This window comes from Edaphosphingomonas laterariae (assembly GCF_900188165.1).
In the GTDB taxonomy this organism is placed as follows: Bacteria; Pseudomonadota; Alphaproteobacteria; order Sphingomonadales; family Sphingomonadaceae; genus Sphingomonas_E; species Sphingomonas_E laterariae.
The window spans coordinates 56,696-167,330 of the sequence record NZ_FZOS01000003.1 but is presented as its reverse complement, the minus strand read 5'-3'; the positions used below and the strand labels follow the sequence as shown (position 1 = coordinate 167,330).

Annotated in this window: 115 protein-coding genes and 1 tRNA gene (2 of these 116 cut by a window edge); 67 read left to right on the top strand and 49 right to left on the bottom strand. The window is 65.3% G+C overall.

What is annotated here, in order from left to right:
• From CHB74_RS04695 to CHB74_RS04665, 7 genes are all read right to left on the bottom strand, one after another.
• Nucleotides 1–700, bottom strand: partial view of a DUF1214 domain-containing protein gene (locus tag CHB74_RS04695; RefSeq protein WP_089218449.1) — the 5' portion only. It extends 383 nt beyond the left edge of the window; 700 of the gene's 1,083 nt are visible here — the first part of the coding sequence; it begins with the start codon at nucleotides 698–700; its stop codon lies off the left edge, out of view.
• An 86-nt stretch (nucleotides 701–786) separates the two neighbouring features.
• On the bottom strand, nucleotides 787–1,566 hold the full coding sequence (locus CHB74_RS04690) for an SDR family oxidoreductase (protein ID WP_089218534.1): 780 nt from the start codon (nucleotides 1,564–1,566) through the stop codon (nucleotides 787–789).
• The gene (locus CHB74_RS04685) at nucleotides 1,556–2,809 is read right to left on the bottom strand and encodes an NADH:flavin oxidoreductase (RefSeq protein ID WP_089218448.1); all 1,254 of its coding nucleotides are present in this window, start codon (nucleotides 2,807–2,809) and stop codon (nucleotides 1,556–1,558) included. The genes CHB74_RS04690 and CHB74_RS04685 overlap by 11 nt, the downstream gene beginning before the upstream one ends.
• Nucleotides 2,806–3,261: a nuclear transport factor 2 family protein gene (locus CHB74_RS04680; protein ID WP_089218447.1), complete on the bottom strand. Its 456-nt coding sequence runs from the start codon at nucleotides 3,259–3,261 to the stop codon at nucleotides 2,806–2,808. The genes CHB74_RS04685 and CHB74_RS04680 overlap by 4 nt, the downstream gene beginning before the upstream one ends.
• 13 nt (nucleotides 3,262–3,274) lie before the next feature.
• Nucleotides 3,275–4,030 (bottom strand): SDR family NAD(P)-dependent oxidoreductase, encoded by a 756-nt coding sequence (locus tag CHB74_RS04675; RefSeq protein ID WP_089218446.1) that lies wholly within the window; start codon nucleotides 4,028–4,030, stop codon nucleotides 3,275–3,277.
• Between the two features lie 2 nt (nucleotides 4,031–4,032).
• On the bottom strand, nucleotides 4,033–4,821 hold the full coding sequence (locus CHB74_RS04670) for an SDR family NAD(P)-dependent oxidoreductase (protein WP_089218445.1): 789 nt from the start codon (nucleotides 4,819–4,821) through the stop codon (nucleotides 4,033–4,035).
• Nucleotides 4,822–4,989: 168 nt separating this feature from the next.
• Complete coding sequence (locus tag CHB74_RS04665) at nucleotides 4,990–5,925, bottom strand: alpha/beta hydrolase (RefSeq protein ID WP_089218444.1); 936 nt, start codon at nucleotides 5,923–5,925, stop codon at nucleotides 4,990–4,992.
• A gap of 93 nt (nucleotides 5,926–6,018) precedes the next feature.
• On the opposite strand from CHB74_RS04665, the gene CHB74_RS04660 reads away from it, so the two are divergent.
• Complete coding sequence (locus tag CHB74_RS04660) at nucleotides 6,019–7,149, top strand: helix-turn-helix transcriptional regulator (protein ID WP_245842624.1); 1,131 nt, start codon at nucleotides 6,019–6,021, stop codon at nucleotides 7,147–7,149.
• 16 nt (nucleotides 7,150–7,165) lie between these two features.
• Here the strand turns inward: CHB74_RS04660 and CHB74_RS04655 are convergent, their stop codons facing one another.
• On the bottom strand, nucleotides 7,166–7,729 hold the full coding sequence (locus CHB74_RS04655) for a nuclear transport factor 2 family protein (RefSeq protein ID WP_245842622.1): 564 nt from the start codon (nucleotides 7,727–7,729) through the stop codon (nucleotides 7,166–7,168).
• A gap of 206 nt (nucleotides 7,730–7,935) precedes the next feature.
• Here CHB74_RS04655 and CHB74_RS22225 point away from each other — a divergent pair, with 206 nt between their 5' ends.
• From CHB74_RS22225 to speD, 10 genes are all read left to right on the top strand, one after another.
• Entirely contained in the window at nucleotides 7,936–8,076 is a 141-nt protein-coding gene (locus CHB74_RS22225) for a hypothetical protein (RefSeq protein ID WP_218821384.1), read from the top strand.
• Complete coding sequence (ung, locus tag CHB74_RS04650) at nucleotides 8,073–8,762, top strand: uracil-DNA glycosylase (protein ID WP_089218442.1); 690 nt, start codon at nucleotides 8,073–8,075, stop codon at nucleotides 8,760–8,762. The genes CHB74_RS22225 and ung overlap by 4 nt, the downstream gene beginning before the upstream one ends.
• 82 nt (nucleotides 8,763–8,844) lie before the next feature.
• Nucleotides 8,845–9,840 (top strand): SPFH domain-containing protein, encoded by a 996-nt coding sequence (locus CHB74_RS04645; RefSeq protein ID WP_089218441.1) that lies wholly within the window; start codon nucleotides 8,845–8,847, stop codon nucleotides 9,838–9,840.
• Nucleotides 9,841–9,847: 7 nt separating this feature from the next.
• Nucleotides 9,848–10,516: a DUF4178 domain-containing protein gene (locus CHB74_RS04640; protein ID WP_089218440.1), complete on the top strand. Its 669-nt coding sequence runs from the start codon at nucleotides 9,848–9,850 to the stop codon at nucleotides 10,514–10,516.
• Nucleotide 10,517: 1 nt separating this feature from the next.
• Nucleotides 10,518–11,885 (top strand): DUF4178 domain-containing protein, encoded by a 1,368-nt coding sequence (locus CHB74_RS04635; protein WP_089218439.1) that lies wholly within the window; start codon nucleotides 10,518–10,520, stop codon nucleotides 11,883–11,885.
• 4 nt (nucleotides 11,886–11,889) lie between these two features.
• Nucleotides 11,890–12,036 (top strand): hypothetical protein, encoded by a 147-nt coding sequence (locus tag CHB74_RS21915; protein ID WP_179220720.1) that lies wholly within the window; start codon nucleotides 11,890–11,892, stop codon nucleotides 12,034–12,036.
• A 7-nt stretch (nucleotides 12,037–12,043) separates the two neighbouring features.
• Nucleotides 12,044–12,259 (top strand): DUF350 domain-containing protein, encoded by a 216-nt coding sequence (locus tag CHB74_RS04630; RefSeq protein WP_425442235.1) that lies wholly within the window; start codon nucleotides 12,044–12,046, stop codon nucleotides 12,257–12,259.
• Between the two features lie 133 nt (nucleotides 12,260–12,392).
• The gene (locus CHB74_RS04625; protein ID WP_089218438.1) at nucleotides 12,393–13,925 is read left to right on the top strand and encodes a polyamine aminopropyltransferase; all 1,533 of its coding nucleotides are present in this window, start codon (nucleotides 12,393–12,395) and stop codon (nucleotides 13,923–13,925) included.
• Between the two features lie 32 nt (nucleotides 13,926–13,957).
• A complete protein-coding gene (locus CHB74_RS04620) occupies nucleotides 13,958–15,571 on the top strand; it encodes an FAD-dependent oxidoreductase (RefSeq protein ID WP_089218437.1) in 1,614 nt (537 codons plus the stop codon).
• Nucleotides 15,572–15,579: 8 nt separating this feature from the next.
• Complete coding sequence (gene speD / locus CHB74_RS04615; protein WP_425442234.1) at nucleotides 15,580–15,951, top strand: adenosylmethionine decarboxylase; 372 nt, start codon at nucleotides 15,580–15,582, stop codon at nucleotides 15,949–15,951.
• Between the two features lie 42 nt (nucleotides 15,952–15,993).
• Here speD and hisI read toward each other — a convergent pair whose 3' ends face one another.
• Nucleotides 15,994–16,353, bottom strand: a complete 360-nt coding sequence (gene hisI / locus CHB74_RS04610) for a phosphoribosyl-AMP cyclohydrolase (protein WP_089218435.1) — start codon at nucleotides 16,351–16,353, stop codon at nucleotides 15,994–15,996.
• Nucleotides 16,354–16,478: 125 nt separating this feature from the next.
• On the opposite strand from hisI, the gene purF reads away from it, so the two are divergent.
• Entirely contained in the window at nucleotides 16,479–17,939 is a 1,461-nt protein-coding gene (gene purF, locus CHB74_RS04605) for an amidophosphoribosyltransferase (RefSeq protein WP_089218531.1), read from the top strand.
• A complete protein-coding gene (locus CHB74_RS04600) occupies nucleotides 17,936–18,676 on the top strand; it encodes an SDR family NAD(P)-dependent oxidoreductase (RefSeq protein WP_089218434.1) in 741 nt (246 codons plus the stop codon). The genes purF and CHB74_RS04600 overlap by 4 nt, the downstream gene beginning before the upstream one ends.
• Before the next feature lie 42 nt (nucleotides 18,677–18,718).
• On the opposite strand, the gene CHB74_RS04595 is transcribed toward CHB74_RS04600, so the two are convergent.
• Complete coding sequence (locus CHB74_RS04595; RefSeq protein WP_245842621.1) at nucleotides 18,719–19,192, bottom strand: GNAT family N-acetyltransferase; 474 nt, start codon at nucleotides 19,190–19,192, stop codon at nucleotides 18,719–18,721.
• A gap of 115 nt (nucleotides 19,193–19,307) precedes the next feature.
• Here CHB74_RS04595 and CHB74_RS04590 point away from each other — a divergent pair, with 115 nt between their 5' ends.
• From CHB74_RS04590 to CHB74_RS04570, 5 genes are all read left to right on the top strand, one after another.
• Nucleotides 19,308–19,754, top strand: coding sequence for a nuclear transport factor 2 family protein (locus CHB74_RS04590; protein ID WP_245842619.1), 447 nt, complete (start codon nucleotides 19,308–19,310; stop codon nucleotides 19,752–19,754).
• 73 nt (nucleotides 19,755–19,827) lie between these two features.
• A complete protein-coding gene (locus CHB74_RS04585) occupies nucleotides 19,828–21,960 on the top strand; it encodes an FAD-dependent oxidoreductase (RefSeq protein ID WP_089218432.1) in 2,133 nt (710 codons plus the stop codon).
• Nucleotide 21,961: 1 nt separating this feature from the next.
• Nucleotides 21,962–22,705, top strand: coding sequence for an SDR family NAD(P)-dependent oxidoreductase (locus CHB74_RS04580; protein ID WP_089218431.1), 744 nt, complete (start codon nucleotides 21,962–21,964; stop codon nucleotides 22,703–22,705).
• Nucleotides 22,706–22,710: 5 nt separating this feature from the next.
• Nucleotides 22,711–23,439: an SDR family NAD(P)-dependent oxidoreductase gene (locus tag CHB74_RS04575; protein ID WP_089218430.1), complete on the top strand. Its 729-nt coding sequence runs from the start codon at nucleotides 22,711–22,713 to the stop codon at nucleotides 23,437–23,439.
• Nucleotides 23,436–24,596 (top strand): MFS transporter, encoded by a 1,161-nt coding sequence (locus CHB74_RS04570; protein WP_179220719.1) that lies wholly within the window; start codon nucleotides 23,436–23,438, stop codon nucleotides 24,594–24,596. The genes CHB74_RS04575 and CHB74_RS04570 overlap by 4 nt, the downstream gene beginning before the upstream one ends.
• A gap of 75 nt (nucleotides 24,597–24,671) precedes the next feature.
• Here the strand turns inward: CHB74_RS04570 and CHB74_RS04565 are convergent, their stop codons facing one another.
• The 6 genes from CHB74_RS04565 to petA form a co-directional block, all read right to left on the bottom strand.
• Nucleotides 24,672–25,745, bottom strand: coding sequence for a Gfo/Idh/MocA family protein (locus CHB74_RS04565; protein ID WP_179220718.1), 1,074 nt, complete (start codon nucleotides 25,743–25,745; stop codon nucleotides 24,672–24,674).
• 89 nt (nucleotides 25,746–25,834) lie between these two features.
• Complete coding sequence (locus CHB74_RS04560; RefSeq protein ID WP_089218428.1) at nucleotides 25,835–26,371, bottom strand: adenine phosphoribosyltransferase; 537 nt, start codon at nucleotides 26,369–26,371, stop codon at nucleotides 25,835–25,837.
• Nucleotides 26,368–27,294: an S-methyl-5'-thioadenosine phosphorylase gene (gene mtnP / locus CHB74_RS04555; protein ID WP_089218427.1), complete on the bottom strand. Its 927-nt coding sequence runs from the start codon at nucleotides 27,292–27,294 to the stop codon at nucleotides 26,368–26,370. Before mtnP ends, CHB74_RS04560 begins: the two co-directional genes overlap by 4 nt.
• Before the next feature lie 2 nt (nucleotides 27,295–27,296).
• Nucleotides 27,297–28,139: a cytochrome c1 gene (locus CHB74_RS04550; RefSeq protein ID WP_089218426.1), complete on the bottom strand. Its 843-nt coding sequence runs from the start codon at nucleotides 28,137–28,139 to the stop codon at nucleotides 27,297–27,299.
• 14 nt (nucleotides 28,140–28,153) lie between these two features.
• Entirely contained in the window at nucleotides 28,154–29,443 is a 1,290-nt protein-coding gene (locus tag CHB74_RS04545; protein WP_089218425.1) for a cytochrome b, read from the bottom strand.
• Between the two features lie 11 nt (nucleotides 29,444–29,454).
• On the bottom strand, nucleotides 29,455–30,027 hold the full coding sequence (gene petA / locus CHB74_RS04540; protein WP_089218424.1) for a ubiquinol-cytochrome c reductase iron-sulfur subunit: 573 nt from the start codon (nucleotides 30,025–30,027) through the stop codon (nucleotides 29,455–29,457).
• 189 nt (nucleotides 30,028–30,216) lie between these two features.
• Here petA and CHB74_RS04535 point away from each other — a divergent pair, with 189 nt between their 5' ends.
• The 3 genes from CHB74_RS04535 to CHB74_RS04525 are packed head-to-tail and all read left to right on the top strand — an operon-like array spanning nucleotide 30,217 to nucleotide 32,101.
• On the top strand, nucleotides 30,217–30,666 hold the full coding sequence (locus CHB74_RS04535; RefSeq protein ID WP_089218423.1) for a tRNA (cytidine(34)-2'-O)-methyltransferase: 450 nt from the start codon (nucleotides 30,217–30,219) through the stop codon (nucleotides 30,664–30,666).
• Nucleotides 30,663–31,505, top strand: coding sequence for an oxygen-dependent coproporphyrinogen oxidase (gene hemF / locus CHB74_RS04530; protein ID WP_089218422.1), 843 nt, complete (start codon nucleotides 30,663–30,665; stop codon nucleotides 31,503–31,505). The genes CHB74_RS04535 and hemF overlap by 4 nt, the downstream gene beginning before the upstream one ends.
• A gap of 5 nt (nucleotides 31,506–31,510) precedes the next feature.
• Nucleotides 31,511–32,101 (top strand): GNAT family N-acetyltransferase, encoded by a 591-nt coding sequence (locus CHB74_RS04525; RefSeq protein ID WP_089218421.1) that lies wholly within the window; start codon nucleotides 31,511–31,513, stop codon nucleotides 32,099–32,101.
• On the opposite strand, the gene CHB74_RS04520 is transcribed toward CHB74_RS04525, so the two are convergent.
• Nucleotides 32,084–32,884: a hypothetical protein gene (locus CHB74_RS04520; protein WP_089218420.1), complete on the bottom strand. Its 801-nt coding sequence runs from the start codon at nucleotides 32,882–32,884 to the stop codon at nucleotides 32,084–32,086. The genes CHB74_RS04525 and CHB74_RS04520 overlap by 18 nt on opposite strands.
• 105 nt (nucleotides 32,885–32,989) lie before the next feature.
• On the opposite strand from CHB74_RS04520, the gene lipB reads away from it, so the two are divergent.
• The 3 genes from lipB (at nucleotide 32,990) to CHB74_RS04505 (ending at nucleotide 34,850) form a co-directional block, all read left to right on the top strand.
• Nucleotides 32,990–33,658 carry a lipoyl(octanoyl) transferase LipB gene (gene lipB / locus CHB74_RS04515; protein WP_089218419.1) on the top strand — a complete coding sequence of 223 codons (669 nt, stop codon included), beginning with the start codon at nucleotides 32,990–32,992 and terminating at the stop codon, nucleotides 33,656–33,658.
• Nucleotides 33,659–33,744: 86 nt separating this feature from the next.
• The gene (locus tag CHB74_RS04510; protein WP_089218528.1) at nucleotides 33,745–34,017 is read left to right on the top strand and encodes a hypothetical protein; all 273 of its coding nucleotides are present in this window, start codon (nucleotides 33,745–33,747) and stop codon (nucleotides 34,015–34,017) included.
• Nucleotides 34,018–34,193: 176 nt separating this feature from the next.
• Nucleotides 34,194–34,850, top strand: a complete 657-nt coding sequence (locus CHB74_RS04505; protein ID WP_089218418.1) for a hypothetical protein — start codon at nucleotides 34,194–34,196, stop codon at nucleotides 34,848–34,850.
• Between the two features lie 90 nt (nucleotides 34,851–34,940).
• On the opposite strand, the gene queE is transcribed toward CHB74_RS04505, so the two are convergent.
• The 7 genes from queE to CHB74_RS04470 all read right to left on the bottom strand — a co-directional run bounded on the left by queE (nucleotide 34,941) and on the right by CHB74_RS04470 (nucleotide 41,428).
• On the bottom strand, nucleotides 34,941–35,591 hold the full coding sequence (gene queE / locus CHB74_RS04500) for a 7-carboxy-7-deazaguanine synthase (RefSeq protein WP_089218417.1): 651 nt from the start codon (nucleotides 35,589–35,591) through the stop codon (nucleotides 34,941–34,943).
• Nucleotides 35,588–36,277: a 7-cyano-7-deazaguanine synthase QueC gene (gene queC, locus CHB74_RS04495; protein ID WP_089218416.1), complete on the bottom strand. Its 690-nt coding sequence runs from the start codon at nucleotides 36,275–36,277 to the stop codon at nucleotides 35,588–35,590. The genes queE and queC overlap by 4 nt, the downstream gene beginning before the upstream one ends.
• 281 nt (nucleotides 36,278–36,558) lie before the next feature.
• Nucleotides 36,559–36,975 (bottom strand): DUF3617 domain-containing protein, encoded by a 417-nt coding sequence (locus tag CHB74_RS04490; RefSeq protein WP_245842638.1) that lies wholly within the window; start codon nucleotides 36,973–36,975, stop codon nucleotides 36,559–36,561.
• 225 nt (nucleotides 36,976–37,200) lie between these two features.
• Nucleotides 37,201–38,103: an Hsp33 family molecular chaperone HslO gene (locus tag CHB74_RS04485; protein WP_089218414.1), complete on the bottom strand. Its 903-nt coding sequence runs from the start codon at nucleotides 38,101–38,103 to the stop codon at nucleotides 37,201–37,203.
• Between the two features lie 240 nt (nucleotides 38,104–38,343).
• Entirely contained in the window at nucleotides 38,344–39,273 is a 930-nt protein-coding gene (gene argF / locus CHB74_RS04480; protein ID WP_089218413.1) for an ornithine carbamoyltransferase, read from the bottom strand.
• Nucleotides 39,270–40,466 carry an aspartate aminotransferase family protein gene (locus CHB74_RS04475; protein ID WP_089218412.1) on the bottom strand — a complete coding sequence of 399 codons (1,197 nt, stop codon included), beginning with the start codon at nucleotides 40,464–40,466 and terminating at the stop codon, nucleotides 39,270–39,272. Before CHB74_RS04475 ends, argF begins: the two co-directional genes overlap by 4 nt.
• A 134-nt stretch (nucleotides 40,467–40,600) precedes the next feature.
• Nucleotides 40,601–41,428, bottom strand: a complete 828-nt coding sequence (locus CHB74_RS04470; protein ID WP_089218411.1) for an ABC transporter permease — start codon at nucleotides 41,426–41,428, stop codon at nucleotides 40,601–40,603.
• Nucleotides 41,429–41,490: 62 nt separating this feature from the next.
• Between CHB74_RS04470 and CHB74_RS04465 the strand changes: the two genes are divergently transcribed.
• The gene (locus CHB74_RS04465) at nucleotides 41,491–42,183 is read left to right on the top strand and encodes a GcrA family cell cycle regulator (protein ID WP_089218410.1); all 693 of its coding nucleotides are present in this window, start codon (nucleotides 41,491–41,493) and stop codon (nucleotides 42,181–42,183) included.
• Nucleotides 42,184–42,279: 96 nt separating this feature from the next.
• Here CHB74_RS04465 and prsR read toward each other — a convergent pair whose 3' ends face one another.
• Together prsR and prsK are read right to left on the bottom strand one after the other, a co-directional pair.
• A complete protein-coding gene (prsR, locus tag CHB74_RS04460) occupies nucleotides 42,280–43,638 on the bottom strand; it encodes a PEP-CTERM-box response regulator transcription factor (RefSeq protein ID WP_089218527.1) in 1,359 nt (452 codons plus the stop codon).
• 5 nt (nucleotides 43,639–43,643) lie between these two features.
• The gene (gene prsK / locus CHB74_RS04455) at nucleotides 43,644–45,737 is read right to left on the bottom strand and encodes an XrtA/PEP-CTERM system histidine kinase PrsK (RefSeq protein WP_089218409.1); all 2,094 of its coding nucleotides are present in this window, start codon (nucleotides 45,735–45,737) and stop codon (nucleotides 43,644–43,646) included.
• 309 nt (nucleotides 45,738–46,046) lie between these two features.
• On the opposite strand from prsK, the gene CHB74_RS04450 reads away from it, so the two are divergent.
• Complete coding sequence (locus CHB74_RS04450) at nucleotides 46,047–47,132, top strand: mannose-1-phosphate guanylyltransferase/mannose-6-phosphate isomerase (protein WP_089218408.1); 1,086 nt, start codon at nucleotides 46,047–46,049, stop codon at nucleotides 47,130–47,132.
• A 61-nt stretch (nucleotides 47,133–47,193) separates the two neighbouring features.
• On the top strand, nucleotides 47,194–47,475 hold the full coding sequence (locus CHB74_RS04445) for an osmoprotectant transporter permease (RefSeq protein WP_089218407.1): 282 nt from the start codon (nucleotides 47,194–47,196) through the stop codon (nucleotides 47,473–47,475).
• 22 nt (nucleotides 47,476–47,497) lie between these two features.
• On the opposite strand, the gene CHB74_RS04440 is transcribed toward CHB74_RS04445, so the two are convergent.
• On the bottom strand, nucleotides 47,498–48,886 hold the full coding sequence (locus CHB74_RS04440; RefSeq protein WP_089218406.1) for a helix-turn-helix domain-containing protein: 1,389 nt from the start codon (nucleotides 48,884–48,886) through the stop codon (nucleotides 47,498–47,500).
• A 248-nt stretch (nucleotides 48,887–49,134) separates the two neighbouring features.
• Between CHB74_RS04440 and CHB74_RS21910 the strand changes: the two genes are divergently transcribed.
• Nucleotides 49,135–49,287 carry a hypothetical protein gene (locus tag CHB74_RS21910; protein ID WP_179220716.1) on the top strand — a complete coding sequence of 51 codons (153 nt, stop codon included), beginning with the start codon at nucleotides 49,135–49,137 and terminating at the stop codon, nucleotides 49,285–49,287.
• A 169-nt stretch (nucleotides 49,288–49,456) separates the two neighbouring features.
• Nucleotides 49,457–50,587: a hypothetical protein gene (locus CHB74_RS04435; protein ID WP_089218405.1), complete on the top strand. Its 1,131-nt coding sequence runs from the start codon at nucleotides 49,457–49,459 to the stop codon at nucleotides 50,585–50,587.
• Between the two features lie 29 nt (nucleotides 50,588–50,616).
• Here the strand turns inward: CHB74_RS04435 and CHB74_RS04430 are convergent, their stop codons facing one another.
• Nucleotides 50,617–51,048 (bottom strand): HIT family protein, encoded by a 432-nt coding sequence (locus tag CHB74_RS04430; RefSeq protein WP_089218526.1) that lies wholly within the window; start codon nucleotides 51,046–51,048, stop codon nucleotides 50,617–50,619.
• A complete protein-coding gene (locus CHB74_RS04425; protein ID WP_425442237.1) occupies nucleotides 51,045–52,106 on the bottom strand; it encodes a CDP-alcohol phosphatidyltransferase family protein in 1,062 nt (353 codons plus the stop codon). The genes CHB74_RS04430 and CHB74_RS04425 overlap by 4 nt, the downstream gene beginning before the upstream one ends.
• Before the next feature lie 181 nt (nucleotides 52,107–52,287).
• Between CHB74_RS04425 and CHB74_RS04420 the strand changes: the two genes are divergently transcribed.
• Entirely contained in the window at nucleotides 52,288–53,631 is a 1,344-nt protein-coding gene (locus tag CHB74_RS04420; RefSeq protein WP_179220715.1) for a lipopolysaccharide biosynthesis protein, read from the top strand.
• Nucleotides 53,632–53,686: 55 nt separating this feature from the next.
• Nucleotides 53,687–54,853: a serine hydrolase gene (locus CHB74_RS04415; RefSeq protein WP_245842613.1), complete on the top strand. Its 1,167-nt coding sequence runs from the start codon at nucleotides 53,687–53,689 to the stop codon at nucleotides 54,851–54,853.
• Nucleotides 54,854–54,867: 14 nt separating this feature from the next.
• Here CHB74_RS04415 and CHB74_RS04410 read toward each other — a convergent pair whose 3' ends face one another.
• From CHB74_RS04410 to CHB74_RS04395, 4 genes are all read right to left on the bottom strand, one after another.
• Nucleotides 54,868–55,986, bottom strand: coding sequence for a helix-turn-helix transcriptional regulator (locus CHB74_RS04410; RefSeq protein ID WP_089218403.1), 1,119 nt, complete (start codon nucleotides 55,984–55,986; stop codon nucleotides 54,868–54,870).
• Between the two features lie 220 nt (nucleotides 55,987–56,206).
• A complete protein-coding gene (locus CHB74_RS04405; RefSeq protein WP_089218402.1) occupies nucleotides 56,207–57,490 on the bottom strand; it encodes an amidohydrolase family protein in 1,284 nt (427 codons plus the stop codon).
• Nucleotides 57,487–58,902: an amidohydrolase gene (locus tag CHB74_RS04400; RefSeq protein WP_179220714.1), complete on the bottom strand. Its 1,416-nt coding sequence runs from the start codon at nucleotides 58,900–58,902 to the stop codon at nucleotides 57,487–57,489. Before CHB74_RS04400 ends, CHB74_RS04405 begins: the two co-directional genes overlap by 4 nt.
• Nucleotides 58,892–60,676, bottom strand: a complete 1,785-nt coding sequence (locus CHB74_RS04395; RefSeq protein WP_089218401.1) for a peptide MFS transporter — start codon at nucleotides 60,674–60,676, stop codon at nucleotides 58,892–58,894. The genes CHB74_RS04400 and CHB74_RS04395 overlap by 11 nt, the downstream gene beginning before the upstream one ends.
• Before the next feature lie 130 nt (nucleotides 60,677–60,806).
• Here CHB74_RS04395 and CHB74_RS04390 point away from each other — a divergent pair, with 130 nt between their 5' ends.
• The 3 genes from CHB74_RS04390 (at nucleotide 60,807) to leuB (ending at nucleotide 62,936) form a co-directional block, all read left to right on the top strand.
• On the top strand, nucleotides 60,807–61,394 hold the full coding sequence (locus CHB74_RS04390) for a nitroreductase family protein (RefSeq protein WP_089218522.1): 588 nt from the start codon (nucleotides 60,807–60,809) through the stop codon (nucleotides 61,392–61,394).
• Nucleotides 61,395–61,427: 33 nt separating this feature from the next.
• Nucleotides 61,428–61,775: a GntR family transcriptional regulator gene (locus CHB74_RS04385; protein ID WP_089218521.1), complete on the top strand. Its 348-nt coding sequence runs from the start codon at nucleotides 61,428–61,430 to the stop codon at nucleotides 61,773–61,775.
• A 117-nt stretch (nucleotides 61,776–61,892) separates the two neighbouring features.
• On the top strand, nucleotides 61,893–62,936 hold the full coding sequence (leuB, locus tag CHB74_RS04380) for a 3-isopropylmalate dehydrogenase (protein WP_089218520.1): 1,044 nt from the start codon (nucleotides 61,893–61,895) through the stop codon (nucleotides 62,934–62,936).
• Between the two features lie 46 nt (nucleotides 62,937–62,982).
• On the opposite strand, the gene CHB74_RS04375 is transcribed toward leuB, so the two are convergent.
• Nucleotides 62,983–63,528 carry a glutathione peroxidase gene (locus CHB74_RS04375; RefSeq protein WP_089218519.1) on the bottom strand — a complete coding sequence of 182 codons (546 nt, stop codon included), beginning with the start codon at nucleotides 63,526–63,528 and terminating at the stop codon, nucleotides 62,983–62,985.
• Between the two features lie 106 nt (nucleotides 63,529–63,634).
• On the opposite strand from CHB74_RS04375, the gene metZ reads away from it, so the two are divergent.
• The 6 genes from metZ to CHB74_RS04345 all read left to right on the top strand — a co-directional run bounded on the left by metZ (nucleotide 63,635) and on the right by CHB74_RS04345 (nucleotide 68,809).
• Nucleotides 63,635–64,843, top strand: coding sequence for an O-succinylhomoserine sulfhydrylase (gene metZ, locus CHB74_RS04370; RefSeq protein ID WP_089218400.1), 1,209 nt, complete (start codon nucleotides 63,635–63,637; stop codon nucleotides 64,841–64,843).
• Nucleotides 64,843–65,247, top strand: coding sequence for a Co2+/Mg2+ efflux protein ApaG (apaG, locus tag CHB74_RS04365; RefSeq protein ID WP_089218399.1), 405 nt, complete (start codon nucleotides 64,843–64,845; stop codon nucleotides 65,245–65,247). Before metZ ends, apaG begins: the two co-directional genes overlap by 1 nt.
• Complete coding sequence (locus CHB74_RS04360; protein ID WP_089218398.1) at nucleotides 65,244–66,032, top strand: LysR family transcriptional regulator; 789 nt, start codon at nucleotides 65,244–65,246, stop codon at nucleotides 66,030–66,032. The genes apaG and CHB74_RS04360 overlap by 4 nt, the downstream gene beginning before the upstream one ends.
• Nucleotides 66,033–66,246: 214 nt before the next feature.
• A tRNA-Ala gene (locus tag CHB74_RS04355) sits at nucleotides 66,247–66,322 on the top strand.
• An 89-nt stretch (nucleotides 66,323–66,411) separates the two neighbouring features.
• The gene (locus CHB74_RS04350; protein ID WP_089218397.1) at nucleotides 66,412–68,013 is read left to right on the top strand and encodes a site-specific integrase; all 1,602 of its coding nucleotides are present in this window, start codon (nucleotides 66,412–66,414) and stop codon (nucleotides 68,011–68,013) included.
• Nucleotides 68,014–68,209: 196 nt separating this feature from the next.
• Nucleotides 68,210–68,809, top strand: coding sequence for a hypothetical protein (locus CHB74_RS04345; protein ID WP_144033721.1), 600 nt, complete (start codon nucleotides 68,210–68,212; stop codon nucleotides 68,807–68,809).
• Between the two features lie 228 nt (nucleotides 68,810–69,037).
• Here CHB74_RS04345 and CHB74_RS04340 read toward each other — a convergent pair whose 3' ends face one another.
• Nucleotides 69,038–69,283, bottom strand: a complete 246-nt coding sequence (locus CHB74_RS04340) for a helix-turn-helix domain-containing protein (RefSeq protein ID WP_089218395.1) — start codon at nucleotides 69,281–69,283, stop codon at nucleotides 69,038–69,040.
• Between the two features lie 113 nt (nucleotides 69,284–69,396).
• Here CHB74_RS04340 and CHB74_RS04335 point away from each other — a divergent pair, with 113 nt between their 5' ends.
• Complete coding sequence (locus tag CHB74_RS04335; RefSeq protein WP_089218394.1) at nucleotides 69,397–69,798, top strand: hypothetical protein; 402 nt, start codon at nucleotides 69,397–69,399, stop codon at nucleotides 69,796–69,798.
• A gap of 42 nt (nucleotides 69,799–69,840) precedes the next feature.
• Here the strand turns inward: CHB74_RS04335 and CHB74_RS21555 are convergent, their stop codons facing one another.
• The 3 genes from CHB74_RS21555 to CHB74_RS04315 form a co-directional block, all read right to left on the bottom strand.
• Entirely contained in the window at nucleotides 69,841–70,449 is a 609-nt protein-coding gene (locus CHB74_RS21555) for a hypothetical protein (protein ID WP_144033720.1), read from the bottom strand.
• A gap of 37 nt (nucleotides 70,450–70,486) precedes the next feature.
• Complete coding sequence (locus CHB74_RS22220) at nucleotides 70,487–71,152, bottom strand: hypothetical protein (protein WP_218821383.1); 666 nt, start codon at nucleotides 71,150–71,152, stop codon at nucleotides 70,487–70,489.
• Between the two features lie 798 nt (nucleotides 71,153–71,950).
• The gene (locus CHB74_RS04315; RefSeq protein WP_089218390.1) at nucleotides 71,951–72,535 is read right to left on the bottom strand and encodes a recombinase family protein; all 585 of its coding nucleotides are present in this window, start codon (nucleotides 72,533–72,535) and stop codon (nucleotides 71,951–71,953) included.
• A gap of 275 nt (nucleotides 72,536–72,810) precedes the next feature.
• On the opposite strand from CHB74_RS04315, the gene CHB74_RS04310 reads away from it, so the two are divergent.
• The 4 genes from CHB74_RS04310 to CHB74_RS04300 all read left to right on the top strand — a co-directional run bounded on the left by CHB74_RS04310 (nucleotide 72,811) and on the right by CHB74_RS04300 (nucleotide 76,543).
• Nucleotides 72,811–73,965 carry a helix-turn-helix domain-containing protein gene (locus CHB74_RS04310; protein WP_144033719.1) on the top strand — a complete coding sequence of 385 codons (1,155 nt, stop codon included), beginning with the start codon at nucleotides 72,811–72,813 and terminating at the stop codon, nucleotides 73,963–73,965.
• Nucleotides 73,937–74,425 carry a DUF4411 family protein gene (locus CHB74_RS22760; RefSeq protein ID WP_089218388.1) on the top strand — a complete coding sequence of 163 codons (489 nt, stop codon included), beginning with the start codon at nucleotides 73,937–73,939 and terminating at the stop codon, nucleotides 74,423–74,425. The genes CHB74_RS04310 and CHB74_RS22760 overlap by 29 nt, the downstream gene beginning before the upstream one ends.
• A gap of 128 nt (nucleotides 74,426–74,553) precedes the next feature.
• The gene (locus CHB74_RS21550; RefSeq protein WP_144033717.1) at nucleotides 74,554–75,363 is read left to right on the top strand and encodes a hypothetical protein; all 810 of its coding nucleotides are present in this window, start codon (nucleotides 74,554–74,556) and stop codon (nucleotides 75,361–75,363) included.
• 121 nt (nucleotides 75,364–75,484) lie between these two features.
• Complete coding sequence (locus CHB74_RS04300; RefSeq protein ID WP_144033716.1) at nucleotides 75,485–76,543, top strand: hypothetical protein; 1,059 nt, start codon at nucleotides 75,485–75,487, stop codon at nucleotides 76,541–76,543.
• Nucleotides 76,544–76,800: 257 nt separating this feature from the next.
• Here the strand turns inward: CHB74_RS04300 and CHB74_RS04295 are convergent, their stop codons facing one another.
• From CHB74_RS04295 to CHB74_RS04270, 6 genes are read right to left on the bottom strand one after another with little or no spacing between them, the layout of a single operon-like run.
• Entirely contained in the window at nucleotides 76,801–77,829 is a 1,029-nt protein-coding gene (locus CHB74_RS04295) for an amidohydrolase family protein (RefSeq protein WP_089218386.1), read from the bottom strand.
• Between the two features lie 9 nt (nucleotides 77,830–77,838).
• Nucleotides 77,839–78,360: a 3-hydroxyanthranilate 3,4-dioxygenase gene (locus CHB74_RS04290; RefSeq protein ID WP_089218385.1), complete on the bottom strand. Its 522-nt coding sequence runs from the start codon at nucleotides 78,358–78,360 to the stop codon at nucleotides 77,839–77,841.
• Nucleotide 78,361: 1 nt separating this feature from the next.
• Complete coding sequence (locus tag CHB74_RS04285; protein ID WP_089218384.1) at nucleotides 78,362–78,802, bottom strand: RidA family protein; 441 nt, start codon at nucleotides 78,800–78,802, stop codon at nucleotides 78,362–78,364.
• Complete coding sequence (locus CHB74_RS04280) at nucleotides 78,799–79,608, bottom strand: 2-keto-4-pentenoate hydratase (protein WP_089218383.1); 810 nt, start codon at nucleotides 79,606–79,608, stop codon at nucleotides 78,799–78,801. Before CHB74_RS04280 ends, CHB74_RS04285 begins: the two co-directional genes overlap by 4 nt.
• On the bottom strand, nucleotides 79,605–80,405 hold the full coding sequence (locus CHB74_RS04275) for a 2-keto-4-pentenoate hydratase (protein ID WP_089218382.1): 801 nt from the start codon (nucleotides 80,403–80,405) through the stop codon (nucleotides 79,605–79,607). The genes CHB74_RS04280 and CHB74_RS04275 overlap by 4 nt, the downstream gene beginning before the upstream one ends.
• Nucleotides 80,406–80,413: 8 nt before the next feature.
• Nucleotides 80,414–81,892 (bottom strand): 2-hydroxymuconic semialdehyde dehydrogenase, encoded by a 1,479-nt coding sequence (locus tag CHB74_RS04270; protein WP_089218381.1) that lies wholly within the window; start codon nucleotides 81,890–81,892, stop codon nucleotides 80,414–80,416.
• A 176-nt stretch (nucleotides 81,893–82,068) separates the two neighbouring features.
• Here CHB74_RS04270 and CHB74_RS04265 point away from each other — a divergent pair, with 176 nt between their 5' ends.
• The gene (locus CHB74_RS04265) at nucleotides 82,069–82,968 is read left to right on the top strand and encodes a LysR substrate-binding domain-containing protein (protein ID WP_245842611.1); all 900 of its coding nucleotides are present in this window, start codon (nucleotides 82,069–82,071) and stop codon (nucleotides 82,966–82,968) included.
• 79 nt (nucleotides 82,969–83,047) lie between these two features.
• Here CHB74_RS04265 and kynU read toward each other — a convergent pair whose 3' ends face one another.
• The 3 genes from kynU to CHB74_RS04250 are packed head-to-tail and all read right to left on the bottom strand — an operon-like array spanning nucleotide 83,048 to nucleotide 85,583.
• The gene (gene kynU, locus CHB74_RS04260) at nucleotides 83,048–84,310 is read right to left on the bottom strand and encodes a kynureninase (protein WP_089218379.1); all 1,263 of its coding nucleotides are present in this window, start codon (nucleotides 84,308–84,310) and stop codon (nucleotides 83,048–83,050) included.
• 7 nt (nucleotides 84,311–84,317) lie between these two features.
• Complete coding sequence (locus CHB74_RS04255) at nucleotides 84,318–84,758, bottom strand: VOC family protein (protein WP_089218378.1); 441 nt, start codon at nucleotides 84,756–84,758, stop codon at nucleotides 84,318–84,320.
• Nucleotides 84,759–84,776: 18 nt separating this feature from the next.
• Nucleotides 84,777–85,583, bottom strand: a complete 807-nt coding sequence (locus tag CHB74_RS04250) for an aspartate dehydrogenase (protein ID WP_089218377.1) — start codon at nucleotides 85,581–85,583, stop codon at nucleotides 84,777–84,779.
• Nucleotides 85,584–85,799: 216 nt separating this feature from the next.
• Here CHB74_RS04250 and CHB74_RS04245 point away from each other — a divergent pair, with 216 nt between their 5' ends.
• From CHB74_RS04245 to CHB74_RS04150, 20 genes are all read left to right on the top strand, one after another.
• Nucleotides 85,800–86,621, top strand: a complete 822-nt coding sequence (locus CHB74_RS04245; protein ID WP_245842609.1) for a sulfite exporter TauE/SafE family protein — start codon at nucleotides 85,800–85,802, stop codon at nucleotides 86,619–86,621.
• A 13-nt stretch (nucleotides 86,622–86,634) separates the two neighbouring features.
• Entirely contained in the window at nucleotides 86,635–87,306 is a 672-nt protein-coding gene (locus tag CHB74_RS04240; RefSeq protein ID WP_089218376.1) for a fumarylacetoacetate hydrolase family protein, read from the top strand.
• A gap of 191 nt (nucleotides 87,307–87,497) precedes the next feature.
• Nucleotides 87,498–88,427: a fumarylacetoacetate hydrolase family protein gene (locus CHB74_RS04235; RefSeq protein ID WP_089218375.1), complete on the top strand. Its 930-nt coding sequence runs from the start codon at nucleotides 87,498–87,500 to the stop codon at nucleotides 88,425–88,427.
• Entirely contained in the window at nucleotides 88,424–89,401 is a 978-nt protein-coding gene (locus CHB74_RS04230) for an ABC transporter substrate-binding protein (RefSeq protein ID WP_089218374.1), read from the top strand. Before CHB74_RS04235 ends, CHB74_RS04230 begins: the two co-directional genes overlap by 4 nt.
• On the top strand, nucleotides 89,398–89,958 hold the full coding sequence (locus CHB74_RS04225; protein ID WP_245842608.1) for a VOC family protein: 561 nt from the start codon (nucleotides 89,398–89,400) through the stop codon (nucleotides 89,956–89,958). The genes CHB74_RS04230 and CHB74_RS04225 overlap by 4 nt, the downstream gene beginning before the upstream one ends.
• 2 nt (nucleotides 89,959–89,960) lie before the next feature.
• A complete protein-coding gene (locus CHB74_RS04220) occupies nucleotides 89,961–90,719 on the top strand; it encodes an ABC transporter permease (protein ID WP_089218372.1) in 759 nt (252 codons plus the stop codon).
• Nucleotides 90,704–91,477 carry an ABC transporter ATP-binding protein gene (locus CHB74_RS04215; RefSeq protein ID WP_089218371.1) on the top strand — a complete coding sequence of 258 codons (774 nt, stop codon included), beginning with the start codon at nucleotides 90,704–90,706 and terminating at the stop codon, nucleotides 91,475–91,477. Before CHB74_RS04220 ends, CHB74_RS04215 begins: the two co-directional genes overlap by 16 nt.
• A gap of 19 nt (nucleotides 91,478–91,496) precedes the next feature.
• Nucleotides 91,497–92,318: an alpha/beta fold hydrolase gene (locus CHB74_RS04210; protein ID WP_089218370.1), complete on the top strand. Its 822-nt coding sequence runs from the start codon at nucleotides 91,497–91,499 to the stop codon at nucleotides 92,316–92,318.
• A 17-nt stretch (nucleotides 92,319–92,335) separates the two neighbouring features.
• Nucleotides 92,336–93,964 carry a thiamine pyrophosphate-binding protein gene (locus CHB74_RS04205; RefSeq protein WP_089218369.1) on the top strand — a complete coding sequence of 543 codons (1,629 nt, stop codon included), beginning with the start codon at nucleotides 92,336–92,338 and terminating at the stop codon, nucleotides 93,962–93,964.
• Entirely contained in the window at nucleotides 93,964–95,427 is a 1,464-nt protein-coding gene (locus CHB74_RS04200; RefSeq protein WP_089218368.1) for an aldehyde dehydrogenase family protein, read from the top strand. The genes CHB74_RS04205 and CHB74_RS04200 overlap by 1 nt, the downstream gene beginning before the upstream one ends.
• 416 nt (nucleotides 95,428–95,843) lie before the next feature.
• Nucleotides 95,844–98,129 carry a TonB-dependent receptor gene (locus CHB74_RS04195; RefSeq protein WP_089218367.1) on the top strand — a complete coding sequence of 762 codons (2,286 nt, stop codon included), beginning with the start codon at nucleotides 95,844–95,846 and terminating at the stop codon, nucleotides 98,127–98,129.
• A 7-nt stretch (nucleotides 98,130–98,136) separates the two neighbouring features.
• Entirely contained in the window at nucleotides 98,137–98,913 is a 777-nt protein-coding gene (locus CHB74_RS04190; protein WP_089218366.1) for an aspartate dehydrogenase domain-containing protein, read from the top strand.
• A 97-nt stretch (nucleotides 98,914–99,010) separates the two neighbouring features.
• Nucleotides 99,011–100,774 (top strand): LVIVD repeat-containing protein, encoded by a 1,764-nt coding sequence (locus tag CHB74_RS04185; protein ID WP_245842607.1) that lies wholly within the window; start codon nucleotides 99,011–99,013, stop codon nucleotides 100,772–100,774.
• A gap of 22 nt (nucleotides 100,775–100,796) precedes the next feature.
• On the top strand, nucleotides 100,797–102,146 hold the full coding sequence (locus CHB74_RS04180; protein ID WP_089218364.1) for an MFS transporter: 1,350 nt from the start codon (nucleotides 100,797–100,799) through the stop codon (nucleotides 102,144–102,146).
• Nucleotides 102,136–103,581 carry an amino acid permease gene (locus tag CHB74_RS04175; RefSeq protein WP_245842606.1) on the top strand — a complete coding sequence of 482 codons (1,446 nt, stop codon included), beginning with the start codon at nucleotides 102,136–102,138 and terminating at the stop codon, nucleotides 103,579–103,581. Before CHB74_RS04180 ends, CHB74_RS04175 begins: the two co-directional genes overlap by 11 nt.
• A gap of 44 nt (nucleotides 103,582–103,625) precedes the next feature.
• Nucleotides 103,626–104,228 (top strand): cob(I)yrinic acid a,c-diamide adenosyltransferase, encoded by a 603-nt coding sequence (gene cobO / locus CHB74_RS04170; protein ID WP_089218363.1) that lies wholly within the window; start codon nucleotides 103,626–103,628, stop codon nucleotides 104,226–104,228.
• Between the two features lie 258 nt (nucleotides 104,229–104,486).
• Nucleotides 104,487–105,197, top strand: a complete 711-nt coding sequence (locus CHB74_RS04165; RefSeq protein ID WP_089218362.1) for a response regulator transcription factor — start codon at nucleotides 104,487–104,489, stop codon at nucleotides 105,195–105,197.
• Nucleotide 105,198: 1 nt separating this feature from the next.
• Nucleotides 105,199–106,521 carry an ATP-binding protein gene (locus tag CHB74_RS04160; RefSeq protein WP_089218361.1) on the top strand — a complete coding sequence of 441 codons (1,323 nt, stop codon included), beginning with the start codon at nucleotides 105,199–105,201 and terminating at the stop codon, nucleotides 106,519–106,521.
• 100 nt (nucleotides 106,522–106,621) lie between these two features.
• Nucleotides 106,622–107,317 carry a carbonic anhydrase gene (locus CHB74_RS04155; protein ID WP_089218360.1) on the top strand — a complete coding sequence of 232 codons (696 nt, stop codon included), beginning with the start codon at nucleotides 106,622–106,624 and terminating at the stop codon, nucleotides 107,315–107,317.
• A 5-nt stretch (nucleotides 107,318–107,322) separates the two neighbouring features.
• A complete protein-coding gene (locus CHB74_RS04150) occupies nucleotides 107,323–108,837 on the top strand; it encodes a SulP family inorganic anion transporter (RefSeq protein ID WP_089218359.1) in 1,515 nt (504 codons plus the stop codon).
• A 231-nt stretch (nucleotides 108,838–109,068) separates the two neighbouring features.
• Here CHB74_RS04150 and CHB74_RS22370 read toward each other — a convergent pair whose 3' ends face one another.
• Together CHB74_RS22370 and CHB74_RS04140 are read right to left on the bottom strand one after the other, a co-directional pair.
• Nucleotides 109,069–109,548, bottom strand: a complete 480-nt coding sequence (locus CHB74_RS22370; RefSeq protein WP_245842604.1) for a hypothetical protein — start codon at nucleotides 109,546–109,548, stop codon at nucleotides 109,069–109,071.
• 308 nt (nucleotides 109,549–109,856) lie between these two features.
• Entirely contained in the window at nucleotides 109,857–110,483 is a 627-nt protein-coding gene (locus tag CHB74_RS04140; RefSeq protein ID WP_179220712.1) for a class I SAM-dependent methyltransferase, read from the bottom strand.
• A gap of 108 nt (nucleotides 110,484–110,591) precedes the next feature.
• Here CHB74_RS04140 and CHB74_RS04135 point away from each other — a divergent pair, with 108 nt between their 5' ends.
• A protein-coding gene (locus CHB74_RS04135) for an antibiotic biosynthesis monooxygenase family protein (RefSeq protein WP_089218358.1) crosses the window boundary here: on the top strand, nucleotides 110,592–110,635 show its 5' end (the start). Its footprint extends 277 nt past the window's final position; the window shows 44 of its 321 coding nt (coding positions 1–44); the start codon lies at nucleotides 110,592–110,594; the stop codon falls past the right edge of the window.

Genomic DNA, 110,635 nt, shown 5'->3' with positions numbered 1-110,635 from the left:
TCATATGGTCCTTGCGGAACCGCTCGGTCCAGTCGGCGAAGGTCTTCGCCGTGCCCTCGACAAAGCCGGCGACGCGGCCGAGCGCGGTTTCCAGCCGCTCAGGCGTCAGCGGTTCGGGCGTCGGCGGGCCGTCCAGCGTCTCGATACGGATATCGACCGCCTCTTCCTTGGCGCGATCGCCAAAGGTCTGGCGGACGAGCACCATGCTCGAATCCTCGGCGATCGGCAGCCAGTTGCCATTGCCCGGCCGCTCGCGCGAGACGATCAGCTCGAAGCTGCCATCGGCCTCGATATGCATGTCCTCGACGTCGAGTTCGCCGGTCGATGCCATCGTTCCGTCGGTCGCATAGCGATTGGCCTTCGATCCGAAGGTCAGGATCGGCACCGTGCCGCGCTTGCCGCTGATGCGGTAGCTGCGGTCCGACGTGATCGTCGCGTTCAGATAATGATTGTCGGGGTTATCGGCACCGATCTTCGCGGTCTGGTGGCTCGCCTGGTAAAAGCCCGGAAAATCGGGATCGGCGAATTCCAGGTTCATTTCCAGCGCGATGCGCAGCAGGCGCGTCAGGTAACGATAGCCCTCGGCACGATCGAGCGGCGTGTTCGCCGCGTCCGCACCCAGCACCACGTCACCCGCTTTTTCCAGCCTGCGGCAAAAGTCCCGCCAGGCCTCGCCCGACATGACCTTGTCGTCGCTCATCACAATCACTCCAGCATGCACAACAATGCCGCCACGCTGCACCCGGGCAGCGATGGCGGCTAGACCCTGATGAGGCCGTGTTGCGCTTATGGGGCCATATACTGGCCGCCATTGACGTCGAGCACCGCACCGGTGACGACGCGGGCATAATCCGAAAGGAAGAACAGCACCGCCTTGGCGCAGTCACCTTCCGGCGGAATGATGCCCAGCGGGATGCGGGCGGTGATCTCGGCGACCAGCGCGTCGCGATCGGCGCCGCCGGCCACCGCGCGGTCGATATAATCATAAACCGGCTGCCCGCCGATCCAGCCCATCCGCGTGTGGTTCACCCGCACGCCATATTTGCCGAAATCATTGGCCATGTGGCGCGACAACACGTTCAGGCCGCCCTTGCCGGTGGCATAGCCGCCCTCGCCGGTGAAGGGATTGACGGTGGACATGGTCGATACGTTGACGACCGCGCCGTCCTTCTTCGCCTTGAAGGTCGGCAACACCGCCTGCGTCATCCGCATCGCGCCCAGGCAGTTCACGTCGAATACCTGCGCATAATCCTCGGGATCGGCTTCATCCACCGGCAGCCAGGCGCCGTGGATGTAGGCAGTGTTGACGAGGCCATCGATCGTGCCGAACGCCTCCAGCGTCGCCGCCGCCATGGCCTGGCAGGCCTTGGCGTCGGAAATGTCGGTGGGCACGGCGATCGCCTCGCCGCCATTGGCCTTGATGTCGGCCGCAACCTCCTCGATCAGCCCCTTGCTGCGTGCGCCCAGCGCCACGCGCGCACCTTCGGCCGCCGCGATGCGGGCCAACGCCTGGCCCATCCCGGCGCCCACGCCACTGACGATGACAACCTTGTTCTTAAGCAGCATGGTCGCGCTCTCCTGCATATATCTGGTTCAGCTTGGGATCGATCGCATTGCCCACTTCGGGGCAATAAGTGCCGGACGGGCCGTACATCACGACAACGCAGCGGTTGCACGCGGTGCAGCCCGATTTGTCCGCGGTGCCGGCCTTCCACTGCGAAACCAGCGTCGGATCGTGGATCAGCGCGCGCGCGATGGCGACGGCATCGAAGCCCTCGCCCAGCGCCGCCTTGGCCGCCGTCAGCGATTGCACGCCGCCCAGATAGCACAGCTTGACCTTGCGGTTCGGGCCGAGCGCCGCCTTCAGCGTCAGCGCGTCTTCCATCAGGTAATTTTGGCGGAAGGGCGGGATCTTGGGCACGCTCATCTTCAGGATGGCGAATTGCAGCTTACCGGCCCAGGTCCGCTGCAGCGTCGCCATCTCGTCATAAGGCAGCGCGCTGCCGAACATCTTCCAGGTGGATTCGATGTTGCGGCCGGCCGAAAGCACCAGCATGTCGCAACCCGCCGCCTCCAGCGCGCGCGCGGTGACGATCGTGTCCTCGATCGTGGCGCCCTTCTTCACGCCATCGACCAGATTGATCTTGGCGATCACCGCCAGCCGGTCGCCCACCGCCTGCTTCACCGCCGCGAGCACCTCCGCCGGGAAGCGCGCGCGATTTTCGGCCGAGCCGCCATATTCGTCGCGACGGAAATTGCTGAGCGGCGAGATGAACTGGTTGAGCAGATAGCCATGGCCCATGTGCAGTTCGATCGCATCGAACCCGGCCTGTTCGCAGCGCAGCGCCGCGGCGGCGAATTCATCGCGCACCATGTCCATGTCGGCACGCGTCATCGCGCGCTGGAAGGGCCGGCCCATCAGCAGGCCCATCTTGTCGATCCCGCCCGATGACGACATCGCGCGCGGGGTCGACAGGTCCTTGATCTGGCAGAAGCTGCCGCCATGGGTGATCTGGGCCGATGCCTTGCCGCCCGCCGCGTGGATCGCGTCGGTGATCGCGCGATAATGGGGCACGCTTTCGTCGGACATCGTGCCCTGGCTCGGCAGTGTGCGCCCGTCCTTCGACACCGCGATATAAGCGAGCGTGGTCAGCCCCAGCTCATTTTCGGCATAGGCCTGATGGAAGTTCAGCAGCGCCTTGGTCGGGTTCATCTGCTTGTTCTTCGTCTCGTTCGCGCCCGAACGGATGAAGCGGTTCTTGATCGTGATCGGCCCGATCTGGACGGGCGAAAAGGGGTCGGCACTCATTTCTGGTCTCCGGCAAGCGATGCGGGCACATCCTTGGCCCAGGGCGCGATCTCGGTTCGCCGGGCGATCCGCCAGCCATCGGCCGTGCGGATCAGCTCGTCCGAATAGGTCGCGCCGATGAAAAAGATCTGGCCGCCCTTTTCGGGCAGCATCTGCATGGGGTTGAACAGCATCGTCATCGCCGTGGCGCGGGTGCCGTCCTGCGGGTCGAAACGGATCTGCGGCAGGCCGATCAGGTGCTGGGTGGTGCCGAAGCCGTTAAGCGCGGAAACCAGCCAGGGCTTGATCTCCGCCCAGCCGCCGGCGCGCCCGCCCGTCGCGCGATAATCGCATCGCGCGTCGGGCAGGAACACCGCGTCCAGCCGGTCGATATCCTTGGTGTCGAGCGCGAACACATAGTCCGTCAACAGCGCCTGAATTTCCAGGATGTCGGAAATACGGTCGATATGCATCGCGCTCGGCTCCTCAGCCGTCGAAATTGGCCTGGCCGCCGTCCAGCGGAATGGTCGCGCCGGTCAGGTAACTGAAGCTCGGGCCGCACAGCGCCGCCACCGCCTCGCCGATATCCTCCTCGCAACGGCCGATACGGCGCAGCGGGATGGTCTTGAAGAACGCCTCGGCTTCCGCCGGCCGCGCCTCGATCCAGCTCTTCAGGCCGGGGCTGTCGGCATGCGGCGCGATGTTGAGCACGCGGATGCCTTCCGGGCCCCATTCCGCCGCCGCCGCGCGGGTCAGCGCCTGGATCGCCTTCTTCACCGCCGCATAGGGGCCATAACCGGCCATATCCCAGCGGATCGTGGCGGACGAGGTGAGGTTGATGATCACGCCGCCGCCGCGTTCCGTCATCGACGCGCGGCACGCCTTCATCATCCGCATGGTCGCGATCGGGCCGCTCTCGAACCCCGCGAGGAACGCCTCGTCGGTCACCTTGTCCAGCGTTCCCAGCGGCACTTCCTGCGCATTGTTGACCAGGATGTCGACGCCGCCAAAGGCCTCGATCACCTGCGCGGTGGCCGCCTTGATCGCTTCGGCATCCTTGATGTCGACATGGAAGCCGCGCGCGCCATTGCCGCACTCTTCCGCCGTCGCTTCAACCTTGGCGAGCGTGCGGCCAAGCAGGGCGACCTTCGCGCCGTGGCGGGCGAGCGCGAGCGCGATGCCGCGCCCCACGCCCTGCCCCGCACCGGTGACGATCGCGATCTTGCCTTCAAGCGGCTTCACGCTCACGCCCCCAGCCCTTCCGGCGCACCCGGCAGAACCGGCTGGAAATAGCCCGACGACCAGCCGCCATCGACGGCATATTCGGCGCCGGTGACATAGCTCGCTTCATCGCTGACCACGAAGGCCGTCACCTTCGCCACCTCTTCCGGCGCGCCGATGCGCAACAGCGGCATCCGCTCCATGCCTTCATTCTCGCGGCCGTCGGTCTTGTTGCCGGGGTTGCCCATTTCGGTGTTGATGCCGCCCGGATGGACCGAATTGACGCGCACGCCGCGCGGACCAAGCTCGAACGCCAGGCTCTTGGAAAGGCCGCGCACCGCCCATTTCGACGCGGTGTAGACGGTCAGGCCGTTGCAGCCGCGCAGACCATCGACCGACGAGATGTTGACCACGCAGCCATTGCCGCTGGCCGTGAGCGCCGGCGCGCAATGCTTCACGCCCAGGATCACGCCCTTGATGTTGATGCCGAGCACCTTGTCGATATCGTCGGCCGAAACCTGCTCGATCGCGGTATAGTGGACGACGGCCGCATTGTTCACCAGCGTCGTCAGCTTGCCGAAGCGCGTCGTCGCGGTCTTTACGGCATTGGCCCAGTCGTCCTCGTTGCGGACGTCCATCTTCACGAACGCCGCCGCGTCGCCAAGCTCCTTCGCCAGCGCCTCGCCCTTTTCGACCAGGATGTCGCCGATCACCACCTTGGCGCCGCGCTCCACGAACAGCCGCGCCGTCGCAGCGCCCATGCCCTGCGCGCCACCGGTGACAATCGCCACCTTCCCCTCAAGCCTGCTCATAGCCTCTCCACGAAAGAATCCGGCCGGGGTGGATCCTCGGCTCTCGCCCGTGATCCTCCCCGGCCCGTTCTTCAGTGTCAAGCAGATGCGGTTCAGGCAACCGCTTTCATACCGCAAAATCGCACGTCAAAGCCGCACGATGTCACGATTGCGTAATCCGCGACGGATTTACGCGGAAACGACATCCCCCAGCGAACGCCGCAGGTCGCTTGCGCCGACCTGGATCGCCTCGGCCGATGCCGGCAGCACGCCGACCATGCTGGCAAAGCCGTGGAACATGCCGTCGGCGCGGCGCAGCGTCACCGCCACGCCGGCTTCTTCCAGCTTTTCGGCATAAGCCTCGCCCTCGTCGCGCAGCGGGTCCAGTTCCGCCGTGACGATCGTCGCGGCCGGCAGCCCGGCCAGGCTCGCGGCGCGGATCGGCGCTGCCAGCGGATCGGGGTTGGCGACGTTCGCCTCGCCCACATATTGTTCCCAGAACCAGCGCATCATCGGCCCGGTCAGGAAATAATCGGTGCCGTTTTCGGTATAGGATGCGTTGTCGAAATCGCTGTCGATCACCGGATAGATCAGGAACTGGTGCGCGATCTTCGGCCCGGCTTCGCGCGCCTTCAGCGCCACCGCCGCCGCCAGATTGCCGCCGGCGCTGTCGCCGCCCACCGCGATCCGCGTGCCATCCACATCAGCGCCGGCCTGCCCTTCGGCCACCGCGCGCACCGCCGCGTAGCAGGCGTCCAGCGGCCCGGGGAAAGGCGCTTCCGGCGCGCGCGGATAATCGACAGAAACCACCGCGATATGCGCGGCCTCGGCAATCGCGCGGGCCAGCGGGTCATGCGTTTCCAGATTGCCCGAAACCCAGCCGCCGCCATGGAAGAACACCAGCACGGGCAGCGTCTGCCCCGGCTCGGGATGGTAAAGCCGCGCCGGCACCTCGCGCCCGTCAGCCTTCAGCACGATATCCTTCACCGCCGCGATGTCCGCCTTGGGGAAAGGCATCGGCATGTCATCCGCCACGCGCGCGTTCGCCACCGTGAAAGGCGGCGTACACAAAGGCGATTGCTTCATCATTTCCAGGATTTGCTGGACCATCGGATCGAGCGCCATTCGAATCTCTCCCTTGCGGTGTTCGCGTCACTATATATCGGCCGGCACCATCCGCGCTTGCCGTTGCAGCGCCGTGAGATAGAACAGCGCGCCATGACGAACCCGGTCCAAATGGACGATCCCGCCGAAACCCTGCTGCCGTCGTCGCTGCTCGACGCGCTTTATGGCGGCCTGCTCGATGCAGCGCCATGGGAAGGTTTCCTGCGCGTGCTGCAGGCCTGGCTCGATTCGTCCTATGCCACGCTGATTCTTACCGTTCCCGGCGCCAGCACGCCGGGCATGTGGCTCACCCCCGGCGCCGATCCGCAGGTGGCGGAGGATTATCTGGATTTCTTCACCGCCGATCCCTTCATCGGGCTGCCGGAAGGCGAAGTCGTCCTCTTCGCCGATTTCGTCGATCAGACGGCCAAGCAGAATGCCGAATTCCGTCGCGCCTTCCTGGAAGCGGCCGGGGGCGATCAGATCCTCGGCGTCGATCTGCGCGCGACCTCGGGCTTCGAGGCGCGAATCCGCGTGACGCGCGATCAGAGCCGCCCGCATTTCGATCGCGCCGCGCGTGATCGGCTGCAGGCGCTCGTCCCCCATATCCGCACCGCCATCCGCCTCTACGAACGGCTCGCCACCATCGGCACCGAACAGGGCGTGTTCCAGGGCGCGATCGAACAGATGGCGGTGGCCACGATCATCCTCGATCATGGCGGCCGCATCCTGCGCACCAATGCGCGGGCGGATCTGCTGCTCGGCCAGGCCGACGGCATCGTCCGCACCGGCGATCGGCTGGTGCTGGGCGGGCGCGATGAACAGAAGGCGCTCGAAACGCTGCTCCGCACGCTCGGCGCCGAAAGCGATCCGCGCACCGTGCCGCCGGTTCGCCTCCGTCTCGAACGCCCGTCGGGCGCGCGCGATCTCGCCATTGTCGGCCAGCCGGTCGCCGGCCCCGCCTTCATGCGCGGCGGCGCCGCCGCCGCCGTCGCCCTGTTCGTCTCCGAGCCCGGCGCGCGCACTGGCCCCAGCCCCGAAGCGATCCGCGATCTCTTCCAGCTCACGCCCGCCGAAGCCCAGCTTGCCGCCGCGCTGGCCAACGGCGCCTCGCTGATCGACGCGGCCGATCGCCTCGGCGTCACCCACAACACGGTCCGCGGCCACCTCCGCGCGATCTTCGCCAAGACCGGCGTCCGCCGCCAGTCACAGCTCGTCCACCTCCTCAACGCGCGCCTGCCCTAAAACCCAGCCACCCCGATCAGGCGGCCGTGCGCGCCTTCCAGTGCAGCAGATGGTCGATATTGCGCCGCTGGTCCGGCGTCCGGCCGGTCCGCGCCAACTGGTGCGCGGTGATCGCGATCTCCGGGCGCAGCGGCTCGAACGCCTCCCACACCCGGTCATATTCGGTGCGCGCGATCAGCCATGTGCCGTCGCGCCGGACATATTGGTCGCGATAGATCAGGCAGCCGGAGGTGATCTCCTTCCGGTCGAGCGCGATGTGGAAATCCTCGCAATACCAGATCCCTTCCGCCGCATCGGCGCCGGTGAAACGGATGTCAGGCAGATGCGCGTGGTGCATGGTGATCATCTGCGAATGATGCGCATTCATCAGGAAATCGATCATCTCGTCGACGCCCGCGCAGCGCGCGATATAGGCACCACCGCGATATTCCACGGTCACGTCGGGCGTGAACAACTGACGCAGCAGCGCCTCGTCGCAGGTATCGGTCGCACGGCAATAGCGGCTCTTGAGCTGCTTGATCTCTTCGAGGTCCGACAATTGCTCCGGCGTAAAGGCCACCATCTCGCTCTCCTTCGGCATCGTCTCCGGCGGAACAGCTTATGCCGCCCGGTCGAGCTGCGAAGCGAAATCACCGTCGCCCGGCGCCCGCGGCATTCTTTATGTCGGCATTTCCGATGCGCGGCGCTCGGCACCGTGTCCGTCGCCACCTTTTCCTCACCACCATTTTCCTCTCCCGCCCGGAAAAACATGATGCCCGGCGGCGGCTTCGCCCCTATCGTTGGGCCATGAAGAAGGAAGTCGTCGCTCTTTTCCTGCTCGTGGTGTTGCTGCTGCCGATGCTGGCGGGCATCCGCCGCATCCGCAACCTGCCCCGCACGCCCGCGGACGAGCCCGCCGACGACAGCGATGGGGACAAAGCCGAATGAACGACGCGATCAGGCTTCACGAAAGCTGGAAGACCCCGCTCGCGCTCGAATTCGCCGCCCCGCACATGCAGGCGCTGAAGGATTTTCTGGTCGGGGAAAAGGCGAAGGGCGCGCGCATCTTTCCCAAGGGCAGCGAATATTTCCGCGCGCTCGATCTCACCCCGCTCGATCAGGTGCGCGTCGTCATCCTCGGGCAGGATCCCTATCATGGCGAAGGCCAGGCCCACGGCCTCTGCTTCTCGGTTCAGCCGGGTGTCCGCACGCCGCCGTCGCTCGTCAATATCTACAAGGAAATGCAGGCCGATCTCGGCATCGCGCGGGCACCCCACGGCTTCCTCGAACATTGGGCCAAACAGGGCGTCTTGCTATTGAACAGCGTTCTCACGGTCGAAATGGGCCGCGCCGCATCGCATCAGGGCAAGGGCTGGGAAAAATTCACGGACGCAGTGATCCGCGTCGTCAACGAACAGGCCGGCCCCACCGTGTTCCTGCTGTGGGGCGCCTATGCCCAGCGCAAGGCCGCCTTCGTCGATGGGTCGCGCCACCTTGTCCTCAAGGCCGCGCACCCATCGCCGCTATCGGCGCATAACGGCTTTCACGGCTGCCGCCACTTCTCGCAGGCGAATGCCTTTCTCGAAGCAAAGGGCCTCGCGCCGATCGATTGGGCGCTGCCCGAAGAAGTGTAACAACATCCTAACACACCGGCATTTCCCCGCGCGCGAATTCGGGTTATGCCGTTCACATCTCAACCGCGTTTGGGGACCGGTCATGGGTCTGTTCGATTTCCTGTCCAAGCAACTGATCGACGTCATCGATTGGGTGGAAGAACCCGGCGAGTTGGCCGAGCGCGTGCCGATGAAGGATCGCGAGATCCAGAACGGCGCACAACTCACGGTGCGCGAAGGCCAGGTCGCCGCCTTCTTCAACGAAGGCCAGATCGCGGACATGTTCGGCCCCGGCCTCTACACGCTCGAAACCTCGACGCTGCCGATCCTCACCTCGCTCCGTAACTGGGACAAGGGCTTCAAATCGCCCTTCAAGTCGGACGTGGTGTTCTATTCGCTCAAGGAACAGATCAACCTCAAATGGGGCACCGCCCAGCCCGTCACCATTCGCGACAAGGAATTGGGGCCGATCCGCCTGCGCGCTTTTGGCAGCTATTCGTTCAAGGTCGATAAGGTCGCGGCCTTCACCTCCACGCTGGTCGGCACGCTCGAACGCGTCACCGTCGCCGATATCGAGCCGCAGCTGCGCGCCGCGATCGCCACCGCGCTCGCCACCGGCCTTGGCGGCGGCAGCGTTCCCTTCCTCGACCTCGCCGCCAACCAGACGGCGCTGTCGCAGGCATTGAAGGATGCGGTGAACCCCGCCTTCGCCCAATGGGGCTTGTCGCTCTCCAGCTTCTTCGTCGAAAGCCTGAGCCTGCCGGACGAGGTGCAGAAGCATCTCGACAAGGCAAGCTCGATGCGCGTGCTCGGCGATCTCGATCGCTACGCCAAGTTCCAGGCGGCCGAAGCGATCGAAACGGCGGCGGCCAATCCGGGCGGCATCGCCGGCATCGGCGCGGGCGTCGGCGCGGGCGCGGCGATCGGCCAGGCGATGGCCTCCGGGCTTGGCGCGGGCGGCGGCGGGGCTGCCGCCCCTGCCCCGGCGGAAGATCCCTTCGCCCTCGTCGAAAAGCTGCACAAGCTGCTCACCATCGGCGCGATCAGCCAGGAGGAGTTCGACGCCAAGAAGGCGGAGTTGCTGAGCCGGATCCGCTGACCGCCGGATGCAGACGGTCAACTGCCCCAATTGCGGCGCGGAAGTCACCTTCCGCTCGCCCGCGCTGCCGATCCGGGTCTGCGATTATTGCCATACGGCGGTGATGCGGATCGAGGATGGCGTGCGGGCCATGGGGCAGATCGCCGTCCTCCCCTTCGATGTCAGCCCGCTCCAGATCGGCAGCCGCGGCCGGGTGGATGGCCAGGCTTTCGATATTGTCGGCCGCGTCCGCTGGGGCTGGGGCGATGGCTTCTGGAACGAATGGCTGATGCTGTTCGGCGATGGCACCCACGCCTGGCTGGGCGAAGCGATGGGCGATTTCATGTTCCTGCGCGAACAGGATGTCGGCTCCCTTCGCTCGCGCCTGCTCAAGCGGCTCGTTCAGTCGGGCGAGGCCGCGCCGGGCGAAGAAGCGCAGGAAGCCGGCATCGCCTATAAGGTAGTCGATCAGCGCATCGCCACCTGCGTCGGCAGCGAAGGCGAACTGCCCTTCACCGCCCCGGCCGACTGGTTGGTCTACAGCGTCGATCTGCGTTCGCCGGGCGGGGAATGCGCCAGCTTCCAGCGCGATCGCAACCAGGCCAGCTTCTATGTCGGCCGCTATGTAACGCTGGCCGAACTGCGCATGTCCGGCCTCCGCCAGATCGAGGGCTGGGCCGCGCCCAGCTACGCCTGACATGGCCGGCCCCTGGGATACGGCCCCGCCGCCGCCGTCCGAACCATCCGCCCCACCGCCCGGCACGCCACCCGCCAAGGCTGGCCCCGCGCCGGCGACGCAGGCGCTCGCCTGTCCGTCCTGCGGCGGCACGATCGAACTGAAGGCGGCCGGCTATACGGTCACGGTGGTCTGCCAATATTGCGGATCGGTGCTCGATGTCGCCAATCCCGATGTCCGCATCATCAAGGAATATCACGAGGCGGCGGCCCAGCTCACCATTCCGCTCGGCACGCGTGGCGAAATCCGCGGCATCGAATGGGAAGCGATCGGCTATCTCCAGAAATCGGAGGACGGCTTCACCTGGGAGGAATATCTCCTCTTCAACCCCTATCACGGCTATCGCTGGCTGATCACCGACGGGCGGGGCTGGAGCTTCGGGACGATGCTCACCCGGCTGCCGCAATCGGGCCGCTTCGGCACCGAACTCGCGGTCGATGGCCAGTCCTACCGCCATTTCGTCGATGGCCGCGCGCACGTCGATTATGTCCTGGGGGAATTTTACTGGCGCGTCCGCGCGGGCGATACGGTGCGCACGGCCGATTATGTCCGCCCCGGCTGGATGCTGTCCTGGGAAGGCAGCGGCGCGGAAGATAGCTGGACGGTATCGGAACTGCTGAAACCCGGCGACGTGAAACGCAGCTTCGGCGCGGGGCTGTCCGGCGGGCAGATGGCCGGCACGCCGATGCCGCACCAGCCATCGCCTTATACCGGCATCCTGCGCCCGGCGATGCTGTTCGCAGGGATCGCCGTCGCCGCGCTCTTCATCCTGACCATGTTGTTCGGCGGCAGCAGCCGGCTGTTCAGCGAACGCGTGACGATCGAACCGGATCGCACCGGCCGCTCGATCACCCTCGGCCCCATCCAGCTCGATCGTTCGTGGCAGGCCGTCACCATCGAGGCGCAGGCCCCCGCGCTCGACAATGCGTGGGTCGATCTCGATTATTCGCTGGTCGATCGCAAGACGCAGCAAAGCTACGACGCTTACGGGCTGGCCGAACGCTATTCGGGCTATGACAGCGACGGCAGCTGGAGCGAAGGATCGCGCACCGCCGCCACCAAGATGGCGATGCTGCCCGCCGGCACCTACGATCTCCTCGTCGATGCCGAAGCGCATAACTGGACGGGCGCGATGCGCGAGGTGGAGGTGCAGATCGCGGTCGAACGCGGCGCCACCTTCTGGAGCAATCTGGTGTTCGCCCTGATCCTCATCCTGTTGCCCGTCGGGCTGATCTTCTGGCGGCACTTCCGCTTCGAAACCGCCCGCCTTGGTGAGAGCGATCGCGGCGCCACCAGCGAGGACATCCTCGCATCCCTGGGCGGAAGGTGATCGCATGGGCTGGCGCGCATTTCTCTACGGTCTCTGGTGCCTCGGCATCGTCGGCGCCTATCTGGCCGCCGCCGTGGTCGGTTATTCCCCGTTCGCCGATGGCGGCCGATCCGCGTTTCGCGTCGTCAGCTACGGCCCAACCCACAAATAAGGAGGCGATGATGGTCACAAGCGTGCCCGTGCTGCTCAACACCCTGCTCTATGCCGGCGTCGGCATGGTCGTGCTCGTCGTCGGCTTCGTCCTCCTCGATCTGCTGACGCCCGGCAAATTGTGGGAAGAAATCAACGACAAGCAGAACCGCGCCGTCGCCATCTTCGCTGGCTCGGTGGCGCTCGCGCTGGCGATCATCATCGCCGCTGCCATCCACGGGTGACGGCGGTTTCGCCATTCCCCATTCGCACCATCCCCGCGAAGGCGGGGATCCATATTGTCCAACGTTGCGGTTCCATGCAGGCCATTGCGTCGCTGGATTCCGGCCTTCGCGGGAATGACGAAGCAGAAGTTCGGTGACCGATACGTCCTCCTCCCGCCCCCGCCCCTCGCCCGCCGTCCTCGCGCTGATCGCCTCCGCGTTCGTGGTGGCGACCTGCGGGCTCGTCTACGAACTGCTCGCCGGCACGCTCGCTTCCTATCTGCTGGGTGATAGCGTCACCCAATTCTCCACGGTCATCGGCGCCTATCTGTTCGCCATGGGCATCGGCAGCTGGTGTTCGCGCTATGTAACGCGCGATGAACTGCGCCTGTTCGTCCGGGTCGAAATCCTGATCGCATTGATCGGCGGCTGCCTTGCGGCGGTGCTGTTCCTGCTGTTTCCGATGATCGATCATTTCCGCATCGCGCTTTACGCGCTGGTGCTCGGCATCGGCTTCCTCGTCGGGCTGGAAATCCCCCTTCTGCTCCGCATCCTGCGCGCCGATTTCGAGTTTCGCGATCTCGTCTCGACCGTCCTCACCTTCGATTATGTCGGCGCGCTCGCCGCCTCGCTGCTCTTTCCCCTGATCCTGATGCCGCATCTCGGCATGATCCGCACCGGCTTCCTGTTCGGCCTCGCCAATGTCGGCGTGGCGCTCGCCCTGATGTGGCTGCTGCCGTCGAGCGCGCGGCTGGGCTTGGAAAAGGCCGCCGGCATCCTCGTCGCACTGGCGCTCGCGGCAGGCTTCGTCGGGGCGGAACGGTTGCAGCGGCTGGCCGAGGTCGCCGCTTATGAGGAACCCGTGATCTACGCCGCCTCCACCCCCTTCCAGCGCATCGTGCTAACGCGCGGGGGCGATGACCTGCGGCTGTTCCTCAACGGCAATCTGCAATTCTCCTCGCGCGACGAATATCGCTATCACGAGGCGCTGGTGCATCCCGCGCTCGGCCGGGTCACGCGGCCCGCCCGCATCCTCATCCTCGGCGGCGGCGATGGCCTCGCCGCGCGCGAGGTGTTTCGCCATCCCGGCGTCGAAAGCGTCACGCTGGTCGATCTCGATCCGGAAATGACGCGCCTGTTCGCCAACAGCCCGATGCTCGCCCGGCTCAACAAGGGCGCGCTCGCCGATCCGCGCCTCAAGGTCGTCAATGCCGATGCCTTTCGCTGGGTGCGCGATGCGCGCGGGCCTTATGACGCGATCATCGTCGATTTTCCCGATCCCACCGATTTCTCGGTCGGCAAGCTCTACACCAAGACCTTCTACCAGCAGGTCCACCGGCTGCTCGGCCCGGGCGGCATGATGGTGGTCCAGTCCACCTCGCCGCTCATCGCGCCCGGCGCCTTCTGGACGGTGGCGACCACGCTTGAAGCCGCCGGCTTCGCCACCCGCCCCTATCATGTCTATGTGCCCAGCTTCGGCGAATGGGGCTTCGTCCTCGCCGCGCACGGCCCGATCGGCGATGCCGTCCGCATCCCTTCCGGCGGCCGTTTCCTGACCGCGCGGGACGAACCCCGCCTGTTCGATTTCCCACCGGATATGGCGCGCCGCCCGACCCCGGTGAACCGGCTCGACAATCAGGCCCTCGTTCGCGAATTCGCCGACGAATGGGGGCGCTATGAAGGCTAGGCCCTTCCCCCGATCCTGCGGCCCGATCATCCATGCCTGATCGCCGCACCGTCATCGCCGGCCTTGGCGTTGGCGCCGTCGCGGCTGCCGGCGGCACGGCGTGGCACCTCCGCGATCCCGCCATGCCCGGCGCGCTTGGCGGTGCCGACATGGCCCGCGGCCACGCCTTGCGCGACGGCGGCTTCCCGCCCCCTTCGATCGAGGAACAGGCCGGCATCGTCATCGCCGGCGGCGGCGTTGCCGGCCTGTCCGCCGGCTGGGCGCTGGCCGAAGCCGGCTTCGACGATTTCACGCTGCTCGAATTGGAAGACGCGACGGGCGGCAACGCGCGCGCCGGCCGCAACGCCACCTCCGCCTTCCCGCTGGGCGCGCATTATCTGCCCGTCCCCAATCGCGAGGCAAAGGCGCTGCGCGCGCTGCTCACCCGGCTCGGCATGGTCGTCGGCGAGAAGAATGGCGCACCGCTCTACGATCCCTATCAGCTCTGCGCCGATCTTCAGGAACGGCTCTTCTATCAGGGCCGCTGGCAGGAAGGGCTGATCCCCCGGCGCGGCCTCAGCGAAACGGACGAGGCCGATCTCGCCGCCTTCGCCGCCGCCATGGCCGCTTTTTCGGCCCGTATCGGCCAGGATGGCCGGCCCGCCTTCGCCATTCCCATGGCCTATAGCAGCCGGGACGCCGATCTCCTCGCGCTCGATGCGATCAGCTTCGCTATATGGCTCGATCGGCAGGGCTGGCATTCCCCCGTGCTGCGCGGCCATGTCCGCTATTGCATGCGCGACGATTATGGGTGCGAGGCGGATCAGGTCTCGGCATGGGCGGGCATCCACTATTTCGCCGGGCGGCGCGGCTGGGCCGCCGACGATGCCGGCGATAACGAACTCACCTGGCCGGAAGGCAATGCACGGCTCACCACCGCGCTCTCCGCGCGGATCGGCAAGCGGATCGCGCCCGCGCGCATCGTCCACCGCGTCGCGCGCGATGGTGGCGGCGTGGTAGTGGACAGCTTCGATGTCGCGCGCAACGCCACGGTCCGCACCCGCGCGCGCGCCGCGATCATCGCCGTCCCGCATTTCATCGCCGCGCGCATCGCGCCGGAAGCCGCCCCGCAGGCGCACGGCTTCGGCTATGCGCCATGGATCGTCGCCAATGTCACGGTCGATCGCCTGCCGGCCGGGCGCGGCGCCAAGCTCGCCTGGGACAATGTGTCATGGACCAGCGAATCGCTCGGCTATGTCGTCGCCACGCATCAGGGCCCGGCCGCGCGCGCGGCGGGCAGCGTGCTCACCTGGTATCTGCCGCTTTCGCGCATGGCGCCCGCCGCCGCGCGCCGGCTGATGGTGGAACGGCCGCTGCACGACTGGCAGGCCATGGTCCGCGATGATCTGCTCGCCATGCACCCCGATCTCGAAGGCGCGATCCGCGCGATCCACATCTGGCGCTGGGGCCATGCGATGATCCGCCCGGTGCCCAATTTCCTGTGGACCACCGCCCCGGCCGCCGCCGCCGCCGCGCAAGCGCCCTTCTTCCTCGCCCATAGCGACCTGTCCGGCCTGTCGCTGTTCGAAGAAGCGCATTATCGCGGCCAACTCGCCGCCGAAGGCGCGATGGCGCATCTCGGCCATGCCTTCGCATCCATGCTATGAGCCGCTTCGTGACCTCACCGCCCCCTTATGACGGCCGCCACCTGATCGCCGATCTCCACGGCTGCGCGCGCCTCGACGATGCCGCTCATGTCGAAACCGTGCTGCGCGATGCGGCGGCGGCGGCCGGCGCCACCGTCCTCGACGTGCGCCTCCACGCCTTCGGGCCAGGCCAGGGCGTCACCGGCGTCGCGCTCCTCGCCGAATCCCACATCTCGATCCATAGCTGGCCCGAAACCGGCTATGCCGCGATCGATTGCTTCCTCTGCGGCCGCGCCCACGATCTCGATGCCGCGCTGGCGGTGATCGTCGCGGGCCTCGGCGCCACCCGCGTCGACCGGCAGGTGATCGCGCGGGGCTATGGGGTGACGCAGATTCGCTGAATCCGTTCGAACCTCCGCTCGAAGCAAACGGGGTTCAGCGTCCTAAACCCGCACCAGCCCTCCGCCCTCGATCTTCCGGTAGAAACAGCTCACCGCGCCCGTGTGGCAGGCGGGGCCTGCCGGTTCGGCCTTGATCCAGATCGCATCCTGATCGCAATCGACGCGCATCTCGACCACCTTCAGCACATGGCCGCTGGTCTCGCCCTTGCGCCACAATTTGCCGCGCGATCGCGACCAGAAGGTCGCCTCGCCCGATGCGATCGTCGCCTCCAGCGCCTCGGCGTTCATATGCGCCACCATCAGCACGTCGCCCTTCGCCGCATCGGTGACGACGGCGGTAACGAGCCCAGCGGCATCATATTTCGGCAGCAGCTCGGCGCCGGTTTCGCGGTCCTGATCCATGGCGAAAAGCAGCTATCTTGGCGGCCCCGACGGCGCAAGCAGCAACATCTCGGTCACAAAGGGGCGACAAATCGCAAAGGCCACCCTATATGCGCGCCAATTCCATCCCCGACGGGCGCCAGGCGATGATCACCACCAATCCTTTCGACGACGACAAGCTGCGCGAGGAGTGCGGCATTTTTGGCATTTGGGGCGCTGAAACCGCCTCGGCGATGGTGGCGCTCGGCCTCCACGCCCTCCAGCATCGCGGGCAGGAGGCCGCCGGCATCGTCAGCTGGGACGGCCGTTCCTTCCACGCGCATCGCGCCATGGGCCATGTCGCCGGCAATTTCGATCGCGACGATGTGATTCGCAGCCTTCCGGGCCATGTCGCCTGCGGCCATGTCCGCTATTCCACCACCGGCGAAACCGCGCTGCGCAACGTCCAGCCGCTCTTTGCCGAACTGTCGTCGGGCGGCTTCGCCGTCGCCCATAACGGCAACATCTCCAACGCGATGAAGCTTCGGCGCGAACTCGTCCGCCGCGGCTCGATCTTCCAGTCGACCAGCGATACCGAGACGATCATCCACCTCGTCGCCACCTCCACCTATCGCACGCTGCTCGATCGCTTCATCGACGCGCTGAAGCGGGTCGAAGGCGCCTATTCGCTGATCTGCATGACGCCGGAAGGCATGATCGCCTGCCGCGATCCGCTGGGCATCCGCCCGCTGGTCATGGGCCGCATCGGCGATGCCTATATCTTCGCGTCGGAAACCGTCGCGCTCGATGTCGTCGGCGCCACCTTCCTCCGCCAGGTCGAACCGGGCGAAATCGTCATCGTCTCCGAACAGGGCGTGAAGTCGCACCGGCCGTTCGCGCCGGTTTCGCCCCGCCCCTGCATCTTCGAGCATGTCTATTTCTCGCGCCCGGATTCGATCGTCGATGGTTCGTCGGTCTATGGCGTGCGCAAGAAGATCGGCGCGCAGCTGGCGATGGAAAATCCGGTCGATGCCGATCTGGTCGTGCCCGTGCCCGATTCGGGCGTGCCGGCGGCCATCGGCTATGCCCAGCAGTCGGGCATTCCGTTCGAACTCGGCATCATCCGCTCGCATTATGTCGGCCGCACCTTCATCCAGCCGGGCGATCAGGTGCGCCACCTCGGCGTGAAGCTCAAGCATAACGCCAACCGCGAACTGCTCGATGGCAAGCGCATCGTGTTGATCGACGATTCGATCGTGCGCGGCACCACCAGCGTGAAGATCCTGCAGATGCTGCGCGATGCCGGCGCCAAGGAGGTGCATCTGCGCATCGCCAGCCCGCCGACGCGCCATAGCTGCTTCTACGGCGTCGATACGCCGGAACGCGCCAAGCTGCTCGCCGCACAGATGACGGTGGCCGAAATGGCGAACTATATCGGCGCCGACAGCCTCGCCTTCGTCTCGGTCGACGGCCTCTACAAGGCGCTGGGCGAAGATCTGCGCGAAGAAGGCAGCCCGCAATATTGCGATGCCTGCTTCACCGGCGAATATCCCACCCACCTCACCGATCAGGATGAAGTCGCCCCCGCCGACCAGCTTTCGCTGCTCGCCGAACGGGTCGTCGCGTGAGCCTGAGGCCGCTGGACGGCAAGACCGCTCTCGTCACCGGTGCCTCGCGGGGCATCGGCGCCGCCACGGCCGAAACGCTGGCGGCCGCCGGCGCGCACGTCATCCTCACCGCGCGGACGCCGGGCGGCTTGGAAGCGGTGGAAGGCCGCATCCACGAAGCCGGCGGCACCGCCACGATCGCGCCGATGGACCTCACCGACGGCGAAAGCATCTCGCGCCTCGCCGCCGCCATCGGCGGCCGCTGGCCCCGGCTCGATATCCTCGTCCTCAATGCCGCAATGCTCGGCACGCTCTGCCCGGTCCCGGCGATCGACGGCAAGGAATTCGCCCGCGTCCTCGCGCTCAACGTCGTCGCCCAGCAGGCGATTCTCGCCGCCTTCGATCCGCTGCTCCGCGCGGCCGAAGGGGCACGGGTGATCGGCATCACCTCCAGCGTCGCCCAGCGCCCGCGCGCTTATTGGGCGGCCTATGCCGCGTCCAAGGCCGCATTCGAAAACCTGCTGCTCACTTATGGCGATGAACTCGCCAATCTCGGCGATGTTCGCGTGGCGATCGTCGATCCCGGCGCCACCGCCACCCGCATGCGTGCGCAGGCCTTCCCCGGCGAAGATCCGGCAACGATCCAGCCCGCCTCCACCGTCGCCGATGCGATCCTCGGCCTCCTCGCCGAAGATTTCGCCTCCGCCACGCGCCTCCGCGTCGCCGGCGCCACCCCCAGCAACCCGCACGCTGGCTGACAAAGGGGCACGCCATTCGCGCGTGCCCACCCTGCCCAGCCTTCACCGGATCAGGCGCTTTTCCATGCTGAAATTGTGGATCGGCACCGCATCGATGGCGAAATCATTGCGGCCAGTCAGCGTGAAGCCGTGCCGTTCGAACAGCGGCCGCGCCAGTTCGCTCGCCTCGACATAGATCCGCGTGATGCCGCGTCGCCGGGCTTCGGTCTCCAGCGCGCGATAGAGCGCGGTGCCGACGCCCATGCCTTCGGCTTCCGGCGCGGCATATAGGAAGTCGAGATGCCCGTCCGGCTCCAGATCGCCATAGCCCAGCCGCGCGCCCGCCTCGTCCTCGGCGATCAGCACCAGCCGGCCATCCGCACAGCGCGCTGCCATGCGCTCCACATCGGCGCGGCCGGCCCACGCTTCCACCTGCGCCGGCGTGTAGGCGCGCGGGCCGAAATGACGCACCGACCGGGCATAGAGATCGGCCAGATGCGGCGCGTCTGCCGGTTCATATAAGCGGATGCGGATCACCGCTTCGGCCTAGGCCGCCGCACCCGTGCCGGCAACCGCCGCATGCCATCTACTCCAAACCGACTATGCACCCGTGCCCCTTGGCGCATAGGCTCCCGAAAAAACGGAGAGGATGATGACGACGCCGGAAAATCGCGCGCTGTTCCTGAAGATGCTCGATGCGCTGGGCCGAAAGGATTTCGATGGCTTCCAGGCGTGCCTAGCGGATGACGTGCTGCTCGAATGGCCTTTCCCGGTGATGGAAGGTTTCCCGGCGGAGGCGCGCGGCGCGCGCTGGTTCCGCGACAGCCTGGAAGCCAGTTGGGTCGATTTCGCGCCTTATGCCTATCGCGTCGTCGCGGTGCACGACATGGCCGATCCCGACGCGCTGGTCGCCGAATATACGTCGCACAGCACCTATCTGCCGACGGGCGCGCCTTATGAGAACGCCTATGTCAGCGTGGTCGAGTTCGCCGACGGGCGGATCAGCCGCTGGCGCGAATATCTGAACCCGCAGGTGATCGCGCGCACGCTGGCGCCCGGCGCCGCCTGGACGGAAGATCGCGGGCCGGTGCCGGCCTGACTGAGCGCGGGCCCACCCGTTTCAAAAAGCAAAAAATGGCCCAAATGGCCGGTTGAGAGGACGATAGCCCCTTATGGCGCAGAGTTTCGCGCATTTGCTCCAGCCCGGCCGGATCGGCGCGATGGAGCTCAAGAACCGCATCTTCATGACGCCGATGGGCTCCAACCTCGCGGACGAGGACGGCATCACCGGCGATCGGCTCCGCGCTTATTATGTGGAACGCGCCAAGGGTGGCACCGCGCTCATCACCATGGGATCGGTGTCGATCGGCTACCCCGAAGGATCGGGCAACTGGCGAAACGAGGCGATCGCCGATGATCGCCATGTCCCTGGCGTCCGCGCGCTGGCGGACGAGTTGCACGCCCACGGAGCGAAGCTCGCCATGCAGCTCCAGCATGCCGGCCTGGTCGCGATGAACGACATGCGTGACGGCCGCCCCTTGTGGACGCCATCCGAACCGCTGATCGGCAAAGACAGCGGCGACATGATGGATGGCTTCCTGGAGGATGAATATCGCATCTTCACCGCGCCGATGGCCGCGATGGGCGAGATCCGTTACCGCGTGATGACCGCGCAGGATATCGAGGAACTGGTCCAGATGTTCGCGTCCGCCGCCGTCCGCGCGGTGTCCGCCGGGGTCGACGCGATCGAGCTACATGCCGGCCACGGCTATCTCATCTCCTCCTTCCTCAATCCGCTGATCAACCGCCGCACCGACGATTATGGCGGCTCGATCGAAAATCGCGCGCGGCTGCTGTGCGACATCATTCGCGGGGTGAAGAAGGCGGTCGGCCCCGGCGTTCCGGTATGGCCGCGCCTCGATAGCCAGCATTTCCTGATCGACGGCGGCGTCACGGTGGAAGATGCCATCGTCACCGCCCGCCTTGCCGCCGAAGCGGGGGCGGACGCGATCCACGTCACGGCGGACGGCCATCCGGGGCGCGGCGCCACCTATTCCACCGGCCATGCGACCGACAATCGCAACGCCTTCGTTCCCGCCGCCGCGCGCATCCGCGCCGCCGCCGGCGTGCCCGTCATCTGCCCCGGCCGGATCGAACCCGCCGACGCCGATCGCTTCATTGCGGAGGGCAAGCTCGATTTCGTGACGATGGGCCGCAAGCTGCTCGCCGATCCCCACCTCCCGGCCAAGCTCGCTGCGGGCAAGCCGGAAAGCGTGCGGCCCTGCATCTATTGCTACACCTGCATCAGCCAGATCTTCTTCAGCCGCCCGGTCCGTTGCGCGGTCAATGCCGAAACCGGTTTCGAACGCGAACGCGCGCTCCTGCCCGCACTCAAGCCCAAGCATGTTGCCGTCGTCGGCGGCGGCCCCGCCGGCATGGAAACCGCCCGTCGCCTCGCCAAAAAGGGCCATCGCGTCACCCTGATCGAAATGTCGAGCCGGCTCGGCGGTACCGCCCGCTTTGCCTCGATCGCTTATGCCCCCAATCAGGGCATCGTCGATTGGCTGAAGCGCGAAGTGGCCGAAGCCGGCATCACGCTGATGCTCAACCGCCGCGCCACGCCCGAGCTGCTCGCTTCGCTCGGCGTCGACGAAGTGGTCGTCGCCACCGGGGCGAAACGGGCCATGCCGCCCATTCCGGGTGCCGACATGCCTCACGTCTTTTCGGGCGACGACATGCGCCGCCTGATGCTCGGCCTCGATCTCGATACGCTTACCGACAAGACCGACTGGACGACGCGCACCGCGATGAAGCTCGGCGCGCTCACCGGGTTGACCGCACGGCCCGGCTTCATCCGCGCGGCGAGCGGATATTGGATGCCATTCGGGGAACGCATCGCCATCATCGGCGGCGAACTGGTCGGGCTGGAACTGGCCGAATTCCTCGCCAAGCGCGGACGCAAGGTCACAGTGCTGGACGATGCCGCGAAGTTCGGTGCCGGCCTCCAGGTCGTCCGCCGCTGGCGCGTGCTGGACGAGATACGCGAACTCGGCGTCACCTTGCTTCCGCAAGCGCATGACGTGGAGATTCTCGACGGGCAGGTCCGCTACACCAACCCCAATGGCCAGCAACGCACGATCGCCGCCGAACAGGTGATCGTCGCCAAGGGGGCAACTGGCGACGAAAGCCTTGCCGATGCCCTGCGCGCCGCTGGCTTCACCGTTCACACCGCCGGCGATTGCACCGGCGTCGGCTATATCGAAGGCGCGATGCACGACGCCGCCGAACTCGCGAAGGAGATCTGAAATGGGTGGAAGGCTCGACGGCCGCGTGGCGATCGTCACCGGCGCGGCATCGGGGATCGGGCGGGCGACCGCGCAGCGGTTGGCCCGCGAAGGCGCGCGCCTGATCCTCGCCGATCTCAACCGCGATGGCCTCGCCACCGTGCAGGCCGAAACCGGCGGCGATATCTTCGCCTTCGACGCGGGCGACGCCCAGTCCTGCCGCGATCTCGTGGCGCAGGCCGTGGCCAACGCCGGTCGGATCGACATTCTCGCCAATATCGCCGGCATCATGGATTGGGGCCCGATGGCCGATTTCGACGACGATCGCTGGGAACGGATGCTGCGGATCAACCTCTCCGGCGCCTGGCACATGTGCCGCGCGGCGATGCCCCATCTTGTCCAAACCAAAGGTGTGATCGTCAATATGAGCTCCGCCGCCGGGCTCGTCGGCATTCCCTACACCACCGCTTATTGCGCGGCGAAGGCGGGCGTCGTCGCGCTCACCAAATCGCTGGCGGTGGAATTCGCGGCCGCCGGCGTGCGCGTGAACGCCATCTGCCCGACGGGGGTGAAGACCGCGATGCACGGCGCCGTCGCGCTGCCCGATGGCGTCGACATGGATTTGGTCATGCGCAACTCGCCCAAGCTCGGCGATCTGTGCGATCCAGAGGATATTGCCGCCGCCGTTGCCTTCCTCGCGTCGGACGATGCGCGCAAGATCACCGGCATCGCCATGCCGGTCGATGCCGGCCAGACTGCGGGGTAATCGGCATGCAGGGTGTGACTTTCGATTTCACCGGCCGCCGCGTGCTGGTGACGGGCGCCACCAGCGGCATCGGCGCCGCGATCGCGCGGGCCTTCGCCGATGCGGGCGCGGACGTCGTCTCAACCGGCACGCGGGCCTCCGCCGCCGATTATGATGCGCCGCCGCCCGGTGAGTATCGCCAGTTCCTGCTCGGCGATGCGGCCAGCACGGATGCGCTCGCCGCCTCGCTCGATCGGCTCGACATCCTCGTCAACAATGCCGGCACCACCAGCCACCCGGAGGATTTCGGCCAGGCGGTCGACGTCAACCTCAAGGGCGTCCACCACCTCACCACCGCCATCGCGCCGCTGCTGGAAGCAAGCGATCATGCCGGCGGCGGCGCGGTCGTCTCGATCATCTCGATGATGGCGGTGTTCGGCAACTCGATATTCCCCGGTTACAGCGCGGCCAAGGCGGGGCTGGTGCTGATGACGAAGTCACTCGCGCAAGGCTGGGGCCAGCGCGGCATCCGCATCAACGCCGTCGCCCCCGGCCCGGTCCGCACGCCGATGACGGTGCGCTATGCCGACGATCCCGCCTACGGCCCCGCCACCGCGCAGCGCATGGCCCTCAACCGTTGGGGCGAGCCCGAAGATATTGCCGGCCCCGTCCTGTTCCTCACCAGCCCGGCCGCCGCCTTCATCACCGGCGAATGCCTGGTCGCGAGCGGCGGCTACATGATCGCCGAGGCATGAGCGGCGGCGCGCTCCGCTTCTGGACGGCGCTGGCCGGGCCGGCGCTCGTCTCGCTGATCCCGATGGCGGTCGCGCCCGCGCTGCCGGCCATGGCGCAGGAATTCGCCGCCGGCCATGATGGCGCGCTGTTCGCGCAGATGATCATGACGATGCCGGCGATCATGCTGATCCTCGGCGCGCCGCTGGCCAGCCTCGCCTGCGAACGGATCGGCATCCGCCCCACCTTCCTCGCCGCCGCCGCTTTGTTCACCGTGGCGGGCGGCGCGGGCCTGCTGGTCGATGGGTTCGCGGCACTCGCCGCATCGCGTCTCCTGCTGGGGCTTGCTGGCGGCGCGATCCAGACCTGCACGCTGGCCCTCGTCGGCCGCTGGTATCAGGAAGATGCGCGCCATGCCGTGCTCGGCTGGATGGTCAGCCTCGCCTCGGCCGTGGCCATTGCCGGGCTGATCCTCGGCGGCTGGCTGGTCGATATCGCGGGCTGGCGCGGACCGTTCGCGCTCTATCTGCTCGGCCTCGTCCTCCTGCTGCTCGGCGTGCTGGCGGTGGAACGCCACGCGCCCGGCGAACATGTCGCCGAAGACAGCGGCGGGTTCCGTCCGCTCTTGCCGCTCTGGCCCTTCTACCTCGCCATCCTCGCCCTCACGCTGGCCATGTTCATGCCCGGCATTCAGGGGCCCTTCCTGATCGCCGAACGCGGCACCGGCAGCGCGGCGCTTTCGGGGCTGATCGTGGCCGCCAGCCCGATCGGCGCGGTGCTCTCTTCCGCCGGTTTCGCCACCATCCGCCGCCACGCTTCGGAACGCGCGGTGCTGGGGCTGACGGCGCTGCTGCTCGGCGGTGGATGCGTGATGGCGGCCATGGCGGGCAGCACCGCCGGCATCGTCGCGGGCTTCTTCGTCACCGGGCTGGGGGCGGGAATGGTGGAACCCAATATCGGGTCGATCATCCTCGGCCGCAGCCCCCACGCGCTCCACGCCCGCGCCTCGAGCCTGATGATCAGCGCGATGTTCCTCGGCCAGTTCCTCAACCCGCTCGCCGCCGATCCGCTCCACGTGGGTTTCGGCACCGCCGGCGCCTTCCTGGGCATCGGCGGCGCGACGCTGGCAGCGGGCCTTGTCGCCCTGCTCGCCGCCCGCCGTCGCCCGGTGCCCGCCTGAGGCCGCAACGGCCGGCACTGGACCGATCCTTGAGGGTGCCAGAGCCTCGCCGCGCGCCGCTGGCGGGCGATCATCTCACGCGGCCGCGTAGATCTCGTGCATGTCCACCGCGCGTTTCTCGCGCGCGCTGGTCTCGGCGGCCAGTCCCATCGCCACGGCGTGCAGGCCGTCCTCGGCGGTCACTTCCACCGGCCCCTCGCCGCGCACCGCGCGTTCGAAGGCGAGATGCTGGTAATAGGTCGCGCCGAAATGTTCGCCGGCCGCCAGCGCCGCCGCGTCCACGCTCACATGTTCGCGCACCGCCTGCTTGGAATTGCCATAGCCGACACGCGGGCTGAAGATGATGTCGCCGGGCGGCACCATCAGGTCGATCCGCGCGCGGTCGCCGGTGACGCTGATCTCCTCCTGATGCTCCGCCCCGTCGGCGAACATGCACAGATCCAGCATCGCGCGCGCGCCATTGTCGAAATCGACCACGGTATAGCTGTTGTCGATGATGTCCGGGCGCCGGCCCTCTATCCGTTCGTCGGCATGGTTCACGTCGATCCCGCCCGAACAGAAGACGCGCACCGGCTCCGCTTTCAGGATGTGGCGCATCAGATCGAAGAAATGGCAGCATTTCTCCACCATCGTGCCGCCGGTGTTGCGCGACAGCCGGTTCCACTGGCCCACCTTGTCCAGAAACGGGAAGCGATGCTCGCGCATCGCCAGCATCACCGGGCGCCCTGCCCGGCCGGCATGCACCTGCGCGATGAACGCCTGCGCGGGCGGCATGTAGCGATATTCCATGCCGGTCCAGAACGGCGCCGGGTGGGGGGCCGCGCGCTCGGCGATCCAGCGGGCGTCCGCCATCGTCGTCGCGATCGGCTTTTCGCACAGGATCGGCAGGCCGCGCGCGAACAGCGGCTCCAATATCGCGCGGTGGGTATGGTTCGGGCTGGCGACGATCACGGCGTCGATCCCGTCGAAGCCGGCCAGATCCGCCACGTCGGCGAAGCGTGTGGCATCGGCGCAACCGGCGCCGTCCAGCGATGCGGGCTCCGGATCCACGATCGCCGCCACCCGCGCGCCCTCTATCAACGCGATGTTGCGGATATGCTCGCGCCCCATCAGGCCGGTGCCGACAATGCCGTAACGCAAACCCGTCATTCCTGTCCTCTCGTCACGCAACAGACAGGTGCGTCGGCCGAAATCCTCCAGCCGGCAAGCCCCGCCATTTTTTATAGTCAGCCCGCGTGTCAGCCGTCCGCGAATGGCACCAGCGCGGCCACCGGCACGCCATCGGCCGCGATCTTCGCGGCGCCGCCCAGATCGGGCAGATCGATCACGAACGCCGCGCCGCCTACTTCGGCACCGGCCTTGCGCAACAGCCGGATCGCTGCCAGCGCCGTACCGCCGGTGGCGATCAGATCGTCGATCAGCAGCACCCGGCACCCCGGCACCAGGGCGTCCTCATGCATCTCGATCCGGTCCTCGCCATATTCCAGCGCATAATCGACGGCGACGGTGCGGCCGGGCAGCTTGCCGTCCTTGCGGATCAGCACCAGCCCGGTGCCCAGCGCCTGCGCCACCGCCGCCCCGAAGATGAAACCGCGCGCCTCGATCCCCGCCACCATGTCGAACGGGCCGGGATGCAAAGCCGCCAGCCGCTCCACCGTCGCCGCCAGCCCCTTCGCATCCAGCAGCAGCGTCGTGATGTCGCGGAACTGGATGCCGGGCTTGGGAAAATCGGGGATCGTGCGGATCAGCGCGGCGATATCGGCATTGTCGGTCATGCGAAGATCCTCGACGCCAGGGTAGCAAGCCGCGCGCGGGTGGCATCGGGCCACTTATCGCGCGGGGTGATGATCGCATTGTCGAGCGCCGCATGGCAGCCCATCGGGCAGGCACCAGCGGGAGCCGCGGATTTCGCCAGCTCTGCCACCAGCGCCTGCGCGTTCGCCGCATTCTGGCCAAGCACGCGAACGATCTCCGCCACGTCCACCGCGCCTTCGTGCCATGCATCGAAATCGGTAACCATCGCCAGATTGACGTAGCAAAGCTCCGCTTCGCGCGCGAGCCGGGCTTCGGGCAAGCCGGTCATGCCAACGACATCCAGGCCCTGCGCCCGGTGCAGGCGCGATTCCGCGCGGGTGGAAAATTGCGGGCCTTCCATCACCAGCATCGTGCCGCCGCGCTGGTGCGGCAGGCCGAGCGCCACGAGCGCCGCTTCCACCCTGTCCGCAAGGCAGCGACAGGAAGGATCGGCGAAGGCGACATGGGCGACGACGCCATCGCCGAAATAGCTGCGGCCGCCCCGGATCGTCCGGTCGACATATTGATCGACGACAACGAAGGTGCCCGGCGCCAGATGTTCGCGGAACGATCCGACCGCCGACACCGCCATCACGTCCCTGCAACCAAGCGCCTTGAGCGCGGCGATATTGGCGCGCGCCGGTATCTCGTCAGGAGCCAGCCCATGCCCGCGACCGTGGCGCGGCAGGAAGGCGACTTCGCGGCCGGCGATCGAGCCCAGCAACACATCGTCCGAAGGGCGCCCCCATGCGGTTTCCACCGGCGTCCAAACGGCATCGGCGAGAGCGGCCATCCGATAGAGGCCACTCCCGCCGATAATGCCAAGACGGCCCCCACCTTGCGGTTGGGGGCCGTCCGGTCTGGATGCAGGCGGCGGAGGCGATGCCGCAGCCGCCCGTTCCATCGTCAGTGCTTCGTACCCGCCCAGATGTTCCGGTAGGCCAGGAACGCCAGGGTGGTCGCGATCAGCAGGAAGATCACCACGGCGACACCGGTCGCGTGACGATTTTCGAGCTTCGGTTCCGCCGTCCACACCAGGAACGCCGAAACGTCCTTGGCCATCTGGTCGACCGAAGCGGTTGTGCCGTCGGCATAGGTCACCTGCCCATCGGCCACCAGCGGCGCCGGCATGGCGAGATTCAGGTTGGCGAAATACGGGTTGTAGTGCAGGCCGGCACCCGTCTTCGCATCCGGGAAGTGCTTCAGCAGCTCCGCCGGCTGATCCTGATAACCGGTCAGCAGCGAATAGACATAGGCAGCACCATCATGGCGGGCCTTGGCCATCAGCGACAGATCCGGCGGGATCGCATTGTTGTTGGCCGCACGCGCCGCGACGTCGTTGGCATAAGGCAGCGGAAACTTGTCCGCGGCTTCCGCCTTGCGCGTCGCCGCTTCACCCGTGTCCGGGTTCACCGACGGCACTTCGATCGCCCACTGCTTGGCGATCGCCTTCACTTCGGCTTCGCTGAAACCGATGGCCTGCAGATCGCGGAACGACACATAATGCAGCGAGTGGCAGGCCGCGCAGACTTCCTTGTAAACCTGGAAGCCGCGCTGCAGCTGCTGGCGATCGAATTTGCCGAGCGGACCATTGCTGGCCAGATCGAGCTTCTTCGGGTGCAGATGGAACTCATGCTCGACAGTCGGGGCGGGCGGCTCCTTGATGAAGTTCACCGCGCCCGTGATGAGCGAGAAGAGCAGGACGAAGACAAATCCCAGCCCGACGAGGGCACCGATGGGACGGACCATTATCAGTTACCCCCTTATTCAGCGGCCACGGGCTGAGCTTCGCCGGCGGTTTCGCCGTGCTTGGCCAGCACCGCCTCGGTGATCGAGCCGGGCAGCGGAAGCGGCCGTTCGATACGCGAGATGATCGGCAGGATGATCAGGAAGTGGGCGAAGTAATAAGCCGCCGCCAGCTGCGAGATCATCACATAGGGTTCTTCCGCCGGAGCGCCGCCGCAATAGCCCAGGATCAGCACGTCGATGACGAGGATCCAGAAGAACATCTTGAACGTCGGGCGGTAGTTGCCCGAACGGACGGGCGACTTATCCAGCCACGGCAGGAAGAAGAGCAGGAGGATCGACGCGAACATCGCGATGACGCCCCACAGCTTCGCCGGCAGGATGAAATCGACGGTGAAGGCGCGCAGGATCGCGTAGAACGGCCAGAAATACCATTCGGGCACGATGTGCGCCGGCGTCGAAAGCGGGTTCGCCGCGATATAGTTGTCCGGGTGGCCGAGATAGTTCGGCGCGAAGAACAGCATGATCGCGAAGATGATCAGGAACACGCCCAGGCCGAAACCGTCCTTGGCGGTGTAATACGGATGGAACGGCACCGTATCCTGCGGGCCCTTCACCTCGATGCCGGTCGGGTTCGACGAACCCGGGATGTGCAGCGCCCAGATGTGCAGGATGACAACACCCGCGATCACGAACGGCAGCAGATAGTGCAGCGAGAAGAAGCGGTTGAGCGCGGCGTTATCCGGCGCGAAGCCACCCAGCAGCCAGGTCTGGATCGGTTCGCCGACGAACGGGATGGCGCCGAACAGGCCGGTGATCACCTTGGCACCCCAGAAGCTCATCTGGCCCCAGGGAAGCACATAACCCATGAAGGCGGTGGCCATCATGAGCAGGAAGATGACGAGGCCGAGCAGCCACACCATTTCACGCGGAGCCTTGTACGATCCGTAGAAGAGGCCGCGGAAGATGTGCAGATAGACGACGATGAAGAAGAAGCTCGCGCCGTTGGCGTGCGCATAGCGCAGCATCCAGCCCGAGTTCACGTCGCGCATGATATGTTCGACCGACGCGAAGGCGATATCGCCATTCGCGGCATAGTGCATCGCCAGCACGATGCCGGTGATGATCTGGATGGCGAGCGCGGCCCCCGCGAGAACGCCGAAATTCCAGAAATAGTTCAGGTTGCGCGGCACCGGATAACCGGCGCCCACCGCGTTGTAGACCAGACGCGGCAGCGGAAGCCGCTCGTCGATCCACTGCATCGCCGGGTGCTTCGGCGCATAATGATTTGCCCAGGGAAAGCTCATTTCAAATCACCTCAGCCGATCTGCACGACGGTGTCGGACTTGAACGCATATTCGGGAACCTCAAGGTTCTTGGGGGCAGGCCCCTTCCGAATGCGCGCCGCGGTGTCGTAGTGCGAACCATGGCAGGGGCAGAAATAACCGCCGAACTCACCCTTCACCTCGCCCTCGCCCGCGCCCAGCGGGACGCAGCCGAGATGGGTGCAGACACCCATGGTGATGAGCCACTGTTCCTTGCCTTCCTTGGTCCGCTCGGCCAGCGTCTGCGGATCACGCAGGCTGTCGACGGGCACCGCGTTCGCCTCGGCGATTTCCTTCCCCGTCAGATGACGGATGAAGAGCGGCTGCTTGCGGAAGATCGTCTTGATCGACTGACCTTCGGCAATCTTAGAGACATCCACCTCAATCGAAGCGAGCGCCAACACGTCGGCCGACGGATTCATCTGGTTGATCAGGGGCAAGGCCACTGCCACCGCGCCGACGCCTGCAAAGCTGACGGCTGCCACATTGATGAAATCGCGGCGCCGTACGCCATCACCCTCGCCTTCAGGCGCGTCTGTTGGTTGTATTTGTTCGAGCGTCGCCATTCCGGAACCCTTGCGCTGCCACGAAATAAGCGCCCGCAAGGCGTCCACCCCCGGCGACCACCCCTTAGACGCGACCGCCTGTTGTTTTCCCCCGGCGGTTGGACGCGCTGATAGACTCGCACCAACCTATTGCCAACAGCAATTTACGTAGACTTGCGGAGTTACGACATAATCGCATAGCCGATCGGCATGCGGATCGCCCTTTTTCAACCCGACATTGCCGGCAATGTTGGCACCATCCTGCGCATGGCGGCATGTTTCGGCGCCGGAGTCGATATCATCGAGCCTTGCGGCTTCCCCTTTTCGGATCGCGGGCTGAAACGGGCGGGCATGGATTATGCCGCCGACGCCGAAATACGGCGCCATGCCGATTGGGACAGTTTCCGTGCCACGGTTCCCGGCCGCCTGGTCCTGCTGACCACCCAGGCCGAAACGCGGCTGCCGGACGCCCGTTTCCAGACGGACGATATCCTTTTGATGGGGTCGGAAAGCAGCGGCGCGCCCGCATTTGTGCACGATGCCGCCGATCTCGCGGTGCGGATTCCGCTGCGGCCGGGCTTCCGGTCCTTGAATGTCGCGGTCGCGGCTGGCATCGCGCTGGCCGAAGCCATGCGCCAGACAGGGAGTTTTCCGGAATGATCGAACTCGATGCCGAACAGGCCGCAGCCCGGATCTGGTTCGAATCGCTGCGCGATCGGATCTGTGCCGAGTTCGAGGCGATCGAGCGCGAGGCGGGCAGCGATGCCGGGTTCGAATATACGGCCTGGAATCGCGACGATGACCCGGATGCAAAAGGCGGCGGCGGCGTTCGCGGCGTGATGAAGGGCCGCGTGTTCGAAAAAGTCGGCGTCAACGTGTCCACGGTTGGGGGGGAATTCTCGCCCGAATTCGCCAAGACGATCCACGGCGCCGGCGAAAGCCCGTCCTTCTTCGCCACCGGCATCAGCCTGGTCGCCCACATGGCCAATCCGCGCGTGCCGGCGGTCCACATGAACACGCGCTTCCTGGTGACCGGCAAGCGCTGGTTCGGCGGCGGTGCCGATCTCAACCCGCCCATCCCCCATGACGAGGACACGGCCGATTTCCACGCGCGCCTGAAGGCCGCCTGCGACGCGCATGATCCCGCGCATTATCCGCGCTACAAGAAATGGGCGGACGATTATTTCTACATCCCGCACCGCAAGGTGCATCGCGGCGTCGGCGGAATCTTCTACGATCATCTGGAAGGTGATTTCGACGCGAACTTCGCCTTCACCCGCGATGTTGGCGAGGCGTTTCTCGATATCTTCCCGCAGATCGTTCGCCGGCGGATGAACGAGGCCGCGTCCGATGCGGATCGCGAACGCATGCTCGCCTTCCGGGGCCGCTATGCCGAATTCAACCTGGTCTATGATCGCGGCACGCTGTTCGGCCTCAAGACCGGCGGCAATATCGACGCGATCCTGATGAGCCTGCCGCCCACCGCCACCTGGGCCTGATCGCCATGTCGCTCGAACCTGTGCCGGCGGGCCATCTCGCCGCGATCGTCACCTCGCTGGAGATGCGCGCACGGCCCCGCCCCGCGCCGCTCCCCGCTTCGCCGTTCCGTCTCGTGCGCTGGCAGGCACCGACGAACGAGGGCTATCGCAGCCTGTTCCGCCGCATTGGCGCGCCATGGCTATGGTTTTCGCGGCTGGTGCTGTCCGATGCGGCGCTGGCGGCGATCATCACCGATCCCGCCGTCCAGATCTTCGCGGTGGTCGACCGGCAGGGCATCGAGGTCGGCCTGCTCGAACTCGATTTCAGGATTGCGGGCGAGTGCGAGCTTGGCTTCTTCGGGCTGATCCCCGAACTGGCCGGCAAGGGCCATGGCGGCTGGCTGATGGCGCATGCGCTGGCGCTCGGCTGGCGGCAGGGCGTGGAGCGCATGTGGGTCCACACCTGCACGCTCGACCATCCGGGCGCGCTGGGCTTCTATCGCAAGGCCGGCTTCGTGCCGTTCGCGCGCGCGATCGAAATCTTCGCCGATCCCCGGCTCGCCGGCATCCTGCCGCGCGATGCCGCGCCGCAAATCCCCTTATTTGAAGATGCCTGACAGGTTGGGGCCAAGGATCTGGCGATAGATCATCGTCAGCGTCGCCACGAAATAGATCGACAGCGTGGCGCTGACGGCGCCCGAAACGAGAGCGAGGAGCAACCGGCCGATCGCTTCCATGCCAAGCAGCTTGCCCGCACCGAGCAGAACGACGCCCCCGGCAAGCTGCACCGCCCCGCCGATCAGCAGGCTGGCCGCCGCGAACAGCACCAGCACAGCGGCGAGCTTGACGAAATGCCCCTGCGTCAGCGCGAAGCTGCGCTTGAGCGCCGCGATCACGCCCACCGGTTCGCTGACGATCACGACATTCACCAGCAGCAGCCGGATGCCGAGGAAGAACACGCCGGCCAGCAGCGCCGTCATGTAGAGCATCAGCACGAGCGCGGTGGCACCACCCACCTGCGGCACCGCCCCCGGCGCCGGCAGCAGCGGCGCGATCGGCATGAAGGCGGCGAGCGCGGCGACGGCGAGAACGAGGCTCGATCCGATCGCGACCGGCATGCGCCGCACCGCGTTATGCAGCGCCTCGCCCACCGAAACGCCGCCACCCAGCGCCAGCCGCGTCACCGTAAGCGACGCGACCAGCGTGCACAGGAACAGGATCGGCAGCGCCAGCATCCACGGCCCGGATTCGACGCCATCGGCCGACGCCTGCGGGGCAAGGATTTCGGCAAGCGCGCTCGGCACGACCAGCAGGGTCAGCCCCAGCGGCACGAGCAACGCCCGTTCCCGCGCGACGAAGGCGCGGGCATCATCCCAGGCGGCGGTGATCGATAAGGCCATGCTTGCTCCCGATCCGGCACATGCCGGGCGCACCCTCTACAAGGCACGGGGCTAGCCACGCAATCCAGGCTTGATCCTTTATTGCCGGCGCCCCAATTGGGGCCGATGGATGGCATCGCTTCCCCCGTCGAATGGCGCGTATCGCCCGGCCTGACCCCCTACCCCGTCGCGCTTGAAACCATGCAGGCCCGCGCTGCCGCGATCGCCGCGGGCGAGGCCGCCGAACAGGTGTGGCTGGTGGAACATCCGCCGCTTTACACCGCCGGCACCAGCGCCGACCCGGCCGAGCTTCTGGCGGGCGATCGCTTTCCCGTCTTCCGCGCCGGGCGCGGCGGGCGATATACCTATCACGGCCCCGGCCAGCGCACCGGCTATGTGATGATCAACCTTGGCACACGGGGACGCGATGTCCGCCGCTTCGTCCACCTGCTCGAAGGCTGGCTGATCGACACGCTGGGCGATTTCGGCGTCGCGGCCCGCCGCGCCGATGGCCGGATCGGCATCTGGGTGGACGATGCCCACGGCCGGGAGGCGAAGATCGGCGCGATCGGCGTGCGGGTGACGCGCTGGGTCACCTTCCACGGCTTCGCCATGAACATCGCGCCGGATCTTGCCCATTTCGGCGGGATCGTCCCCTGCGGCATCGCCGAATATCCGGTCACCAGCCTGCAGGCGCTGGGCAGGAATGTGTCGATGGCAGAGTTCGACAATGCGCTCCAGGCCCGCTTCCCGGCCTTTCTGCAAGCCTTGCCGCAGCCGTGCTGCGATGCTTGAGCGGCCGGAATTTTGCCGATAGGGTCGCGCCCGATCTGGATTTTCAGGCCATAAGCCGTGCCGGGTCGACCACTAGGGAGCCGATGATGCGTGATACCTTTTCCAAGATGATGACTGCGGCGATGGTTGCCGGGGCGGCGCTGCTGGTTTCGGCCTGCGGCGGCGAAACGACGACGACCGACACCAACACGACCGAGATCAATGCCGCCGAGCCGTCGATGGAAGGTTCCGTGAACGATGTCACCGCCGTCGACGCCGCCGGCGCCAGCGACAACATGGTGATGGACAATGCCGCAGCGGCCCCGGCCGAGAACGCGGCCGTCGACAATGCGGCGGAAAACGCCACCAACGCGATGTAACATCGCCCGAGCCCATGGCTTGGCAAGAGGGCCGCCCGGCGACGGGTGGCCCTTTTTCATATCCGCGAGCCGGAATCCGGTGAGTCCCGAAGGCCACAGCCTGTCGCAAATCACATGTTCGCCCTTTATCTCGCGGCCCGGTTAATGTTTAACAGCGGGCTAAAGCGGAGGGTTTCATGGTTATACGCAGCTGGCGGCTTGGCATCGCAGCGCTGGCAACGATTGTCGGGGCGCAGGCGGCGCCTGCGGCCGCATCCTATCTTTATTGGGTGAAGCCCAATCTGGCGGGCGATCCCGTGCGCGGGGACGAACCCGGCATCGGCCTTGCGATGCCCAAGGCGACGCCCAAGGAATTGCAGGCGCATCTGCTGTGGAACATGCGCGCGGGCCTGAACGTCGCGGCGCTCCAGTGCCAGTTTTCGCCGTCGCTGATGACGGTGCGCAATTATAACGACATCCTGCGCCACCATGATCGCGAACTGAACGACGCCTACAACACGCTGGGCGCCTATTTCAAACGGATGAACGGGCGTGGCTGGCAGAAGGATTTCGACCAGTACACGACGAAAACCTATAACGGTTTTTCGACGCTGCACGCCCAATACAGCTTCTGCGACACCGCCGCGCTGATCGGCCGCGATGCCGTCGGCCGCCGCAAGGGCGATCTGCACCTGACGGCGGAAACGCGGATGCGCGAATTCCGCAACAGCCTGGTGCCCACCGGCGACGGGCTTTACGCCTATCGCTACACGCTGGCGCCGCGCCAGCTGGCCGATCTCAGCCCGAAATGCTGGGACAAGAAGGGCCGCTACAACAGCCGCAAGTGCGGCTGATCGGATAGACGGGTTTGGAAATGCGCGTTCGGCGCATTTCCAGCGCGACACCACAATCCGGCTAAAGCCCGGATTCTCTAACGCCTGCTCTCAGCGCACGCCGATCAGCTTATGCGACTGCACCGACAGCCGCCAGCGGGGGTTGGCCAGAACGAAGGCCACCGCTGCGGCGGTGGTCTCCACCACATCGGGCCCGTCCATCGGCGAGACGAGGAAATGGTCGAACGCCCAACCCTCCATCGCGCGATAATCATTGCCGGGCTGCGGCCAGACAAGCTTGAGCTCCTGCCCCGAACGCTGGACGATCTCCGTCCCCGCCTTCGGGCTGACGCAGATCCAGTCGATCCCGGCCGGCGCCGCGATCGTGCCGTTGGTTTCCACCGCGATTTCAAAGCCCCGCGCATGCAGGGCGGCGATCAGCGCGTCGTCCACCTGCAGCAGCGGCTCACCGCCGGTCATCACCACGAAGGGCACAGCCCCCGCCTCACCGACCAGGCCTTCGGCCCACAGCGCCGCCACCTTGTCGGCCAGTGCTGCGGCATCGCGATACCGGCCGCCATGATCGCCATCCATGCCCACGAAATCGGTGTCGCAGAAACGGCAGTCCGCGCTTTCCCGATCCTGCTCCCGCCCGGTCCACAGATTGCAGCCGGCAAAGCGCAGGAAGACGGCCCGGCGCCCGGCCTGCCGCCCTTCGCCCTGCAGGGTCAGGAAGATTTCCTTGACGGCGTAGCTGGTCATGGCCGCGTGGCGTATTGCGTCGGATCGGGAATGCCGGCCTCCTCATAGCCGCGCGCGCGCAGCCGGCAGCTATCGCACAGGCCGCAATGCTTGCCGCCCGGCGCGGGATCGTAGCAGGACCAGCTCTGCCCGGCATCCAGCCCCAGCCGATCGGCCTCGCGCGCGATATCGGCCTTGGTCATGTGCAGCAGCGGGCTGTGGATGGTGAAGCGGCGCCCTTCGACACCTGCCTTCGTCGCCAGGTCAGCCAGTTCCTGAAACTTCTCGACGAATTCGGGACGGCAATCGGGATAGCCCGAATAATCGAGCGCGTTGACGCCAAGGAAGATGTCATAAGCCCCGCAGGCTTCGGCCCAGCCCAGCGCCAGCGACAGGAAGATCGTGTTGCGCGCGGGCACGTAGGTGACGGGAATTTCTTCGCCGACACCGGTTTTGGGAACCGCGATATCGTCGGTCAGCGCCGATCCGCCGAACAGGGTGAGATCGAGCGGCAGCGTCACATGACGGGCGACATCCAGCATCGCCGCGATGCGCCGCGCCGCCGCCAGCTCGACCAGATGGCGCTGGTTGTAGTTGATCGTCAGCGCGTTGATCGCAAAGCCGCGTTCGCGTGCAATGCCCGCCGCGACCATGGAATCGAGCCCACCCGAAAGCAGCACGACGGCGCCGGGCTTCTGCTCGTTCATATCGACAGTCCTCACTTCAGTCCGTTGTCATGGGCCCAGGGCCGATCGCCCGTCCGGCCATGGCGGAACTGCCGGTTGCCGGGCGGATTGGATGCACAGGCGCCTAGCCGATTTTGTGCGGGTGCGAAAGCGCCGCCATCGGAACGCGCGAAGGCGCCCCCAAAAGGACGGGCCGCCCGAATGGACGGCCCAGTTGGGCCCCGAAGGGCCTGCTAGGGAGGGAATGTGCCAAACGCCGACACATCGTGGATCGATATAAACCCGGCCAGGTAAACCCCGGCTTAACGGTTGTATCGGCTCTCGTTCAGACTTGCGCTCTTGGTCGGGCAATCGCCCATGCGCCGCGCATCGGCGGTGAAGGCGAAAGGCGCGTTGCCGGCAATACCCTGCGTGTCGATGGTCGCCGAACGCGGCGTCACCACCTTCAGCGTCGTCCGCCCCCAGCCGGCCCCGGGGCAGCTATAATGCACCGTCGCGCTGGACCGCTGGTCGGCGATGACGAGGCGGCTGCACGGCGTTCCCGCATGGCGGATCTGGACGAGCGCGCTGGTATCGCCGACGCAGATCCTGCGCGGCGCCTCGCCCTCGGCCTGCAATTGCCAGAGCCCCGGCTGCAGCGTGCCCACCGCCGAAAGCGGCTGGGGGGCTGCGCCATGGGCGGCAGCAGCAACGCCGGACGCCGCACAAATGACAAGCATACGCAACAATAACTGACGGTTAAACATGACGCCAACCTCGAATCCCGGCTGAAACGGGCCAGGAAAACGCCAGCCCCACACAGCCTCGACTTCTAACCATGCCACGTTAACAGCTATACAATGGCCGCCATTTCACGGCGACCCTGACACGGCTGAAAGTAAGGCTTGTTTGTCGAGCCGTCTGTGCGCTTCGTCACTTCGTCTTGCGATTTTCCATTTTCGTCATCATGCAAAATCCGCAAGCGCGAAGCTGTAGCGGCTGGAACAGAATTCGCAGTCGACATGGATCATCCCATCCGACTCGACCATCTCGGCCCGCTCCTCGGCCGGGAAGCGCGCAATCACCGAACGGATATGATCGGCATTGCAACGGCAATTGCCGCTCAGCGAAATCATCGGCAGCACGCGGACCTCGCTCTCCTCATGGAACAGCCGCCAGGCGATCTGATCCAGCGGCAGCGTGGGATCGAGCAGTTCCTCGTCGCGGATCGTGCCGGCGAGCGCGGTGACATGGTCCCATTCCTCGCGATCCTGGCGGACGTGCAGGCGCTCCCGGCCCTCCTCGCCATCGGGCAGGTGCTGGATGAGGATGCCGCCGGCGATATGGCCGCCAATGCCGCCGCCGTTCGTCGCCAGCCTGACGAAGCTCGGCAACTGGTCCGACTGGTTGAAATAGGCCTCGGCCGCCGCGCCAAGCGATCCGCCTTCCAGCGGCACGATGCCCTGATAGCGTTCACCCGTCGCCGCCTGATCGAAGGTGATGGCGAGATAGCCGCGACCAAACAGCGCGAACAGCGACGGATCGACCGGCATTTCGGCCAGCCGCTCGGCATCGTGGCGGACATAGCCGCGCATCTCGCCCCCGCGATAATCGCAGACCAGCAGGTCGACGACGCCGCCCTCGGTCTGCGCCTGGATGGTCAGTTGGCCGCCGGCATCCTTCAGCGTCGAACCGAGCAGCGCGGTCAGCGTCAGCGCCTCGGCGAGCAGGCGGCCGATGGCCAGCGGATAGCCATGCGCAGCGAGCACGCCATCGAGCACCGGGCCGAGGCGGACGATCCGCCCCCGCGCATGGCGGGACGGGATGGTGAAGCCGAGCGCCTGATCGACATGGGCGACCACGGGCATCTCGCTCTTTCCGTTACCATTGGCTTTCAAGATCAATTCCTTAGAGCGATTTCGACGCAGATGACGCATCTGCTGCCCTGGAAATCGCGGCCTATCACAATCAAGGAGCGGTTCGCCCGACGCCTACGGCTCGGATGGACCGCTCCAGCCTCCGGCGACCGCCGGAATCATTCGCCCCTCCATGTCGGTATGGAGGGGCGAAGTTTCCAGTCCTGCGATGTCTGGCCCGTGGCGTGCGGGTCAGCCGATCATCCCGAAGCACCAGAGAAGCACGGATTTCTGGGCGTGGAGGCGGTTCTCCGCCTCGTCCCAGATCGCCGAGCGCGGGCCATCGAGCACGTCGTCGGTCGCTTCCTCGCCACGATGGGCGGGCAGGCAGTGGAGGAACACGGCATCGGGCTTGGCGTGCGCCATCAGCGCCGCGTTCACCTGATAAGGCGTCATCGCCGCCAGCTTCTCCTCGGCATGTTCCTGCCCCATCGATATCCAGGTGTCGGTGACGACGACGTCGGCATCCTTCACCGCCGCCACCGGATCGCGCAGGATCGGAACGGTGGTGCCGCGCTTCAGCGCCGCTTCCAGCACCTCCATCGACGGCTCATAGCCCGCCGGGCAGCCGACGCGGACGTCGAAGCCCATCAGGCTGCCCGCCTCGATGATCGAATGGAGCACGTTGTTGCCGTCACCCAGCCATGCCCAGCGCGTGCCGGGCAGCGCCTTGTGGCGTTCGATCACGGTCAGCATGTCGGCCATGATCTGGCACGGATGGCTGTGATCGGTCAGGCCGTTGATCACCGGCACGGTCGCATGCTCGGCCATCTCGATCAGCTTCGCATGATCGTCGGTACGGATCATGATCGCGTCGACGAAGCGCGAAAGCACGCGCGCCGTATCCGCCACCGTCTCGCCCCGGCCGAGCTGCATCGAGCCCGCATCCATCACGATCGTCGTGCCACCCAACTGGCGCATCGCCATGTCGAACGACACGCGCGTGCGGGTCGAATTCTTCTCGAAGATCATCGCCAGCGTGCGGCCGGCCAGCGGGGCATCGGCATCCGCCTTGCCCTTCGGCCAGTTGGCGCGCGCTTCCTTGCGGTCGATCGCGTCGTTCAGCATCGCCGCGATCGCGTCCCCGCCGGCATCGGCGAGGTCGAGGAAATGCCGGCTCATGCCGCCGCCGGCGGAGTGTAGGTCCGCGCGCCTTCGGAAAGCTTCTGGATGCATTCGGCGATATGGCTCTCGTCGATCACCAGCGGCGGCAGCACGCGGAACACATTTTCGCCCGCCGCCACCGTCAGCAACCCGTGATTGTCGCGCAGATGCGCCACGAAATCGCGGCTCACCGCCGGTTCCTTCATCTTGACGCCGAGCATCAGCCCCTTGCCGCGAATTTCCTCGAACAGATGGTCGTGGTTGGGGATGAGCTGTTCGAACGCGGCGCGCAGGCGCTCGCCCATCTTGGTGACATGTTCCAGGAAGCCCGGCTCCAGCATCACGTCGAGGATCGCCTGCCCCGCCGCCATGCCGAGCGGATTGCCGCCATAGGTCGATCCATGGGTGCCGACCACCATGCCCTTGGCCGCTTCCTCGGTCGCCAGGCACGCACCCAGCGGGAAACCGCCGCCAATGCCCTTGGCCGCCGTCAGGATATCCGGCGTGATGCCATAATGCTCATAGGCCCACATCTTGCCGGTACGGCCATAACCGCACTGGATCTCGTCGAGGATGAGCAGCAGGCCATGCTCGTCGCACGCCTTGCGCAGGCCCTGGATGAATTCCGGCGTTCCCGCCGTCATCCCGCCTTCGCCCTGCACGGTTTCGACGAGGAAGCCGGCGGTCTCATCGTCGATCGCGGCCAGCGCGGCTTCGAGATCGTTGAACTGCACATAAGCGAAGCCCGGCAGCAGCGGTTCGAACCCATCGCGCATCTTGGGCTGGTCGGTCGCGCTGATCGCGCCCAGCGAACGGCCATGGAAGGCGTTCTTGAAGGTGATCAGCTTGTGCCGCTGGGGGTTGCCGTTGGCATAATGGTAACGGCGCGCGGTCTTGATCGCACACTCGATCGCCTCGACGCCCGAATTGGTGAAGAACACCGTGTCGGCGAAGCTGTTGTCGACGATGCGCTGCGCCAGCGCCTCACCCTGCGGCGAACCGTAGAGGTTGGAAACGTGCATCAGCGTCGCCGCCTGTTCCTGGATCGCCTTGGTAAGGTGCGGATGCCCGTGGCCGAGCGCGTTGACCGCGATGCCGGCGGCAAAATCCAGATAACGCTCGCCGCGCTCACCGATCAGGTAGCAACCCTCGCCTCGCACCGGCCGCACGCCACACCGCGGGTATACGGGCATGAGCGGGGTAATGGCCATCGAGACTACTCCTTCACGAAAAAAGTGCGGGAAAACTCCGGAAACGCAAAAAGGCGGCCCTGTCCGGCCGCCTTCATTCGAAATGGGCTTTTATCGCCCCGCGCGGGGCGGGACAACCCCCTGCCCGACGAGGCTCAATTCTTGAGCTTCCAGCCCTTCGACAGCAGCACATAGCAGATCGCACAAAGCACGATGTTCACGCCCAACAGCGCCACCGCACCGATCGCGATGGGCGAGTCGGCGATGCCGATGAAGCCGTAGCGGAAGCCCGAAATCACATAGAAGAACGGGTTCGCATGGCTGATCGCCTGAAATGTCGGCGCCAGCGCGTCGACGGCGTAGAAGGTGCCAGACAGCAGCGAGAGCGGCTGGATGACGAAATTGGTGACGGCCGCCGCATGGTCGAACTTTTCCGCCCAGATCGACGTCAGCACGCCCAGGAAGGAGAGCAGCGCCGAACCCATCAGGCCGAACCAGATCACCGCCCAGAAATGCTGGGGGACCACCTCGACACCCGGCCAGAAGCACATGGCCAGCCACACCGTCAGCCCCACCAGAATCGCCCGGGTGATCGCGGCGGCGACGAGCGCGAACAACACCTCACCCGAAGAAAGCGGCGGCATCAGATAATCGACGATGGTGCCCTGGATCTTGCCGACGAGCAGCGAGAAGCTGGAATTGGCGAAGGCATTTTGCATCATGCCCATCACGATCAGGCCCGGCGCGATGAAATTGGCGAAGGGTTCGCCCATCACCTGACGCCCGCCGCCGCCCAATGCGACGGTGAAGATCACCAGAAAAAGCAGCGTCGTGATCGCCGGCGCCCATATCGTCTGGAGCTGGACCTTGAAGAAACGTCGCACCTCCTTCACATAGAGCGCGCGCATTCCTCCCCAGTTGACGAACGGGATCACCGGTACGCCGGGGGTGGCGCGCACCAAGTTTTCGGGCTGGTCGTTCATGGCTCTAGCGCCTATCGACTGCCAAGCCCGCCCGCAAGCGCGGGAAAGCGCAAGGACGACGAATGGCCTGGACGGACGAACGGATCGATCAGCTCAAGCGGCTCTGGGAAGCGGGCAACACCGCAAGCCAGATCGCGGAAGAACTGGGTGGCGTCAGCCGCAACGCGGTGATCGGCAAGGCGCATCGCCTTGGCCTGCAATCGCGCCCGTCGCCCGTGCGCGGCGGCGATAGCAGCAATAGCGATGCTGCGCCCAAGGCCCCCAAGGCGGAAAAGGCGGCGCCCGTCGCCGCGGCGCCACCACCGCCTCCCCCGCCCGCGCCGGCCCCCGCACCTGTCGCCAAGCCCGCGCCGGCAGCCCCGGTTGCCGCCGCCCCCGCACCGACGCCCGCGCCGGCGGCAGGATCTTCGCAGCCGCAGCAGGTGTTCCGTTCGATCGGCCCGGGCGGCTTCCAGCGCCAGTCGCCCGGCGAACAGCAGCCCCCCGCCACGCCCGCGCCGCCGCGCCGCCTGGTTCCGGCCAAGCCGTCGGCCGACATCGCGGGCAAGACGTCGCTGCTCGATCTGAACGACAAGATCTGCAAGTGGCCGATCGGGCATCCGGGCGAACCGGATTTCCATTTCTGCGGCTCGCCGATCAACCCGGGCTTCCCTTATTGCCTGGATCATTGTTCGGTCGCCTATCAGGCGCAGTTGCCGCGTCGCGACCGTCGCCCGCCGCCGCCCATGCCTTATGGCGGCCCGCGCGTCCGCTGACGCGCGTCTCCCGCGAGATGCCGGCAAAGGCCGGCATCTCGTGCGGTAATCCAGCACACAATCGCGGCCCCGGCTTTCGCCGAATGATGTGAGTGGTCAGGCCTGCAGGTCGTACTGCTTGAACAGGTCGTAAAGCGTCGGCCGGCTGATCCCCAGCAATTTGGCCGCGTTGGAGATATTGCCTTCGGTGCGGGCCAGCGCCTGCCGGATGGCGCGACGATCCGCCATTTCGCGCGCGGCCTTCAAATTGATCAGCTCCGCGCCCTCGCTGCTCAGGTCGAGATCGAGGTCGGCGGCTGTCACCAGCTTGCCCTCGGCCATGATCACCGCACGCTTCAGGCGGTTTTCCAGCTCGCGGACATTGCCCGGCCATGCCCAGTCGTTGATCGCAGCCAGCGCATCGGGCGCAAAGCCCTTCACCGCCGGGTTCATCTCCTTGGCGAAGCGCGTCAGGAAATGCTTGCCGAGCAGGGTCGCGTCACCATGGCGTTCGGCCAAAGTGGGGATGCGGACCACGATTTCGGCCAGCCGGTAATAGAGATCCTCGCGGAAGCTGCCGGCGGCGATCATCGCCTCCAGATCCTGGTGCGTCGCGCAGACGATGCGCGTGTCGACCGGAATGGCGCGGCGGCTGCCGATGCGTTCGATCACGCGTTCCTGCAGGAAGCGCAGCAGCTTCACCTGCAGCGGCAGCGGAATATCGCCCACTTCGTCCAGGAACAGCGTGCCGCCTTCGGCCAGCTCGATCTTGCCTTCGGTGGTCTTCACCGCGCCGGTGAAGGCGCCCTTTTCATAGCCGAACAGCTCGGCTTCGAGCAGGTTTTCCGGGATCGCCGCGCAGTTGATCGCGACGAACGCGCCCTTGGCCCGCCCGCTGGCATTGTGCAGCCCGCGCGCCAGCAATTCCTTGCCGGTGCCGCTCGCGCCCAGCAACATCACCGAAACATTGGCATTGGCCACGCGCTCGATCGTGCGGGCGACCTTCAGCATTTCCGGCGCGGCGGTAACGATGCTGCCCAGCACCGTCTCGCCACCCGAACCGGCGGCCGCCAGCCGGGCATTTTCCGCCTCGATGGCGTGCAGGTGGAATGCCCGCGCGACGATCAGGCCCAGCGTGTCGATATCGACGGGCTTCTGGTAGAAATCATAGGCGCCGGACGCGATCGCCCGCAGCGCGCTTTCACGCGCGCCATGGCCCGACGCCACGATCACCTTGGTATCGGGCTTGAGCCGCAGGATCTCCTCCAGCGTCGCAAAGCCCTCGGTCACGCCGTCGGGATCGGGCGGCAGGCCGAGATCGAGCGTCACGACGGCAGGCTCGGTTGCGCGCAAAGCGTCGATCGCGCCGACACGGTCGCTGGCGACGATCACGTCATAATCCTCATAGGCCCAGCGGAGCTGCCGCTGCAGGCCTTCATCGTCCTCGACGATCAGGAGGCGGGGTTTTTCGGTCATCTGGCTCATGATGGGGTCAACGCATTAACGAATCGCTCAGCATCCGCCGTGATCTGGGTCACTGGCAGGATGATCGAAAAGCGGGTGCCCGCGCCCTCGCGGCTTTCCACCTCCAGCCGCCCGCCCATCGCCGCGATCAGGCTGCGCGCCTCGAACGCGCCGATGCCGAAGCCGCCCGGCTTGGTGGAAGCGAAGGGCCGATAGAGCCGGTTGCGGATGAATTCGGCGGACATGCCCTCCCCACGATCGACGATGGAGATCACGGCCTCCAGCCCGCGCCGCTCGACATGCAGCCACACGGCTTCCCCCGGCGGGCTGACATCGATGGCATTTTGCACAAGATGCCCGATCGCCTGTTCCAGCCGGGGCGGATCGGCCGACGCGATGACATCGGTGCCGCCATCGACGCGCACCGGGTGCAGCTTGTTGCGCGCCGCCGCGACGGTATCGGCGATGGCTTTCAGCACGACCGGGCGGGGCTCGGCCGGGCGGCCGGTATTGTGTTGCGACAGGCGGGCGAGGAGATCGTTCATCTTCGCGGTCGAGCTGTGCAGGGTCGCGATCATGTCCGCCCGGAAATCCGGGTTGTCGGCGTGGCGCTCGGCATTGCGGGTCAGCAGGCTGAGCTGGCTGACCAGATTCTTGATGTCGTGCATGATGAAGGCGAAGCGCCGGTTGAATTCGTCAAACCGGCGGGATTCATTGAGCGCCTCCTGTCCGCGCGCTTCTGCCAGATAGCTCGCCACCTGCCGGCCGGCGACGCGCAGCAGATCGAAATCCTCCCAGTCGAGGCCACGATCGACGCGCGGTCGCGCCAGCAGAACGAGGCCGACCAACTGGTCATAGTGGATCAGCGGCACGCCGGCCCAGGCGCGCTGTTCGGCGACGATCCACCCCGGCGTGGTATCGGCGCCGATCTCATCCTCGTCGCGGCGCACGGCATCGAATTCGAGAATGCGGCCCGTGGCTTCCACAAGGCGCACGAAGGCGGCGTCGGCGGCGACCGTGGGCACGTCCGCCAGCGGCCAGTTCCACTGGGCAGAAAGCATCAGCCCGCCGCTGCCATCGGGTGTCAAAAGCAAGCCGCCCTGCGATTCCATGATGTCGGCGATCGCCTGGATCACGCGCACGTCGAGCGGATCGGCGCCCTCGTCCGGCCGGCCGATCGTGTCGGTGAACCGCATCCATTCCACGCGATAATCATAACGATGCTGGAACAGGTGCTTGGCCACCTTCACCTTCAGCCAGGCCCGGATACGGCCGACCGGCAGAAAGGCGAGCGCGGCGACGGACATGCCGAAAACCACCGTCACCTGCGCGACCTGCGTGTAATCGCCGCCGATCAGTTCGATCGCGCGGGCAACGATCACCATCGCGATCAGGTAGAAACCGATCGCCATCAGCGACAGCGACTGGAAGGTCACGGTGCGCGATATCCGCATCCGCCAGCGCGTGTTGCGCCGGCTCGCCAGGCCGAAAAGCGGGGTCAGCAGCACCATGATGATGCCGCGCCCGGCATAGAGCGCGATCGGCCAGCTATGGCCCAGATAGGCGACGGTGTAGAGGTTGAGATCATAGACCCACATCGACGCGAGCGCGATCATCGGCAGCCGGATGCCCCAGCGCGCATCCGGCGTGGCGGCGGTGTAGAGATTGTGGACCAGCACCAGCGCGCCCACCGCAAAGGTCATGCGCAGCAGCAGGATCGCGAAGAACAGTGCCTCCAGCCCGCGCCGGTCGCCCGGCGCGGCATAGCTGGCGACGACATCGACAAGGATCTGTCCGAGGCCGACCACCGCCAGCACCGAATAAAGCGCGACGATCGTCGATCGGGTCGAGCTTCCCGTCCCCTGCCGCAGCAGCCCGAACATGAAGCCCAGCCAGGCCAGGTTGCGCCCGGTTTCGCCGATCCGGCCGGGCAGCGATCCGGGGCCGGCCAGCATCACCGTCACCGCCCAGGCAGCCGTCATCGCGAACGCCAGCGCCAGCGTCCTGCGCTGCATGCCGCCCTTGGGCCGCTGCACCTGCCACAGCGCCAGCGCGGCGAACAGGATAGCCGCCAGCGCGTGGCTCCAGACGCCTATCGCGTCACTATTCACTACCTGCCCCCCCGAGCGGCCCTGCCCCTATCTGGAACAGCCGGGACAATAACGAAAAGCGCACGAAATGCCCGCTTTATCGCAGCATGAGGCCACGAAAACGGCAAAGCGCTTGCAATCACGGCATTGTTCATGTCCGTCCGCCCCGCCAAACCGTAAAAATCTTCGACATTCATAGTGTCGCCGATATTTACAAAAATTTTCTGAAACCATGGCGTAGATCACGGATTTTAAGGATGATCCGATCATTGTGAGATGGCATCACAGCATGGCGATCGGATGCAGGACAGCGCCGCCCCAAGGAGGATCATGGACACGCCCGGGACCAAGATAACGCCCGTCATCCTCTCCGGCGGCGCGGGCACGCGGCTTTGGCCGATGTCGCGCACGATGCGCCCCAAGCAATTGCTCAGCCTGACCGACGATCGTTCGATGCTGCAATTGACGGCGGCACGGACGAGCGACGCAGCGCATTTCAGCCCGCCGCTGGTGGTGGCAAACGCTGCCCATGCGGACGAGATCGAACGACAACTTGTCAATATCGGCGCGCCGGCCGACGCGCTGATCCTCGAACCCACCGGGCGCAACACTGCCCCGGCGATCGCGCTTGCCGCGCTGGCCGTCCCGCCGGAAACCATCCTGCTGGTGATGCCGAGCGACCATGTGATCGCCGACGTCGCGGCATTCCACCGCGCCGTCACCACGGCGCTCCCGCTCGTCGAACAGGGCTGGATGGCGACGTTCGGCATCGCGCCCGACGCGCCAGAAACCGGCTATGGCTATATCCGCGAAGGGGCCGAGATCGCGCCGGGCGCCCACAAGGTCGATCGCTTCGTCGAAAAGCCCGATCTTGCGACCGCGCAAAGCTATCTCGCCGATGGCCGCTATGTCTGGAACGGTGGCATCTTCATGTTCCGCGCGGGCGCCTATCTCGCCGCGCTCAGGCGTTTCGCGCCGGATATCGCGTCCGCAACCGGGGCCGCCATGGCGGCGGCGGACCGCGACGGCGCGCGCATCCATCCGGACAAGATCGCCTTCACCGCCTCCCCCGCCGATTCGATCGACTATGCCGTGATGGAAAAGGCCGATCAGGTCGCCGTCGTGCCCGTCGAAATGGGCTGGTCCGATGTCGGCAGCTGGGATGCGCTGCACGCCATCACCGGCCCGGACGATGCCGGCAACTGCCATCAGGGCGAGGTGATCGCGCTCGACACCAACAATTGCCTGATCCGCAGCGACGGACCGCTGGTCGCCGCCGTTGGCGTCAGCGATCTGATCGTGGTGGCGACCGGCGATGCCGTGCTCGTCCTGCCGCGCGGTGCCAGCCAGGATGTGCGCCGGATCGTCGATGAACTGAAGCGGCTGCGCCATTCCACGCTCGATCAGGTGCGCTGACCCACCCGACAAGCCTGCGCTGCCGGTTTGCGAATGTGCGTCGGAATGCTACCCTCCGGCCATGGCTTTCTGGTTGCTCTTCGCATTCGATGCGGTGTTGGCGGCCGTGCTGCTGCTCATCCTCGCCATCGGCCTTGGCGATCGATCGGGGGCGGGCGCGAATATCGGGCCGTGGATCACCCTGATTGTCGCGGCGCTTGCTGCGCTGGGCGTCGCCTTGTGGTTCAAGCGGCGCCACAGCGAAACGGCGGCGACACTCACCGTCCTTATCCCCGCCTTGCCCGGCCTGCTCTATCTCGGCTTCGTGCTGATGATGGTGGTGATGCAGCCCAACTGGCGCTGACCGGCCTTAAGCTCCACCGCCCTCAATCGCCGCCAAAGGTGAAGGGCGTCAATCCGCGCTCCCGATCGTTGAGCAGCAGGACGCGGCCCATCGGCGGCTCGGCCCGCTGCGGGCAATCGGCGCGCATGCAGCGGCGGCAACCCAGCCCCACCGGCATGCCCTCGCCCTCCAGATCCATCCCCCGCGCATGGTGCAGCACCGCCGCATTCTGCGCGGCGAGCCCCAGGCCGATCGCGAATTCGGCGCGGATGCCGTTCGGCGATCGCACCTGCGACTGCACCGTGCGCGACAATGTGAACCAGCGGCTGCCATCCTCCAGCACCACCAATTGCCGCACGATTTCGCCCGGCCGGTCGAAGGCGTGGTGGACGCGCCACAGCGGGCACCGCCCCGCCGCCGTGGCGAGCGGCGATGCCGAAGCGCCGGCATAGCGTTTCGATGCCTGCCCGGCCCGATCCACGCGCACCATGAAGAAGGGCAATCCGCGTGCGCCCACGCGCTGCAACGTCGTCAGCCGGTGCGCCACCATCTCGAAACCGGCATTGAAGCGGCGCTGCAACAGTTCCAGATCATAGCCGGTCGCCTCGCACGCGCGCAGGAACCGGCCATAAGGCATCATCAGCGCCGCCGCGAAATAGGAGGTGACGGTGCGCCGGAACAGTCGCTCCGCCGTGCGCTCGCCAAAGGCCGCCCCCGCCACCAATGCCTCGATCTCACCCCGCGCCTCGATCTGCGCCAGCTGAAACGCCGCCTGAAAGGTTCGCGATGCGGGGTCGAGCATTTCGGAAAGCTGGATCTGGCGGGCGTGATAATCCAGGCGCCGCAGCCGATCGGGCATCGCGTCCACGGGCAGGATGCGGATGGCCAGCTGGTGCTTCACCCGCAGCCGTTCGGCGATCGCGCCATAGAGATCGGCATTGCCCAGCCGCAATTCGTCGGCCAGCGCCTCGGCCGCAGCATCGAGATCGGGATAATGGTTGCGCCATCGCTCGGTTTCCCGGCGCACCGCCGCGATCGCGCCATCCTCGTCGGAGACGGGCGTGGCCGCTCCGTCGCGCAAGCGATCGAACGCGCGGGCGAAGGCCTCCGCGCCGCCCGGCGCCGCCGCCAGCCATTCCTCCACTTCCGCGCGATCGACACCGATGTCGGCGAACAGGGGATCGGCCAGCCGCCGCCGGATCGCATCCGCCCCGCCCCCCGGCTCATCGGCCGCGAGCAGACGCGGATCCATGTCGAAACGCTCGCCGAGCTTCAGCATCAGCGCCGCCGTCAGCGGCCGCTGGTTGCGCTCGATCAGGTTCAGATAGCTGGCGGAAATGTCGAGCGCCTCGGCCATCGCCGCCTGCGTCAGCCCCGTGCCCCGGCGCAGCCGGCGCACCGCATGCCCGGCGAAAATCTTCCTTTCGGCCATGCAAGCACCGCCCCTGCTAGTAAATATCCATACAACATTACTTCAAACTGTAACGCGCTGTCCACGCCATCACACGATAATCCACGCCCTCTCCATCGCCATCCGCCGGCATTGTCGGCAAATCACAGGCAAGGACAGCGCATCGCGGTTCTCTGGGCTTGTAAGAAAACAACAATCGCGGAACCCGCAACGGCCGCGATCACCGACACCGCCCGCCGCCGCATGATGCCAATGGAAGGAGACGAACGATGACCGAACCGACCCGCGCCCGCCCCGTCTTCTCGACGGAGGACTTCCAGCTCCTGAAGCAGGCCGTGCACCATTATCTGCGCGAAATTCAGGACAAGCCGGAATCGTCCAAATACAGCAATCTCTATCACCGCCTCGGCCGCTTCGGCTGAGCGCTTCCCTGAGCTTTTCCTGGGGAGGAGAAGGCGCCCGCCGGGTCATCCCGGCGGGTGTTCCCTTGCCGGCAGCGTCACGGCGGGCGCCCACACCGCGAGCCCGCCGACATATTGAATTCCGGTCGGTTCCGCAGCACAATCCCCCGCAACGCAAGAGGAGCGCGCGATGATCGGCCTTCTGCTTCTTCTCCAGGTGCAATCCGCCGACATCATCGTCACCGGGCCACGCCTTGTCGAGGCGCAGGCCGAATGCGCGGCCGGCGGCTGCACGCCGCTTCGCGATGCACAGGCGTCGATCGCGCTGGCCGAAGCCCAGTTCCGCGATGGCCGATATGTCGACGCCAAGAAGTTGCTGGCCAGCGCCATCACGCGTAATCGCGACCATGCGGCGGAAGCGCCACGCGCCGTGGCCGCGCTTTACGAAGCCTATGCCACGGTCACGCTGCACGAAGGCGATCAGGACGAATATCGCCGCGCGGTACGCCATCAGGTCGATACGTTGCGGGACAATCTGCCCGCCGGCGATCCATCGGTGATCGCCGCAACGACGGCGATGGGCGACATGTGGGTCAAGCTAGGCAACGGGCGGCAGGCGGCGGCCATCTATCGCTCGCTCGAAAAGGACGCACTCGATGCCGGACAGCAGCGCGCCGCTATGCTTGCCGGGATGAAGGTCGTCTGGCTGGCGACGGCGCGGAGCAACAAGAGCGAGGCGCTGCGCAAGCTCGATCAACTGGAAAAACGCCCGCTCGCGGCCGATCCCGGTTTCAGGATCGCACTGCGCGTATTGCGTCTGAGGCTGGCGGCCCTGGACGCGGATGATGCATCCGTGACCGCGCTGATCGGCGAACTGGGGAGGAGCGGCGACGCAAAACCCCTGCTGGTCTCAGCCCCGCCTTATGATCTGGACGCCGTTATCGCCGCCAATTCCGCCGCACGGCGATTTGGCGGGCCCGATGTCGTTCCGATGGGCCTAGGCAGCACCAGCTCGATCCAGTGGGCCGATATCGGCTTCTGGATTCGCCCTGACGGTCGCACGGCGGAGGTGGAAATCCTGCGCGGTTCGCGATCGCTGGGCTGGGCCCAACCCGCGCTCGATCAGATCGGCGCGCGCCGGTACACGGCGAGCAGCGCGGCGGACGCGGAGACATCCCCGCTCGGCAGCTACCGCGTCGAGCGTTTCACCCGGAAATACAAATATATCATGCAGTCGGGGCAGCTGGTGTACCGGCGCACCGCCATCGGGGGATTCGAGGTGATCGACCTTACCGATGCGCCCGCCGCTCCGCCCAGCTGACAGCGGTCCCGGCGATCATCGGCAGGTGGTTAGCGCCGCCAATGGCCTTTCAACCAACCGGCCAGCCCGCGCAGCTGATCGGCATCGGGCGTCACCGCCTCCCCCAGCGCGGGCACCTTGGGCCAGCCGGCATCGGCGATCGTCAGCCCTTCAGCCGAGCGCTGGCCCGCATAGCGCGGAATGACGTGATAATGCACATGAGGATCCATCATCATCAGCATGAGATAATTTATCTTTTCGTAATCCACCGCGCGCTTCAGCGCCGCTTCGATATCGGCCGTCACCGTGCCCAGCTCCGCATAAGCGGCGGCGGGCAGCGATCCGAAGGCCCGCGCCTCGCCCCTCGCGGCAAGGATCAGGCTGCCAAGCGTGGGTTGATCGGGGCGGAGCAGCACCACCCAATGCTTATAGTCGGCGATCAGAGTGGCGGGATAGCCGAAGCGCAGGATGGTATCGTTCATGCCAGCCACGAGCGTATCTCCCGTCCGTTCGCCCGCGCAAGCATCGCCTGGACGAGCTGGACGACATGAACGACGAATGAGATCACCGTCCACCACGCAACCGCGATCAGGCCCAGATCAGGCCGCTGGAACAGCATCGACACGAACAGGATCACCATGTTCGGGTTGCGGCGCGCGGTGATCAGCCGGAAATCCGAATCGACCTTGCGCCAGACATGGATGTGCATGCCGAAGCGGCGGATGAATTCGCCCTCCACCACGCGCTGCAGCACATAGACCCCGACGATCACCGCCAGCAGCATCCACAACAGGCCGGGCGCGAGCGGCAGGCCATAAGCCGCCAAGCCGACGCCCCAGGCCCACCACCAGAAGGGCGGATGCACCAGATCGATGCCATGATCGAAGACATTGCCCCACCAGGATGAGGTGATCGTGCAGCGGGCCAGTTTGCCGTCCACCGTGTCGAGCACCATGAACACCAGCCCCATCGCCATGCCGAGCCAGTAATGGCCGTGCCAGAAGGCGAAGGTGGCGGCCACGCACAGCGCGGCGCCCAGCGCCGTCACCATGTTGGGCGTCATGCCGATCCGCGCGGCGATCCGCGTCAGCACCAGCGCCCATTCCGGCCACAGATATTTGGTCAATATGTCGGTCACGCCCTTATAGGCGCCGAAATAGCTGGCCCGTTCCGCCGCCTTCACCGTGCCCGGCGTCAGCGGCATCGCAAAGGGGGTTTCGCGCTTGCGCAGCTCCGCATTGACGATGCTGGCACCGTCTTCATAGGCGACGACATCGAGCGCGCCCGTATCGGCAAGCGGCCGGCCACCGGCCATGGCCGCCGCGATACGCTCCCGCTCGGCCGCGTCGCGGCCATGGCCGATCACGGGAACGCCGCCGATCGTTAGCACCGCACCCGGGTTTGCCGCGTGATGCTTCAGCCATGGCGGATCGAACACGAAGCTGCGATTGACCAGCAGCGCCGGCGCGTCAGCCAGGGCATCGCCGAAAGGCAGCTTCGCCTTGTCGGCCATGCGGCGCGTGCGCTCGTCGATGCTCATCCCCCAGATACGGGTAGCGTTTTCGCCGACGAGGACGACCGTCGGAAGAATGTCGGGCAAGGCCGGGATCCTGTTCGAACGATGGGAACCGGCCCTAGATAGTCCATCCATTCGGCGGCGCAACATTGTCGCATCTTGTGCTTCGCATGTGACGCGGATTTGCTTTATGGCGCGGCAATCGATGTCGACCCCCGCCCCCCTTCGCCACGGCTCGCTGCGCGCCATCCTGCTCAACACCGGCTGGATGCTGGGCGGCAAGGGTTTCGGCGCGGTGCTGAGCCTCGTCTATCTCGCCATCGTCACCCGTTCGCTCGGGCTTGACGGCTTCGGCCAGTTCGCGCTGGCGCTGGGCGCGGGCCAGGCGGCGGCGACCTTCGTTTCGTTCCAGAGCTGGCAGATCATCGTCCGCTACGGCATGCCCTATATGCACGACGGGCGGAACGACGCGCTCGCCCGTCTCGTCCGCTTCGCCATCACGCTCGATGTCGCCGCCGTCATCGTCGGCGTGCTGCTGATGATGGCTGGCACGCTGCTGCTCGCCGGTCATTTCGGCTGGACGCGCGAATTCGCCTGGCAGGCGATCGGCACCAGCGCGGTGATCGTATTGTCGACGCACTGGACGCCAACCGGCGTGCTGCGCCTGCACGATCGCTTCGCCGATGCCACCTTCGCCGAAGCCGTCACCCCGTCCACCCGCTGCATCGGCGCCATCATCGTCTGGCTCACCGGGCCAAGCGTGATCGCCTATCTGGCGGTCTGGGCGGTGGCCGAGGCGCTGACCGCCATGGCCTATTGGTATGCCGCACATCGCGTGCAGCCCTTCCGCTGGCCGCGCGCGACGATGCGGCAGATCGTGGCGGAAAATCCCGGCATCGTCCGCTATGCGATGACGACCAATCTCACCTCGATGCTCGGTCTGGGCAGCAAGGAAGTGGCGGTGCTGATCATCGGCCTCGTCATCACGCCCGCCGCCGCCGGCAGCTACCGCTTCGCCCAACAGCTCGCCCAGGGCCTCGCCAAGCTGTCGCAGCTGCTCGGCCGCGCAATCTTCCCCGAACTGGTGCGCAGCCACACCACCGCCGGCACCGAGGCGTTCGATGCGCTGCTCAGGCGGACTCTCCGGATGACGGCGATCGGCGGCGGCATCGTCTTCATCCTGCTGATCACCATCGGCAAGCCCGCCATCGGGCTGATCGCGGGGCGCGAATTTCTCGCCGCTTATCCCATCCTGCTCGCGCTCGGCACGGCGGCGGCGGTGGATTTCGCCGCCGTCGGCTTCGAACCGGCGCTCGTTGCCATGGGCCGCGCAGGCCTTGCGCTCCGTGTCAGGATCATCTCGACAGTGATCCTCGTCGCGTTGCTCGCCGTGCTTCCGCATTATTTCGGCGTCATCGGCGCAGGCATCGCCGTGCTTTGCGCGTCGATCATCACCTTCGTCCTGATGTGGCGCACGCTGATCGGCCAGCGGCGGCGATCCGAGACGAATGCGGGACCGGTCGAGTCCCCCGCGCCGCAGGATCGATAGCCCCGCGCGGCTTCGACGGGCATAATCACCGTCGATCGGGTGGAGGAGCGTCAAAATGGGCCATTTGGGGGGAATCATCGTGCGGCAGCGCCGCTGGACGGCGATGCTGGCGATGACCGCAACGGCGGCCTGCGTCGCACCCGCGCCACCGCCCCCGCCCGCCGCAGCGGCCCGGCCGCCCGCGCAAGCATCGGCGCCGTCGATCCGGCAACTGCCGCCCGGCCAGGTGGCCAGCCATGCACCTTCCTCGCTCGAACGCCGCATCGTCGAACTGGGGCGCTCCTTCTCGGGCAGTGTCGGCATCGCGGTGCGCGACGTCTCCGATGGCTGGACGGTGGGTTATAATGCCGATCGGCCGATGCCCCAGCAAAGCGTGAGCAAGCTTTGGGTGGCGATGACCGCGCTCGACGCGGTCGATCGGGGTGGCCTGTCGCTGCAGGAACCCGTCACCGTCACGCGGGACAACCTCACGGTCTTCCACCAGCCGGTCCGCGCGATGATGGGGCCGAACGGCTACGCCACCAGCTATGGCGAACTGATGCGCATCGCGATGACGCAGAGCGACAATACCTGCAACGATATGGTGCTGCGCCGCGCCGGCGGGCCAACCGCCGTGCGTTCGATGATCGAACGCAAGGGCCTCGGCCGCATCGCGTTCGGGCCGGGCGAAACGCTGCTGCAAAGCGGCATCGCCGGCATGACCTGGCGGCCCGAATATGCGCACAATAATGGTTTCCGCACCGCCCGCGCCGCCATCCCCTATGCCCAGCGGCAGGCCGCGATGGACCGCTACCTCGCCGATCCGATGGACGGTGCCTCGGCCGAAGCGATCGCCGGCGCGCTCGCCCGGCTGCAGCGCGGCGAACTGCTCTCGCCCGCGTCGACCAGCCGCCTCCTCGGCCTGATGCGGCAGAGCCGCACCGGCCCGCAACGGTTGCGCGGCGGCCTCGCGCCCGGCTGGGTGCTCGCCCATAAGACCGGCACCGGGCAGGACTTCGCGGGGCTTTCGACCGGTTATAACGACGTCGGCGTGATCACCGCGCCCGATGGCCGCAGCTATGCCGTCGCGGTGATGATCGCCAGCACGCGCCAGTCCATCCCCGCCCGCCAGCAGTTGATGAACGAAGTCGTCCGCGCGGTGATCGCCTCGCATGGCTGGAACGGGCGGACACCCGTTATGGTCTCATCCGCCACGCCCCCGGCAGGCGGCATCGATCAATAGGCCGGGCGCGCGCCTCAGCCGCCGCCGTGGATCAGCGGCGCGAGGCGCGACACCAGTTCGATCTCGCGATTAACGCCGAGCTTGCCGAAGATCGCCTTGATCTGGGCGCGCACGGTTCCGACCGAAACGTCGCGCGCCGCCGCGATCGCTTCGCGGCTTTCGGCATCGATCAGCCGCAGCGCCACATCGGCTTCGGCCGGCGAAAGGCCGTAAGCGGCAACCAGCGCCTCCGCCGCGCCCGCTATCCGACGGCGCCGGCGGCGGATGACGATCACGGCCCGCGCGCCCGCGCCGAAAGTCCAGCGATCGACCGGCAACGAAGCGATCTCCGCCACCAGCGGCTCATCATCGGGGCCGCCGGGCAGGAACAGCGAGGCCATCGGCGGCGCGATCACACCCGGCCCAATCAGGGCATGGCGGCGGACTTCCCGGCGAACCAGCGACGTGTCCGCCGCCGTTGGACAGGCCAGCCCCCCGCCGCGCAGGTGGAAACGCCCGCGTTGCAGCAGCTTTTCGGCCTCGGGCGTGAAGGCGATCACCCGCCCCCCGGCGTCACACAGGAAAGCCGCGACCGTCATCGCCTCGAAAGCGCCGGCGACGAGCTTCGCGCCTTGCCTTTCGAGCGCGACCTGCAACCGCACCGCTGATCGGACATGCGGCGTGATCCGCGCAAAAATCGCGCGGTCCTCCTCGCTTGTCACCCCCGCCTTCTCGCCGCGCAGCACGGCCAGGCCGACAAAGCCGATCTCGTCCGCCACCAGCGTCGTCTGGCAGCCATAGGGGATGTCGTGCGTCGCGCTGAAATCGGCATAGACGTCGCTGCTCAGGCCACCCCGCACGGCATCATAATGTTGTTCGAAGATCACCGGCTCATCGCCAAAGGCAGCGGCCGCCGCCACGCGCGGATTGACTGCCGCGCTACCGCCGTCGATCGACGCGAATTCCTGCAACGCCTTTTCCGCAAATCCGGTGACCCAATTGAACGGGATCGCGGCCGGCCCGCCAATGCCGATCAGCTGGCCATGGGTGGAACGCGTCGCATCGGACAGCGCCTGCAGCGCCGGCAGCCAGTGCGCCGAATCGAGCGCCGCGGCATCGAAATGCCGAATGACGTCCGCGCAGATTTCGTCCATCGCCCCCATGGAGCCTAGCTTATTAGCCGGTCGTGACGAATTTCCGAAACGAAAATGGCGGCAATCGGGACATGCTTTTGCTATCGCCTCGCAAAGCCGAGATCATCTGCGCCTATCCTGATTGGGGGATGCGCGCTTCGCCTTCCTGAGCGATGGGAATATTGCGACCCGACTGGCGGCGACAGCAATTCTGTCGCCGCCTCTTTCGCTTCCCACTTTCTTACCGCTCATAGGCCTTGGGCAAGGCGCCCTCGCCCGCCGTGCGATAACGATCGCGCAGCTTGTCCTGCCGCGTGCGCAGCGGCTGCTCCACGCCGTCGATCCACACCGCGACGGCCGATGTCGCCAGTTCCAGCGGATCGCCATCCCAGATCACCACGTCGGCGCGGCGGCCGGCTTTCAGCGATCCGAACTCGCCACCCATGCCGATCGCCTCGGCCGGCTTGGACGAGATGGTGGCGAAAGCCGCCCCCCAATCGAGGCCGGCCGCGCCGGGGATCTTGCCCAGCGCCACCAGATTGCCGGCATATTGCTTGATCAGGCGGGCCTGGCGCGCCTCATCATCGTTGATCATGCCGATGCCGACGGTAACGCCCGCATTCTTCAGCCGCCCGATATTGGATTGGGTGGCCGCCAGCATCTCGAACGACGCCGGCAGATCGGCCAGTGCGGACGCGATCACCGGCACGCCCGATGCCTTCACCTGATCGGCCACCGTCCACGCCTCGGTCGCGCCGACGAGCACCAGCTTGAGGCTGGTGAACTCGCGCTTCAGCGCCAGCGCCTGCAGGATATCGCTACCCCGCTCGACATGGGCGAGAAGTGGCATCTGGCCATTCACCACCGGCACCAGAGCGGCGGCATCGGCGCGCGGCAGCAACGCATCCTCGTGGCGCCGCCCCGCCGCATAATCGCGGGCTTCGGCCAGCGCGTTGCGGAAGGTGGCGATCGCCGCAGCCCGGCTGCCGCCGGATTGCGCAGCACCGCTTTCGCCGAACTCGACGAACTGGAATGCGCGCGCCTTGGTCACCGCATCCATGTCCGCGCCCAGATCGATAACGGCGCCCTGCCCGGCGAAGATCGATCCCGCGCTCTCCGGCGCCACCACCGCGCGGGTGATGCCTTCGGCCCGGTTCAGCGTGATCGCCGACGTGCGGGGATTGACGGCCGGCGCCACATCGAGCGCGGCGTTGAATGGCGAGCGCCCGGCCGACGCATCGTTGGTCTGGCTGACGCCATCGACCTCGATAATGCCCAGCCGGCTGAACCCGGCCACCAGCCCCGGCGACACCCACTTGCCCTGCGCGTCGACGATGCGCGCGCCGGCGGGAACCGCAACCCCGCTGCCGGCGGCGGCAATGCGGCCGTCGCGCATCACCACCGTGCCACCGTCGATCGGCGCGGAACCGTCGCCGATCGCCAGCCGGGCATTGGTGATCGCCACCGTCTCGGCGGCGGCAGGTGCGGCGATCAGCGCCGCGGCGGCAAGCAGCAGCGCCTTCACTTCACATCTCCTTCGCCGGGCTGGCCCAGTTCGAAATCGGATACCGGCCGGCGCTTCGGATCGAGCGCGTCGTACATCAGCGCGCCATCGATCCACACCTTTTCGGGGCGGGTATAGACGCTCAGCGGATTGCCGTTCCACAGCACCACATCGGCCATCTTGCCGGGCTTCAGGCTACCCGTCTTGTCGGCGATGCCCATTGCCCTGGCCGGGTTGATCGCCAGCCATGTCCAGGCGATCTCGTCCGGGATGTCGATGCCGATGCGGCGGCCGTCGGCCAGCGCCTTGGCGGCTTCCTGGTTCAGCCGCTGGATGCCGTTCGCATCATCCGAATGGACGATCGTACAGGCGCCGGCATTGTGGACGAGCGGCAGGTTCTCGGTGATGGCGTCATACGACTCCATCTTGAAGCCCCACCAGTCCGCCCACAGCGCCGAACAGATTTCGTTCGCCTTCAGCACATCGGCGATCTTGTACGCCTCGACCGCATGGTGGAACGCCGAAACCTTGTAGCCGAACTCCTTGGCCATATCGATCACATTGGCCATTTCGTCAGCGCGATAGCAGTGGTTCTGGATCAGGATATCGCCCTTGAGCACCCCGACCAGCGTCTCCATCGCAAGGTCGCGCGCCGGCGGATCACCGCCATCCTTTTCATATTTGTCCCACTTGCGGCGATATTCCTGCGCCTTGGCCCAGGTCTGCCGATCGACCGCCATATTGCCCATGCGCGTGCCCGGCGCCTGATTACGCCCGCCATAGACGCGCTTGGGGTTTTCGCCGCACGCCATCTTCAGCCCATAAGGCGCGCCGGGGAACTTCATGCCCTGCATCGTGCGGGCATAGACGTTCTTCAGCACCACCGAACGGCCGCCGAACAGGTTGGCCGAACCCGGCAGGATCTGCAGCGTGGTGACGCCACCATTGGTCAGCGCGCGGCTGAAACCGGGATCCTGCGGCCACACGCTATGTTCGGCCCACACCTGCGGGGTAACGGGCGAGGTTACCTCATTGCCGTCCGAATGGGCCTGCACGGCGGGCGACGGATAGTCGCCCAGATGGCTGTGGATATCGATGATACCCGGCGTCACCCACTTGCCGCTGCCGTCGATCACCGTCGCGCCCTGCGGCGCATCGACGCTCTGGCCGATCGCGACGACCTTGCCGTCCGCGAACAGGATCTGCCCCTTGTCGATCCGCGCGCCTTCGCCGTCATAGATGGTGACGTTGGTGACGAGCGTCGGCACGCCCGGATAGGCGCGGTAGGTGGACGGGAACGGATCCTTCGACGGCATTTGTCGCGGCGCCGTGGACGACGAGGAGGATGCCGTGCGCGGCTTGCTTTCGGCCGTCGTGCAGGCCGCCGTCGCCAATCCCGCCAGCAACGCGATGGCGAACTTCTTACTGAACACCGTGCATCCACTTCTTGATCAGGGGAGAGACGAGCACCAGCAGGACGCCGATGCCGATCGAGACGAGCCCGATCGTCCAGAAAACGCCGACATAGGTGTCGAGGCTGACCTTCAGGTTGGTCACCTGGCCGCCCACGGTTTCGACACTGGCAACCTGCGCCACCATGCCCGCCACATATTGCGCGACGGAGATCGACAGGAACCACAACCCCATCATCATGCCGACGATGCGCGCGATCGACAGCTTGGTGATCATGCTGAGGCCGACCGGCGAGATGCACAGTTCCGCCATCGAGTGGATGAGGTAGAGCAGCGCCAGCCACCACAAGGTAACCTTGAAGTCCGCACCGGCATATTGCGCGCCCCACACGAGCGCGAGGAAGCCGAGGCCGACGCCGGCGAGCGCGACGCCGAACTTCACCGGGATCGACGGTTCCAGCCCGCGCTTGGCAAGCCCGGTCCACAACATGCTGAAGAACGGCGCCAGCGCCACGATGAAGAAGGCGTTGAAGAACTGGGTCTGGCCCGCCGTCATCGTGAACCAGCCGAACACCGACAGATCGGTATTGCGGTTGGCGAACAGCGTCAGCGACGAACCCGCCTGTTCGAACAGCGTCCAGAACACGACGTTGAAGATGATCAGCACGCAGGCCGCGAGCATCATCTGGAACTCGACCTTGGTGCCCACCTTCCACGACCAGGCGAGGATGGCCGGAACCGCGACGATGAAGGTGCCGAACAGCAGCTTGCCCATCAGCGGCAGCGCCAGCAGATAGCCGACGATCCCGGCGCCTTCCTTGGGGGCGGGCGCGTTCATCAGGTTGACGAACAGGAACCAGACGAGCGGGATGGCGACGATCGAGCAGAAATAGATCAGCAGCGAGCGATCGGGCCCGCTCTGTTCAGGCGGCTCGCCATAGCCGGCCAGCCGGCCGCCGTCGAACTGGATGAGCGACCAGGAAAACAGCATGCCCACGGCGGCAAGGCCAAAGCCCGCCCACCAGCCGACCGCGACTGAAAGCCACGGGCAGAGCAGCTGCGAGAACAGCGAGCCGAGATTGATGCCCATGTAGAAGATGGTGAAGCCCGCATCGCGCCGGCGATCGCCGGGGGCGTAGAGGCTGCCGACCATGGTCGAAATGTTCGGCTTGAAGAAACCGTTGCCGACCGTGATCATGCTGAGCGCGATCAGCATCAACATCGTGTAGAAGTGGCTGCGCTCGCCACCCGCCTCGAAGCCGCCCTTCTGGACCGTCCGTTCGACCGCGCCACCCGCGCCGAGCAGCGAAACCGTGCCGTCTTCATTGCCCTTGATGGCAAGGCGGCGATCGCCGTCGATCACATATTGCTGCTTGGTCTCGCTCGCCTTGTCGACCTGCACTTCATAACGCTGGCCGTCGATCACCGCATAGGGCTTGGCGGTTTCGCCGCCGAAGCAGAGCGTGAAATAGCCCAGCGCCATCAGGATCGCGCCGAACTTCACCGAGCGTTTGGAGCCGAGATAGCGATCCGCGATCAGGCCGCCGACCAGCGGCGTCAGGTAAACCAGGGCAGTGAACCCGCCATAAAGGCCAGTCGTCGTGCTGTCGTTGAACAGGAAATGTTCGGCGAGGTAGAGCGTCAGCAGCGCCCGCATGCCGTAGAAGCCGAAACGCTCCCACATTTCGGTTGTGAACAGGCGCGCCAGCTGGCGGGGATGCCCGAACCAGGTATCGCCGGATCGGGGCGATGCGGGGCCGGGTTCCGGGCTCGCATCGGCTGCGGGTTGAACCATCAAGGTCACTTTCGATTATGTGGTGGCCGGCGCGCGACGGCCCGACCTGAATGGGCCGACAGACTAACGGCGATATTTCTCGTGTGAAGAAGATTGTTGCGCGACGATGACGCTGATACCGGATTGCACCATGTTCAACGACGCCTCCTCCCCGATCGCCCTTCTCGCCTCGCGCCGGTCCGGCAAGCCCCGCGATATGGTCGCGCCCGGCCCCGATGCCGCGCAGCTCCGGCAGATTCTGGAGGTGGCCAGCCGGACACCCGATCATGGCAAGCTGGCGCCGTGGCGCTTCGTCGTGGTCCGCGCCGATCAGCGCGATGCCTTCCACGATACACTGCGCGCCGCCTATCTCGCCGGCAAACCCGATGCCGGCCGGCTGGAACTGGAGGCGATCGACCAGTTCGCCCATCAGGCGCCGACGCTCGTCGTGGCGCTGTCCAAGCCTGCCCATGCCAGCCACATCCCCTTGTGGGAGCAGGAGCTTTCGGCAGGTGCGGCGTGCATGAACCTGCTGGCCGCCACCCATGCGCTCGGTTTCGTCGGCGGATGGCTCACCGGCTGGGCGGCTTATTCCGATGCCGTGCGCGATGCCTTTGGCGGCAAGGATGAAAAGATCGCCGGCTTCATCTTCATCGGATCGCCCTCGCGTCCGCTGGAGGAACGGCCGCGTCCCGATTACGAAACAGTTGTTTCGGAATGGCAAGCAAAGCACGCTTGACGCGACGTGCTGTATTATTACAGCATGACGCCAATGACTCAGGAAGCCCGCCCCGTCTATCTCCGCCTGCGTGATCATATCGCAGCCGCGATTCTCGATGGCACCTATGCCGATGGCGATCCCCTGCCTTCGGTTCGCGCCTTCGCCGCCGAACATGGCGCCAACCCGCTGACGGTGGCCAAGGCCTATCAGAGCTTTCAGGAAGACGGACTCGTCACCGTCCGGCGCGGGGTCGGCATGTTCGTGGCCGAAGGCGCCACGCGCCGCCTGCTCAAGAATGAACGCGACGCCTTTCTCAGTGAGGAATGGCCCCGCATTGCCGAACGCATCCGCCGGCTCGATCTCGATCCGGCCGATCTCCTGGAACGCGTCGCCGGCTGATTTTGCGGCCGCGCGGCAACGCCCGGCCCGCCCCGGCAAACGCCGACAATAATTTCTACCTTTCGTCCGGCGCGCCGAAACGGCATGGGCAGCCGCGAATACGAAAGGGAAATGTCCATGCTCATCGCAACGCTGCCCGGCGACGGGATCGGCCCCGAAGTCACCGAACAGGCCGTCCGCGTCCTCAAAGCCGTTACCGGCGATCTCCTGACCTTCGAACAGGGGCTGGTGGGCGGCGCTGCCTACAAGGCGGCCGGCCATCCGCTGCCGGAAGCGACGCTGGATCTCGCCCGCCGGTCCGATGCGATCCTGTTCGGCGCGGTCGGCGATCCCGATTGCGACGCGCTCGAACGCCACCTCCGCCCGGAACAGGCGATCCTCGGCCTGCGCAAGGCGCTCGGCCTGTTCGCCAATTTGCGCCCCGCCAAGCTGTTCCCCGAACTCGCCGACGCGTCGGCGCTGCGCCCGGAAGTGGCCGCGTCGATCGATCTCGTCATCGTCCGCGAAACCAATGGCGACGTCTATTTCGGCGAAAAGGGCCACCGCAAGACGGCCGATGGCCTGCGCGAAGGCTATGACGTGATGTCGTATAACGAGGCCGAAGTCGCCCGCATCGCGCGCGTCGGTTTCGAAACCGCCCGCGCCCGCCGCGGCAAGCTCTGCTCGATCGACAAGGCCAATGTGCTCGAAACCTCGCAGCTCTGGCGCGACGTGGTGATCGAGCTGTCGGCCGAATATCCCGATATCGAACTCAGCCACATGTATGTCGACAATGCCGCGATGCAGCTGGTGCGCAACCCCGGCCAGTTCGACGTGATCGTGACCGGCAATCTGTTCGGCGATATCCTGTCGGATCAGGCGTCGATGTGCGCCGGCTCGATCGGCATGCTGCCGTCCGCCACGCTCAACAGCAGCAATCAGGGCCTGTATGAACCGATCCACGGTTCGGCGCCGGACATTGCCGGCCAGGGCAAGGCCAATCCGCTGGCGACGATCCTCTCGTCGGCGATGATGCTGCGCTATTCGCTGGGCAAGCCCGACGAGGCCGACCGGATCGAGGCTGCGGTCGCCAAGGCGCTCGCCGGTGGGGCCCGCTCGCCCGATCTCGGCGGCACGATGACCACCGCCCAGATGGGCGATGCGGTGCTCGCCGCGCTCTGACGGTTACAGCCGTCACCCCGATCTTCGTCGGGGTGACGGCTGCGCCTTACTTCGCCAGTTCGGTTTCGATCGCGTCGCTGATCGCCGCGCTGTCCGGCGTCATTTCCGGCGTGAAGCGGCCGACGACGGCGCCGTCACGGGCAACCAGGAACTTTTCGAAGTTCCACAGGATGTCGCTCGGATTTTCGCGCTTGATGCCATAGCGTTCCAGCTTCTCCTCGAAACCTTCGCCGCTCGACACCGCTGCGGGCTGCGCCGCGATCAGCGCGCTATAGAGCGGATGGCGCTCCGCCCCATTGACCACGATCTTGGAAAACATCGGGAAATCGACACCGAAATTGGTCGAACAGAATTCCGCGATCTCGTCATTCGTGCCCGGCTCCTGCGCGCCGAAATCGTTCGCGGGGAAGCCCAGCACCTCGAACCCGCGCTCGCGATATTTCGCATAAGCGGCTTCCAGCCCAGCATATTGCGGGGTCAGCCCGCATTTCGACGCGACATTGACGACAAGCAGCACCTTGCCGGCATGATCCGCCAGCGAGGCATCGCCGCCGGTGATCGTTTTCAGCGGAATTTCCTGAATCGCAGCCATTCCATCCATCTCCCATTGTCGCCCGACACCATATTCCCGATCCACAGGGGCGCAAGGCCGCGACGCGTGGTTGACGTGGCTTGCCCGCCCGCTGCAAAGCGGAAGCATGAAGAAGCTCACCGGACAGGACCGCACCATCACCTCCCGCTGGCGCCCGGCCACCCAGGCCGTTCGCGGCGGCACGGCTCGCTCGCATTATGGCGAAACCAGCGAGGCGCTCTTCCTCACCTCGGGCTATGCCTATGATTGCGCGGGCGACGCCGCCGCGCGCTTCGCCGGCGAACAGCAGGGCATGACCTATTCGCGCCTGCAAAACCCGACGGTCGAGATGCTCGAACAGCGCATCGCCCTGCTCGAAGGCGCCGAGGCTTGCCGCACGATGGCCAGCGGCATGGCGGCGATGACGGCCGCTTTGCTCTGCCAGCTTTCGCAGGGTGATCATGTCGTTGCCGGCCGCGCCGCCTTCGGCTCGTGCCGCTGGCTCACCGATACGCTGTTGCCGCGCTTCGGCATCACCACGACGATCATCGACGCGCGCGACAATGATGCGTGGAAGGCCGCGATCCGCCCGAACACCAAGCTGTTTTTCTTCGAAACCCCGGCCAATCCCACGCTGGATATCGTCGATCTCGAGGCGGTGTGCCGCATCGCCCGCGATGCCGGCATCACCACGGTGGTCGACAATGCCTTCGCCACCCCGCTCCTCCAGCGGCCGATGGATTATGGCGCCGACGTGGTGGCCTATTCCGCGACGAAGATGATGGACGGCCAGGGCCGCGTGCTCGCCGGTGCCGTCTGCGGCACATCCGAATTCATCGAGAACACGCTGCTCGCCTTCACCCGCAACACCGGGCCGACGCTTTCGGCGTTCAATGCCTGGGTGGTGCTGAAGGGCCTCGAAACGCTCGACCTGCGCATCAACCGGCAGAGCGCCAACGCGCTCAAGGTCGCCCAATTCCTCGAAAAGCGCATACCGCGCCTGCTTTATCCGGCGCTCGCCAGCCATCCCCAGCACGAACTGGCATGCAAGCAGATGAGCGCAGGCGGCACCATCCTCGCCCTCTATCTCGATGGCGGGCGCCAGCAGGCCCATGCGTTGCTCGATGCGCTCGAACTCGTCGACATCTCCAACAATATCGGCGACTCGCGCTCGCTGATGACGCACCCCTGCTCGACCACCCATGCCGGCCTCACGGCGGAGGTTCGCGCCGAAATGGGGGTGGAGGAAGGCATGCTGCGCCTGAGCGTCGGCCTCGAAGACCCGGAAGACGTGATCGAGGATCTCGATCGCGCGCTCAGGTCGATCGGGCTCTGATGCCGCTCGACGCGCTCTTCCCCTATAGCGCGGCAACGCGCGACGTGGTGGTGCGCGTCTCGGTCAGCTTCCTGCCCGAACAGTCGGAACCGGCGAAGGGCCGCTGGTTCTGGACCTATCATATCAGGATCGAAAATCACGGGCCCTTCGCCGTGCAACTCCTCCACCGCCACTGGAACATCGTCGATGGCCGGGGCGGCAAGCATGAGGTGCAGGGCGAAGGCGTCATCGGCGAACAGCCGGTGATCGAACCCGACAGCAGCTATGATTATGTTTCCGGCTGCCCGCTCAACACGCCCACGGGCGCGATGGAGGGCAGCTACCACATGGTGGGCGAGGATGGATCGAGCTTCGATGTGCGCATCCCGCGTTTCCAGTTGATCGGACCGGCGGTGACCAGATGAAGCGAACGCATCTTCCCCTGAACGGCTTGCGCGTGCTCGATGCCGCCGCACGGCATCTTTCCTTCACCCGCGCCGCCGATGAGCTGGCGGTTACGCCGGCCGCCGTCGGCCAGCAGATCCGTGCGCTGGAAGATACGCTGGGCGTCGTCCTCTTCCGCCGCACTGCCAAGGGGCTGGAACTCACGCCGGAAGGCGCTGCCGGGCTCGATGCGCTGCGCGCCGGCTTCCTCCAGTTCGAGGAAGCGGTGCGTGCCATGCAGGCCGGCCAGTCCTCCAAGACGCTGACGATCGCCGCCCCGCGCGATCTCACCGCCAAATGGCTGAGCGCCCGGCTGGCCGCTTATGGCCGCAGCGATCCCGAACTGCGCTTCGTCCTCGTCGCCGCGGACGAGGAACTGGATTTCACCCAGGCCAATCTCGATCTCGCGATCCGGCTGGCCGAGGGCCCGGGCGAACATGAAGGCGCGCCGATCGGCAAAGGCGGCTTCGTCACGATCGGTGTCGATGGCGGCGGCGAGGGGCTGATCGGCTGGCCCGGCTGCCCCCATGCCGATCCCGCCCACGCGCCGCTCACCGTGGCCGATGCCGGCCTCGCCATCGACGCGGCCGCCACCGGCTTCGGCCGCGCACGGGTGCCCGCGCTGCTCGCCGCCGCCGATCTGGAAGCGGGCCGCGTGCAGGCCTTTGCCGACGATGCCGACGGACCGGATTACTGGTTGCTCGCGCCTCTGCCCCAGTGGCGGCAGAAAAAGGTGAAGGCGCTCGTCGCGGCATTGCTCGCCTGATCGGACTCGGGGACGGTGCACCGATGCGCCGTCCCGCCCATCCCGCTGCACCTTCCTATGGAGCGCAAAAAGTGCGCGGCGACATCGGGCAGAACCGGCCTGCGCAGCCGGCTTTTCCGGCTACGACCCGCGCCAGCAAAAATGTTTGTGAAAAATCCGCCGCAGGGGCGTTGCATCCCCTGAAAACCGCCGCTAAAGGGACCGCCTCGGGCGAGGGGCTGTAGCTCAGATGGGAGAGCGCTGCAATCGCACTGCAGAGGTCAGGGGTTCGATTCCCCTCAGCTCCACCAAACCCGATTAGGTGGCGGAAAACCGCCAAACCCTAGGAAATCCGGGCACTTTTGACGGGTGGCTGTTACATTTGTAACAGGATCAACGCATGTGCACCTACCTCGACCAAGTCGGCTCGACCTACTACTTTCGCCGGGTAGTCCCGCTAGAGCTAAGGCCCTTTCTTTTGACCGCCTCGGGTAAACCTCGGGCCGAGTTCAAGCTGTCGCTGGGCACCAAGAACCGCGATGAGGCCAAGCGCCTGATCCCACGCCATACCATCGAAACTGATCGACTATTCGCGCAAGCCCGGGATGAATTGGTGGCGGCGGTTCAGTCTGCTGCTGAGCCCCCTGCGACGGCCGCCGTGCGCAGTGCTGATCCCAAAGAGGAGGCTCTTCAACTCGCACAGTGGGAAAATGGCCTGCTGATCGAGGAGGCACGACAGGAGGAAGAGGACCGCTACACGCGCCGCAAGCCCAGCAGAGATGCGCTGAGGCACCGTCTCCGGCTGCCATACCAGGAACTCACGGACGCCGAGAAAGACATGCGCGAGATACTCAGGCAGGAGCGTGAGGAGCTTGAGATTGAGCGGTTCAGGTCCGTTGCGGAGCGATGGCAGCGCGCCGAGAGGCCCGCGTCGGCTCCAAGTGTGCCGCAGCAAGAACCCCCTCCGTTCAAGGGAACAGCCTTCGACCCCGACATAATCGACAAGTGGGCCGCCGAACGGAAGATTGAGGCCAAGGGCATTGATGCTCATCGCGCCGTGGCCCGTTGGTTCCATGAGCGGGTTGGCGATATGTCGATAGAGCAGATCACCAAGAAGGATGTCATTGCCTTCAAGGATAAGCTCATTGCCGACGGCACATCAGCCGCAAACACCAACACGAAACTCCAACGCCTACGGGCGCTGTTGAATTTCGCCGTGGCAAACGATGTGATCCAGACCAATCCCGCCCACGGCATTAGTGTCGCCATCAATGACAAGCAGAAGGCGCAGCGGACGCCCTTCCCGCTCGATGCCCTGCGCAGCATCTTTGACGGCCCCATCTATGCCGAGGATACTCGCCCGTTCAGGGGCCGGGGCGAAGCGGCATACTGGCTCCCATTGATGGCACTCTATACCGGCGCCCGGATGGAGGAACTTGGGCAGCTACGGCCCGAGGATGTGTTTGAAAAAAGCTACCTCGACGATGAGAGCAACGCCCATTCAGCTTGGTTCATCCGCATCACTGAGGACGAGGACGCTGGGCTTAAGCTGAAGAACGCTGCTAGCCAGCGCGCAGTGCCGGTTCACCCCGATCTTGAGGCTAACGGCTTCGTCAGATTTGCGCAGCAGGCTAAGGCCAAGGGGCAAGCCCGGCTGTTCCCTGACCTCAAGCCCAACAAGTATGGCAAGGTAACTGCCAAGTGGGGCGAGTGGTTTAGCGGCCACATGCGGGATGAAATCGGCATCACCGACAAGCGCCTAGTGTTCCATTCGTTCCGCTACACGTTCAAGCACTACGCCGCGCATGTTGAAATGGTCGAGGGCATCCAGCGTGAGATAATGGGGCACACCTCGGGCGACGTGGCGGATAAGTACCGTGGTGGGTACTCCGAGCATCAGCTTGTTGAAGGAATGCGAAAGTACCGCGTCCCGGGCTTCACGCCCCCCGCGCCGCCGCCCGCGTTCCGCTCTGAAAATGGGAATGCCGCGCAGAACTCCTAGGAGACTCGCCAAGGGCCGCTAATGTTGCCGGGGTGTTAGGGGCCAAAACTCCCCTCTCCCTACTCAGCGGCCCGGAAAATCGCGCTCACAGCGGAAATGGATTCACCGCGCCCGACCAATGTCTTATGAGGCGGTGGGGCCGCCAGCTAGCGCGCACATCGGAGGGATTGTGGGAGAGCAGGATACTTCAGCGGGCATGTGGGAAGCTGCCAAGGCCGAATTTGAGAAATCACCCATTGCAACCACTATGGGAATTGTGGGCGGCATAGCAGGCATATTGAGTATCATCATCGCGCTAGTTGGGCCAACTCAGCCTATACCCACCCTAGCCCTTGAACCAAGCGCGGCCTCCCCAGCATGGAGCAGCTACTTACTGGTTATCGGTGCGTTCCTGTCATTGACGATAGCAGGCGCAACAGCATCCCGCTTCGTGATCAAGTATTCTGACGTAGCCGCGTTCTTCACGTCGCTTGTGCTGGCGTGTCTTACTTCCATCCTCTCCGCCATCGTTGCAAACGCTTACCAAGTCAGGTTTTTCCGTTCAGGACAATCTGTGAACGTGGACACCACGGTGGACGTCATCTTTTGGGGCACCCTATTCATCTTTCTCGCAATAACTGCCGAAGATACTTTCAAAAGCTTTGCCACCCTCGCCGTGCGAAAGGACGACGGCAAAAATCGGATGCCTGAGAGTGACGTAATCGGAAGCCTTGCGCTGCTACTCTTAGTGGCTTTGATATGGGCCGCCTTGCTTCGGGAGGGGCAGCGGCTGATTCTGGGAACATTCCTTCACTAGGCGGCCCTATTCACGGCGGTTAAACGCCGATCCTTTCTGCGGCCTCGTATTCCCCCACGGCGTCGCGTTTGATCCGCAGCAGCTTGCCGCCAAGTCGCCATTTGGAAGCGACTGACCTTGATGAGGTCATACACGAACTATCGCTCACGCACCTGAGCGCTCACGCACCTGAGCCCCCAAGTCCCGCTATCCGTCAGTTCCGTGTTTGCGGGTCGCAGACTGCAGCGATCACATTCCTGCGGCTGATAAGATTTCAGAGGGCCTCTCACCGAGCGCCGCCGCCACGCGCATGACGTTGAGTATGGTGACGTTGCGCTCGCCGCGCTCAACCTTCCCCATATGGGAACGATCGATCCCCGCTGCGTCAGCCAAAGCCTCTTGGGAAATTCCCACAGCCTTCCGACGAGCGCGGATAGCCGCTCCCAGCGCCTTTAGCTGGCCGTCGTCATCCTGTTTGCCCGAGACCCGTGCCACCAGTCCACAGGTCGCGCCTAAGGGCTTTTACTGCCACGGCATTTACGACCCATAATCGACAGTGCTAGTGCTCTTCGAAGCGTTGCTGTTCACAGCACACCGAAGGGGGAACCATGAAAACCGCTGCCGTCTTTATGCTCGCCGTGACGGCAAATTCCGCCGCGCACGCGGCCGCCCCGCTACCGGACGAACGGAAGTGGGCAGCCTGCGTAATGCAGCAAACCGTGAACTTAGCGGGCGCGATGTTGGACGAGCCTGCCGAGACCGTTGTTTCGGTGGCATTCTCTAGATGCATCTCGGAGGAAGAAGCCGCTCGCTCCGCGTTCTCGGCGGAGGCCATGCCGGACATTCTTGCAACGTTCAAGGGGTCGCAGCCCTCGGTTTTTGAGGCAGCGACGCTGCAACGCGAGATTGAAGATCGGAGGATGAACAATCTCAAGCTGGGTGCCAGAGCTCAGTTGGTCGAGATGTTAGCACAAGCGCGGGTCGAAGCCCGTCAAACCCTCGGGCGATAGCTGAAGGCTGGGGCTAGCGTACATTCCTAATTGCCCCGCCCCTTAGAACCAGCCCGCCCAGACCAGGGCATCCTTCATCTCAGGCAGCATCTCCATCAGCCGCCACACATGCTCCCCTTGGGTTTTGCTGAGGTCGTGCTCAACGTGGCCATCGGGGAACTGCACCTCCAAGCGGCCGGTGGGGAAGCGCCGCACAACCACTTGTCCGAACTGCTTTTCGATGCACTCCCCGTCGCGCTCTGCCCGCTGACGGGCAAGCAGGTCGAGATGGCTGTCCCTGCTGCGCCCGACCACCGGGGCGATGCCGGCTTTCATCCTTTCGAAATTCGCTCCGCTCCGCGCAAGATGGCAGGTATAACAAGCACGGTCCCGCGTGCGCCGCCGGAAGCCGCCGCAGGTGCCGCAGGGCTCGCCCAGGCGAATGTACGCTGCCGCACCGGCTACGAAGGCGGCGAACCGTCGAGGGTCTTTCACGCGCTTCCTGAGGGCCTCCGCAAACGCCGGATCGGCGCGGCAGATTTCTCGCTGCGCGGCGTCGAGCTTGTCGGCGCGCGGCTGCCGCTGATGGAGGGCAAAGCGGACGTCGGCCTGTGGCCCATGCGGGCGTGAAGAACCAGAAATCGGGAACTCCTTGGGAAAGATTCGCCCCATGTGCGGGGCTCGCGGGCGGAAACCTTATGGCTCCTAGTTATGGCTGCGGGGGGTGGTCGGGGTTAGGAGTCCTGATTTCGGCATCAACGCCGTATCTTTCCTTGAAGCAATCTCGCATGGCATCGTGGAGTGCCGTCTCATGCTGCTGCTTTACGATGAAGCTGTCATGGACTGGCAATGCAGCAATGCCCTGTTGGTCCAGCCGATCCAGTACGGCGATAGCAAGATCACTATCCTCACGTTGCAGCCGCACCCCCTCACCCATTCCAAACCACTGGGAAATCGGGCTCAAGTGCTGGGTTAACCGCTGGACATAAGCCGGGAACTCAATGGTCGTGGGCAGCACATGCCTATGCTTCCGGTCCGGCCGCGCCAGTGTGGCCGGGCGACCAGCCACAGGCTCCCTGTTCAGCAATCGGTTGAACGTGGCCTTCCCGAGATCGCGCAGTCCAGCAGCCTCTAGCCCGGGAACTTCATAGGGATCGCCCACGAGAGGCTGTTTTACCCGGGCATAGAGCATGGCCACATGCTGCCCCACGAAATCGAGTTCGGTAGTGGGCTCGCCGTCCATCGTTATCAGCCGCCGCTCTGCTTTAGGTACATTGATCCACCAGCCGCCGTAGAGCCGGCCGCCCCGGTCGTAGTTGCGCGCAAACACGCGGAATAAGGAGACCGCCGACAGGTCGCCCTCCCCGGGTTCCATGCTCTCGGTAGCCGCCTCGTCCGCCCATCGGCCGGCTATTGCCTCCCAAGCAGAGTCGCAGAGTTCGCAATGTACGGTAGCGAGGCGATCGTTCACCCGCCGAACTACCGCTTCGCTAGCGGCAACGTCGGGGGGTGGAGACCCCAGCCCTGCCTCGGGTCGACTTACCCTGATGAGTTGGTCGCCAGAGGGGCGTACCGCCGTCCGGGTTACCCCGTGATCCGCAAACATCACACGCAACGCGGCAGTTGAACGCAGGCGGCTTAGGCTTGAGTGCGCCGCAAATGATATGTGATGGTTCCGAAAGTAGCCCATCTGCCCCGTAATTAGGCCATGCTCAGATAGCCTGTCGCGTAGCAGCCTCATCGGCGTTAAGCCTAACCCCGTGCCGGAATACGCCGATGTGCCAAAGGGAATCGCTACGAAGCGATTGCTGTCAACGCGATTGAAGGTGGCCGCTGCGAGGTTAGCCAGCAAGGCACTTGCCGTAGCCCTGCGGATGGCGGCCGCACTCCCCTTAAGAGCCCTTTTTCGTCCGGCGGTATCGTCGATGAGCTTGAGGACCGCCTCAAGCAACGCCTTGCCAGCGTCGCCTTTCAGGCGGCGGCCGATGTCGAACGGTATCGAAGCCCGGAAATCTTTTGCGGTGTGGGCACCGGAAGCACCGAAGGCGGGCTCGTCACGCTCAGACACTAGGGGTGGACTCGATTAACAGCGGAGACGCCGAGTAGGCTTGTGTAGGCGGGCGTCGCAAGGGCGTTTCCGTGGCGTAGAGTGCGCTGACATGACGAGAGATTCTCATTCGGCGGCGGCCCGCTTTTCGACCCGCTGGATAGCGGCCCGAGAAACGCCGTAGGAAGCCGCCAGAGCACCAAGTGAGGTTCCGGCCCGCCTTGCCCGCAAAACCTCGTCGTGCTGCTCAGCGGTCAGCGCTGCAGGCCTCCCGAGCTTCTTCCCTTCCGCTTTGGCCCGGCTCAGTCCGGCCTGGGTCCGCTCAATCAACAAATCCCGCTCAAACTCTGCGACGGCGCTGATGACGGTCATCGTCATCTTGCCCGCCGGGCTGGTCAGGTCCACTCCTCCCAACTGGAGACAATGCACCCGGACACCTGCTCTGGCGAGCATCTCAACCGTGGCACGAACATCCATGGCATTCCGCCCCAGCCGGTCCAGCTTGGTGACGATCAACACGTCACCGGCCTCCATGCGGTCCACGAGGCGTACAAAGCCCCGTCGCTCCATTGCCGCGACAGAACCGGAGACAGTTTCTGTCACGATGCGCTGCGGCTCAACAGCGAAGCCTGCTTCCCTGACTTCGGCCACCTGATTGTCGGTCGTCTGATCTGCGGTGCTCACCCGGCAGTAAGCGAACGTCCTAGCCACGATGCCTCCCTGTATCGAATAGGTGCATCGCTTATGTTGCTGTATCGGAATGCAGGTCAAGCTATTTTTTGATACAGGTGGAGAAGCTGTATCGGAACTGGTCGATTTCGTGCGACTAGTAGCTAGACGATTGGGCGGGGGGGGGGTGCAATGATCCTTGTATGATCAGGAGCATCCTCGAGAAAATAATGCAATAACAGGTCGTGAAGTGCGACTGGTACATAGGCCTAACCATGTGTTAGGACCGTGCAACAAGGGGTGGTGGGCACTACGGCGTGACAGAAATTTCTGTTCGTAAAGAGATGCTGACATGGGCGCGGGAGTACCGCGGCCTAAGCATTGAAGATGCAGCAGAGCGCTTGTTAATCGAAGTTGAAACCCTTGCGGCGTTGGAGGCGGGCGTCACAAAGCTCAATCTCACGCAGTTCCGGCGGTACTCTGAAAAGCTTCGAATTCCGCTTGCGACGTTGCTAAGGCAGACCCCTCCGCCGTTACCTCCGACACCTCTCGATTTCCGGACGTTCTCGGGCGCGCGTCCATCGTTAGGGTTCGATGTTCGTTTGGCGATAAGTTACGCCTACACGGTTGAGCAAAACATCCTCGAATTAGTGGATGCACATGCCGCTCCTCGGCGTGGAGAGCTCCCGGTGGTAGGCTTGGGAGCCGATCCTGACCGTGCGGGAGAGCGCGAGCGGCAACGGCTGGGTGTTAGCGCTGAAGCTCAGTTGTCGTGGCAGTGGGGTGACGCCTTCCGCAACTGGCGGACCATCCTTGAGGGTGCAGGGGTCTACGTCCTCCAGCAAAAGTTTGATCTGGAGGATTGTAGAGGCTTCACTGTGTTCCGGAATCCGGATGCGCCAATAATTATGTTGAACAAGGCCGAGCAATATGACTCCGCCAAGATCTACTCTCTCTTGCATGAATATGCCCACCTGCTGCTAAGGCAGCCGGGGCTGTCGGACTTGGGTGAGAAGCATCCCGTTGAGGCATTTTGCAACCGGTTTGCGGCTGGGTTCCTTATGCCACGCTCACTTCTCAAGGAGGTTTTGCCCTACTGGCCCGATTCACCCGTCGACTGGGATCGCGATCTAATCGCCCATTATGCTCGACGCATTAAGGTAAGCCAGCAGGCGTTGGCGCTCCGGCTTGAGCAACTCGGTCTCGCGCCAGCTGGCTTTTTTGCTCGCCTTGTGGGTCAGCAGAAGGTCAGCGATTCCCGGTCGTCTCCTGGAGGTAATTACGTATCCACACAGGTCTCGGAAGTAGGGTACCGGTTCACCACAGCTGTTTTGAATGCCGCCGACGCAGACCGTATAACTACAGCGGAGGCGGCTGAGATGCTGTCCTTAGCTCCCAAGCACTTTGGGATGTTGAAGGATAGGCTGGACCGTCAACTTGCAGATGTGGGGTTCGGTGCCGTACATTATTGATACGGACGCCCTCGTGCACATTTCCGACCGGCCTAACGGGGCGGCGGTCTATTCGACATTGCTTGATATGGTCGAGCGTGCGGAGCTTTTCACTGTAGAACAGGTGTTTGACGAATTGAGGCGGTGGCCAGACGTGCAGAGTCTGTTCCAACCTCTAAAGAAGGTCATGTGTGTTGAGCAGTATATTCCAGAAGTTATCGGACACGTAGGATTTATATCAGAGAGCTTCGACTTTCTATTCGACCTTAGTGGCAGCAAGAATCCTGATCCTGCTGACCCGTGGCTCATAGGCTGTGCCAAGCATTACGGTTATACCTTAGTGACGGACGAGCGTAGAACTAGCACCAAGAAGATACCTTTCGTCTGTCGACAGCAAGGAGTAAATGTCCGTTGCATGTCAGGCTCCGAACTGGTTTGGGCATGTCATGGGAATGGACCGCAGTTCGGTAAATCGGCTTAAGCCGAGTGGCATCAGTCATCATTGCGCATTAGTGCTTGGCGATTAGGTGGCGTGTGATGCGCGTCCCAAAGTAAAATGCTTGATAGTGGTGATGAGGGGTTTGCTGGGAGCATGGAAGGGGTGTATTGTTGGTGATCCTTGATATATTAACCATTGACCGATGGATTGCGCTAGCTTCCAGTATAGGTACACTTGTTGCTGCCGGTCTTGCGGTATTCAGCATTCGCGAGCTAAGACTTCAGCGTGCTCAGCAATTTCAGCCTAGAATCTCTCTCACTGGTGCTGGATATGAGATTGGAGTTCGGCCTGATCAACTCCTCAGTCATAGCGAGCGCGAGGATCTTAATCTTCCGGTTGTCAATGTTGGTCATGGGATCGCAACAGACCTCACTGTTGAGTGGGTCGTTGATGTCGAAGACTGGGTCGCACAGATCAATACGCTGAGTGCAAAGCGAGGGGCGGGTATCGGGTTGGAGCAGGACGACTTCGGCCTCAAGGTGCTGTACAATGGCAGAGTGTCCTCGATAATGCGAGGTCCCGAGTATCAGGTGTTCCGCTGCCCATTCCTGGTGCCTGTCACTAGTGATAGTATGCCAGTGAGGTCGCCGCTGCCTGTTGCAGTCATTGCGCTCTTAAGTGCCTACTATTACTGCTATTTCCACAAGGCCGAAGGGGTATCAGGTAAACGCAATGACCCGGTCCCACTGTTTAGGTTCACTGTAAACATAGGTTACAAAGACACGCTTGATCGATCCTATGTCAGGAGAAGCTTTGTCGACATTACGATGTCATCGGCTGCATTGAACAAAGATGGGTCCATAGGGTTGAGATTGCAGGTAGAGCCGGTAAGTAACGAGCCGGCGGAGGGCTACTCACCTATCGTTAGCATTCTTCTTGGTGTCTTGAAAAATAGCATCGCGAGGGGTGTACCTATCTAGCTTCGTCCATTCATTTGACACTCGCTACTGACGCGCATGGCCAAGAGATTGCGCATATCGCGCTTTGCCTTCTCGCGTAAGCCCGGCAAAAATAGGTCACGACCAAATGAGGGCAATATACATGGGCGGCGCGGAAAGCTTGGACCGGACAATAGAGTTAGAGGCAGTCTATTACGCCGCACCAATGCCTCGCCGCCTAAGCAGTCTCGTTGCGCTCGGATTCATTTTCGACCGCATCCATTTTCCCGGCGTGTATTTGCCGCAAGGGGATTACGACCGTGAGGCATGGCGGCATGAGATTGCACGGATTGCCGGACTCAATCTAAGAGATCATGACTCACAAGTCTTGCTGTCAATGATGCGGTTCAGCGAAACGGCGGAAAAACTCGCAGGGTTCCTCTGCTATGATAAGAGCCGCGACGACCCGCTTGAAGCCTACGATGTTAACAAGGAGCTAGTCAGTAAAATCCAAGAAGCGATATGGGGACCACCTAGCCCCAATTTTATTCCCCTTGTCCAGTCATGGCATCATAAGAGCGTACAGGGCAGTGAAGAGCACCTGACTTACCGTGGTGAGTATCACTATCATGCAGGGGCTCTACGAGCGGCAGGCGAGGCTGGTTTACCCCTCATTAGCGATGTGCCGGGTTTGCCCATACCGGGTCTAGAAAGCAGTCCTACGAAGGATGCTAAAACCTTGTCTGCGCTCATCGCCATGGAAGCGATGAAGGTCGTGTTACCCACCATACCGCTCCTTCGCCCCGAAGACCTCATGGAGTTTAGAGAAGAGAACCGCGCCCATCTGCGAGGGTTTCGCCGAGCGATGCTTCGTTACGCAGGGGCATGGCGCAGCCAACTCGCCAACGCTACGCCCGAAGAGATAGCTCAGGAGACCAAATTCCTGGTAGAAACCGAGATCGTCCCGGCTCTCGACGAACTTAGGCAACTTGCTAGCGACCCTGCGCGGCCGTGGCATAAGCGCGCATTGGATGGTGTGCGCATCATACCTTCCGTAGCTGGAACCTGCATGTCGATGGGTCCCGGGGCGGCCCTTACGCAACTGCTCACGGCGCTTGCCCCACAGTTTTTCACGGAGGTCGAAGCGAAGGGTGACAAGCAGCGTCAGCTTCGCCGCAGTGACCTTTATTATCTCTTACAGGTTCAGAGAGCCGGGGAATAACGCTTGCCGCGACAACGGAACTGTTACATTGGGGTGTTCCAACGGCAACAGTCACCTCTTGAGAAGTGGCGGATTTCTGCGGATTTTGCGGGGTTCCGGGAGTTTCCCCTCAGCTCCACCAAACCCGAACTTCACTAAATCGCTGGATCGAAACGGATTTGCCCCACCGGGGCGAAGACCGTTTTTGCGCGCACGCATCAAGGGCGGCAGCCGCCCCGGCCACCGCCCGCCCCCGTTGATGCTTGTTTCTTGCGCGTTCAGGCCGGCAGTCGCCGGCCGGTCGCCTCGTCATCCAGATTGAGGAAGTGCGCCGCGTTCAGCCCCATCAGCTTGGCGCGAAGCTGCGGGCTCAGCGATGCATCGTCGCGGATCATCTGGCCCACCACCTGCTCGCCCAGCGGAAAGGGATAGTCCGAACCCAGCACCACGCGGTCGTCGCCCATGACGTTGATCAGCATGGCCAGCGCATCTTCGCTGAACACCGCCGAATCCACGAAGAAGCGGTCGGTGTAGGTGGATGGCAGTTTCGGGCAGTCGACCCGCACAATATCGCGGTTGCGCCAGGCATTGTCGACGCGGCCGAGCAGGAAGGCAAAGCTGCCGCCGCCATGGGCGAAGCAGATGCGCAGGCTTTCCGGCAGCCGCTCGAACGCGCCCGACAGGATCAACGACAGGATCGAAAGCTGCGTCTCCGCCGGCATGCCCACCAGCCAGGACAGCATATATTTGGGCATGCGGTGCTGCGCCATCATGTCCCACGGGTGGACGAGCACGGCGGCGCCGACATCCGCGCAATGGTGCAGGAAGGTGATGATGCCGGCATCGTCGAGATTGCGATCGGCCACATGATTGCCGATCTGCACGCCGATATGCCCCTCGCCCATCGCGCGGTCCAATTCGGCGCAAGCCGCGTCGATATCCTGCAACGGAACCTGGCACAGCGATTTCAGCCGGGTGGGGTTGTGCGCGCAGATTTCGCGCGCGGCGCTGTTGAACAGCCGGGCCACCTCGCTCGCCTGCTCCACCGGCCGGCCATAAGCGAACAGCAGCGGCGTGGCGGACATCACCTGCACATCCACGCCGTGCGCGTCCATCGCCTCGATCCGGCGTGCGCCGTCCCAGCAATCGTTCAGCACCGGGCGGAACTCGCGCTCGCCCAGCATCAGCATGGCGCGCCCGCCGCCCAGCTGCTTCATCCAGGGCCAATCGGGCGTGCCGAAGCGCGCTTCCAGGTCGGGCCATTGTTCGGGCAGGAAATGGCTGTGTATGTCGACTGCGAAGGTCATGCGCTTCCCTTATGCCTTGCCCGGGTGGACGACGCCGCAATTGCGACACGTTCGCAGTTCCTCGCTCGCATAGAAGCGGTCGAACAGCGGCGGCAGATCCTTGACAATGCTTTTCAATTGCACGTCGACACGGTGGACGATCTCCCCGCACCCGCCACAATACCATTGGAAATGATCGAGGATGCCGGCCGGCCGCTGCCGTTCGATGACAAGGCCGATGCTGCCCGGCACCGGGCGCTGGGGCGAATGCGGCACGTTCGGCGGCAGCAGGAAGATATCGCCCTCGCGCACCGGCAAATCCTGCGGGCCCTCATCCCCCCACAGGCGCAGCACCATGTCGCCCTTCAACTGGTAGAAAAACTCCTCGAACGGATCGACATGATAATCGGTGCGCGCATTGGGGCCGCCGACGATCGTCACGATGAAATCGCTGTTCTGCCAGATCTGCGCATTGCCCACCGGTGGCTTCAGCAGATCGCGATGCTCGTCGATCCACGCCTGGAAGTTGAAGGGCGGGCCATAGGTCAGCATGTCAATTTGCCTTGCCGTCTTGCCCGGGCGCCAGCGGCGCAAAGGCGGTTGCCCTGATTTCGATCAGGAGATGGGGGTGGGGAAGCTGGTGCACCGCCACGGTGGTCCGCGTCGGCCCGTTCGTGCCGAAATATTCGGCATAGGTTTCGTTGAAGCCCTTGAAGTCGTTCATGTTGACCAGAAATACGCCGAGGTCGACGATATCGCCCAGCCCGGCCCCGGCGTCGGCCAAAATGTCGGCAATGTTGTCGATCACGCTGCGGGTCTGCGCGCGAATGTCGAGCGTCGTCGCGCCGAAAGCGTCGGCCTCAGCCCCTGCGATGCTGTTGTCGGGCCGGCGCGCGCTGGTACCCGATACGAAGATGAAATCGCCCGCGCGCCGATAGTGCGGGAATGCGCCGCGCGGCACGGCCTTTCCGGGGATCACGCGACCGCCGCTCATGCCCCTTCCCCCACGCCATCGCCCCCCGCGTCACCTAGCGCCACGCGCAGGTCGACCCGGCCCAGCCGCTCGGCCTCCAGCCGCACATGCATGCCCGGCCGCAAAGCCTCCGCCGGCGTCGCTGCGCCGCACAGGATGATCCACCCCGGCTCCAGCGCAAGCCCGGCATCGGCCGCCAGCCGTGCCGCCTCGATCAGCGATCGGGTCGGATCGCCCAGGATCGCCCCGGTCGAACCGCATTGCGCCGCACGCCCATCGAGGCTGAGCACCATGCCCAGATTGGAAAGGTCGCCACCCGGCGCCTGCCAATTGCCGACCACGAAACCCGATGACGAGCTATTGTCGGCCACCACATCATTCAGCGCGAAGCGGAAGTCCCTGTAGCGACTGTCGATGATCTCCAAGGCCGGCGCCACCGCGCCGATCGCCGCCATCGCCTCGCCCGCGTCAACACGCCCCGCCAGCCGCGTCTTCAGCCGGAACGCGACCTCCGGCTCGACGCGCGGATGCACGAAACGGCCGATATCGATCACGCCGTCGTCGGCAATCGCCATCGCATCGGTCAATTGCCCCCAGATCAGGTCGGAAACACCCATCTGCGCCATCTTCGCCCGGCTGGTGAAGCCCATCTTGATGCCGACGACGCGTTCTCCCCGCGCCACCCGCCGCGCGATCAGCCGTCGCTGCACCGCATAAGCGTCCGCCAGCGAGAAATCAGGGAACTCCGCGCTGATCTGGCCGGTCGCGCGCGCGCTTTGCGCCGCATTGTCCAGCCGGTCGGCAATCTGGTCCAGATCCGCACTCATGCCGCCCTCCGCCTTGCACCGAAACGAAAACCGACGCTGCCAAGGCCGTTGATCCGTGCCTGGACGGCATCGCCCGCCTTCACGCTCATCATCGGCCCCAGCGCCCCGGTCAGGATGATATCGCCGGCGCAGAGCGATCGGCCAACGCCCGCCATCACATCGGCCAGCCACCGCGCGGCGTTCAGCGGTCCGCCAAGGCAGGCGCGTCCCGCGCCGCTCGAAAGCGGCTGGCCATTCACCTCCAGCACCATGCCGCACAGGCCGGGATCGAAATCGCTCAGCCGCCGTGGCGAGGCACCGAGCACGAACCCACCCGAAGATGCATTGTCGGCAATCGTATCGACAATCCCGATCTTCCAGTCGGCGATCCGGCTGCCGACGATCTCGATGCAGGGCAGCGCATAGGCCGTCGCCGCGATGATATCGGCGATCGTGTTGCGCCGGTGCGGCAAATCGCGATCGAGAACGAGCGCGATTTCCGCCTCGACGCGCGGTTGCAGCACCGCGTCGATCGGCACCTCGCCGGCTTCGTCCCACGCCATGTCGGCGAACAGCATTCCGTAATCGGGCTGCGCGACGCCCAGTTGCGCCTGCACCGACGCCGATGTCAGGCCGATCTTGCGGCCAACCAGGCGGCGGCCATCGGCCAGCGCGGCGCGCGTGTTCGCCTCCTGCACCTCATAAGCGGCGGCGATATCGCCTGCCGGCAGCAGCGATGCGATCGGCGCGCAGGGCTGGCCGCTGGCTTCGGCCTGCCGCAGCCGCTCCGCCGCCTGCTCGATCGCCGCAGATGCCATCGCCCCGCTCACAGCTTGATGCAGATGTTCATGGGTTCGGAATAAAAGGCCAGCGAATGCTCGCCCCCCTCGCGGCCGATGCCCGACAGTTTGGTCCCGCCGAACGGCGTGCGCAGATCGCGCAGAAACCATTCGTTCACCCAGACGATCCCGACATCCATCTGCCGCGCAACGCGATGGGCGCGCTTCACGTCGCTGGTCCAAAGCGCCGCGGCAAGGCCGTAGCGCGTGTCATTGGCGCGCGCGATCACCTCCTCCTCGCTGTCGAACGGGGCGATGTGGCAGACCGGGCCGAAAATCTCCTCACGCACGCAGCGCGCATCGTCGGCAAGGCCGGTCAGGATCGTCGGCTCGACGAAGCTGCCGCCCGCCAGATCGCCAACCAGATCGGGCACCCCGCCCCCGGTGACGATCGTCGCCCCTTCCTCCACGGCGAGGCGGTAATAGCCCAGCACCTTTTCGCGATGCGCGGCCGAAATCAGCGGCCCCATATCGGCGCCCGCATAAGGATCGCCCAGCTTCAGCGCGCGGGCGCGGGTTGCCAGTTCGGCGACGAAGCGATCGAAGATCGGCCGCGCGACATAGACGCGCTCGGAACACAGGCACACCTGCCCGCAATTCGAAAAGACCGAACGCATCGTGCCGGCGATCGCCGCCTCGAAATCGGCATCCTCGAAGATGATCGCCGCATTCTTGCCGCCCAGCTCGAACGAGATCGGTTTCACCCCCTCGGCCGCCGCGCGCATGATCGCGGTGCCCGTGGCGGATTCACCGGTGAAGGTAATCGCGTCGACATCGGCGTGGCTCACCAGCCACTCACCAGCAGAGCCCGCGCCAAAGCCATGGATCAGGTTGAATACGCCTTCGGGCACGCCCACCTCGTGCATCACCTCGGCCAGCAGGGTCGCGGTGGACGGGGTTTCTTCCGATGGTTTGGCGACGATCGTGTTGCCGCAGGACAAAGCCGGCGCCACCTTCCATGTCAGCAGCAGCAGCGGCAGGTTCCAGGGCGATACCACCGCCACGACCCCAAGCGGCTTGGCGATGCTGTAGTTGATCGCGCCCAGCCCGTCCGGCGTATCGCTTTCGAAACATTGGGTGGAACGCGCCTGCGCCAGCGCGGCGAACGCACGGAAGTTGGCCGCGCCGCGCGGAATATCCACCCGTGTCGCCTGCAGCAGCGACTTGCCGGTATCGGCAATCTCGGCCGCCACGAAATCGTCGAACCGCGCCTCGATCGCGTCGGCGATCCTGCCCAGCAGGGCCACCCGATCGGCCAACGCCATCCGGCCCCATGGCCCAGTCAACGCGCGGCGGGCAGCTGCCACCGCCGCATCCACCAGCGCCCGGTCGGCCGCCGCCACCCCGGCAATCTTCCGTCCCGTCACCGGGTCGATCAGCGGGAAGGTATCGCCCGCCGCCACGAACGCCCCATCGACATAATTGGGCAGCGTTCGATCGGCGAAGGGATAGGGCGTGTGCGGCATCGAAGGGGCATTCCCGGTTGTTCGTTGCCCCGAAACTATGGATTGCGCCTATAATGCGAAAATAATATTTTCAGGCCTTCATATAACCCAAAGATGATAGGTGGGGCGTGGCGACAGGGGACCGGGCATCGCAGGTTGTGGAAAATCGCCTGCTCGCGCGATTGAAGCTCAGGCAGTTGAAATTGCTGATAACCGTGGGCGAACAGCGCAATATCCTGCGCGCCGCCACGCTGCTTAACGTCGCCCAGCCGGCCGCCACCAAGATGATCCGCGATCTCGAAGCGACGCTCGGCATGCAATTGTTCGAACGCTCGTCACGCGGGGTGACGCCCACGCTATATGGCGAGGTCATCATCCGCCATGCCAAGCTGATCCTGGCGCAGGTGCGCCACGCGAGCGAGGAGTTGCTGTCACTGCGCGAAGGCACCACCGGCAAGATCGCGGTGGGCACATTGCTCGCTGCATCGCCCAGCCTGCTGCCGCGCAGCATCGTCGCCCTGAAGCGCGAACGGCCCGGCATCACCGTTTCCGTGGTCGAAGGCACGAACGACAAATTGATGCCCATGCTACGCGTCGGCGATCTCGATCTCGTCGTCGGCCGCCTGCCCGAATATCGCGAACGCGAAGGGTTGGTGCAGGAAGTGCTCTATGACGAACCCGTCTCGATCGTCGTGCGCAAGGGCCATCCGCTGACCGATCTGCCCGTGGTGAAGCTCGCCGATCTGCAGGCGCAGGAATGGATCATGCCGCCGCCCGAAACATCACTGCGCCGTCAGCTCGAACAAAGCTTCCGCAAGGCCCGGCTGGAATTGCCGACGCGCGCGGTGGAATCGGTGTCGATCCTCGCCAACTTCACCATCCTCAAGGAAACCGACATGGTCGCCGCGCTGCCCTATCAGGTGGTGGATTCGCAGCCCGATCTCGTCCGCCTGCCGGTCAACTTCGACATCGGCTATGGCGCCATCGGCGTTACCTTGCGGCAGGGCCAGGATCGATCACCGGCGACCAACTATTTCCTCGCCGTGCTCAAGCGCGTGGCCGAGGAAAGCGTGGCGGGCCACACTGGCGGCAATTAACGTCCCCAACGAAAATGGGCCGGAACCGGCGAACATCCGCCAGATCCGGCCCCAAAACTGCGCCGCGAACGGGGTTCGATCAGGTCACCGCATCCACCGCCGCGAACTGCGGGTCGCGCCACAACCCTGTTTCGATCACGTCGGCCAGCACGTCCACCGCATCCCAGATGTCGGCGAAACGCAGGTAGAGCGGCGAAAAGCCGAAGCGCATCGTCGTCGGCGCACGGAAATCGCCGATCACGCCCCGGCTGATCAGCGCCTTCATGATCGGATAGCCTTGCGGGTGATCGAAGGCGATATGCCCACCGCGCGCATCCGCGTCCGCCGGGCTCGCCAGCGCGAAGCCGGCATCGCCCAGCCGGGCCTGCACCAGATCCTGAAACAGGCTGCCCAGCGCCAGCGATTTCGCCCGCGCCCGCGCTATGCCGGCGCTGGCGGCCAGGTCGATCCCCGCTTCGGCGGCCACCATGCTCAGGATCGGCTGGGTGCCCGTCAGCATCCGGCCGATGCCCGGCGCCGCCGCATAATCGCGATCGAAGGCGAAGGGCGCGGCATGGCCCCACCATCCCGTCAGCGGCTGCGCCATCGTCGCCTGATGGCGAGTGGCGGCGAACTGGAAGCCGGGGCTGCCCGGCCCGCCATTCAGATATTTGTAGGTGCAGCCGACCGCGAAATCGACATTGCAGCCATTCAGGTCGATCGGGATCGCCCCGGCGCTGTGGCACAGATCCCAGACGGCAAGCGCGCCCGCCGCCTGCGCCTGCGCGGTGATGCCCGCCATGTCGAGGATATGGCTGCTCTTATAATGGACCTGCGTCAGCACCACCGCCGCTACGTCCGCGTCGATCGCGCCCGCGATCTCGTCCTTTTCGGCAAAGCGGATCTCATGGCCGCGCCCCAAAGTGCCGATCAGTCCCTGCACCACATAATTGTCGGTCGGGAAGTTCGATCCTTCCATCACGATCACGCGACGGTCCGGCCGCAGCGCCAGCGCCGCCGCGACCATGCGGTAGAGGTTGAGGCTGACCCCGTCGGTCATCACCACCTCGCCCGGCGCGGCACCGATCAGCCCGGCGATGCGATCGCCGATCTGGTAGGGTAGCTGGAACCAGCCCGCCTTGTTCCAACTGGTGACGAGGCCCCGGCTCCATTCCTCGCGCGCGCTCTGCTCCAGCCTGTCGAGCGCCGCCTGCGGGCTCGGCCCCAGCGAATTGCCATTGAGGTAGATCACGCCTTCGGGCAGCGCGAAGGCGCCGACGAAATCCGCCAGCGGATCGGCGGCATCCAGCGCCAGCGCGGCTTCGCGCGATAGCGTCGCGGGCAGGTGAACGGCCGTCGCCATGCCGCGCTCAGGCCGGCCTGGGCTTGAAGGTGGCGGTGCCCACCCAGCCGCGTTCGGATACGTCCATCATCACGCCTTCCGGTCCGTGCATCTTATATTCCGCATTGTCCTTGGCCGGGTTCATGCCCAGCCCCTGGGCTATATTGACGTCGTGGCGCGGCGCAAAGCCGGAGCTTTCGAACCGATCGACCAGTTCCTCGATATCGTCGCACTGGAAGCCGAGATGGTGGAGCCCGGTGAAATCCTCGGCGAACTCCATGCCCGCCGCCGGCCGGTTCTTGAACTTCAGGAGCGCGATGTTGATCGTCCCGTCGGTAACATAATAGCCCTGCGCATTGCGGCTATCGATCTTGCCGGCGATCGTCCAGCCAAGCACCTGGACGAAGAATTGGGATGCGTTGTCGGGATCGGCGGATGCGATCGCGACATGCTTCAGATGCACGGTCATTATGGTCCTTTCAGTGGATCAGGTGCCGACGCGCAGCGGCGCGCGGATGGCGCGCAGCGCCGCGATCATGCTGAGCGCGGTGATGCGGCCGGTGCCGGGATTTTCGTCGGTCGGGATGTTCTCGATCTCGAAGCCGAAGCGCGCGCTGTCGGCGTCGACGTCGATGCGATGGCAATTGCGCAATTTGGTCGGGTCCGCCCAGATTTCCAGTTCGGTCCGGTCGGCGCCGATGCCCGCCAGCCCCAGCGCGGCGGCGACGTTGACGTTCGAGGGAAAGGCCCGCGCCCCTTCCCGCGCGCTGCCACGAAACAGCAGCAGCGGCTCGGCCAGGCTGTCGAGGTCGATGCCGTTTTCCACGACATATTTCGCCGTGCGCAGCGAACGCGGCGGCTTGCGCGTCACCATCCGCACCGAATGGATCACCCCTTCCGCCGCCGCGCGGACGGCATCGAGGCCGAGCAGCGCGCCCGTCGCCAGAATGATCTGCCCACCCCCTGCCCGCGCCACATCGACGATTCCCGGATGCTCCAGGATCGCGGCGCCGCTGACGGTAATGAGCGTGCGCCCGGCGGCCAGCGCCGGCTCCGCAATCGACAGAAAGGCGGCGGTCGGCGCGCATTCGACGATGATGTCGCAACTGGCGGCAAGCTCGCCCGCCGATACCACGGGAACGGTCAGGTCCAGCGAACGCAACCGCGTCTCGGCCACGTCGCGGCGCCCCGCGCTGATCGCCAGCAGCTCAAGTCCCGGCAGGTCGCGCGCGATGCGCGTCGCCACCGCCGTGCCGATCGTGCCGAAGCCCGCTATGCCAACCGTCTGCGCCACGCCTGCTCCCGCCCCCAACCGATGGATCAGGGGCGAGCATAAGGCCGCCTGCTATCATCGAAATATAGAAATAGGTCTCACCACTATCGCATTCAGGAATATCCCTACCGCCCACAAGATATTCCTCAATCACATATCAGACGGCAACAATTATAGATTATTCGGCATGCCGCAGCCGCTAGCGCAAGGCCCGCAATTTCAGCGCGGGAGCAGCGGATGATCAGTTCGTCCTTGGTGATGATGGCGGTTGCGATGGCCGCGACGGGGCTGGCCGGCGGCGTGATCGCGGGCCTGCTGGGCGTGGGCGGCGGCATCGTCGTCGTGCCGATCCTCGATACGGTGCTCGGGCTATTGGGCGTCGATCCCGCGATCCGCATGCATGTCGCGGTGGCAACGTCGCTTGCCACCATCATCCCGACCTCGATCTCCTCGTCACGGGCGCACAGGGCCAAGGGCGCGGTGGATGCCGATCTCACCCGGCGCTGGGGCGCCGCCATCCTGCTGGGCGCCGTCGCCGGCACATTGATCGCCTCGCACGTGCAAAGCGTGGTGCTGTCGGCGGTATTCGCCGTCGTCGCCTTCCTTGTCGCGGCGAAGATGCTGCTGCCGCTCGATCATGTCACGCTGGCCGATGATGTGCCCGGCGGCATCGCCGCGCAGGCCATGCCGGTGGCGATCGGCGCGACATCGACGATGATGGGCATCGGTGGCGGCACGCTCAGCGTTCCGATCCTCACCTTGCTCAACTATCCCATCCACCGCGCGGTGGGCACGGCCGCCTTGTTCGGCCTGCTGATCAGCATTCCCGGCACCATCGGCTACATCATCGGCGGCTGGGGCGATCCGCGCCTGCCGATGGGCAGCCTTGGCTATGTCAACGCTATCGGCTTCCTGCTGATCGCCCCGATGACCTGGATTTCCGCCCCCTGGGGCGCGGCGCTTGCCCATCGCCTGTCGAAGCGGCAACTGGGCGTCGCATTCGGCATCTTCCTTCTGATCGTCGCTGCGCGCATGGCATGGCGCGTCGCGACAAGCTGAGAGACCTGAGACAATGACCATCACGCTGCCCGCACCGCCCGCGCTTGCCATTGCATCGGGCGGCAGCTTTCCGGTCGGCCGCATCTTCTGCGTCGGCCGCAACTATGCCGAACATGCGAAGGAAATGGGCGATGCGACGCCCGAACCGCCCTTCTTCTTCATCAAGCCGGCCAGCACGCTGCTGACCGAAGCCACCCTCGCCTATCCGCCGCGCACCGCCGATCTGCACCATGAGGTCGAACTGGTCGTCGCGATCGGCACCGGCGGCGCCGACATTCCCGCCAATCAGGCGGCATCGCACATCCATGGCTATGCCGTGGGGCTGGATATGACGCGGCGCGACCTGCAGGGCGCGGCGAAGGACAAGCGCCGCCCGTGGGATATGGGCAAGAGCTTCGATGGCGCCGCCCCCGTCGCACCGATGGTGCTCGCCCCCGATGCCGGTGCGATCAACGACGCCACCATCAGCCTCACGGTCAATGGCGAGGTGCGCCAGCAGGGCCGCATCGCCGACATGATCTGGCCGGTCGCGGCGATCATTGCGGAGCTTTCCACCTATATGGCGCTCCAGCCGGGTGACCTGATCTTCACCGGCACGCCCGCCGGCGTCGGCCCGGTCGTGCGCGGCGACCAGCTCTCCGCGCGGATCGACGGGCTGCCGCCGCTCGACATCGCGATCGCCTGAACCGCGCGCCTTCGGGCCCGTCCAACATCGCCGCTCCGGCCCGTGCCGGGGCGGCTTCTTTCTGTGTGCTCGCGCGGCCAAGCCTATAGCAAAATGACGGGTCGATATTCCAAACCGGCATTATGATCTGCCTCCGTTATAGCTTTTATTGATCTCCAGAACGACGACCGATCCCATTTCTGGAGACGAGCATGACGGCACCCTGGTATGCGCTGGCGAGCTATGCGGCGGAGGGCGCGACGCGATCGGCGCTCGTGCTCGGCGATCGCCTCCACGATCTGGAAACGCTGGCCGCTCGCACCCGGATCAGCGACGCCCTGACCGCCAGGATCGGTTCGGTCGATGCGCTCGTTCGCGATTGGGACGCGGTGAAGGGCGAACTGGCCGATCTGGCGGCATGGGCGCGCGGCGAAAGCATTGATGCCATCGCCGCGGTGCCGCTCGCCCCCTTCACCCCGCATCGCGTGTTCGGCGCGGCATCCAATTATATCGAACATGCCGAGGAGATGGCGACCAAGCTCGCCGCCAAGGCCGACAGCCAGCCCTTCATCTTCCTCAAGACGGTGGACAGCGTGATCGGCCAGGGCGACACCGTCTTCCTGCCGCCCGAAAGCCAGCGGGTCGACTGGGAAGTGGAACTGGGCGTCGTCATCGGCCGGCCCGGCCGCCGCATCGCGGTGGAGGACGCGCAGGACCACATCGCCGGCTATGTCATCGTCAACGACGTGTCCGCGCGCGATCTCACCCGGCGCAGCGACTTCCCCTTCTCGCACGACTGGTTTCGCGGCAAGAGCTTCGACAGCTTCACGCCGATCGGCCCGTGGTTCGTGCCGGCCGAATGCATCGCCGATCTCCATGCGCTGCGCCTCACCCTCAGCATCAATGGCGAGGTGATGCAGGATGGCAGCACGAGCGAGATGATCTTCGACGCCTATGAACAGATCGCCTATCTTTCGACGCTGCTGACGCTGAAGCCCGGCGACGTGATCGCCACCGGCACGCCGGCCGGCGTGGGCATGGGCCGTGGCATCTTTCTCAAGGATGGCGACGAAATGGTGGCGACGGCCGAAGGCATCGGCACGCTTTCCAACCCCGTCCGCGCCGAACGGGTGGCGGCATGATCCGCCGGCCGGCCGGCGCCGCGCTGGCGGCGATGGCGCTCATGCTCGCAGGCTGCGGCAACAGCAGCCAGTCCACGCATGAAAAGGTCACCTTCAACATGTCGTGGCTGCCGCAGGGCAGCATGGCGGGCGTGATCGCGGCGATCGACAAGGGCTATTATGCCGAAGCCGGCCTCGACGTGAACGTCGTGCGTGGCTTTGGCGGCATCCGCACCGCCAACGAGCTCGATCAGGGCATGTTCGAATTCGGCTATGGCGATCCGATCTCGGTGGTGCTCAACCGGGCCAATGGCGGCAAGACCAAGATGGTCGGCACGATCAACACGCGCTGGCCGGCCGGGCTCTGCTACGTCAAGGAACGCCACGCCATCGCGAAGCCCGCCGATCTCGCGGGGCTTACGGTGGGGGGTGGGCAAAGCTCGCCGATGCAGGCGCTGGTGCCCGCCTGGCTGACGCGCAACGGCGTCGACAAGGACAAGGTGAAGCTCCTCCAGCTCGATCCCGCGCTTGTCGTCACCTCGCTGATCGAAGGCAAGATCGACGCGGGTGAATGCTGGGAAGGCAACAGCCTGCCCTTGTTCCACAAGCGCGCGAAGGAAGCCGGCGTCACCATCGGCTGGATCCCCTATTCGGCTTTCGGGCTGGACATCTACGGCAGCGGCATCCTGACCACCGACAAGATCCTGGCGGATCGCCCGGAAACGGTCAGCAAGTTCCTTGCCGCCACCTATCGCGGCTACGCTTATGCCGCCGCCAATCCCGACGATGTGGTGGCGATGATGGTCAAGCGTTTCCCAATGCTCGATCCCGCGATCACGCGGCAGCAGATGGTGGAAACCGCCGCATTGATGAAGGACGGCGCGGGCAGCTTCGATCCCGCCCGCGTGGAAAGCTCGATCGCCTTCCTGAAACAGGCCTATCCGCTGAAGGGCGATGTCGCGGCGGGCGATGTCTTCGCCACGGCGCGGCCATGACGGGGCCCGCCATGTATCGCCCCCGCCCGGACAAGCTCGGCCATCTCGTCCTCAAGGTCCGCGACGTTCAGGCGTCGCTCGCTTTCTATCGCGATGTCGTCGGCCTCGACGTGTCGGACTGGATTGACGATCGCATGGTCTTCCTGCGCTGCGGGCAGGATCATCACGATCTCGCGCTCCTGCAGATGACGCCCGATGAAGTGGCCGGCCACCAACCAGGCCGCTCGCCGGTCGAACATTTTTCCTACCATGTCGCGGGGCTGGCGGAGATCGAGCAGATCGCGGCGATGCTTCAGGCGCGCGGCGTCGAAATCGATCGCGGCATCGGTAAGCATGGGCCCGGCGCCAACGCCTTCCTCGTGTTTCGCGATCCCGACGGCAACAATGTCGAATTCTATTGCGACATGATCCAGATCGGGCCCGATCATCCCCCGCACGAAGCCCGGGTGTGGGACGGGCGCGAGATGGAAACCTTCGATCGCTGGGCGCTCGAACATTTCCTCGTGGCCCCACCGGCCCGCATCCAGAAGCTGATCGACGACAAGGGGGGCGCCTGATCATGGCCAGGGCCGCCGCGCCGCGATCCAACCCGCTGGTCGCCGCCGCCTTTTTCCTGCTGGTCGCCCTGGCGTGGGAATTCGGCGTCCGCTGGTTCGAGGTCAAACCCTATCTCCTGCCCTCCCTGAGCGCGATCGCCACCGCCTTCTGGGACGCGCGCGGCCTGCTGCTCGAACATGGGCTGGTCACGCTGGGCGAAGTGCTGGCCGGCTTCATCGCCGCCGCCTTGCTCGGCGTGCTGCTGGCCGCCGCCATCCACGTCGTGCCGATCGCGCGCTCCACCCTCTATCCGATGGTGATCGCGCTGCAGAGCATCCCCAAGATCGGCCTCGCGCCGCTGATGGTGGTGTGGCTGGGCTATGGCTTCGGATCGAAGCTGGTGATGGCCTTCCTGTTCGCCTTCTTCCCGATCGTCATCGCCACGCTCGGCGGGCTTGCCGGGGTGCCATCCAATCTGGAGGAGCATTTTCGTGCGCTGGGCGCCAGCCGCTGGACGATGTTCCGCCGGCTGCAGGTGCCCGCCGCGATGCCGAACTTCATGGATGGCTGCAAGGTCGCCATGCCGCTCGCCGTGATCGGCGCGATCGTCGGCGAATTCGTCGGATCGAACAACGGGCTCGGCAACGTCATCCTCACCGCAACGGGATCGTCGCAGACCGCGCTCACCTTCGCGGCGCTGCTCGCGGTCACGCTGCTCTCGCTCGCCTTATTCTACGTGGTCGAGCTTCTGTCCAAATTCATCTGGTGGCGGGCAATCTGATGGGCGTTGCGATCCGCGTCGAAAATCTGACCAAATATTATGGCGGCCCCGGCGGCACCAAGGCGCTAGAGGATGTCGATATCGCGATCGACGATTGCGAATTCATCTCGATCATCGGCCCGTCGGGCTGCGGCAAGAGCACCTTGCTGCGCGTGCTTGCCGGCCTCCATGGTTTCGACACCGGTTCGGCACGGATGTTCGATGCCCCCATCGATCGCCCGCGCGACGATGTCGGCGTCGTATTCCAGACATCGAACCTGCTGCCATGGGCGACCGTCAGGAAGAACCTCACCCTCGCCGTGGAAATCCGCCACGGCCAGGCGGCGGCCGCCGCCGCGGACGTCGCCGGGATGATCGACCTCCTCAACCTCAACGGGTTCGAAGATAAATATCCCCACGAACTGTCGGGCGGGATGAAGCATCGCGTCGCCATCGGCCAGGCGCTGATGCAGAACCCGCGCGTGCTGCTGATGGACGAGCCGTTCGGCGCGCTCGATGCCCTCACCCGCGATCGGCTTAACGTCGAACTGCTGCGGCTGTGGCAGCGCGATCGCAAGACGGTGGTGCTGATCACCCACAGCATCGCCGAAGCCGTATTGCTGTCCGATCGCGTGCTCGTCCTGTCCGAACGGCCCGGCCGGCTGATCGCGAATCTCCGCATCGATCTGCCCCGCCCGCGCGATCCATCGGTCACCCGCGACCTGCCGGCCTTTGGCGATCATGTCGTCGAACTCAGCCGCATCATGGGCGTCGTCTGATATCCAAAAAGGAGGTTCCATGCCCGTCATCGGCATCGGCCAGAACGAGCTTTACTACGAAGATCAGGGCGAAGGGCCGGCCATCGTGCTGGCCCACGGCATCGGCGGCAACCATGCCAGCTGGTATCAGCAGGTTCCGGTCTTCGCCCGGTCCTACCGCGTCGTCAGCTTCGATCATCGCGGTTTCGGCCGCTCCACCGACGTGGAAAATGCCGGCCGCACCGCCTTCGCCGGCGATCTGCTGGCGCTGCTCGATCATCTCGGCATCGAACAGGCGGTGCTGGTGGGGCAATCCATGGGAGCTGGCACCTGCATCAGCTTCGCCGCCGCCCATCCCGATCGCGTCCGCGCGCTCGTCATCGCCTCGTCGCTCCACGCGATTGCCGAGGGCGAAGACGTCGCGCCGCTGATGGATGCCGCGCGCGCCGCCACCGCCGATCTGGCGCAGCTCGATCGCGTTCTCGATGCGGATTTCCGCGCCGCCAACCCCGTGCAGGCCGCTCTCTACAGCGCGATCGCCAGCTTCAACCGCGTCGATCGCAAGACGCTGGCGGGTGATTGGCCCGCGCGGATCGCGCCCGAAGCCGTGGGCAATGGCGCGCCGCTGCTGTTCCTGGCGGGATCGGCCGACATCCTCTTCCCCGTCGAAGCCGTGCGACGGACGCAGGCGCGCGTGCCCAATTCCTATCTGGTCGAGGTCGATGCCGGCCATTCGGTCTTCTTCGAACGGCCGGGTGAATTCAACGATAGCGTGCTGAGCTTTCTCGCCGCCTGCGGCATACGCGGCGTCCGGCGCAGCGCGCACAGCAACGCGGCGGGCTATACCGCACCAACCAATTGACGAACCGGGGACAGGGCATGACGGAAACGACAGTAGCGCAGGCGCTGGTCACCACGCTTCGGGACATGGGGGTGCGCCACGTCTTCGGCGTGCCGAGCGGCGGCTGGGTCGATTATATGGAGGCGCTGCGCACCACCGACGGCATCGATTTCGTGCTGACCAGCCATGAAGGCGGCGCAAGCTTCATGGCCGATGTCTGCGGCCGGCTGACCGGCGTGCCGGGCGTCTGCTTCGGGACATTCGGGCCCGGCGCCACCAACCTCGCCACCGGCGTCGGCGGCGCGCTTCTCGATCGATCGCCGCTGATCGCCTTGAGCGACGAGATGACGGCCCCGATGCGCGGCCGCGTCACCCAGATGGGGATCGACCATCAGGCCTTGTTCGCCCCCATCACCAAGATGACGACGCGGCTCGAAGCCGACAAGGTGAGCGACATGCTGGCCGAAGCCGCGAAGGTCGCGCTTTCGGGGCGCCCCGGTTCGGTTCATGTCGGCCTGCCCGTCGGCTTGAGCGCCGCCCCCGCGACGCCAGCCGCAACCGGCCCGATCGCCGCCACGCCCCCGGCGGCGGCATCCACGAATGCCATCGCTGCGCTGATCGCCGCCTTCACCGCCGCCCGCAAGCCGATCCTCGCCGTCGGCCTCGGCGCCGCACATGCCCGCGTGGGGGACAAGGTGATCGCGCTTGCCGAGCGTTTCGGCCTGCCGATCGTGCTGACGCCGATGGCCAAGGGGCTCGTGCCCGAAGGCCATGGCCATTATGCCGGCGTGCTGTTCCACGCGCTGAGCGACGTCGTCGGCCAGACCCATGCCGAGGCCGATCTGGTGGTCGCGATCGGCTATGATCCGGTCGAATTCAACCTCGAAAGCTGGATGCGCGACGGCCTCGCCATCGCCAATATCGACGTCGAACCGCTGGATATCGACGCCGCAAAGCATCCCGTTGCGGCCGATGTGACCGGCGATATCGCCGCCAGCCTCGATGCACTCCTCGCGCTCGATGCCGCGCCCCGCGACTGGGATCTCGCCGCCGTCGCCGATCGCAAGGCCGAAACCTTCCGCCGGCTGGCGCCCGACAGCAACCGCTTCGGCCCCTGCGCCGCGCTGGATGTGCTGCGCGATGTGCTGCCGCAGGATGGCATCATGGCCTGCGATGTCGGCGCCCACACCCATCTGATCGGCCAGAAATGGCCCACGCCCGCGCCAGGTACCCAGCTCATGTCGAACGGCTGGTCGTCGATGGGCTTCGGCCTGCCCGCCGCGATCGCCGCCAAGCTCTGCCGGCCGGATACGCCGGTCTGCGCCGTGGTCGGCGATGGCGGCTTCCTGATGACGGTGGGCGAGCTGGCGACGGCGGTCCGCGAAAAGCTCAACATCGTCATCCTCGTCTTCACCGACAATGATCTCGCGCTCATCCGCATCAAGCAGGAAAAGAAGCATAATCCGATCTACGGAACCCCGGTCCGGCCCGAAGGCACGATCGGCGGCCCCTCGCTGTTCGGCGTGCCCGTCGTCACCGTCGACAATCCCGATGCCCTGCGCGCCGCCCTTGTCGATGGCTTCGCTGCGGACGGCCCGGTGATCGTCGAAGCCCTGCTCGACAGCCGCGAATATGACGGGCTCGTCCTCCACAAGGACAAGCCCTGATGCTCGCGCAGCCGCCTGCCCACGCGCCAGCGCACGCCGTCGTCCGCCCTTCGCTGCATATCGCCGGCGCGTGGCGGGACGGCGCTACCCGGATGGACGTGCGCAATCCCTATGATGGCAGCCTGATCGCGCAAGTGGCCTGCGCCACCCCGGCGGATGTGGACGATGCCATCGCCAGCGCGCTCGTCGGCCAGCGGGCGATGGCGGCGCTCACCACCGGCGAGCGCGCGGCCATCCTGCACCGCACGGCCGATATGCTCGCGGCAGACGCGGCGCGCTTCGCCGCGATGATCACCGCCGAAACCGGCAAGATCATCCGCGCCGCCACCAAGGAAGTGTCGCGCGCCGTCAACACGCTGCGCCTGTCGGCCGAGGAAGCGACCCGTCTTTCCGGCGAAACCATCGCGTTCGACAGCTTTCCGGGGGGCGAGACGCGCCATGGTTTCTACGTCTATGAACCCGTCGGCGTCATCGCCGCGATCACGCCCTTCAACGATCCGCTGAACCTCGCCTGCCACAAGCTCGGGCCGGCCTTCGCCGCTGGCAACAGCGTCATCCTGAAGCCCGCCGATCAGGCACCGCTCACCGCGATCATGCTGGCCGAATTGCTGCTCGCCGCCGGGCTGCCGGCCGACGCGCTCAACCTCCTCACCGGCCGGGGCGGCGATTTCGGCACCGCGCTCGTCGCCTCGCCCGATATCGCCATGGTCTCCTTCACCGGCGGTGCGCGGACGGGCGAGACGATCGCCCGCGCCGCCGGCATCAAGCGCATCGCGATGGAACTCGGCGCCAATGCGGCGGTGATCGTCGCGGCCGATGCCGATATCGGCAAGGCGGCCGATGCCTGCGCGTCGGGCGCCTTCTGGGCCGCGGGCCAGAATTGCATCGGCGTCCAGCGCATCTTCGTCCACCAGTCGATCTACGCCGCCTTCCGCGACCGCATGGTCGCCACTACCGAGGCGATGGTGGTCGGCGATCCGATGGATCCGGCCACCGATATCGGGCCGATGATCGCCGTCGGCGAGGCCGAACGCATGGCCGCCTGGACGGACGAGGCGGTGGCGCTCGGCGCGCGCGTCTGCACCGGCGGCCGGCGCGACGGCGCGATCTTCCCGCCCACCATCTTCGAACAGGCCCCACCCGATGCGCGGATCGTGCGGCAGGAAGCCTTCGGCCCGATCGTCAGCCTGTTTCCCTATGCCGATCTCGACGATGCGATCGCCGCTGCCAATGCGGTGGACCATGCCATCCATGCCGCGATCTTCACCGCCAGCCTGCGCGACGCGCATCACGCCGCGCGCGGATTGCAGGCAGCTGGCGTGATGATCAACGATTCCACCGATTACCGCCTCGACGCCATGCCCTTCGGCGGCGCCAGGCGGGGTAATATGGGGCGTGAAGGCGTCCGCTTCGCGGTCCGCGAAATGTCGCACACCAAGGTCGTCTGCTTCCACGAAGGCTGATCGACGGCGGCCCGTTCCGTCCCCTGAAAAAATGATCCCGGCGGGCCCGCTCGCCGGGATTGTCTGGCTTGCGCGCGCCGGTTACAGCTTGGGGGTTGGCATGTCCTGCCGGCCTGTAAGCGCGTCCCTGCCCCGGCGACATTTGCCTCAACAAAATGTCGTCTTTTCATATCATTAAGAAAATGATCGGCGTCGCTCGATGGCAATCTGCATTATCGCAAAATGGCATAATAGGGCATTACAATATTATTACTCACATATGACCATACACCATAGGCTCCCCCTCGATGGAGCCACTGGCTGACGGAGGAACGCCGCCAACGCCCGACAGAGAGGCGACGCGGCATTCTGCCAGTGGTTCGTTGCTGTAGAAAAAGGGGGCTCACAACGTGGCGGATATTTCCCACCGGAATCGCATGGCATTGCTGCTGGGGACAGTGGCCGGCCTCACCATCCCGAACATCGCACTGGCGCAGGACAGCACGGCCGGCGCAACCGCCGCCGAAACCGGCCTGAGCGACATCATCGTCACCGCCCGCAAGCGCGAGGAAAATCTTCAGTCGACCCCGCTCTCCGTCTCCGCGCTCAGCGGCGATGCGCTCGACAAGGCGGGCATCGACGAATTTTACGAGATCGCCGGCCGCATCCCGGGCTTCACGATCAACCCCGATAACGTCACCGAACCCAATATCTTCCTGCGCGGCATCGGCACCGACATCGAAAGCGCGGCATCGAGCGCCGCCATCGGCTTCTTCCTCAACGACGTCTATCTGCCGCGTGCCCAGGGCACCGCGATCGAGCTGGTCGATATGGACCGCGTCGAAATCGTCCGCGGCCCGCAAGGCACGCTCTACGGCAAGAATGTCGTCGGCGGCGCGATCAATTATGTGACGCGCAAGCCCACGCAGGAATTCCGCGCCGGCGGCCAGGTCGGCTTCGGCAATTATGACTCGTTCGAGCTGAAGGCCCATGCCGGCGGCGGGCTTGCCGATGGCCTTTCCGGCAGCATCGCGGCGGTCAGCCGCCGGCACGACGGCTATGCCTTCAACACCTTTACCGGCAACGATATCGAGGATCTCAACTCCTTCGGCATCCTCGGCCAGCTGCGCTACCAGCCGAACGAGGATCTCGACATCCTGCTGACCGGCGATCTCACCCGGCGGCGCGGCACCGGGCGCTGGGTCGATATCCAGATCCCGTCGGATCACAATATCCCCTTCGTGAACCCGGATCCCCGGCGCGGGCCCAACAATATCGACGGGCGGCAGGATGCCGATCTCGGCGGCGTCCACCTGACGGTCGACTATAATTTCGGCCCCGGCACGCTCACCTCGATCACCGCCTATCGCGAAGGCACCTTCGCGGCCGTCAACAACGATGCCGGCAGCTTCATCGATTTCACCAAACTAATCTACGGACCGGACGGCCGGATCGATTTCGGCGCCATCGACCGCGACGCCTTCAACGACGATTATTACATCAACGACAAGGATGAGAAGTCGAAGAGCTTCTCGCAGGAATTCCGTTTCCGCACCGATTTCGACGGCGCGTTCAACCTGCTCGCCGGCCTCTATTACCAGCATGAGACCGTCGATCGCGTCGAACATGCCACCTACATCTTCGTCGATTATTTCGCGCAGGGCGAGGAAATCGCCGGAACCCGGCTGAAATCGGACACCTATGCCGCCTTCATCGAAGGCACCTATGATTTCACCGAGACGCTGGGGCTGACGGCGGGCATCCGCTACACCAAGGACGAGAAGAAATTCTCCGTCTATCGCGAAACCATCGGCGATTTCCTCGGTGCCGAGTTCGAGGACGAGAACGGCAATTTCACCCGCGCCTTCTCCGCGTCCGACAAGCGGAGCTGGGATGCGTGGACGCCGAGCGTCAACCTGCACTGGCAGGCGACCGAGGACGCCTATCTCTATGGCCTCGTTTCCAAGGGCTATAAATCGGGCGGCTGGAATGGCGAGAACGCCACCAACCCCGGTGAAGCGCGCCTGTCCTACGATCCCGAATATGCGTGGAACTATGAAATCGGCGCCAAGACGACCTGGCTCGATAACCGTCTGCGCTTCAACATCACCGGCTTCTGGACCGAATATACCGATCTGCAGACCCAGCAATTCGTGATCTTCGATCCCAACCTGCCGGCCGACAATGTGATCGCCAATGCCGGCGAGGCGCGGGTGAAGGGCATCGAGCTTGAAACCGCTGTCGTGCCCTTCCCCGGCGTCACCCTGTTCGCCAACTACACCTATATGGACGCCAAGATCACCGGCGATCTGATCAGCACCGAACTCGCTTATGATCCGGGCTGCTTCTGCTCGGTGCCGATCCCCACCAACCTCAAGGGCAACCGCCTGCGGCGTTCGCCGGAAAACGCATTCAGCGTCGGGCTCGACGCCGCGATCCCCGTGTCGGACCGTTTCGACGTGATCCTGAACGCGGATTATAGCTGGACCGACGATTTCTACTTCGACAACGAAAACAGCGAACGGCTGCACCAGGATTCGGTGGGCGTGCTCAATGCCGCCATCGGCTTCGCCACCACCGATCGCCGGTGGGAATTCACGATCTGGGGCAAGAACCTCACCGACAATCTCTACGAAACGGGCAAGTCGGACGTGATCGGATCGGTGCTCGTCTCCTACGCCCCGCCGCGCACCTACGGCGCCACGCTCAAGTGGAAATATTGATCGGGTGATGGCGGCGATGCGTATCGGACTGATCGGCTTCGGCTTCATCGGTGCCGAGATTTACGATCGCATCGCCGCCGATCCCGGCGCTCTCGACATCGCCTTCGTCCACAATCGCAGCCGCGACCGGCTTTGCGATATTCCGGCCGACCGCATTCTCGATGACCTTGCCGACGCACACCGCTTCGCACCGGATCTGATCGTCGAGATGGCCGGCCCCGAAATCACCCGACGACATGGCGAGGGCTTTCTCGCCATCGCCGATTATATGCCGCTCTCGCTCACCGCCCTTGCCGACGATGATCTGCGCGAACGGCTGGAACAGGCCGCCCGCGACAATGGCCACTCCCTGCTGATCGCCCATGGCGCGCTGGTCGGCATGGATAGCCTGCTCGAATGGCAGGCGATGTGGGATCATGTGACGATCAGCTTCCGCAAGCCGCCCGCCAGCCTTGGCCAGCTACCCTCGACGGTAACCGAACCGACGCTGCTGTTCGATGGCAACGTGCGCGAGATCGCGGCGCGCTATCCCCATAATGTCAACGCGATGGTGGCCTGCGCGCTGGCGACGGTGGGGCTCGATCGCTGTCGCGCCCGGCTGATCGCCGATCCCGCGATCGATCATCTCGAACTTACGGTCGAAGCGCTCGGGCGCGATGGCACGCGCCTCGCCATCGAACGCCGCCAGCCCGCGAAGGGCGTTTCGGGGAGCGAGATGGCCGCCGCCGTCCACCATTCCATCCTGCGCGCCGCCGGTATCCGCCGGCCCCTGGCGTTCGCATGACCGTTATTCCACTACGCTATAACCATGCACCAACAGTGGATTTCCCAGTTATATCCGACAGCCCTAGCCTGCCGCCATGCCTCCAAGGAGAAAGCCGTTGAGCAAGATCGCGAAATCCCCGTTCCGTCGCTCCATCCTGGCAGGCTGCGCGGCCATGGCGGCCGCCGCCGGCATCGCCGGCGCGGCATCGGCGGCGGAAGGTGAGGCCGCCAAGGTCGATATCCGCGATCCGATCATCAAGGCCTGGCACGATCTGACCTATGATCAGCGCCCACCCATGCCCGTGCCCGGCGTGGATTATGGCATCGATCCGCAGACCGGGGCCTTCCATCACCCCAAGGCGACGCCGCTGCACGAGGAACGCGCGCCCTTCCCCGGCCAGCTCGATCATTGGGAACAGAAATCCTACGCGAAGAATATGGAGGTGATCGCCTTCTATCCGCACGTCCCGTCGCCCTTCCACACATGGCAGAACATCGCGGACTTCAACGGCAAGCGATATCTCTACGTCTATGACCGGCTGAACCTGAAGGTGTTCGACATCACCGATCCGGCCAAGGCGAAGCTGCTTCTCACCAAGGGCCAGAGCTGGACGGGCAAGGGCGGCGGCGATCCGGTGAACCCCTTCCCCGCCGGCGAAATGATCGGTGCCGCGTCGATCCAGTGGAACAAGGCGCTCGGCAAATATATCATGGTGCAATCGAACGAGGTGCAGCGCTTCGGCATCTTCGACGAGAAGATGAACGAGCCTGACGGCGTCGATAAGATCCGCAAATGGCCCTATCACAAGGGCTTCAACGTCTATGTGATGAACGGCCCGCTGCCCGATCAGTGGGAAAGGATCGCCACCCGCACCACCGATTACAAGCATCCCGATGCCCAGCCCGGCCACCAGCAGGGCTCCGGCTCGCTCGATGTGCCGGCCTGGTTCGGCGGGCAATATATGTTCCTGTCCTCCGCCCCGGACGACAGCTTCGCCCTTACCGAATATCCCAATTATCTCTATTCGCCGGGTTATCAGGCGTGGGACATGTCGGACCCGAAGAACCCGAAATTCCTCTCCCAATTCTCGGTCCCCGGCCAGATCGTCGGGGTGAAGGCGGAAGAGGACGCCTATCTGAAAAATCCGCGCGCGGGCAACCGCACCTCGTGGATGGGCTCGCGCATGCCGATCTTCATCCCCAAGCCCGTGGAAAAGGGCGGCAAGTTCGGCTTCGCGGCGATGGGCGGGCTCGGCTTCTACGTGCTGGACATTTCCAACCCCGCCGAAATCAAGGTGATCAGCCATCTCGATATGGTGCCGAAATTCGCCGGCACCGAAGCCGACAATATCGACGTCAGCCAGTATGAACGCACCGGCTTCGTGTTCATGAACGGCTATCCGATGAACGACGATTGCTTCGAACCCTATAAGGACATCTTCGCCATCGACGTGCGCGATCCGAACAATCCGAAGATCGCCACCACCTTCCCGCGCCCGACGCCGCCGGCGGACGCGCCGTTCAAGGATTTCTGCGAACGGCGCGGCAGCTTCGGCCCCAAGCGGCCGGGCTATTTCACCCAGCCGGGCACGGCGCGGCAGGGCATCGTGCCTTATGCCTTCTACAATGCCGGCGTTCAGCTGTTCGACGTGCAGGATCCCGCCAATCCGAAGATTGCGGCTTATTATATCCCGCGTTTTCCGACCGATCAGGAAACGCCCGATTATGTGAAGGGCAATCTGGGCTACGGCACCTACGTCGAATATGATCGCAACATCCTGTGGCTGTTCACCAACCATGGCTTCTACGCGCTGAAGAGCCCGCTTCTCGGTGAACCGAAGAAGGGGGTTCCCGCCAAGCCCTGGCCGCCACGCGACTGATGACGAAGGGGGAATAAGGCAAATGGGGGCGGTTCCAGTTCAGGATGCGATCGACGATCTTGCCCCCAGGGCCTTTCACTGGCGCCTGCTCGCACTCGTCGGCGCGATCATCCTGCTCGATGGTTTCGACATCCAGCTCGCTGCCTTTGCCGGCCCGGCCATCCTGGCCGACTGGAAACTGGGCTCGGCTGCGCTGGCGCCGGTGATGGCGGCCTCGCTCGCCGGGATGGCGTTCGGCACCAGCATCGGCGGCCGGATCGGCGATCGCTTCGGCCGCCGGCCGGCCCTGATCGGCGCGGTCGTCTGGTTCGGCGCCACCGCGATGCTCACCGCCTTGTGCCGCGATGTCACAAGCCTCACCGCGCTCCGCTTCATCACCGGCCTCGGCCTCGGCGCGGCGGTGCCCAATGCGACAGCGCTGATTGCCGAATGGATGCCAGCGCGCGCGCGCAACTATGCCGTCACCGTCATCTCGGTCGGCGTGCCGTGCGGCGGCATCATCGGCGCCGCGATCGCATCCTGGCTGATCCCGGCTTATGGCTGGCCCGCCGCTTTCCTGCTCGGCGGCGCGCTTCCCCTGCTGCTCAGCCTCGTCATGCTCCGCGCGCTGCCGGAATCGCCGATCCTGCTCGCCCAGCGCGGGGCGCCCGCGCCGCGCATCGCCAGCCTGATCGCCCGCGCCGGCGGCACCGCCACGGGGCCGTTCCTGCCGCCGCCGGTGGTGGCCGAAAGCGGGCGCGTATTCGGTCCGGCGCTGCGCCGCTCCACCATCGGCATGGGAATCGCCTTCTTCGCCTCGCTGATGGCGGTCTATGCGCTGTTGAGCTGGGTGCCGGTGCTGCTGTCCAAGGCGGGTTTCCCGATGGATGCGGCGATCCGTGGATCGATGATCCTCAACCTCGCGGGCGTTGCCACCTCCTTCCTGCTCACCTGGATCGTGCTGCGCGTCGGATCACGCGTCACGATCGTCGCCACCGCGATCGCCGGCATGGCCGCACTCGCTTTCTGGGCGATGCTGCTGCACACGCCCGGCACCTCGCCACTCGCCATCCTCGCCGGGGTGGCGCTCACCGGCGCTACCGTGCTGTCGCTGCAGGTGATGCTGCTCGCGCTGTCCGCCCACGTCTTCCCGGTGGAATGCCGCTCGGCCGGGATCGGCTATTCGATCAGCATCGGCCGGCTCGGCGCGATCCTCAGCGCCTTCGGCGCGGGCGTGCTGCTCGGCCTGCCGCAGGGCACGCTGCTCTTCTTCGCGATGATCGGCACAGCGCTGGTGGCGCTCGCCGGCGGCGTGATGCTGGTCGATCGGCACATGCCCCCACGCCATGCCCCGCCCGCGCCCAACAAAGAACTGGCCCCCAATGACGCATGAGATGACCGCCGATCCCGCCGCCATGACCACGCCGTCCGCCGCATCCACCGCCGCCCCCCCCGCCCCTGGCGAAGCCGCCGCACGCGAAGGCGGGCTGGAACGCGGCCTTACCCAGCGCCAGCTCACCATGATCGGCATTGGCGGCGCGATCGGCACCGGGCTGTTCATGGGCAGCGGCATCGCGGTCGGCTATGCCGGGCCGGGCGTATTGTTGAGCTACATCATCGCCGCCGCGATCGCGCTGGTGGTGATGTACAGCCTGTCGGAAATGGCCGTCGCCAGCCCCACGGCGGGATCGTTCGGCACCTATGCCGAACAATATGTCTCGCCGCTGGCCGGCTTCGTCGTGCGCTATACCTATTGGGCGACGATGGTGATCCTGATCGGCAGCGAAGCCGTCGCGATCGGCCATTATATGGAATATTGGTTTCCCGGCCTGCCGATATGGCTGTCCACGGCGGGCTTCGGCCTGGCGGTCTTGTGGGTGAACACGCGCGCGGTCGGCAATTTCGGCACGGTCGAATATTGGCTTTCGGCGATCAAGGTCGCCGCGATCCTCGCCTTCATCCTGTTCGGGCTGGCCAGCATCTTCGGCGTCGGCGTGCCCGCCACCGGCTTCGGCAATTATCTCGTCGATGGCGGCCCGCTGCCCTTCGGCTTCGCGGGCGTCTGGATGGCGGTGCTGATCGCACTCTTCTCCTTCTTCGGGATCGAGATGATCGCCGTCGCCGCCGGCGAGGCGGAAGATCCGCAACGATCCGTGCCCCGCGCGATGCGGACGATGCTGATCCGCCTCGTCCTCTTCTACATCCTGTCGATCGGCATCATCATCGCGATCGTGCCGTGGACGACCAGCGGCGCGAAGCTCGTCGAACAGAGCCCGTTCGTGAAGGTGTTCGCCAGCTTCGGCTTCACCGCCGCTGCCCATGTAATGAACTTCGTCGTGCTCAGCGCCGCGCTCTCGGCGATGAACTCCAGCCTCTACATGGCCAGCCGGATGATCTTCTCGCTCGCACGCGCCGGCCATGTCCCCGCCACCTTCGGCCGCCTCAGCCCGCGCGGCGTTCCCGTCCGCGCCGCCTTGCTGTCGAGCGCGGGGGTGCTGATCGCCGCGCTGGTCGCCCTGGCCAGCCCCAACGCCTTCCAATATCTGGTCGGCATCGCCCTGTTCGGCGGGCTGTTCACCTGGATCGCGATCCTCTTCACCCATTTGCGTTTCCGCGCGCAGCGGGTGGGTGAACCGCACCTGCCCGTCCGCGCGCCCTGTTTCCCGGTCCTCCAGCTGGCGGCGCTCGCCGTGCTGCTCGCGGTCCTCGTCACCATGGCGTTCGATACGGAGTTCTGGAACATCGCCGTCATCGTCGGCCTACCCTGGCTGTTGTTCGTCGCCGGCGTTTATGCCACGCGCCGCAAGCTGGGTTTCGGCGCCTCCTGATCCATGAAGGCAGGCGCCGCCCGCTGGTTGCAGGAGCGAAGCGCATGGACGACACCGAGGCCCGCCACACCGAAAAGATGAAGAAGCGGCAGGCCGCGCACGAAAAGATCCTCGCGTCCAAGACCCGCGAAAAAGGCCTGCTGATCGTCCACACCGGGCCGGGCAAGGGCAAGACGACGGCAGCGCTGGGCATGGTCGTGCGCGCCATGGGCCACGGGCAGAAAGTGGGCGTCGTCCAGTTCGTAAAAGGCGCGATGGCGACGGGCGAGAAGGCGATCTTCGATGCCTTCCCCGATCTCGTCGAATTCAAGCCGATGGGCGAAGGCTTCACCTGGGACACGCAGGATCGCGCCCGCGACATCGCCGTCGCCCGCACCGCGTGGGAGGAGGTGAAGCGCATGATCGCCGATCCCGCTTATCACATGGTCGTCGCGGACGAACTCAACATCGTGCTCCGCTACGATTATCTGCCCGTGGACGAGATTCTCGAAACGCTCACCGCGCGGGACGAGATGAAACATGTCGTCGTCACCGGCCGCAACGCGCCGGCCGAGCTGATCGAGGCGGCCGATCTCGTGACCGAGATGACGATGGTCAAGCACCCCTTCCGCAACGGCGTGAAGGCGCAGGCCGGCATCGAATTCTAGCATTCATCGGCAAGGGCGCGCACGCCCACGCGCCCTTCCGTCACTCGTCGAAAGTCCTACAAAATATTTCCCAAGCGTTTCAAACCTCTTGGGATCGGCGGCCGAATATGTCCGCTCCCACGCAGCGTCGTTACGAATTGTTGCCCCTGCCACAATGTGTCGGAATATTGCGTCTGACCGGCCCGCCACGCGTTGACGATTGGCGATCCGTCCCTAGGTGTCGGCTATGCTCACACCGTTCCCTTCGCGGTGCCCGTCATGACGGCGCCTACCATTCTCTTGGTCGAAGATGATCCCCCCCTGCGGACGCTGACGGCGCGCGCGCTGCAGGAAAACGGCTATATCGTCCGCCCCGCCGCCACCGCGCCGGAAATGTGGGCGACGTTCGAAGCAGGCCCGGTCGATCTGATCCTGCTCGATATCATGCTGCCGGGCACCAGCGGCATCGATCTGTGCAAGGCGATCCGCCAGCGCAGCACCGTGCCGATCATTTTCATCAGCGCCCGCGGCAGCGAAACCGATCGCGTCGTCGGGCTCGAACTCGGTGCCGACGATTATCTCGCCAAGCCGTTCAGCACGCGCGAACTGGTCGCCCGCGTCCGCGCCGTGCTCCGTCGCGGCGGGATCGAGGAACAGCGCCGCGCCGTTCCGTCCAACAAGGCGGAGTTCGACGGCCTGACCGTCGATTTCGCCCGGCGCGAGCTTTATTCGCGCAGCGGCGCGATGATCCCGCTCACCGGCGCGGAATTCGATCTGCTTGCCAGCTTCCTCGGCCACCCGCAGCGCGTCATCGCGCGCGAACGGCTGATCGAACTGTCGCGCGCGCGGATCGGAGATTCCTCCGATCGCAGCATCGACGTGCTGGTCAGCCGCCTGCGCCGCAAGCTCGCCGCGGATGACAAGCCCGCGCCGATCATCACCGTGCGCGGCGTGGGATACATGCTGAACGCGGGCGTCGCGCGTATCTGATATGCTCACCCGTCCGTCGCTCGGCCTGCTTGGCCGGATCGTCGCCATCATCCTGCTGACGGTGACGATCGAATTCGCCGCCAGCACGCTTCTCTATGAACGCGCGGGCGAATTCTCGATCAAGGAGGATGAGGCCCGGCGGCTCGCGGAACATCTGGTGATCGTGCAGCGACTGGTCGGCGAACGGCCGCCGACCGAACGGCCGGCGATCGCGCGTTATCTTTCCACCGATCGCTATACCGTCCACTGGCAGCGCACCGCGCCCGAACCGCGCGCGCTGGCCGCCGAATTGCGCAACATGCGCGATCAGGTGGTCGAATGGGAACCGTCGCTCGCCAATGCCGGCCTGCAACTGCAACTCGCCTCGCCCGGCCGGCACGATATCGTGATGGGTGAAATCGTGCTCGCCGACGGCACCTGGATCCATTTCAAGATGCACGGGCTGGTCACCGGCTGGGGCCTCCAGCTGAACCGCATCGTGCTCGCGCTGGTGCCCGCGATCGCGCTCGCCGTCGTCGGCGGCCTGCTCGTCCGGCTGACCTTGCGGCCGCTCAAGACGCTCAGCCAGGCGATCGAAAGCATGGGCAAGGGCGAACGCGTCATCGTCCATGAAGAAGGCCCGAACGAGGTCCGCAACCTCATCCGCGCATTCAACCGCATGCAGGATCAGATCAGCCGGATGATCGCCGATCGCACGCAGGCGCTCGCCGCCGTCGGCCATGACCTGCGCACCCCGCTCGCCCGCCTCCAACTCCGGCTCGACGGGTCCAGCGACGCCGAACTGCGCCAGACGTCGGAACGCGACATTGGCGAGATGGAGGAGATGATCTCCTCGGTCCTCGCCTATCTCAGCGGCGATTCCGATCCGGAGGCCGCGGCCCGTGTCGATCTTGCGGTCCTGATCACCACCCTGGTCGACGACATGGCCGATCATGGCCACCATGTCAGCTATCACGGCCCCGATCACCTCGAAGCCCAGGTCCGCCCCCACGGTTTCCGCCGCGCGATCAACAACCTGATCGAAAACGCGATCCATTATGGCGATGACGTGCGCGTCACCCTGTCGGACTGGCCGGGCCGGATCGTGCTGCGCGTCGAAGATAACGGACCCGGCATCCCCACCCATGCGATGGCGGACGTGCTCCAGCCCTTCGCCCGGCTGGATTCGGCGCGCAGCCGGAACACCAAGGGGCTGGGCCTCGGCCTCGCCATCGTATCGCAAATGGTGGAACGCGAAGGCGGCGGCTTCACCCTCGTCAACCGTCAGGAAGGCGGATTGCGCGCCGAAATCGTGCTGCCGAAGACGACGCCCGATCAGCAATAATTCCTTACGCCAACGCTGCGCCGCAGCAACTGGGGCTCCTTAAGTTCTTCCTCAATCGGGTGGGATTCCGTCTCACCCCCTCAATTGAAGGAGACACAGGATGAACGAGCTGATCGGGCGCGTCTTCCATTTCGAGAAGCAGGTTTTCCCTAGCAATCTCGATCTTTACTCGAAGCTCGCCTCTGACGGGCAGAGCCCCAAGGCGCTGATGATCTCCTGCGCCGATTCCCGCGTCGTGCCGGAACATGTCATGCAGGCGCAGCCGGGCGATCTCTTCGTCTGCCGCAACGCGGGAAACATTGTGCCGCCCTTCGCCACCGCCAATGGCGGCGTTTCGTCGACCGTGGAATATGCCGTGATGGCGCTGGGCGTGCGCGACATCATCGTCTGCGGCCATTCGGATTGCGGCGCGATGAAGGCGCTGGTCTATCCCGACAGCCTGAACACCATGCCCAACGTCGCCGCCTGGCTGCGCCATTCGCACGCCGCGCAGCGCGTGGCGCACGAAAGCTATCCCGATGTCGAACCGCATGAACGCGTGCGGATCGTCGCCATGGAAAATATCGTCGCCCAGATCGCGCATCTGCGCACCCACCCGTCGGTCGCCGCCGGCATCGCGCGTGGCGAAATCGCGCTCCATGGCTGGTTCGTCGATATCCATGCCGGTGCGGTGCTGGGTCTGGATGGCGCCACCGGCCGTTTCCTGCCACTGCGCGATGATCAGCCGCTGCCGGTCGCGCTCGCGGCCAGCCCGCGTCGCGCCGCCGATACGCTGCCGCTGGTCGCTGCGGAGTAAGCCCCATGGCCAATCCGCAGGTGCCGGCGAACTGGTTCGCGCGGGATCTTACCGCGTCGATCGTTGTCTTCCTCGTCGCGATGCCCCTCTGCATGGGCATCGCCATCGCCTCCGGCGTGCCACCGGAAAAGGGACTGATCACCGGCATCATCGGCGGGATCGTCGTCGGCCTTCTGGCCGGCTCGCCACTGCAGGTCAGCGGCCCGGCCGCGGGCCTTGCGGTGATCGTGTTTGAAATCGTGCAACGGCACGGGCTGGCGGCGCTCGGCCCGATCCTCGTCGTTGCCGGCATCATCCAGTTCCTCGCCGGCGTGTTCCGGCTGGGTGGCTGGTTCCGGGCGATCTCGCCCGCCGTCGTCCACGGCATGCTCGCCGGCATCGGCGTGCTGATCGTCGTCGGCCAGTTCCATGTGCTGTTCGATGCCAAGCCGCTCGCCAGCGGCCTGGAAAATCTGGTCGCGATCCCCGGCCGCATCCTCGGCCTGTGGCCGGCGGATGGCCATCCGGCCGTGCCCGCCTTGCTGATCGGCCTCGTCGCCATCGGCTGCACGCTCGCCTGGGACAAGCTTCGCCCTGCCTCGCTCCGGCTGCTGCCGGGCGCGCTGGTCGGCGTCGTCGTCGCCACCCTCTCCGCTTATTTCATCGGTCTCGATGTGGCGCGGGTCGACGTGCCGGAATCGATCGTGGCGGCCATCGCCACGCCCACCATGGCCGATCTCAGCGGCATGCTGAGCCCGACCCTGATGGTGACGGCGGTTGCCATCGCCTTCATCGCCAGCGCCGAAACGCTGCTTTCGGCCGCCGCCGTCGATCGCATGCACGATGGCGCACGCACCGATTACAACAGGGAACTGCGCGCGCAGGGCGTCGGCAACCTGCTCTGCGGTGCCGCCGGCGCATTGCCGATGACGGGCGTTATCGTCCGCAGTTCGGCCAATGTGCAGGCCGGCGCCGTGACGCGGATGTCGGCCGTCCTGCACGGCATCTGGATCCTCGGCCTCGTCGCGGCACTGCCGTGGCTGCTGCGGGAAATCCCGATGGCCGCGCTCGGCGGTATCCTCGTCGTCACCGGCTGGAAGCTCGTCAGCCTTCAGCATGTCCGCCACCTGTTCCGCGCGCACGGCCCGCTGCCGGCGGTGATCTGGGCGGCGACCCTGGTGATGGTGGTGGCCACCGATCTCCTCACCGGCGTGCTCGTCGGCCTGGGCCTGTCGCTCATCGAGGTCATTCCCAACCTCAAGCGGCTGAAGCTCGACGTCGCCGAGGCAGAGCATGATCATGGCCACGAACTGAAGCTTGCCGGCGTCGCCAGCTTCGTTTCGCTGCCCAAGCTGTCGACGGCGCTCGATGCGCTGCCCACCGACAAGCGGATCCACATGGATCTCGGCGGGCTGCGGTCGATCGATCACACCTGCGCCGAACTGCTCACCGAGTGGTGGCAGCGCCGGCGGGCACGCGGCGGCGATATCGAGATCCGCGGCGCGCAGGGCCGCCTCGCCACGATGCTGGCCGCTCACTAAGCTAAAAAACACCCGCCCCCTTCGCGCTATCCGGTGCGAAGGGGGCGGGCTTTTTTGTGTCACCGATATGTCATGCCAGCGCAGCTCGGCATCGCAGGAGGCGGGCGCGCCCCCGCCCTTAGAGCAGGTTCCGATCCAACTGCGTCGGCTCGAAAGCTCTAAGTTTTTTTGTTTGCCGCGCTTTCCAAGTCGGCAGGTGATGCCACCTGCCTCGAAAGCACTCTGACCAACTCAATCAGGACGCGCGTTGACGTTGCGGCCTTCGCGGCCCCGGCTCTCGCGAATCGCCTGCCCCGCCCGGCCACCCGGCGGGGTCGCGCGCGGCGCCGGCGCTGCCGGGCGCGACATCGCACGCGGCGGGCTGGACGGACGCGGCATCGCTTGCTGCGGGCGGCCCGCATTGGGCGGGCGGCTCATCTGCGGCCGGTTCTCGCGCGGCACCGCGCCCCACACGCCTTCGCCCCGCGCCGCCTCCCGGCGCTTGCGCCAATCCTCGCGATCGGGGCGATCCGGCCGGTCGGGGCGGCCTGCCCAGCCATTGCCGGGGCGGTCGGGACGATCGGGTCGGCCCTGCCAGTGATCGTCACCCGGACGCCCGGGCCTGCCCGGCCCGCCGGGCCCGCCGGGCCGCCCCGCATGGTGCCGCCGCTGTTCCCAATAACGCCGCTGGCCGTCGTTCCACCGATGCCGGTGGCCGCCACGGTCGTACACATAATAGCCACTGCCGGGATAATAGAAGCCGTCATACCAGCCGTAGGACGGGTAGCCGTAATAGCCCGGTAATAATCGTCATAATATCCGCCGCCGCCATAGCCGACGGAAACGCCGCCATAGCCATAATCGTCATAGACGCACGCGCTGAGGCCGAGGCCCGCGACGGCGACCAGCCCGATTTTCGACAATCGCTTGGCAAACATGCCCATGTCCCACTCCGGGTAACGGATTATGTTACCTCGAATGAAGCCACAGGGCGATTGAACCGCTTCTGAACCCGCGCGAAGGCTGGCGTTCAGCTTCGTTCAGTCCTTCCACGCCCAATAAAGCTGCGCCGGCGGCACGTTCACCCATTCAACCGCATGGTCGATCTGCTCGAAATGCGGGGCGATGAAGTCGTGCACCTTGGGGCTGAACTGATAGACTAGGAACGCGCCGCCCGGGCGCAGTGCGGCAGCGGTCTCTCCGGCGATCCGCGGCGCAACGCCGGCGGGCAGCGTCGAAAAGGGCAGGCCCGACAGCACATAATCGGCGTGGGCAAAGCCCTGCGCGGCAAGGATCGCGCGCACGTCCGCCGCCGATCCGTTGACGGGCACGAAGCGCGAGTCGGTGATCCGCGCGCTCAGATATTCGATGAAATCGGGGTTGGTATCGATCGCGATCAGCGTCGCATCAGGTGCCATCCGTTCAAGGATATGGCCGCAGAAAGTGCCGACGCCGGGGCCATATTCGACGAACACCTTGGTGTTCTGCCAGTCGACGCGCGACAACATCTTGTCGATCAGCCGCTTAGACGACGGGATGATCGATCCCACCATCACCGGATGCTTCAGGAAGCCCAGAAAGAACATCCCGAGCGGACCCAGTTTGGCGGGGTTCAGCCGGCCCTTGCGGGTACGTGCCAGCGCAGTTTCGCCGGTAGAAACAGTCATGCAGGCTCCAACAGACCGACATAGGAGTAAGTTCCGTTCGCAAAACTGCGGGGGAAACGCAAGCGATCCCCTTCCCTCCTGCGGCAAGCCGCGCTTATTAAGCCTCTTATGGAAAATATTTCCGCAGGCTGCGTCGCCGTCATTTTCGTCAA

Bases quoted from the DNA above. Each gene is read 5' to 3' on its own strand.
- CHB74_RS04690 (WP_089218534.1), bottom strand. From the start codon at position 1,566: ATGCTGCTTAAGAACAAGGTTGTCATCGTCAGTGGCGTGGGCGCCGGG.
- CHB74_RS04685 (WP_089218448.1), bottom strand. From the start codon at position 2,809: ATGAGTGCCGACCCCTTTTCGCCCGTCCAGATCGGGCCGATCACGATC.
- CHB74_RS04680 (WP_089218447.1), bottom strand. From the start codon at position 3,261: ATGCATATCGACCGTATTTCCGACATCCTGGAAATTCAGGCGCTGTTG.
- CHB74_RS04670 (WP_089218445.1), bottom strand. From the start codon at position 4,821: ATGAGCAGGCTTGAGGGGAAGGTGGCGATTGTCACCGGTGGCGCGCAG.
- CHB74_RS04665 (WP_089218444.1), bottom strand. From the start codon at position 5,925: ATGGCGCTCGATCCGATGGTCCAGCAAATCCTGGAAATGATGAAGCAA.
- CHB74_RS04660 (WP_245842624.1), top strand. From the start codon at position 6,019: ATGACGAACCCGGTCCAAATGGACGATCCCGCCGAAACCCTGCTGCCG.
- CHB74_RS04655 (WP_245842622.1), bottom strand. From the start codon at position 7,729: ATGCCGAAGGAGAGCGAGATGGTGGCCTTTACGCCGGAGCAATTGTCG.
- CHB74_RS22225 (WP_218821384.1), top strand. From the start codon at position 7,936: ATGAAGAAGGAAGTCGTCGCTCTTTTCCTGCTCGTGGTGTTGCTGCTG.
- ung (WP_089218442.1), top strand. From the start codon at position 8,073: ATGAACGACGCGATCAGGCTTCACGAAAGCTGGAAGACCCCGCTCGCG.
- CHB74_RS04645 (WP_089218441.1), top strand. From the start codon at position 8,845: ATGGGTCTGTTCGATTTCCTGTCCAAGCAACTGATCGACGTCATCGAT.
- CHB74_RS04640 (WP_089218440.1), top strand. From the start codon at position 9,848: ATGCAGACGGTCAACTGCCCCAATTGCGGCGCGGAAGTCACCTTCCGC.
- CHB74_RS04635 (WP_089218439.1), top strand. From the start codon at position 10,518: ATGGCCGGCCCCTGGGATACGGCCCCGCCGCCGCCGTCCGAACCATCC.
- CHB74_RS21915 (WP_179220720.1), top strand. From the start codon at position 11,890: ATGGGCTGGCGCGCATTTCTCTACGGTCTCTGGTGCCTCGGCATCGTC.
- CHB74_RS04630 (WP_425442235.1), top strand. From the start codon at position 12,044: ATGATGGTCACAAGCGTGCCCGTGCTGCTCAACACCCTGCTCTATGCC.
- CHB74_RS04620 (WP_089218437.1), top strand. From the start codon at position 13,958: ATGCCTGATCGCCGCACCGTCATCGCCGGCCTTGGCGTTGGCGCCGTC.
- hisI (WP_089218435.1), bottom strand. From the start codon at position 16,353: ATGGATCAGGACCGCGAAACCGGCGCCGAGCTGCTGCCGAAATATGAT.
- purF (WP_089218531.1), top strand. From the start codon at position 16,479: ATGATCACCACCAATCCTTTCGACGACGACAAGCTGCGCGAGGAGTGC.
- CHB74_RS04590 (WP_245842619.1), top strand. From the start codon at position 19,308: ATGACGACGCCGGAAAATCGCGCGCTGTTCCTGAAGATGCTCGATGCG.
- CHB74_RS04585 (WP_089218432.1), top strand. From the start codon at position 19,828: ATGGCGCAGAGTTTCGCGCATTTGCTCCAGCCCGGCCGGATCGGCGCG.
- CHB74_RS04580 (WP_089218431.1), top strand. From the start codon at position 21,962: ATGGGTGGAAGGCTCGACGGCCGCGTGGCGATCGTCACCGGCGCGGCA.
- CHB74_RS04575 (WP_089218430.1), top strand. From the start codon at position 22,711: ATGCAGGGTGTGACTTTCGATTTCACCGGCCGCCGCGTGCTGGTGACG.
- CHB74_RS04570 (WP_179220719.1), top strand. From the start codon at position 23,436: ATGAGCGGCGGCGCGCTCCGCTTCTGGACGGCGCTGGCCGGGCCGGCG.
- CHB74_RS04565 (WP_179220718.1), bottom strand. From the start codon at position 25,745: ATGACGGGTTTGCGTTACGGCATTGTCGGCACCGGCCTGATGGGGCGC.
- CHB74_RS04560 (WP_089218428.1), bottom strand. From the start codon at position 26,371: ATGACCGACAATGCCGATATCGCCGCGCTGATCCGCACGATCCCCGAT.
- mtnP (WP_089218427.1), bottom strand. From the start codon at position 27,294: ATGGAACGGGCGGCTGCGGCATCGCCTCCGCCGCCTGCATCCAGACCG.
- CHB74_RS04550 (WP_089218426.1), bottom strand. From the start codon at position 28,139: ATGGTCCGTCCCATCGGTGCCCTCGTCGGGCTGGGATTTGTCTTCGTC.
- CHB74_RS04545 (WP_089218425.1), bottom strand. From the start codon at position 29,443: ATGAGCTTTCCCTGGGCAAATCATTATGCGCCGAAGCACCCGGCGATG.
- petA (WP_089218424.1), bottom strand. From the start codon at position 30,027: ATGGCGACGCTCGAACAAATACAACCAACAGACGCGCCTGAAGGCGAG.
- CHB74_RS04535 (WP_089218423.1), top strand. From the start codon at position 30,217: ATGCGGATCGCCCTTTTTCAACCCGACATTGCCGGCAATGTTGGCACC.
- hemF (WP_089218422.1), top strand. From the start codon at position 30,663: ATGATCGAACTCGATGCCGAACAGGCCGCAGCCCGGATCTGGTTCGAA.
- CHB74_RS04525 (WP_089218421.1), top strand. From the start codon at position 31,511: ATGTCGCTCGAACCTGTGCCGGCGGGCCATCTCGCCGCGATCGTCACC.
- CHB74_RS04520 (WP_089218420.1), bottom strand. From the start codon at position 32,884: ATGGCCTTATCGATCACCGCCGCCTGGGATGATGCCCGCGCCTTCGTC.
- lipB (WP_089218419.1), top strand. From the start codon at position 32,990: ATGGATGGCATCGCTTCCCCCGTCGAATGGCGCGTATCGCCCGGCCTG.
- CHB74_RS04510 (WP_089218528.1), top strand. From the start codon at position 33,745: ATGCGTGATACCTTTTCCAAGATGATGACTGCGGCGATGGTTGCCGGG.
- CHB74_RS04505 (WP_089218418.1), top strand. From the start codon at position 34,194: ATGGTTATACGCAGCTGGCGGCTTGGCATCGCAGCGCTGGCAACGATT.
- queE (WP_089218417.1), bottom strand. From the start codon at position 35,591: ATGACCAGCTACGCCGTCAAGGAAATCTTCCTGACCCTGCAGGGCGAA.
- queC (WP_089218416.1), bottom strand. From the start codon at position 36,277: ATGAACGAGCAGAAGCCCGGCGCCGTCGTGCTGCTTTCGGGTGGGCTC.
- CHB74_RS04490 (WP_245842638.1), bottom strand. From the start codon at position 36,975: ATGCTTGTCATTTGTGCGGCGTCCGGCGTTGCTGCTGCCGCCCATGGC.
- CHB74_RS04485 (WP_089218414.1), bottom strand. From the start codon at position 38,103: ATGCCCGTGGTCGCCCATGTCGATCAGGCGCTCGGCTTCACCATCCCG.
- argF (WP_089218413.1), bottom strand. From the start codon at position 39,273: ATGAGCCGGCATTTCCTCGACCTCGCCGATGCCGGCGGGGACGCGATC.
- CHB74_RS04475 (WP_089218412.1), bottom strand. From the start codon at position 40,466: ATGGCCATTACCCCGCTCATGCCCGTATACCCGCGGTGTGGCGTGCGG.
- CHB74_RS04470 (WP_089218411.1), bottom strand. From the start codon at position 41,428: ATGAACGACCAGCCCGAAAACTTGGTGCGCGCCACCCCCGGCGTACCG.
- CHB74_RS04465 (WP_089218410.1), top strand. From the start codon at position 41,491: ATGGCCTGGACGGACGAACGGATCGATCAGCTCAAGCGGCTCTGGGAA.
- prsR (WP_089218527.1), bottom strand. From the start codon at position 43,638: ATGACCGAAAAACCCCGCCTCCTGATCGTCGAGGACGATGAAGGCCTG.
- CHB74_RS04450 (WP_089218408.1), top strand. From the start codon at position 46,047: ATGGACACGCCCGGGACCAAGATAACGCCCGTCATCCTCTCCGGCGGC.
- CHB74_RS04445 (WP_089218407.1), top strand. From the start codon at position 47,194: ATGGCTTTCTGGTTGCTCTTCGCATTCGATGCGGTGTTGGCGGCCGTG.
- CHB74_RS04440 (WP_089218406.1), bottom strand. From the start codon at position 48,886: ATGGCCGAAAGGAAGATTTTCGCCGGGCATGCGGTGCGCCGGCTGCGC.
- CHB74_RS21910 (WP_179220716.1), top strand. From the start codon at position 49,135: ATGACCGAACCGACCCGCGCCCGCCCCGTCTTCTCGACGGAGGACTTC.
- CHB74_RS04435 (WP_089218405.1), top strand. From the start codon at position 49,457: ATGATCGGCCTTCTGCTTCTTCTCCAGGTGCAATCCGCCGACATCATC.
- CHB74_RS04430 (WP_089218526.1), bottom strand. From the start codon at position 51,048: ATGAACGATACCATCCTGCGCTTCGGCTATCCCGCCACTCTGATCGCC.
- CHB74_RS04425 (WP_425442237.1), bottom strand. From the start codon at position 52,106: ATGAGCATCGACGAGCGCACGCGCCGCATGGCCGACAAGGCGAAGCTG.
- CHB74_RS04420 (WP_179220715.1), top strand. From the start codon at position 52,288: ATGTCGACCCCCGCCCCCCTTCGCCACGGCTCGCTGCGCGCCATCCTG.
- CHB74_RS04415 (WP_245842613.1), top strand. From the start codon at position 53,687: ATGGGCCATTTGGGGGGAATCATCGTGCGGCAGCGCCGCTGGACGGCG.
- CHB74_RS04410 (WP_089218403.1), bottom strand. From the start codon at position 55,986: ATGGACGAAATCTGCGCGGACGTCATTCGGCATTTCGATGCCGCGGCG.
- CHB74_RS04395 (WP_089218401.1), bottom strand. From the start codon at position 60,676: ATGGTTCAACCCGCAGCCGATGCGAGCCCGGAACCCGGCCCCGCATCG.
- CHB74_RS04390 (WP_089218522.1), top strand. From the start codon at position 60,807: ATGTTCAACGACGCCTCCTCCCCGATCGCCCTTCTCGCCTCGCGCCGG.
- CHB74_RS04385 (WP_089218521.1), top strand. From the start codon at position 61,428: ATGACTCAGGAAGCCCGCCCCGTCTATCTCCGCCTGCGTGATCATATC.
- leuB (WP_089218520.1), top strand. From the start codon at position 61,893: ATGCTCATCGCAACGCTGCCCGGCGACGGGATCGGCCCCGAAGTCACC.
- CHB74_RS04375 (WP_089218519.1), bottom strand. From the start codon at position 63,528: ATGGCTGCGATTCAGGAAATTCCGCTGAAAACGATCACCGGCGGCGAT.
- metZ (WP_089218400.1), top strand. From the start codon at position 63,635: ATGAAGAAGCTCACCGGACAGGACCGCACCATCACCTCCCGCTGGCGC.
- apaG (WP_089218399.1), top strand. From the start codon at position 64,843: ATGCCGCTCGACGCGCTCTTCCCCTATAGCGCGGCAACGCGCGACGTG.
- CHB74_RS04360 (WP_089218398.1), top strand. From the start codon at position 65,244: ATGAAGCGAACGCATCTTCCCCTGAACGGCTTGCGCGTGCTCGATGCC.
- CHB74_RS04350 (WP_089218397.1), top strand. From the start codon at position 66,412: ATGTGCACCTACCTCGACCAAGTCGGCTCGACCTACTACTTTCGCCGG.
- CHB74_RS04345 (WP_144033721.1), top strand. From the start codon at position 68,210: ATGTGGGAAGCTGCCAAGGCCGAATTTGAGAAATCACCCATTGCAACC.
- CHB74_RS04335 (WP_089218394.1), top strand. From the start codon at position 69,397: ATGAAAACCGCTGCCGTCTTTATGCTCGCCGTGACGGCAAATTCCGCC.
- CHB74_RS21555 (WP_144033720.1), bottom strand. From the start codon at position 70,449: ATGGGGCGAATCTTTCCCAAGGAGTTCCCGATTTCTGGTTCTTCACGC.
- CHB74_RS22220 (WP_218821383.1), bottom strand. From the start codon at position 71,152: ATGGAACCCGGGGAGGGCGACCTGTCGGCGGTCTCCTTATTCCGCGTG.
- CHB74_RS22760 (WP_089218388.1), top strand. From the start codon at position 73,937: ATGTGGGGTTCGGTGCCGTACATTATTGATACGGACGCCCTCGTGCAC.
- CHB74_RS04300 (WP_144033716.1), top strand. From the start codon at position 75,485: ATGGGCGGCGCGGAAAGCTTGGACCGGACAATAGAGTTAGAGGCAGTC.
- CHB74_RS04295 (WP_089218386.1), bottom strand. From the start codon at position 77,829: ATGACCTTCGCAGTCGACATACACAGCCATTTCCTGCCCGAACAATGG.
- CHB74_RS04290 (WP_089218385.1), bottom strand. From the start codon at position 78,360: ATGCTGACCTATGGCCCGCCCTTCAACTTCCAGGCGTGGATCGACGAG.
- CHB74_RS04285 (WP_089218384.1), bottom strand. From the start codon at position 78,802: ATGAGCGGCGGTCGCGTGATCCCCGGAAAGGCCGTGCCGCGCGGCGCA.
- CHB74_RS04280 (WP_089218383.1), bottom strand. From the start codon at position 79,608: ATGAGTGCGGATCTGGACCAGATTGCCGACCGGCTGGACAATGCGGCG.
- CHB74_RS04275 (WP_089218382.1), bottom strand. From the start codon at position 80,405: ATGGCATCTGCGGCGATCGAGCAGGCGGCGGAGCGGCTGCGGCAGGCC.
- CHB74_RS04270 (WP_089218381.1), bottom strand. From the start codon at position 81,892: ATGCCGCACACGCCCTATCCCTTCGCCGATCGAACGCTGCCCAATTAT.
- kynU (WP_089218379.1), bottom strand. From the start codon at position 84,310: ATGGCGACGGCCGTTCACCTGCCCGCGACGCTATCGCGCGAAGCCGCG.
- CHB74_RS04255 (WP_089218378.1), bottom strand. From the start codon at position 84,758: ATGACCGTGCATCTGAAGCATGTCGCGATCGCATCCGCCGATCCCGAC.
- CHB74_RS04245 (WP_245842609.1), top strand. From the start codon at position 85,800: ATGATCAGTTCGTCCTTGGTGATGATGGCGGTTGCGATGGCCGCGACG.
- CHB74_RS04240 (WP_089218376.1), top strand. From the start codon at position 86,635: ATGACCATCACGCTGCCCGCACCGCCCGCGCTTGCCATTGCATCGGGC.
- CHB74_RS04235 (WP_089218375.1), top strand. From the start codon at position 87,498: ATGACGGCACCCTGGTATGCGCTGGCGAGCTATGCGGCGGAGGGCGCG.
- CHB74_RS04230 (WP_089218374.1), top strand. From the start codon at position 88,424: ATGATCCGCCGGCCGGCCGGCGCCGCGCTGGCGGCGATGGCGCTCATG.
- CHB74_RS04225 (WP_245842608.1), top strand. From the start codon at position 89,398: ATGACGGGGCCCGCCATGTATCGCCCCCGCCCGGACAAGCTCGGCCAT.
- CHB74_RS04220 (WP_089218372.1), top strand. From the start codon at position 89,961: ATGGCCAGGGCCGCCGCGCCGCGATCCAACCCGCTGGTCGCCGCCGCC.
- CHB74_RS04210 (WP_089218370.1), top strand. From the start codon at position 91,497: ATGCCCGTCATCGGCATCGGCCAGAACGAGCTTTACTACGAAGATCAG.
- CHB74_RS04205 (WP_089218369.1), top strand. From the start codon at position 92,336: ATGACGGAAACGACAGTAGCGCAGGCGCTGGTCACCACGCTTCGGGAC.
- CHB74_RS04200 (WP_089218368.1), top strand. From the start codon at position 93,964: ATGCTCGCGCAGCCGCCTGCCCACGCGCCAGCGCACGCCGTCGTCCGC.
- CHB74_RS04195 (WP_089218367.1), top strand. From the start codon at position 95,844: ATGGCATTGCTGCTGGGGACAGTGGCCGGCCTCACCATCCCGAACATC.
- CHB74_RS04190 (WP_089218366.1), top strand. From the start codon at position 98,137: ATGGCGGCGATGCGTATCGGACTGATCGGCTTCGGCTTCATCGGTGCC.
- CHB74_RS04180 (WP_089218364.1), top strand. From the start codon at position 100,797: ATGGGGGCGGTTCCAGTTCAGGATGCGATCGACGATCTTGCCCCCAGG.
- CHB74_RS04175 (WP_245842606.1), top strand. From the start codon at position 102,136: ATGACGCATGAGATGACCGCCGATCCCGCCGCCATGACCACGCCGTCC.
- cobO (WP_089218363.1), top strand. From the start codon at position 103,626: ATGGACGACACCGAGGCCCGCCACACCGAAAAGATGAAGAAGCGGCAG.
- CHB74_RS04165 (WP_089218362.1), top strand. From the start codon at position 104,487: ATGACGGCGCCTACCATTCTCTTGGTCGAAGATGATCCCCCCCTGCGG.
- CHB74_RS04160 (WP_089218361.1), top strand. From the start codon at position 105,199: ATGCTCACCCGTCCGTCGCTCGGCCTGCTTGGCCGGATCGTCGCCATC.
- CHB74_RS04155 (WP_089218360.1), top strand. From the start codon at position 106,622: ATGAACGAGCTGATCGGGCGCGTCTTCCATTTCGAGAAGCAGGTTTTC.
- CHB74_RS04150 (WP_089218359.1), top strand. From the start codon at position 107,323: ATGGCCAATCCGCAGGTGCCGGCGAACTGGTTCGCGCGGGATCTTACC.
- CHB74_RS04140 (WP_179220712.1), bottom strand. From the start codon at position 110,483: ATGACTGTTTCTACCGGCGAAACTGCGCTGGCACGTACCCGCAAGGGC.